This window comes from Pseudomonas sp. Root71 (assembly GCF_001429045.1).
In the GTDB taxonomy this organism is placed as follows: domain Bacteria; phylum Pseudomonadota; class Gammaproteobacteria; order Pseudomonadales; family Pseudomonadaceae; genus Aquipseudomonas; species Aquipseudomonas monachiensis.
The window spans coordinates 1-100398 of the sequence record NZ_LMHY01000008.1 but is presented as its reverse complement, the minus strand read 5'-3'; the positions used below and the strand labels follow the sequence as shown (position 1 = coordinate 100398).

Below are 100398 nucleotides of genomic sequence, written 5' to 3'. Positions count from 1 at the left end.
AACGTCTCCGCCCGCACCAACCGATTTTCACAGTCATACCCAAACGTCTGCAGCKTGCCCATCCCGCTGCGTTTTTCAATCAGGTTGCCCCACGCATCGTAGGCATACTCCTGATCCCGCCAGCGTTTAAGACGGTTGTCTTTGACGTGATCAAACTGGCTGGTGTTGAAGTTCAGCCGGTTCGCCGCGGCGTCGTAGCGGAATTCTTCGCTGTCGATCAACTGCCCGGTGTCGCGGCTGTGCAACTGGCCGTTGGCTTCGTATTCGTACTTGATCTCGCCGCGCAGTTTGTCGAGGGTGCGGGTCARYTCGCCGGCCGGGTCGTACTGGTGACGGCGGTGGATCGGGTTGTAGGCGTGCTCCACCAGCAGGTCGGGCTGGATGCCGGGGTTGTGCAGGCGCGAGAGTTTTTCCGCCGGCAGGCGCGAGGCGAACTGCCAGCTCTTGCGGCCCATGGCGTCGTAACCGAAGCAACTGGTGAGGGTGCCCTGAGTGCGCAGGACTTCGCGGTGCAGGTCGTCGCGCTCGATGTCGCTGATCAACTGGCCGTCGAGGTTGAGTTGGTGCAGGTGGCCGCTGCCGTAATACAGGTGATTGAGGTGTTGGCCGGTGGGCAACGTCAGGGTGGTGAGGTTGCTCAGTGGGTCGTATTCGTAGGACAAGGCNAGGTGGCCGCTGCCGTAATACAGGTGATTGAGGTGTTGGCCGGTGGGCAACGTCAGGGTGGTGAGGTTGCTCAGTGGGTCGTATTCGTAGGACAAGGCGCCTTGCGCCGTGGTCTCCTGGATCAGCCTTCCGAGCAAGTCGTAGGAGAATTCCAGCGTTTCTTCGCTGACGCCCAGTTGCTTGCCCTGCGCGGTCGGCAGGNTGCGCCGTGGTCTCCTGGATCAGCCTTCCGAGCAAGTCGTAGGAGAATTCCAGCGTTTCTTCGCTGACGCCCAGTTGCTTGCCCTGCGCGGTCGGCAGGTATTTGGACTTGTGGGTCGCGTCGATGATGGTGTGCGGCAGGCCGTCGTCGCCGTTCAGGTATTCGGTGGTGTGGCCGAGGGCGTCGACTTCGGCGATGAGGTTTCTTTTGGGGTGCGCCAGGCCCTGTAGTCGGGGTAATTCATCTGGATGTCGCAGGCCATAGTATTTTTTCAGGCGAATTTAAGCTTTGAATTTAGATTCTTTTATCAATACATCACTTCGTGATTGTGTATCTTCCAGAAATATAGAAATCCACGTATCCATCACCTCAAAAACATCTATACCCAATTCCGGCTCCATGGGTTGCTCATGCCACCAGATAACACCTTTATCATCCGCATGATTATTTATATCGACAGCTAAATAATCCCCGCCCCCATTAGAAAAAATTGTGACCCAGTTTGCTGCGAAGCTCGTTTCTTCTTCATCAATTAAATCTGCCACACATGAAAAGTCTTCGATCTTTTGAGGCCCCATTGATTGCGCGGGAAAAAAAGTGAAGCCATTGTGTACATGCAAATAGAAATCCGACAACCTACCCGCAATCAGATTGATCTTATCTGACTTCAATGGACAGCTACTTAGTGGCAACCCGCCGACATAGTAATAAAGACCACTAGCATCATGGAAGACATATAACAATTCAACTTTCTCGCCACCCAAGACAAACGTGCCGACCAAGCATGTATCTAGCAAGGACAACACCCAAGGCATTTTACCAGCAAAAGAATTCCATGCTGTGGGAAACTTAGGTTTCTCAGAAAAAACAGCACCAAACTCTTTCCACTCCGCAGGAATAATTACATTCACGGGCAATTCATTCGGCGAAAAATACACATCACGACCGACAAAAGAAGTTTTAACTTGCTCTACCACGCATTCCAATGTAATCACTTTCGACTCCTTCTAAGGCAAAAGGCTATAAATTTTTTCCTGCAGTTCAACTTCGAGCTTCGCCGCACGCTCCATCATACTACGTCTAAAGGCAGGATCAACATCCACATTTCCTTTTTTGTAGCGCGTCCATTGTTCGTATGTCTTAGCCCCCCTTGAAGTATTTGCAGTTTCGCTCAAGGGCGAAAAATTCGGCTTATGATTTAATACTTCCAGCTGATTACCAAAGGAAAGTTTGTTAAAACCATCCATTTCCGTAATTTGCTTCATGGGAACGATGTGGTCCGCATGTAAGGGCTTGGTGATTTCTAACCCGGGAAGTGCCGGATCCTTCATCGGGAGCTCAACCTTTTCGTTGACCATAGTTTGAATCTCTTTGCTCGGCGTCCTTGACCTGAGCTTTTGATAGAGATCTGGTGAAACCCCTTTGTGCTCAGGTGGAGGCAAAGTCGGCCGCTTAACGATTTTTACGTTACCTAGATTCGACCCAACCCCCTGAACCTTAATCTCATACCGCGCATCGAACCACTTACCACCTTTAGCCCCTAGCCCTCCTCCTAACAAAGCGCCACCGAAGGCCATCAGTTTCTGTCCATCTGACCCTTGACCAAACAACTCCCCGCCAGCCCAATTTCCCGCCAATCCCCCTGCGACAGCGCCAACAAGCCCTGCAACCACGACCACCGGGCTTGCCAATACGAAGGCACTCGCCAAACCGACGACGAGAACTGCTCGCTCCAGCCACTCCGGGACTTCGGGATTTATCGGGTCGGTCGTATCGGTGCCCCCGCCGATGAATACATTAGCGGAGCCTGCACTGATTTTTCCGTCACATACCGTTCGATCTCCAACACGCGCAGCAGGCTGACCGTTGATACGTACCGAGTCGCTACCTTGGGCCAAAATCTGAGGGGCTGAACCATGTTGTGTGCACACCGCAGTATCGACGTGAGCCCTAGCGGCGGCCCTCCCATTGATAAACACATTTCCTGAACCACTGTTGATCTGGCCTGCGTCATGAGTGGCAAACGAAAGACTTCCAAGTAATTGGCCGATGCCGGCACCCGTTGCTGCACCGGCTCCAACCATGGCACCCAGCGCGATTGCGCCAAAACCCGCGGTTCCTACAATTGCGATACCAATCAGCACCGCACCTGCGCCGAGGGCGAGCCCCCCCAGTAGCCCACTTAGCGCGCGGGAATGCTCAATTGGATCATCCAGGCGTGCCGCTGCTTCGCTCATTCTTGCGAAGCCTCTTCAGCGTCAACCTCGTTATCAGGCGGATAGCGCAATTCCAGTGAGGCGATCAACTCATCGAAGCGGCATCGCTCTTCAGTCGTCATGCCTTTGGGGTTGTTGCTGGTGCCCGTGATTTGCATGAGCAATTCTTGCTGATGTTCATCGCGATGAAGAAACATCAATTGCAATTGATGAACTGGTTGCCCCTGTTGTCGCCAGCGAAACTCGACTCGACGCGCATCAAGCCCCGCCACTTGAACGGGAGTAAGCGGCTCGATCCATTCAACATGCGATAAAGATTTTTTCAACTCGCCGAGTAAGCGCTGAGCCATGGTTTCAAGATCGGCACCACTCTCAATCGGCGAACGCCCTACGACTAACGAAAAAGGACTGGGTCCCATATCCGTCATTGTGAATACATGGAATGTTTTATCTTTGAGATGGGCAGGACGAACAAAACTCAACTCATTAGTCTGAAAGCGTTCGGGAGGTGGTGGTGGTGCGTCGAGTGCCTCCTGCTCCAAGCGCTCTGCTTCGAGTCGCTGTTCCTCACGAATCCTTTGCTCGGAGATTCGGTCGTAAATACTGGTTCGCATGCGGCAGTCCCTTATCCGTCAGCTTATTTGTTCAGGTTGATGACGGTTTTACCTTCCACATCAACCACGATGCCGGACAGGGTAATCGTCCCGTCCTTATTCATGACTAGCTTGCTGGCGCCGACTTCCAGAGTGATGGATGTCGCAGCCTTGATCTTCACTTCGCCTTTATCGACGGTGACGTAATACGATCCCTCCTCTACGGCAATGCTGGTCTCCAGCTTGATTGTTTCCGAGTGCTTGCCTTCAACCTTGATCTGGCGACTTCCACCAACCTTAAGGGTTTCGTCAGCTTCGATTTCCGTATCCATATTGCGCTCGGCATGGACAATGATCTGCTCGGCACCCGCCTTGTCGTCGAAGCGGAAAAAGTTCGCATTGCTGCCCTTCCCCTTCATCGACCGCGTCAGGAACCCGCTCTGGGTCTTGTTCGCCGGCAGTGACCACGGTGGCGTGTTCTGGCTGTTGTAGAGGCTGCCCATGACCAGCGGGCGGTCGGGGTTGCCGTCGAGGAAGACCACCACGACCTCATCGCCCACACGGGGAATCTGGATGCTGCCGAAGCCGCCGCTGGCACCCGCCTGGGCGACGCGGACCCAGCAGGAGCTCTTGTCGTTGTGCTCGCCCTTGCGGTCCCAGTGAAACTGCACCTTCACCCGGCCGAGTTCGTCGGTGAAGATTTCCTCCCCCGGCGGACCGACGATGATCGCGGTCTGCGGGCCGGAGATGGTCGGGCGCGGGGTGGTGAGCTGAGGGCGGAAGACGATCTTTTTGCGCACGCAGGCGAAGGTGTTGTAGTAGCTCGCCTGGTGCCCGCTGAGGTAGTTGTTGTGGCCTTCGCTTTCGACGCTCATCAGCAGGAACTGTCGATCATCGGCGGGGCCTTGGTCGTGATCGTAATGCTGCAGCAGTTCGAAGGTGTAGCCGGGCTTCATCGCGCGGCAGTTACTGGCGCCGTGGAAACTCTTGCCCTTGAGTTCAAGCGCTTCGACTCTCAAACGCAGCAGCGCTTCGCCTTCGTCGTAGGTGCCGTGGGTGTATTGGCCAGGAAAATCATAGATTTCGAAGTCGTCGACGTCGCCTTGCTTGTTCAGGCTCTTCATGGCGACCGGCAAGCGATTGGACGGCTGACGATAATCGAAGGTCTGGACCGCCATTTTCCCGGACTGCAACTGGCGATTACCGCTCCATTGCGTAATGGAGTCGGCGGTCTCGGTGACCGATGCCGTGTGGTAGCGGATCTGCGGCTGTTCAGGCAACGGCACCAGCGTGCTGGAGTCGTCGCAGATGATCATGGTGTGGCCTTCGGCAGTGTGCTCGAAGTAGTAGAACATCCCCTCTTCTTCCAGCAGGCGCTGGACAAAGTTGAAGTCCGTTTCACGGTACTGGGTGATGTAGGTGTAATGCTTGAGCGGCTTGCTCAGGCGGAACTCGTGCCGGGAAAACGCGGTGCACAAGGCAAACACCTGGGTGACCACATCTTCCACCGTGCAACCCTGGAAAATGCGCGTGTCGAAGCGGTTCTTCAGCATCGAGAACCAGGGGTTCAGCGTCGCCGTATAGCGAGCCATGCCGCCGTCGCTGCCGATGCTGGCAAACCGCGTGAGATAGCCCGCCAGGTAACGAGGCGTGGCGTCTGCCAGCTCGATTTCCAGAACCACGTGCTGACCCATCATCGACTTCAGCTCGACGTCGGAGTCCTGGCACACCAGCAGCAACTCGAAGTTGTACGCACGGGACAGACCTTCAGTTCCCTTGAAGGACTCAAGCAACAATTGCTGTTCGGGGTTGGCGAGGTTCTTGAACTTGAACAGGCGCCGATTTTGCGGGGAAAGCATTGCGGCAAGGTCCATCAACATGTGTATCTCCTTGAAAACAGTGGAAAGCTACCGCCCTCTCTCAACCACTGCACATAACGAATCAGATAAGAGGGTCAAAACCCTGTTTGCCGCAACATTGAACCAGGCGAACACTTCGCCACCCTATGTTTTCGGTCTGAGGCACGAATCATCTGCAAGTTCTGCCAGAGGCCACCTGCAAAAAATCCTTCATTTTCATCGATTTTTTTAAACACCGAATGAGATCCCTTACACGCCATTGTGCGTCAGGAACTGCGACCGCAAGGCAGTATGAAAGTGCCATTACCCGGCAAAATATTTGAGAAATTTGTCACACTTCTACAAGTTGCACTGGTTCTCGAACGCGGGAAGGAGACACCCATGTCATGCACTGTGTCAACCCGCACGCAGTGCATGCGGGCACTTCCACGCACTTCGAACTCAGTTCGGGATAATCCCTGAAAAATAATTATCGCCACGCTGGCCACCCAGAAACGCCGATATATCAAGGATGAACGGGAAGTTAGGTGCCACTGACTGGCAACTAATGCCTTATTGCCATCATTGCCGAATGTAACGCGAATAACAAAAAATGGGATCCATGTTGAAATTTTCAACTCGCCCCGCAGTCTGAAGCAGGGCTGATAGCCATCACTTTGGCAATGATGTGAAGTCGGATATTCGACAGCTCGACCGCAGCAACAAGGAAGCGCCTTTCCCCCAAGGACAGTGATGAGTAAATGGATCTTTTAGCCAACGTGCCCAGCTGGGCCGATGTCGAACGCAACCTCGACCAGAAATTCAGCGAGCTGAACCAGGGCGTCAACGACGGCCTGCAGAGCGCTCACGACAACTGGAACGGCTTCACCCGGCGTGTCAGCAATGGCGCGAGCCAGGCCTATGGCTACATGGGTGGTCACCGCATCGATGCGGTGCATCAGGCGATGACCCTCTCCTACCCGATCATCCAGATGGATCTCAAGCGCAAGTGGGCCTCGATTGAAATCGAGCAGATCCTGCCGGTGCTGCTGCAACTGGTCAAGGAAGTCTCGATGATTCTCGGCGGCAGCGTAGCGATCGGCACCGTGGCCGGCGGCGCAGCGGGGGCCTTCGCATTCGGCGTCGGCGCTGCCCCCGGAGCCGCTGCCGGGGCCGGTATCGGCTTGCAGGTCGGCAACCTGATTCTCATGGGCCTGGGCCTGTCAGCCATCGCCGAGTATTTTTACCAGGGCCTGCCCGCCTGCCTCTCGACCTTGCAGGAAGGCATCGCCACGGCCTGGCATGCCGAAGAAGGCGTCAAACCGTCCGGCCTGGACCCCAGCGGCGGTTCCGCCGCACTGGTACAGGAACGTATCGAACGCGCGGCACGACAACTGGCTCGCGGACAGGAGCAACTTGTACTGCTGTTGCTCACCGCCATCGTCACCTACCTGACCCGGGGCCAGATGAAAGCGGGCGTGATGAACAGCATGGAAAGCATCGCGACCCGCAGTGCGAAGCTTCAGGCGGAGATATCGAACAAGCAGTTGGCGGGTTGGCTGGCAAGGAATGAGCAGAAGTTGCTGGCTCGGGATGAGTTGCGGGTGAAGGAACCGGCGCCTCTTCAGAAGGCCGAGCCGGAGACAATGCGTGAGTATTACGCCAAGCAGGACCCTGACTTCGTTTCGGTGGAGGATCAGGTCAAGAAGGTCAAAACCTTCCAGACCAAGGGCTTGTCGAACGAGCAAATCGAAGGCTTCCTGAATACGCCTGACGGGGAAAAACTGCTGGGCAAACTGCAAGCGGCTGCCCCTGACGCTGATGCAACAACCATCTACTCACGGGCGTTCGACCAGGTAGCTTCCGGCTCCACCATCCCCGAAGTAAGGTTAATGGATTCGCCCCTTGTGAAAATCGTACCCGAAGGCCAAGGCGTTTCACCTTACTCGCCGTTCTTTACCACTCATGAGGAGCTACAGGCAGCCGCGAACTCCGGGAGGACACTGGCTGATTCGTTCGGATTGCCGTTGAGCAGCGAATCAACCACCTATTCGATCTACGAGATGGCACCATTGAAGCCAACCGAGGTTTTTGTCAGTAAAGTCGCCCCTACATCAGAATTGAGCGGTGCAATCCAGAGAACCGGTGAATCATTCCAATATCTGACACCTAACCGTGCCGAGTGGGGAACACCAAAATTGATCGGAACCACAGCTAACTAGAGCCTCCTATGGATATCGAAAAACTTAAAGAAAAGACCCTGAAGCTACGGGCAGCCATCGATGCATTAAAGGCAAAAGACCCTGCTGCAGCTAAATTGGATCTAGAACTGGCCCCTCTGATGGATTTGGCCGAGCGTGGTCAAATCCGCACACCTATGGAATGGCGGGATATCCCTGGACGCTATCTGTTCACTGAGGAGGGGTTGCAGCAATATGCAGAGCTTGAGCACGCTTTTGCGGAGTTTAAAATCGAACTGATCGGAGGAGAATCCCCGACGCTACGTCGACTGAAAGCCCAGATGGAAGAAAAGAAGAACAGTAATCCGAAACCTACATAAGCACATAAAATGCCGTAGCCCTTTGACTCAAGCAAGGCGTACTGCAACGCGGTAAGGATTGAATGGCTATTCAGAAAGGCGAGCGTTTCGCCAACGAAGACATTATTCCTGGCCACCGCCTTTTCGACGAAACAAATCTGAGAATGCTGGGTGATCTGAACGGCGCTTACGCGAACTTTTACATTGAGCTGATTGGTGGTCGCGACTGGTCATCGTACAAACTCATTAAATCCAGAATGCGCGAAGATAAAAACCGCCAACCACCAGATCAAGGACACGATGAAATTCAGTGACGTTTTCAAAAGCCGTGAACATATGTTTGCCTTAGGCGTCGAGGAGACAACAGGTCGCCTTTACCTGTCGATTCCAGTCAGCAACGGCATGGTCGACTACGAGGAGTATTACCAAATTGACCGGGCAAACTTCGATCTCTTCCAAACGGATCTTGATACGGCCCTGGCGTTTGCCATGAGCTGTCGCCGCAGAGAGCTGGATGACCTGCTGATTGTGCAGCCGGGGGCCAATAGAGGAACGGCTATCTAAGGCAAGCTCGTCACTCCGGACCAATGGACCGCTGTCCTCGAAATCAAAATCCTTGAACGGCTACCTCCATGTCAAAACTACTGAAGCGCTTGAAAACCTTTTTCAGACAAAAGCCCGCTCCTCCACCCGCCCCCACCGAGCAGGTTGTCGATGCAGCCACCTTGACCGAAGTGGACAAGCAACCTTCCCGAGTGGAAAGGAACCTGTCGTGGCTGCCGAGCAATCGTGAGCCAGAGGTTTTTGTACCGTTGATGCTCCCTGCCTGCCCGGACCTGACGCTAGTGGATGCCCTCCTGTTGCAGCGTTATCGGGTATTCGTCATCGCAAATGACCGGGCCGGATGGACATCAGAGACGATGATAAACCGCGATAAAGCCAGCCGACTGGCTCGTGACTTGTACGGCAAGGGGACAGATATTGGTTATTGTCGAGGTACCGAATCCTCGTTCGAAATCTATTGGCTCATACAATGTGCGGCCATTGTTTCGCTGTTGGCCCATGGACCACAATCGGAACAATTCCTTACCTATAGAAAACATGTTGATTCCAATCGAGACTCTGCCCGGATTGGAGAGCAGGTCCGAATGTTTGATCAATACGTGGCGTCGCGCAGCAATCAAGACGTTGGTACCGAGAGGGACCGCCTCTTGAAAACGCCGACAACTGCCCTCGACTACATTGACAATGCGATCACCATCACCGCCCTGAGATACAACGGCTGTCCAGAATTCCAGATTTATTCAAGCTCGTTAATCCAGTTGCAATTCATCAAGAACGTGTTGCTGGGCGTTGAAAAAGATAAAGCCCGGTTGCACCAATTGACCATCGGCGTTTGGGCCAGCAAAGAGTTTGAAGCCGACGATCCTGAACTTGCTGGCGTACTGGGGGATGCCTTCTACATAGGCATTCAGATCTCACGCGGTCTGAAGATTCAGCTGCCTAACGGGTTGCCACCGGAAAGTCTTCCTCGCACATGAAATTGCTGCGACTTCACGGATAACGCTAAAGGTAACGTAGTGACCGAAACGTGGTACCGCGGCGACAACGGAATCCTATGGATAGCGAATCGTAAGCGTCTGGCGAACACACCGTATTAAGCGTCCGGCAAAGTCATCTACCCAGCCCCGAAAAGCCCAGACAGGGTGTGCACTTAAATTTAAGTTGGCACCAGTTCCAGGTAGTGTGTCAGCGCTACCCAGCGCTTCAGGCTGTAATCGAGGGTTTTGGCGGTTGCCGCACTGTTGGGAACGTATTGGTTCAGCCATCAATGTTGTACTGGGCTTTGTATTGAATCGCCGGGTTCACGCCGATGGCGTTCGCCACCACTTCTTTTTATTCCGATGCAGTGGCCGGCGCTGGCGATTGCGGTTGTCTGCGCAGTGGTTGCCTTGCTGAAATAAGCTTACCGACCGCTCGGCAAGGGCGGTCGCGTTTCGACTTGCTCAAGGCTTACACGGTAGGTGGTGTAAGTGTCGCCGTCTTCAAGGTAAAGGTTGCTCTGGTAATTCGAGACTGCGCCTTTGAGTTTGATGTGCAGGCCGTTGGAGACACGCTGGATTACCACGTCCTTCAAGTCAGTGTCCGAAACCAGGAAGGCCGGGGTCTTGCCGAGGAGCACCTTCATAGTCTCATTATTCCTGCCGTCGCCATTGTTGACGTAGAACCTCAGGTTTTTGGGCTCATCTGGATCCCTGGCATCTTGAACGATGTAGATCGACTGCCCCGGAATGAAGTCTTGCTTCAGGACTACCTCGGAAGGAAATTCCGGTTTGTGCAGGTACGCATAGATGAAAACGCCTACAAGGCAGAGCAAAAAGATAATCAAGAGATACTTTTTAACCCTGACTACAAGAGTTTGCAGTTCGGTCTTGTTCATGGGATTCAACTGTAATCGAAGGTGAATAGCACCAAGCCTTCAATCGGCTCTGTTTGCACCGGCCGTCCGGTAATGGTAGCCATGGCACCCGTCCCGCTCGTTCAGCTCGCCGACAAAGCCCTCGTACGGTTCCAACGGGCTGAGCATGTGCAGCACGCCCGACCACTCGGGGTTTACGGTGCTGATATCTAAGCTGAACAAAGGGTGCAGATGGTTGGCCAGTTCCAGTTGATCGGCGACAAACACGTCTTCACAGGTGGGAACGGCAGCATGCCGGTGGGGACTTTGGTGAAGTCGGGGGTGTGATCGTCGGTCATCAGAGATTCTTCCTTGTGGGTCGCCACGGATTGAGCACTTTGGGTATCAATGGCTGTCTTGGTAAGCGCCCAGCGTGGCGCAGTGGCGACATTTGAACAGGTAGGCGGTAGGCCCATGATCCTTATCCAGGGCATTTAAGAACGCTCGCCACTGTGGACCGTCCTCCAATCCTGTTGAGTCCTGAACGGCGGCGATGGCTGCTGGGCCCAGTTCAAGCAACTCTGCATGGCCGGCCTTACCGACAAACTCGGCTGCGTCGTCGCAGTGGGTCAACCAGCACTCTTGCTGCCAGCCATTAAAACCAGGCGTGCGCTGGCTGACTTCGGCGATCTGCTCCTCGCTCAGCGTGTCTTCGCCGTCCAGGCCGATACTCTCGTCATCGACAAACGTTGCGCCCAGACGCTGGTGCGCACTCCCGTCGGCAATGCACCAAGGGCAGATGCAGTTTTCGTATTCATCAATGGCGTATACCGGGCCCACATAAATGTAGCCTCGCGCCTGATTGCAGCTCACGCAAGTGGCGTAAGAGGCTTGCACCGAACCGCTACCGACGGGATCGGGATGATAAATAAAGTGGGGCAGTGTCATGTACGCATCCTTGTTAAGTGCATGCCTTTCATTGCTCGACCTACTCTAACCATGTCTTGAATTCGAGGGCTTGCTCGGGGGTATTGAGTTGCGTAATCCAGGCGATTTCTTCCGGCACGCTTTGAGAGTCAGAGACTGCGAATACATAAATGGCGTTCTCAAACGCGCACGTCGTCAGCGGCTTCAAGGCCGCAACACAGTGTTCGAAGACGAGTGCGCGGTGACGTTCAAAATCTTCATCGGGAATCGAATCAGCCAAGTCCCACAACAGGCTCGACAGGACGTTGAAGTGTTCGCCACCGAAGGTTTCGTGGCTCCATTCAGCGGGTGACCATTTGAAATACGCCTGCTCAGCAGGTTCTTCAGCCTGCACGCGCGCCAAGTGATCAGCCGTGTTGAACGACGGCACCAGCGTCCGCGCATCCGCGTCTGAGTACAGCGCAAACCCACAGACATCGGCGGTGGGGTGCGCTTGGCGAAATTGCTCGATGGCCTTCTTGCACGCTACCTGAACATCTCGCTGAAAATGGTCGTTGATCTGGCCCGAGTCGCTCATTCAAAAAAGAACCTCATGAAACCATCCATATCCGTGCCCTCAACATCGCCGACCACTTCCCTGGCCCTGAACAGAAAGGCGGGCGGCCGCTGCCCCAGGATACGGCGTACGCGTTGTTTCATCTGATATCGCTGTACGGCGGCATGGGCTCAATCAACGACGTTGTTCTGTATGAAAATGCAAAACCCTTGCTGGACGAAAACAACGAACTGCAAGGGCTGCTATCAGATCTTCATCAGCTTTGCGCAGGGAGCCATTGAACCCGGCGCCCCACGCTTGCCAATGCTGAAAGCCTTCAGGCCTGCTCGAATCGCTGCTGCAGCAAGTGCCGCGCAGTGCCTGCATTGAGGTAGGTGCCGATCAGTTCCGCCAATTGCTCATTCTTGAGCTTTTTGTCGTCCCGACAGAACTGAATCAACTGTAACTGGACCCAGCGCTTTTTCTTGTCGAGCTTCGCATCAGGCGAAAAGAACGAGCGCGAGGCCAACTCAGGCATCGGAGCATCGTCTTCCAGCAGCAGATTCAAGTGCAGCCCCTGGCCCATTTGCAGACCAAAATCAGCGACGTGCCGGATCGGCAGTGGTGCCTTGAGGTTGGCAAAAACGAAGTGCTCGGGCGTCAGCAACAACGCGGTCTTGTTCGCCCGCTTGAGCAAGCGCAACGAGAATGGCAGCAGGCATGCCATCAATACGACGAGCACCCCACCAGCAGCCAGTATCATCGATTTGTTACTCCCTGAAGCCTGCGGCAACAGCCACGGCAAGACCAGCAGCCCCAAGCCCAACAACATGAAAAGCGAGAAACAAATCAAGGTAATCCACCCGCGCAATCGTGCGCCTTCATGCAGTCGGACTTCCTCCGTGGCATTGCCGGCATGGCTACGCAACTCCTGCACAACCGCCGCGTCCTGCTCCACGTAGTGGCCGAGGAAGTCCTCGGTAATGCGCGCACGCAATGCCTGGGGGTCGGCGAAATAGTGATCCATCGCGGCGCAGGCTTGTGCCGCGTTGATCGGGCGGGTGCCGCGGCTGACGGCCTCTTCGACCGTGACTTGCAGGGACGCCAGCCGCTCAAGATTGGAGGGATGGGTGTCCGATGGATGCGGCAGGCTGGCTGCCATTTCCTCCTCGGGCAGGGTCAGCGGCTGCGCGGCCAATTCCTGCACGACGCTGGTTGGCAAGTCGTGGGGCGGGACGTACCCGGCACCCGGGTTGGTCGCTTGCGACACACGGGTAAATACACACTGTTGCAACAACGGGTCGATGGCCGAAATACGCACCAGCGCCGAAGCGATGGCAATGTTCCCCGCCAACTGCGCGCCCGCCGCGTCCGCCGCCAGTTCCCGCACGCGGCTCCAATGGTTCACCGCGTGATCGAAACGCTCCATGAAATACTCACCGAGCATGAAGGCCGGCCACAGCGTCGTGCGTTGCAGTACATCGCTTTGCAGCATGGTTTCGGCAATCACCCCGAGGCTGCGGCCGATCCCTTCGTAGATCGGCACAAAGCGCAAGCTGTACTCGGTATCGGCACCGGCGAAGTGCGCCAGTTCGTGACCGATGACCGCACCGGTCTCCGCCGGATCGAGCAGGCCCAGGTACAGCATCGGCACGTGCAGTGTGCGGCCCTTGAGCGCGGTGCCTGACGGCAGCAGGTTGACGTCGCTGGAGGTGACGTAAAAGCCTTCGGTCATGCCCAGCACGATGTGCTCGGGTGCCAACGCGCCGAGTTGATCCGCCAGCTGGCGAACATAGGCCCACAACGCTGGCGCCTGTTGCGGTGTGGCCACCTGGCCCAGAACGTTCATCGGTGTGGACTGGAACATGCGCAGCATGACCGGCAGCTGCTTGCCCATCTGCCAGATCGAATACAGGAAACCGAGCATCAGCATCAACACGATGAGCATCAGTTTGAATTCACCGGCGGCCATTTTCCCCATGTGCCACAGCCCCAGGCCTTCGAAACCGAGAATGGCCGCTACCGCCGCGCCCATGGCGACAATGTGCCCCACCAGCAGATACGGCAACAGGCGACTCACTCGGCTGAAGGTGTGCAGCAATCGTTCACGGGAATGGCTCGCGCGGGCACCGGCCCAACGCAGACCCAGCAGCCCCAGCACGCCGACCAGGGAAGCCAGGAGGCCGAGGGTGATGGCACCCTTGGCCAGGTTGCTCATCACGGCAGCCACCGGTTGCAAGATGGTCAGTTCGTGCTCGGCCTGGGTAACGCGCGATAAAGCCAGGTGGACACCCATGCGTTCACCGTTGATATCGACTGTGGCCGAGCGGGAGAACGGTTTGGCAACCATCGCTTCGAGTTCGACATGCATCTCGCCCAGTTCGGCGTTGATATCAGCGAACTCCTTGATGCTCTCGGTACTGCGTTGTAACTCCCAGGCGCCAAACAAACCAAGGCAAAGCGGCAGGAGAATAAGTACGGCAATGAGTTTCAACGTTCTCATGAGACAGGGCCTCAATAGTCGCGTCGCCTTACATCCGTGGCGCGCATAAATTCCATTTAACAAAGGCCCGGAAGCCCTCACGCTATTGCACGGCCCGACATGAAAGTTATGGGGCGCAGTCGTACCTGGCGCGTTATACAGAAATATCGTCGATATGTAACGCCATAGTGCCCGAACACTCGTTCAGCAATGGAATGGACGCCTCGTATATCCCGGACACCTCGAGATGCCATCACTTCCTTGCCGGTTATATGACACTTATCCTTCAACCTTTTCCTCAGCGGATCATCAAGCGGGCATTGGGTGAACCGGTTCACCTTTTTTCAATTTTTTTCAATTAAAAATTGGATCCATTATTTGCCTGAAACCATTGAATTTATTGGGTTTCAGACACTTCCGCCATTCAGATCCGGCAAATGATGGCAACCAGACATCATTGCGACACGTAACAAAAAAAAGAAAAAATCCCCGCCTCGTAGGAACTTTCCTACACATCCTGTTGCCATACACGACGTTACTGGCAACTCGATATCCATATGCCAGCATCGCACTCCCAATGATTCCTGGCAGTGTGATTTTTTGATGTGAAACATCAGCAATCACAACTCGTGAACAGACGTTCAATCGAGAAATTAGTCGCTGCGCACGTACTCCCGTGTATATCCGGGTAGTCGTCGCGCAGTGTTCAAGGACGATGTACCGATGACTCAGACGTTTTTTGATGTTGAAGCATTGATCAAGCTGCGAAGCCAGACCCGGGCCATTTCCGATGCGCTCAAGGCGCAGGCTTCGGACTACCTGGCGACCCTGGCTTTGCTGATCCGTCCGCAAGCGTTTTTCGGTGAGTACCTGCAGGGTGCGCAACGCAGCAGCGGCCGCGAAACCCAGCACCACTTCAAGGAACTCAAGGAGCTCTACGACCGCATCGGCTCGGGTGCTCCGTTCCAGCTGGTCAACGAACTCGAAGTGCCCCTCAACCTGCTCAGCACCACTCCGCAACTGTTTGCGCTGGAGTACGACAAGGTGCTGTCCCAAAGCGGCCAATCCATTCGCATCACCAGCCCCGTGCGCTGGGTGGTGGGCTTCAGTTCGTTCGACCTGGCCCGTTTTCGCACCGTCATCAAAGACCCCAATCGCAGCAGCGCCGAACTGTACCGCTTCGTGGTGCATTACCTGGTGCTGTTCTACTGCCTGAGCAAGTCGCCCGGCATCAGCCGCCTGCTCGAAGGCCTGCGTTTTCCCGTCAGTTTCGAACGCTTGAAGGAGTTCGGCGACCTGCCCTTCTGCGTCATCAGCTCGCCGGTTCGCTCGCAACTGCCCGACGAGGCGGTGATCCGCAGCAGTACCCAGATCGCCGGCAACACCAGCTTCGAAGAGCTGGTGGGCCACGCCAACATCATGGAAATGAACGATGAAATCCGTCAGCGCCTGCTGCTGACGATCGAAGGAATGTAACGCGCCCGGCCAGGCATTGGACCGACACGCAAACGACTTGCAGCGAATTGATCGCACAGGAGATCACGATGGCGAAGAAGGAAAGTACCCAGCACAAACTCGACCGCGTTCGCGCGCCTCGGGTCCATATCACCTACGACGTGGATATCGGTGACGCTCAGGAAAAGAAAGAGCTGCCCTTTGTCGTCGGTGTGCTGGGCGATTTCTCCGGCAACCCGCTGGAGCCGCTGCCGAAGCTCAAGGACCGCAAGTTCATTTTCATCGACCGCGACAACTTCAACGGCGTGCTCAAGGGTATCAAGCCGCGCCTGACCTACCGCGTCGACAACACCTTGGCCAAGAACGGCACGCAGCTGGGCGTCGAGCTCAACTTCAACGCCCTCGAAGACTTCGAACCGCAGAACGTGGTCAAGCAGGTCGAGCCGCTGCGCAAGCTGCTGGAAGTGCGCAACAAGCTGGCGGACCTGCGCAACAAGATGGGCGGCAACGACAAGCTCGAAGAGCTGCTGATGGACGTGTTGCAGAACACCGAGAAGTTGAAAACCCTGGGCAAGGAATTCGGCCGTGAAGCCGCCGTTCCAGCCACCGACGGCAAAGCGTAGGAGCCTGACGATGAACGACAAGCAAACCGTGACTCAACAGGACAGCACGCTGGTTGAAGTGGATAGCTTCACCGCGCAATCCTCGTTGCTCGACAGCATCATTTCGCAAAGCCGCGTGGCCCGCTCCGAGACCGAGCGCACCCGCACCCGCGACCTGATCGGTGAATTGGTCAACCAGATCCTGGAAGGCGAAATGACGCCGAGCAAGGACCTGATCGCCGTGCTCGATGCGCGCATCGCCGAGATCGACGCGATGCTCTCCGAGCAGATGAACGAGATCATGCACGCCAGTGAGTTCCAGCAGCTGGAAGCGTCCTGGCGCGGCCTGAAGTATCAGGTCGACCAGACCGAAACCAGTACCACGCTGAAGATCCACCTGCTCAATGCGTCGAAGAAAGACCTGGTGCGTGACCTCAAGGCCGCTTCCGAATTCGACCAGAGCGCGCTGTTCAAGAAGATCTACGAAGAAGAATACGGCACCTTCGGCGGTGCACCGTTCGGCATGCTGTTGGGTGACTACGAGTTCAACCGCAGCCCGGAAGACATGTACCTGCTCGAAGAGATTTCCCACGTCGCCGCGGCCGCCCACGCACCGTTCATCTCGGCGGCCTCGCCTGAGCTGTTCGGCTGGGATTCGTTCACCGACATGTCCGGACCACGGGACCTGGCGAAGATTTTCGACACCGTCGAATACGCCAAGTGGAAGTCGTTCCGCGCCTCCGAAGACTCCCGTTATGTCGGCCTGACCCTGCCCCACGTGCTCGGTCGCCTGCCTTACGGCCCGGATACCACGCCGGTCGAGGAATTCAACTTCGTCGAAAGCGTCGATGGCCGCGACCACAACAAATACCTGTGGATGAACGCCGCCTACGCGCTGGGCACCCGGGTCACCGATGCGTTTTCCCGTTACGGCTGGTGCGTGGCGATCCGTGGTGTCGAGGGTGGTGGCCTGGTGGAAGGTCTGCCGACCCACACGTTCAAGACCGATGACGGTGAAATCGCCCTCAAGTGCCCGACCGAAATCGCCATCACCGACCGCCGTGAAAAAGAGCTGTCGGACCTCGGTTTCATTCCGCTGGTGCACTGCAAAGGCACCGACTACGCCGCGTTCTTCGGCACCCAGTCGGCGCAGAAGCAGAAGCAGTACAACACCGACATCGCCAATGCCAACGCCCGGCTTTCCGCGCAGTTGCAGTACATCTTCGCCACCTCGCGCATCGCCCACTACATGAAGGCGATCATGCGCGACAAGATCGGCAGCTTCGCCTCGCGCAAGGACGTCGAGCTGTTCCTCAACAAGTGGCTGTCGAGCTACGTGCTGCTGGACGACACCGCGAGCCAGGAAGCCAAGGCCAAGTTCCCGTTGCGCGAAGCCCGCGCCGAGGTGTTCGAGGTGCCGGGCAAGCCGGGGGTATACAAGGCCGTGACCTACCTGCGCCCGCACTACCAACTGGACGAGCTGACCGCTTCGTTGCGCCTGGTCGCTGAATTGCCGCAATCGACCCGCGGCTGATCGGGCACATTGCCAGGGAGGCACCATGACCAGTCAACACAAGCTGTTGCCATCACTGCTGGACCGATTGCTGGACGATCGTCCGCATCAGTCCATCGAAGCGTCATCGCAGCGCTTGTGTTCGCTGGCCGATTACAAGGCCAGCATCGTTCGCGACCTGGAAATCCTGGTCAACACCCGCCAGTCCCTGGTCGCCAACGAGCTGGACGGTTTCGTCAACCTGAGCGGCAGCATCCTCGACTACGGCATGCCGGATTTCACCAGCCGCAGCGTGCTTGATCCGAAGGATCGCCTGTTGATCCAGCGGCAACTGGAGAAAGCGATCACGGTCGGCGACCGGCGCTTTCGCAGCGTCAAAGTGCAACTGCTCGCCCAACAGACCGGCCAACGCATGCTGACCTTTCGCGTGGACGCGGTCCTGCGCCTGCAAGACGTCACCCGCCAGGTGTCCTTCGACGCGGTGCTGCAGGTCAACACCCAGGAATACAAAGTGCAGAACCTCAACTGATGCTCGACGATCTGCTGCCCTATTACGAAAAGGAACTGTCGCACCTGCGCTTTTTGGGCCAGGAGTTCGCGAGCCAGTACCCGAAAATCGCTTCGCGGTTGCTCATCGAGGGCGATAACTGCGAAGACCCGCATACCGAGCGCTTGATCGAGGCCTTCTCGTTCCTGTCGGCGCGGGTGCACAAAAAACTCGACGACGAGCTGCCGGAAATCGTCGAGTCGTTTCTCGAGGTGCTGTACCCGCATTACCTGCGCCCTACCCCGTCGATGTCGATCGTCGAATTCAATCTGGGCAAGCAGGAAAAAGTCACCGAAGCCTTCCGTGTGCCCCGGCATACCGAACTCAGCGCCAACCCGATCGATGGCGTGGTGTGTAAATTCCGCACCTGCTACCCGGTCGAGCTGTGGCCGGTGTCGGTGCAACAGGCATCGTTTATCGAGATGGAACGCTCGGCGTTCAACGGCCACAGCGCTGACCTGGTCGCGCGCCTGCGCATCGGCCTGGTGGCGACCTCCGACGTGTTGTTCGGCAAGCTGGAACTGGACAGCCTGCGGTTCTTCCTCGACGGCGAAAGCACGTTGATGCTGCAACTGTACGAATTGCTGTTCAACAACCTGGCCAAGGCCACGCTGACCTTTGAAGATCAGGGGCGCACCCGCGAGGTCGTCTTGCCGGCCAACGCGTTGAAAGCCGTCGGTTATGGTCTGGACGAAGGCCTGGTGGACTACTCCGAGCGCTCGTTCCTCGGCTACCGCCTGCTGCACGAATACTTCACCTTCCCCGACAAATTCATGTTCTTCGACCTGTCGGGTTTTGCGCGGATTCTGGCGGGCAAGGACGTCGAGAAAGTCGAGGTCAATTTCTACTTTTCCGACTACGACCTGAGCGACCGCCTGGCGCGCCTGACGCAAAACATCGGGCGCAATAACTTCAAGCTCAATTGCACGCCGATCATCAACCTGTTCCGCCAGCAGGCCGAGCCGATCAAGTTGACCCACGCCCAGCACGAATACGCAGTGACGCCGGATGTGCGCCTGCAAGGCTCGGCCGAAGTGGTGTCCATCGATCGCGTGCGGCGCGTGCGCAAGGTCGGCGGCATCGATCAGGTCGGCACCTGCCATCCGTTTTTCGAACCCCGTGGCGATCAGGGCCCGGGCCAAAGCTTCTGGATTGCCCGGCGCCGAGCGGTACAGAGCGGCCAGCGCGATGGCTCGAACGTGTTTATCCGGGTGGTGGATCGCGAGCTGGGGTTGATGGAGGCCAACAACGATGCGTTGAGCATCCGCCTGACCTGCAGCAACCGTGACCTGCCCCTGATGTTGCCGTTCGGCGGCGAGCGCGGCGATTTCAATATCCCCGGTAACTCGGTGATCAAGGACATCCGCTGCCTGCGCAAGCCCACCGCCACCGCGCGGGTGCCCTTGGGCAACGGGGTGATCTGGCGGCTGATTTCGCACCTGTCGCTGAACCACATGTCGCTGGTGTCCCGCGGTCGCGAGGTGCTGCTGGAGCTGTTGTCGCTCTACAACTACCGCAACGTGTCGGCGATCCGCAAACAGATCAACGGCATCGTCTCGGTCAGCAGCGAACCTGTGGTCGCGCGCATCGGCCACCCGCGGCCGAACTTCGTGCGCGGCGTCGGCATCACCCTTAATTTCGATGAAAGCCAGTACACCGGCAGCGGTGTGTTTTTGTTCGGCATGGTGCTCGATCACTTCTTTGGTCAGTACTGCTCGATGAACAGCTTTACCCAATTAACCCTTCGCACCTTGCAGCGCGAAAAGAGAGTCGTCCAATGGCCACCGCGAACCGGCGATCAACCCCTGGTCTGATCGACCAGGCACGGGCTGAGCCGCACCGATTCGAGTTTTTCCAGTTGGTGCGCTTGCTTCGCCTGCATTACAGCAGAACCGGGCGCATGGACCTGCAAACCCGACCGCACGAAGACCCTTTGCGTTTTCGCTCGCAGCTGTCGCTCAACTTCCCGGCCAGTGAAGTCAGCGATTTGCAATTCGAGCGTGAAGGCAAGGTGTCCGTGGCCGGCCTGCCGCTGTCCGAGATGCAAGTCACCTTCATGGGGCTGGTCGGGCCGTCGGGCGTGTTGCCGCGTCCGTACACCGAGCTGTTGATCGAGCGGCACATCCAGTACCGGGATGACGCGGCCCATGCGTTCCTCGACATCTTTTCGCACCGCATGACCACGCTGTTCTACGAGGCCTGGCAAAAGTACAAGTTCTACATCGAGTACGAACGCAACGGCACCTCGGATTTCGACCGCTACCTGCTCAACCTGGTGGGTTTCGGCCCCGAAGCGCAGAAGCAGAAATTCGACAAACAAGGCTCGCCCCTGCGCCGTGAATTGTTCAGCTATTTCTCCGGCCTGTTCGCCCAGAAGCCACGCAACGCGTTGAACCTGGAAGTGATGCTGGCTTTCTATTTTTCGCTGCCATTCAAGGTCAAGCCGTTTGCCGGTCGCTGGCTGAAACTCGACGCCAGCCAATGCACGCAACTGGGGCGCAAGAACGCCGTGCTCGGGCAAAGCGCCGTCGCCGGCAATCGGGTCTGGGACTATCAGTCGTGCGTGCGCATCGAGATGGGCCCGCTGGAACTGGCCGACTATCAACGCTTCCAGCCAGGCACCGAGGACTACCGGAAGCTGGTGGAACTGGTGCGTTTCTATGTGGGCGCGGAACTCGATTTCCAGTTGGCGCCAAAGCTCAAACCGCAGTCCGTACCCGTCGCCCGCCTGGGTCGCCAGGGCAATCTTTCGCTGGGCCGGCTCGGCTGGCTCAAACGACCAGGCGTCGACGTGGAACCCTCCCGTTGCGCGCTCTTCCACATTCCTTTTGATGGGATCTCCCTGTGAACCTGAAGTCCCTGTTCGCCAAGCTCAACGACACCAGCCGTACCGCCACCGAAAGCGCCGCGGCACTGTGTCTGTCGGAACACCACTACGATGTCGAAATCGAGCACCTGTTGTTGCAATTGCTCGACGGCCACGACAACGACCTGCCGGCCATCCTGCGTCATTACGACGTGGTGCCTGAGCGCTTGCAGGCGCAGTTGGTGACGGCACTGGGGACGTTCAAGAAGGGCAATACGCGCACCCCGGCGCTGTCGCCGCACCTGACCCGCATGATCGAACAGGCGTGGGTCCTGGCCTCCATCGAGTTCGGCCAGGCACAGATCCGCACCGGTCATCTGTTGCAGGCTTTGCTCGATGACGACGAACTGCGCCGGGTGGTGATCGCGGGGGCGGCCGAGCTGGAGAAGATCAACGCCGACGATTTGCGCGTGAACCTCAACGCCTTGGTGGAAGGCAGCGCCGAATCGGCCCTGGCCAAACCGCTGGGCACTGCAGAAGCCGCCAACACCAGCCCGGTCAAAGGCAACGGCAAGACACCGGCCCTCGATCAGTACACCATCAACCTCACGCAAAGCGCTCGCGAAGGCCGGATCGATCCGGTACTGGGTCGCGAGTTCGAGGTGCGGCAGATGGTCGACATCCTCACCCGCCGCCGCCAGAACAACCCGATCCTCACCGGTGAGGCTGGCGTCGGCAAAACCGCCGTGGTCGAAGGCCTGGCCCTGCGCATCATCCAGGGTGACGTGCCGTCGGTGCTCAAAGGTGTCGCCATCCATACCCTGGACCTCGGTTTGTTGCAAGCCGGTGCCGGGGTGAAAGGCGAATTCGAAAACCGCCTCAAGTCAGTCATCGAAGAAACCAAGCGCAGCCTGCACCCGATCATTCTGTTCATCGACGAAGCGCACACCCTGATCGGTTCGGGCGGCCAGGCCGGGCAGAACGATGCCGCCAACCTGCTCAAGCCAGCCCTGGCTCGCGGCGAATTGCGCACCATCGCGGCGACCACCTGGGCCGAGTACAAGAAGTACTTCGAGAAAGATGCCGCCCTCGCCCGTCGCTTCCAGGTGGTGAAGGTCGAAGAGCCGGACGAAGACAAGGCGATCCACATGCTGCGCGGCCTGCTGGCCAAGATGCAGGAACATCACAAAGTCACGGTGATGGACGAAGCGCTGGTGCAGGCCGTGCGCCTGTCCAATCGCTACATCACCGGGCGCCAACTGCCGGACAAAGCCGTCAGTGTGCTGGACACCGCTTGCGCCCGGGTCGCCCTGGGGCAATCGGCACAGCCGGGGCCGCTGGAAGACTGCAAGCGCCAGATCGACAATCTGCAGGCGGAGATCTCGGTACTGCAACAGGAAGCCGCCAAAGGCAGCGACCATGCCCGCCGCCTGACCGCCCTCAACACCGAACTGCTGAGCGAACAGCAGGCCCGCGATGCCCTCGAACAGCAATGGCAACGCGAGCTGCAACTGGTGGAAAAACTCGGCGCCCTCAGCCATCCGGAAAATCAGGCACCGGATACCCAGGAGATTGCCGCGGTGCGCGCCGAACTGGCCAGCGTCCAGGGTGAGCAACCGCTGGTGCATGCCCTGGTGGATGGCGGCACCATCGGTGAAGTGATCTCCGGCTGGACCGGCATCCCGCTGGGCAAGATGCTGCGCGACGAAATCGACACCGTGCAGCGCCTGCCGGCATTGCTGGGCGAACGGGTGCTCGGCCAGGACCACGCACTGCAGGAAATCGGCAAGCGCATCAAGATTTCCCGCGCACGCATGGAAGACCCGAACAAACCGATCGGCGTGTTCCTGTTGCTCGGCCCGAGCGGCGTCGGCAAGACCGAAACCGCACTGGCGCTGGCCGACACCCTGTACGGCGGCGAGCGTAACGTCATCACCATCAACATGTCCGAGTACCAGGAAGCCCACACCGTCTCCAGTCTCAAGGGTTCGCCTCCGGGTTATGTCGGCTATGGCGAGGGCGGCGTGCTGACCGAAGCCGTGCGGCGCAAGCCTTACAGCGTGGTACTGCTCGATGAAGTGGAAAAGGCCCACCCGGACGTGCTCGAACTGTTTTTCCAGGTGTTCGACAAAGGCGTGCTGGATGACGGCGAAGGTCGCGAGATCAACTTCCGCAACACCGTGATCATCCTCACGTCCAACACCGGCACCGACCGCATCATGCAGTGGTGCCTCAATGCCCAGCCGCAACCGACGCCGGAAGATATCGTCGAAGGGCTGCGTGACGAATTGAACCAGGTGTTCAAGCCGGCCTTCCTCGGCCGCCTGACCATCGTCCCCTACTACCCGGTCAAGGACGCGATTCTGGAGCGCATCGTCGCACTCAAGCTTGCGCGCATTCGCCAGCGCTTCGAGCGTAATCATCAGGCTGTCCTGAGCTATGACGAGGCGCTGGTCAAGGCCATTGCCTCGCGCTGCACGGAAGTCGACAGCGGCGCCCGCAACATCGACAACATTCTGTCCAAGACCCTGATGCCGGAACTGGCGCAACGGGTGCTGGAGCGCATGGCGCAGGACAAACCGATTCAGAGTTTGAACATCGAGTTGGGCAGCGACGGCGATTTCGCCTATCGCCTGAACTGATCGGGCATTTACAGGTAGTGGTCATGGACAAGAGATATTCAGGGAAGCGTCCCGCGAAAACGGCATTGGCCAAATGCCTGACGGCGGTGGCGATGATGGCGGTACTGAGCGCCTGTGGCGTCACCGACCGGGTCGGCAAGCGCGTGGACGACACGTGGGCCGGCGACATGCTGTTCGACGACAACGAGAAAGTCATCCTGACGTCCGACGGCGGTAACCAGCTCAATCCCGACGCGTCCGGCAAACCGCTTTCGGTGGTGCTGCGCGTGTACCAGCTGACGTCGCTGGAGCGCTTTGCCTCGGTGGATGCCGACTCGCTGTGGGACGACCCGCAAAAGGCTCTCGGTAATACGCTGATCGAAAACCGCGAAATCACCCTGTTGCCGGGCATGGGGCAAGTCGACAAGTGGCCGCTGAACAAGGCGGCAGGCTATGTCGGTGTCGCGGCTTTTTTCCGCACCGACGAGAACAGCCACTGGAAGGTCGCGTTTGATGCCAACTCCCTGCGCAAGGACGGCATCTGGTTCTCCTCCGACGGTCTGCGGGTGCTGGTGGACAACAACACCGTGTCCGCCGTCAGCGGTGTCGATGTCCTGGACAAACCCAAGACCCAGGAGCAACTGGCCAAGGCCACCGCCCAGCCCGACCCGTCTGCCGAACCGACACTGACCGAACGTGTTCAGGACGCCGTGGTGCAAAAGGTCCAGGACAAAGCCGTTGGCTCTGCGCAAAAAGCCGTGGACTCGAAATTGAATTCATTATTGGAAGGCGCTCAATGAGTAAGCAAAGCCGGGTGATGTGGTCCGAAGGCATGTTCCTTTTGCCACAACATTTCCAGTATCAGGATGAGTTCCACCAGCATCAGCTGGCGCAGGCGACCCTGCGCAACACGCCTTTTCACTGGGGCGTGCAGTTGCTGGAAGTGGACGAGGAAGCCCTCGCCACCGGCTCCCTGCAACTCAAGCGGCTGAAGCTGGTGTTCCCCGACGGCAGCCTGTTCGACGCACCGCAGCACGACCCGCTGCCGGCGGCTCGTGACTTGAAGGATTTGCTCAAGGGTAACGACCTGAAGGTCTACGCCGCGCTGAAGCTGCCGGAGCCCTTCGGCATGAATTACGTCGAAGACGGCCAGGAACAAAAGACCGGGCGACGCTTTCGCAAGCAGTTCGACACCTTGCCGGACCTCAACGAAGGCGACCTGGAAAACGAAATCACCAGCCTGCGCCTGAACGTGGTGATGCTGATCGACGGCGACAACCTCGATGGCTACACCTGGTGCCCGATTGCCCGGCTGTCGCGCAACAACATCGGTGGCTTCAACCTCGACGGGCATTTTGTGCACCCGACGCTGCACCTGGGCACCCACGACACCCTGATCGGACTGGGCAAGCGTTTGCTCGGCGCCCTGCAATCCAAGAGCAAGGCGCTGTCGGGCCGTCGTCGCGAGCGCGCGGACCAGATCGCCGAGTTCGGCTCCAGTGACGTAACCCTGTTCTGGCTGTTGAACACGGTGAACCGTGCCCACCCGGCCCTGGCCCACCTGCTCGCGCATCCGCGCCTGCACCCCGAGCGCTTGTATCTGTTCCTGGCCGAACTCGCCGGCGGCTTGCTGACGTTCTCGCTGGACACCCAGCTCAACGACATCCCCGAGTACGACCACCACGACCCGGCGGCCTCGCTGGTCAAGCTCGACGAAATGATTCGCGTGCTGCTCGACAACGTGGTGCCGAACCAGTGTGTGGTGATCAACCTGACCCAGACCAAACCCTCGTACTGGCAAGGGCAGTTGCACGACCCACGACTGGCGGAGGCGGACTTCTACATCTCCGTGCACGCCGACATGCCGGGGGCGAGCCTGCTGGAACTGGTGCCGCGAGCGTTCAAGGTCGGCTCGCCGGAAGACATCGAAGTGGTGGTCAACAGCGCCATGCCGGGGGTCACCCTCAATCACTCGACACGCCTGCCCAATGCGATTCCGGTGCGACTGGACAATCACTACTTCTCCATCGAACCCCATGGCCGGGTGTACGAGCGAATGATGAGTGCCCAGGCCATCTCTTTCTATGCGCCCAGCGCGTTCACCAACCTCAAGCTTGAACTGATGGCGGTACTCAAATGACCGAAGCCGTACTGCAAGGCGCCGTTGCGGCCGCCCGTGAAAAACCGACCCTCAAAGATCTGGTGCAGGATTTCATCAGCATGGCGCTGATCGTGCGCAAGGGTCGCCAGGTGACTTCGGTCAGCGCCTTCGAGGCGAGCGTCGACACCTTCTTCAAGGCGCTGGAACGCGATGCCCGTGGCGCCAACTACAGCGTTGAACAGGTGAAAGACACCCAGTACGCCCTGTGTGCCTTCCTCGATGAAAGCGTGTTGCGCTCCGGGGACAACGAGTTGCGCCGGCACTTTGAATTGCAGCCGCTGCAGTTCCGCTATTTCGGCGTGCACCTGGCCGGCGAAGGTTTCTTCGAAAAAATCGATGCACTGCGTGGCGACGTCAAACAGAACCTCGACGTGCTCGAGGTTTACCACCTGTGCCTGGCCCTGGGTTTCGAAGGCAAGTTCAGCCTCGGGCAAAAGGACCAGCTGCGTTACCTGGCCAATACCCTGGGCCAGGACATCGCGCGCTTTCGCAAGACCCCCAAGGCCCTCTCGCCTGACTGGGCGTTGCCCGACCAGGTCTCGCAGATGCTGCGCCATGAGGTGCCCCTCTGGCTCTACCTGGCGCTGATTGCGCTGGTCTGCACGGGTGTCTACCTGACGCTGGACTGGTTGCTGGGCAAAGACCTGGCCGCATTGTCCGAACAAATCAGCCAGCTGTTCAGTGCCTGAAAACAGGTCAGGTAATCGAGTCAGGAAGACATGAAGACATTATTGCGCTCGTTGAAAAGTTTTTGGTTCCTCGTTCCCGTCCTGTGGCTGGCGAGCCTGGCGGTCTGCTGGTTCGTGGCCCCGCACGTGAGCTGGCTGCGCGGTTATGCGCTGGAGGCAATGGCGATCGTCAGCGCCTTCTACCTGCTGATCATTGTGCTGCGTCAGTACAAGCGCATCCGCGCCGAGCACAACCTTGAAAACCTGGTGCAGATCGAAGTCGATCGTTCGCTCAAATCCACTGGTGAATTCCGCGATCAGCAAGTGCTGCGCGAACGCCTCAAGCATGCCATCGCCATGCTGCGCGCCGACCGTTCGGCCGGTGGCGGCGGTTCGTCGGCGCTTTACGATTTGCCGTGGTACCTGGTCATCGGCATGTCGGCAGCGGGCAAGACCTCGTTGCTGACCCGTTCGGGCCTGTCCGCAAGCATTGCCAGCAGCGCCAATGACACCCAAAGCGGCACCCAGCATTGCGATTGGTATTTCAGCCCCGAGGCCGTGATGATCGACACGGCCGGTCGCTACCTGCGGGACGACCCGTCGGCCAGCGAATTCGCCGCCTTCCTGCGCATGCTGAAAAAGCAGCGCAGCAAGGCCGCGGTCAACGGTCTGGTGTTGGTGGTGAGCCTGCCGGAACTGCTGGCGTGCAGCGCCGCCGAGCGCAACGAACTGGCCGCCCAACTGGTGTCGCGCATCGAGGAATACAACGATTGCCTGGACGCCAGTCCGCCGATCTACCTGATGCTGAGCAAGACCGATCAACTGCCGGGCTTCAGCCAGGCATTTGAAGGCCTGGACCTGAACGAGCGCCAGCAACCGCTGGGCATGACCTTCGGCTTGTCCGAGATCCGCAACCAGGGCTTGCGCCCGGTGCTGGATGCCAAGCTGGCCAACCTGCACGGCCATATTCGCCGTCACGTCGACGCCCAGATGATTGCCTTGGGCGCCGATGCCAACAGCGCCCTGCTGAACTTCCCGAACTATTTCGCCGAGCTGTCGGGGGTGCTGGAGCAGTTTCTCCAGCACTTCGCCGAGACCGGTCGCAGCGGTGCGCCACTGTTGCTGCGCGGGCTGTATTTCACCAGCGCCTTGCAGACCGACCAGCAGTTGAGCCAGGTGTATGAAGACGACCTGGCCGAGTCGTTTGCATTGCAAGCGGAACATGAGCAACCGCAGCCAAGCAGCGGCAAGAAAATCAGCGACCGCAGCTACTTCATCACCGATACGTTCCGTCGGGTGATCTTCCCCGACCGTGACCTGACCCTCTATCAGTCGCGCCTGGGCAAGAACACCTCCGCCAGCCCTGCCCTGCTGGGCCTGGCGGTACTGGCCGGGGTTGCGTTCATTGGCTGGCAAGGCCTGTCGTTCCAGAACAACCGCCAATGGCTGGCCACATTGCGCGGGCAACTGACCGAGCTGCAACAGTCCCCGGAGCGTGCCGGGTTGCTCGCTTCGGGCCAAGGCCTGGAACTGCTGCGCGAGCAACTCTCGGCCATCGAGAAGCACCGTGCCAAAGGCGTGCCGCTGCAACTTGGCGCAGGCCTTTATCGTGGTGATGACATCTACCGCGTCGCGCAGGCCGCCTACTTGCAGCAACTGCGTACCCAGGCGCTGGAACCGGTCACCTTGCAACTGCAATTGCAGATGCGCGCCTTCAATGAGTTCGCCAAGACCATGGATGCGCAGAACAGCTTTGTGCCTGCGTCAAACAAAGCCGACTCGCTCAAGGCCCGCGTGCAGGGCCAGAAACTGCCGGTGCGCTTGAACAACCTGCCGCGCAGTGGCGGTGATGTTGCCAGTCGCCTGACCGGTGCCGCCAAGGGTGCCGCCAACAAGGCACGGGGGGACGCGCTGACGGCACTGCGCAACCCTGCCACCGCGAGCGATGCCGCTGATTTGTCGGCGACCACCGGTGGGCTTTCGCTGTCCGAGGAAATGCTCGGCCGGCTGGATGAGCGGCAAGTCGCGTCCATCATCGAGTCCTACAACGCGCTGAAGCTCTACCTGATGCTCACGCAACCGGGCACCCATCCAGACCCTGAATTCGTCGGCGCTGCATTGCCGGTGGCCTGGGCGAACACCGCCAGTGCCGACAATCCTGTCAGCACGGCGGTGATTCAGGACAACTCGCCGGTCTATGTGCAATTGCTCAAGAATGGCCAGGCACCGACCTTGTCGCGCAACGAGCAGCTCATCAGCGAAACCCGCAACAGCCTCAAGTCCTTCATGATTTCCAGCTCGCTGGTGGACCGTGAATACCTGCGCCTGCAACTCGAATCCGGCCGTCAGTTCCCGGCCGTTGGCTTGAGCGACCTGGTGCCAATGCCCGGCCGCCAGTTGCTGTACGGCACCGAAGCGGTTCCGGCGATTTTCACCCGCCAGGGCTGGGAGCAATTCGTCAAGCCAGAGCTGATCAAACTGGTGTCGGGCAACCTGCAAAACGAATCGGACTGGGTGCTCGACGGCGAAGGCGCCGACAGCATCGTGCAGAAGGCCAACTTCATCCGTGAATTCATGACGCGCTACAAGCGCGACTACACGCAAGCCTGGTACACCCTCATCGACAGCGTCGGTATTCGCCATTTCACCGACATGGCCAATGCGACCCAGCAACTGTCGCTGCTCAGCGACGTGCAGAACTCGCCGGTGAAAATCCTCCTGGCGGCGGTCAACGACAACACCCAATGGGATGTCCCTGCCCCTCGCGAAACCCTGCCAGCGGGCATCAAGCCCGATGACGGATTCTGGAGCAGCGTCACCGGGATTTTCGACGGGAAAAATGCATCGCCAAGCACGTTGACTTCACCTTTGCCAGCGGTCGACGACGGCAGCCTGGCCAAGCGCTTCGAGCCAGTGTCGCGGGTGTTTGCGGTGCAAAACGCCGAAGGCGCCGACAGCACGATCATGGACCGTTACCTCGCGGCCCTGCGCAAACTCAAGGTGCGGATGAACAATATCCAGCGCTCCCAGGACGTTGGCAAAAGCAGCAAGCAGCTAATCAGCGAAACCCTCGAAGGGCTGCCAAGTGAAGTGACCAGTGTGCGCAACTATGTCGAGACCACCGTCGACACCAGCCAGGGCGGTCTGTCCACTTCGTTGCAAGGCCTGTTCAGCTCACCGATCCAGTTTGCCTGGGAAACCCTGCGCGACCCGGCTGGCCAGCAGATTGCCAAAGCCTGGGCACAGCAGATTGCCAAGCCGTGGGAACAGGTCATGGCGCACCGTTACCCGATTGCGCCCGGCAGCCGCAACGAAGCGTCGGTCAAGGATCTGCAGCGTTTCGTCGACCCCGAATCCGGGCTGCTGCCGAACTTCAAGCGCAACGAAATCGGCAATCTGTCCGGTGGCGAAGGCCTGGGGATGAGCAGCAACAGCAAGGCAACGCCGCTGGTCAACCCGAACATGGTCAACAGCATCGACAAGGCCAGCTCGTTGGGCCAGGTGATCGCCAGCCTGTCTGACCGCGACAACGGCTTCGAGATCATGCTCGAACCTTCCGCCAACCTGACCGACATCATCTTCACCCTCGACGGCCAGGTGCAGCACTACCGCAACGGCAAGACCAGCTGGAGCCGCTTCTCGTGGCCGGGCACGACCACCACGCCGGGTGCTCGCCTGGATGTGGTCACCCTTTCCGGCGAACGCATCACGGTGTTCGACTACCCGGGCCGTTGGGGCCTGCTGCGGATGAACGACAGCGCGCGGGTCAACGATCTGGACGGTATCCAGCAACGCTTCAGCTGGAACACCAGCAGTGGTCCGGTCAGCCTCGCCGTGCGCAACTACGGCGGCGTCAAGCTGACGGACCTGGCCAACGTCAAGGCATTGAGCGCGCTCAACGCCAAAGAAGGTCAAGCGCTGTGAGCCGCCGAACCTTGAGTCTGGGAACCGCCCAATGATCGGTTGTTTCGGCAAGGTGCCCGCGAGCCCGGACTTCGTCAGCCTGCAAGGTGCGGGCGACGACGTCTGCGAGTTCGATAGCTGGCTGCAAGGCGCGCTGGCCGCCCTGCAGCATCGCGAAGACTGGCGCGAACTGTTCGACGGGTTGCCGCTGTGCTTTTTCAGCTACCGCGCGCGCAGCGGCAACTGGTTGCTGGGCGGGCTGATCAGCTCGAGGGATTCGAGTGGACGGCGCTATCCGTTTTTCATTTTCCAGACCCTCAAGGCCAGCGAAGCCGAGCCTCTGGTCAATCCGTTCACCCTCGGCGAATTGTTCAGCGGGCAGATCAGGCCGTTGCTGCACTTGGCCGTCCAGGGCGAAAGCACCTCGGTGCTGTTCGACCGCATCAAGGCCCTGCGCCCGTTGCAAGGCCAGGACTTCGAGTTGTTCCGGCGCGTGCATGACAAGTTCCTGGTGAACTTCAACCTGCGCGATATCAGCACCGCGCTCGAAGGCGCCTACCCGGAATTCGTCACCAACGCCGTGTTGACCCGGCTTCAAGCCCTCAGGCGGCACCTGGCTCATGCGACGCCCATCGGCATCGCCCTGCCCTTGCCGGCGGAACGGGGCTTGAAAAATCCGACCGCCGATCTGTGGGTCACCTGGCTGACACAAATGACCCCGGAACGTGCCGTGCCGCAGATCAGCCTGCTGGCGGACGACTTCATGCGTCCCCGGCTGATCTGTTTTGCATCGCGCCAGACCAGCGACGCCTACCGCGTGCTGACAGGCATCAGTGACCGTTCGCAGAGCTACGACGTACTGGCGTCCTTCGATGCCTTTGACGAGCACCACCGCACACACGCCTTTCCCGAAATCGACCGCCCTCTGGGTGACGTTATCGACCGTTTTGTCGATGCCCTGGATTCGAAGCCTGTATGAACAAGATCAAGTATTACTTCTTGCGCTATCAACCCTACATCCTGGGGGTGTGCTTTTTCCTCACGATCTTCGTGGTGTGGGGCCTCGGGCGTGCATTTGATTTCAGTTCGCTCAACAGCCTGCTGACCGGCATCGGTGTGTTCCTGGTGCTGTCCGCCGGTTATGTGCTGCTGCTCTATCGGGGCGTGTCCCGGCATCACAACCTCGAAGGCCTGCTGCGCGAGGATGCCGATCAGGCGGTGTTGAACGCGAGCCCGGCGGATCGCGAAGAAGTCAGCCTGTTGCGCGAGCGTCTGTTGCAGAGTATCGAGCGCTTGCACAGCAACAAGCCACGGGGCAGCAACCCCAAGGATGCGCTGTATGCCCTGCCCTGGTACCTGGTGGTCGGTCAGCCAGCAGCGGGCAAAAGCACCATGCTCTACCAGTCGGGCCTCAACTTCCCTTACGCCGAGCGTGAGGGCGTGCGAGTCGCCGGCCTGGGTGGCACCCGCAATTGCGACTGGTTCTTCAGCTCCGAAGCGGTGCTGCTGGACACCGCCGGCCGCTACATGAACAACCAGGAAGAGGCCGGCAAATGGCGCGCGTTCCTCCAACTGCTGCGCCAGCATCGCCAGCGCCGGCCGCTCAATGGCCTGATCGTCACCGTCAGCATCCACGACATCCTGCAAGCCTCGCTCGAAGATCAGGAGCGCATCGCCAAGCGCCTGCGCGAACGCATCCAGGAAACCCATGCCCTGCTGGAAGTGCGCCTGCCGGTGTACCTGGTGTTCACCAAGTGCGACCTGGTGCCGGGTTTCGCGCCCTTCTATCGCCAACTCGATGAAACCGCACGCGGCGAAGTCATGGGCAAGACTTTCTCCCACAAGGGCTATGAGCAGGCCGACTGGGGGCAGCGTTTCGGCGTCGCGATGGACGAGCTGGTCAGCTATTGGCACCAGGTGGCGAGCCAGCAGTTGGTCACTCAAGACATCCAGATCACCCGGCAGGATTCGGCGGTGTATCGGTTCCCGCTGGAACTGGCAGCCCTCAAGCCACGGCTTCAGCTGTTCGTCGATGCCCTGTTGCGCGCCAACCCTTATCAAAGTGCGGAACTGCTGCGCGGCTTCTATTTCACCAGTGCACTGGACGCAGACCAGCCGGAACTGGGCGGACACGCACGTCAGGTGACCGAGCGCTTTTCCCTGGAAGGTGATCGGGAGATCGCCAACGGTCACGCGCAGACGCGCCCGTTGTTCATCAACAGTCTGTTCCGCAAGGTCATCATTCCCGACCAGCATCTGGTGGCGCTGTACACCACCAACCACCGCGAGCGTCGGCGCCGGGCGACCTGGATCGGCGGTGCCGCACTGGTCGCGGTGCTGCTGTGCAGCCTGTTGGGCTGGTCATACGTCAACAACAAAAACACCCTGCAAAGCCTCTCGGCAGAACTGACCCAGGCTGGCATCGACAACCGTTCTGTACCCGCTCAGTACACCGATTGGCAAACCCTCGATCGCCTGCGCTTCTGGACCGCGCACTACTACGCGCAGCATCACGACGAAGGTGTGCCGCTGCGCATGCGCCTGGGGCTCTATCAAGGCCACAAGGTAGAACCACTGGTGCGCAGCCGCTACTTCGACCGCCTGGAAAGCGTGATGCTCAAGCCCACGGCCGACAACCTGACCCGCTCGTTGTATTTGCTGACCACGCTCAAGGTCTATCAGCGCAACGCCAAAGAGTTGATGCCCGTGACCGGCGTGGACAGCGTCGAACCCAAGGCCCTGCCCAATGACAACCGGGCGCAATCCATCGCCGGTTTCGGCAAGGCAACGCTGGACACCTACGTCATGTTGTCCCGTGCACAACGGGAAAAGGCCGACCCGGCGTTCCTGAAAGCGAAAATCCCGGATTACTGGTACCCGGCGATTGCCCGTCAGGTCGGCAATGCCAGTGTCGCCGCTTCGGACTATGAGTTCGCCAGCCGTCAGATCAATTTCTACAGCGACCAGATCCACGAGCCGGACGTGCCGCGGATCCTCGACAACGCGTTCCTGATCTCCAGCTCGCGAAACTACATCAACAGCCTGCTGACCCAGTCGTTGCGCTCGATCGAAACCATCACGCTGGAGTCGGACACCCTGTTCGCTTTCGCCCGTGCGGACTTCCAGAGCCTGAAGACTGAAGGCCAGAGCCAGCTCAGCGCGATCGCCGGCAAGCTGCTCAGCACCCCGAACATCGGAAAAATCATTATCGCCGGGCACGCCGACCAGCTCGGCGATCCCCAGGGCAACCTGCAGGTTTCCAAACAGCGGGCACAAACCATCAAGACCTACCTGGTGGGCAAAGGCGTACCCGGCGAGCTGGTCGAAGCCGTCGGCGAAGGCAGCAACAAGCCCTTGGTCAAGTGCGACATGCAGCAGCCAAGGGCCCTGCTGATCCGCTGCCTTGAGCCTAACCGGCGAGTAGAAATCGAAGTGCGGGCACTCAACTGAGCATGCGCGCCTTGTGAAGAAATACCGGTATCCGGGTCATCTCGACGAGAGGCCCGGGCCGGCATAAGACACCTCTGTTGATTGTTTCGAAGAGGTTAAAACGAAGGGCTGCGACCTGTTTGCAGGTGACATCCCTTTAAATGAAGGTAAGGAGAAAATAGAAATGGCATTTGACGCATACATCCAGATCGACGGCATTCCAGGTGAAGTTCTGGACGACAAACACAAGGATTGGATCGAAGTGCTGGGCTACGAGTACGGCGCAACCCAGGCGACTTCCGCGACGGCCAGCTCATCGGGCGGTGCTTCGTCGGAGCGTGTTGCGTTGAGCGACTTCAGCATCCGCAAAGCCGTGGACAAGGCTTCCGCCAAGCTGTTCGAAGCCTGCTGCAAAGGCACGCACATCGCCAAGATCCAGTTGAACGTGAACCGTGCCGGTGGTGACAAGGTCACCTACCTGACCATCAACCTGGAAGAAGTCGTGGTGTCGTCGGTCAAAGCAGTCGCCGGTGGCAGCCAGAACGGTGAAGACAAATCGGTTGGCGATCTGCCGATCGAAGAAATCAGCTTCAACTTCGCCCGCATCAAGACCACCTACACCCAGCAGAGCCGTGCCGATGGCCAGGGCGGCGGTAACGTCACCGGTGGCTGGGATCGCACCGCGAACAAGGTTTTCGCATAACACCGTTGCAATGACGGGCCGCGCACGCGGCTCGTTTTCGGCACCGTGCCTGCCCGGCGGGCGCGGTGTTCTTTTAGTCTGATCAGAGTTTCCCATGTCTGAATTTCTCAACGACCTTTCGCTGGCCGAACTGACCGCGCCCATCAATGAGGGGAGCGGCGAAGACCTGAGCTTTTCCACCTTGTTCGATCAGGTGAAAGAAGCACGGCGAGCAGACCCCGATTACCTGACCCAGGGTGACTGGCAAACCGATCTGAAGTCATCCGACTGGGATCTGACCCTCACCCTGGCAGCCCAGGGCCTGGCTCGACAGAGCAAGGACCTGATGCTCGTCGCCTGGCTCAGCGAAGCCCTGGCGCACAAGTACCATTTCACCGGTATCACCTTCGGTCTGACCCTGGCCGAACGCCTGCTGGACAATTTCTGGACCGGCCTCTTCCCTTCCCTCGAGGATGGGGTCGATGAACGCGCTGCCCGCCTGGCGTGGATGAAAACCACCCTGACGGATGTGGTGGGCGGACTGCCGATCACCCAGGGCCAACAGTACGGCCTGCTGCGTTATGACGAATCCCGGCATGTCGAAAACCTGGCGTTGCAGAACCCCCAGGCCATGCGCGCCGCCCTCGACGAAGGCAAGATCAACGCCGAGGTGTTCCAGCGTTCGGTGGTGCTGACCGACTCCGATCACCTGCGCCAGAAAGCCAGCGAAATCGCCGCCAGCCTGAAGGCCTGCCAGCAACTGCAGAGCACTGCCGACAGGCTGTTCGGCCACGACGCGCCGAGTTTTGCCGGGCTCCATGACGTGCTGTCCCGCGCCGGGCAACTGGCCGAGAAACTGCTAAAGGATCGCGGTATCGAACTGAACCCGGCCCCTGTCGCGCCCACCCCGACCGTCGCCGAAAGCGCTGGCGCACAACCTGCAGGTGCCGCAATGACCCAGACCCAGCAAGACATCCCCGTCACGCCGCTGCGCACCACTCCGCAAACCCGCGACGAAGCGTTCACCCTGCTGGCTGGCATCGCGCAGTTCTTCAAGCAGACCGAACCCCAGAGCCCCGTCCCCTACCTGATCGAACGCGCGATCAAATGGGGCAACATGCCGCTCGAGGGTTGGCTCAATGATGTGATCAAGGACAGCAATGTGGTGGACAACATTCGCGATGTGCTGGGGACCAAGGAGGCGAAGTCCTGATGAGCTATCAGCACAAACGCTGAAAAACCTGTGGCGAGGGGGCTTGCCCCCGTTGGCTGCGCAGCAGCCCAAAAAAAACCGCCGCGCATCACCGTGAGCAACCCACTCTCTCAAGTGAACCGAACCTACGCAGGCGGATCAATCTGATCCAGCACCCGATTCGCCGTGATCTCCGCCAACATCACACTGTTGGAAATCCCCAGCAGCGCATTGCGCGACTCTCCATCCAGATGATCCACCAACTGGTGGACCATCACATCCACCGAGGCCAACGTCTCCACCAGGTAAACCACCAAGGTTTCGGTATCGACCTGCGGGTCGACGGCAAACAGAGTGCTGACCGTACGCGGCGTGGCTTTGATATCGGCAGTCGAGGGGAAGTGGAAATCGAGGGCGCGCTCGGCGGCTTCGTTGAGTTTGTTTGAGTCGGGTTCGTACGGGGATGCCGGATCGGTGTCCGGCGGGTTGGGGGTGACCTTGAACATTGGCTCTATCCTCATAAGAGTGAGGCTACAACCCGTTCGCTGCTAAACGATGGGGAGGCAGCTGTGCGCAGGTTAGCAGACCGATGAGCCAAGAAATCGGCGCGCCGAAGCGCCCTGCGCACAGCCACCATCAAGTGCAGGTATGGGATACCTGTTTGATAGAGACATCATGCGTCTTGACATCAACGGGCTGCTAAACCCGATCACTGATGGGCAGTGATGCGAATCAAGTTACCGAGCGGGCCCCAGGCGCACAAGCCGGCGGATTCTGGCGTAACCGTAGGCAACGGCGCAAGGTCTTGTAGCTTTCATCAAGTAAGCCTGACGACCTTTATACAGCCACGCCCCTCGAGTTTTTCAACTTGAAAAATTACAACGTGGGTGCTTGCACGGTGGCAACTACCTGATCACAGCCCGACACGAAATAACCCCTAACCGCCTGGCCGGAGTATCACGCTTGAAGCCGGTGAACAGGTGGTGAAGGTACCTTCAGCGACTCTGGATATCCCGTAGGTCACTGTAAACGGCAACCTGTAGGTGAATGGCGACGTCAAGTAAGCGTGCGGCCAAGTCATCTACCGAACTCCAGCATCAGGGGCGATGGTGTCCGCATATTTTTAAGCGGACGCGATCGCCCTTATCACCATGATTTTCATGCGCCAACGAAGCTCTTACCCCAAACCATTCAAAGCCCAGGTCGTCCAGGAATGCCTGCAACCCGGGGCGACGATTTCCAGCGTAGCCATCATCACGGCATCAGCGCCAACGTGATCCGCAAGTGGCTACCGATTTACCGGGATCAATCACCCGCAACATTGCCGGCTTTCGTTGCAGTTCCCACGCACTGTGATCCATCACGAGCCGGACAACACTCAGTGCGCTTGCGGCTGCCAGCTTCAGCGCATCGGTGAAGACGTCAGCGAGAAGCTGGACTACACGCCGGGCGTGTTCACCGTCGAACAGCACGTTCGGGGGAAATGGGCCTGCCGGCAGTGCGAAACACTGATCCAGGCGCCGGCGCCGAATTTACAGTAGTGGCCCAAGGGTACGGACTTGTCGGTACACAGCCAGGAAGCTTTTGGACGCCATTTCCTACCAAATGAATATTCGCCCTCGTAAACGCTTCGGTTATAAATGTCCAATTGAAGTCATTACAGAGGTGGCGGACATGACTCCCACTTCCGTTCAACAGCTGTGTTGCGGCCAACTCTTGCAACCGCCATGCCTCATCGAACAGCGCCGGGAAGGTCTAATGGTTGGCTCGGAAACAGGCGATAAATAACAAATCAAAAACGACTACCACATTTTTGGGAGGAAGGCATCGGTACGGTACCTGTGCCAGCGACCGATCATCCAAGATGCAAGACACCGGTAGGTCGTTTATTTTGTCAAATCAAGGAGCCTTGTCTAGCATCTGTTGGATAATCTTGTATGCCTTCGTATTCCTACTGTCGGTAATTTCAACATAGAACTTACTATAGGCTTTCGAGAGATCGTCATATTGTTGCAGATCTGTATCAGCGATACAGCCGATAGCCTGGGATATCTCGAGGTTCGAGTTTTTCCTGAATCATCTCATTTTCGGCTGCTGAAATTAAAGGTTCCATCTGTATGTACAAAGCTAGTACGGAGCGATCTGTCAACTTGTAAAATTCAAGCTTTTTACATAAATCCAGAGCTGCTTGTTTCAATAATGACGTATCCAAATGCATTCCTAATTGTCGACTTCGACAATGAGTTTTGCGGCTTTTGCTCGATGTGAGCGTGGGAAGCGAATAGCCAAGATTGGTTGTCGAGATACTGCAGGTCGTTCGTTTGCATCTACGGTGCCCGAGGCAAGATAAATGGCGATGCTGGGGGAATCGTTTCCTTTGCCAGCGATACATCATTCAAGACGCAAGATCACCGTTAGCCGCTTTTTCGAGACAGTTGGCTGATCCCAAATATCATACTGGCTGTAGCAGTCGCGGCAAGGCACGCAAACGATTCAAGCATTCTTATAATCTGCTTTTTCTTAACATCTCTTGTAACATTTTGAAGGCCTCTGAATTTCTACCATCATTCAGTTCAATAAAGAAATTATTATAGGCTTTCGAAAGATCAGAGTATTGCTCTAAATTTGACTCGACAAAGGTACGGTATCCAGGAATATCTCTCGCTTGCATTTTTTCCTTGATCATTCCACGTTCAGCTGCTGATATTAAATGTTCAAGCTGTTGATATAAGGCTAGCGCGGCCGAATCTTTGTCTTTGTAAAAATCCAATTTCTCACGAAGATCAATAGCGCTCTGTTTTAAAGCTAGAATATTCATGGCAATTCCTAATTATCGATTTCGCCGATGAGTTTAGCAGATGACCACTCATTTCTGTTAGGTACTAAATACTGCGCCGCTTCCCCAGTTCTTGTGATTTTACCTCCGAACTCTACCGTTGGCGCGACCTTACTAACAAAAACATCGGTAGGCTCGAGTGGTGTGATTTCAAAAATTGAATATCTAGCGTCTTCACTGAGGACCGGTAGGCCGAGCGAATCGGCTAAAGTTTTATCACTTCTAGCTGCAGCCTTTAACTCATCCATGGTGGTGAAAAAAGGCGAGTAGTCGGAAATTCCTTCTGCGCCCTGAGGTACGACCTTCACCAGCGGCGTTGACATACGAGTTGTTACTGGCACAGTGCTTCCTGAGGCGATCTGATTAAGAGCCCTGTTGTAAAGCGCTTCAGCAGTCAGTGTCGGGTCTGCTGCAATTAGTTTGGCTGAGTATTTCTGCCCCTCTGCGCTAAGCAAATAGTCATCGACTTGCTGGTCACTCAATCCTACTGGCTTGAATGTTTTAGCAAGCTCTCGCTGTTTTTCGACTGCCACGAATTTCGGATCCTGCTGAGCATAGAACTCACGCATCTCCTTTTCCTTCGCAAGCCTCTCCAGCGAGGTCACTCCCCTAATCTGTAGCTCCGGATGCTCCAAAAGTAGTTTTTCGTTTTTCGTGAGCCATACAGCAAACGGCTTGTTGGAAATCTCTGATCGAAGCTTGGCACTTCTCGTCGCAATACTTTCCAGGCTGTTGACCACACCCGCTTTCATCTGCCCTCGGGTGAGATAGGTGACAATTGCCGTCAGTAGCAGCAACACCAATTGCTCTTGCCCTTGGGCCAACTGTCTGGCTGCGCGTTCTTTGCGTTCCTGGATCATCGCCGCTGAACCGCCAGTCGGGTCGAGGCCTGGATTTTTCAAGCCGTCTTCCGCTTGCCACGCGGTACAGAGACCTTCAAATATCGTGGATAGGCAGGGCCCGATTCCCGCCGAGAAATAACCGGTGATGGCGTACAACCCCAGCGCTGCCATGATCAAATTACCGACCTGCAATCCGACACCGGCGCCGATTGCTGCGCCAGGCACTGCGCCAGCACCAAAGGCAAGCGAGCCAACCGCTCCACCCAGAGCTGCGCCGATCGTCACGCTACCGCCCACGATCATCACAACTTCCTACAACAGTTTGAGCAACACCGGCAGAATTTCGTTGATATTGATCGACGCCCATTTGCGGCTGATGTTCATCTGCATAATGGGGACAGATAGGGCCATCGCGTGGCGGACGTTATCGATCCGATGCCCGCCCACGTACCCGTAGGCTTGAGTGGCGCCGTTGCTGACGCGGCGGGTAAAGCCGTTCCAGCCGTCGTGGGCGCTTTGGAAGCCGTTATCAACGCCCTCATTCAACGCATTGAATTTCTGGTCGAAATTTCGTTCGATGTCGTCCCAGCTGGGCAGGTTGGTTAAAAGATCCATTTACTTGTGACGTCCTTGAAAGGAGGCGGGGCTGCCACACTTGTTGATAGCTCGGCCGGGTATGGCAGGTTGCCCATTTATGGCCGCGAATGCTCGAAAGCATTTTCAAACGGGGGCTATTTTTCTCATCGGCTTTACAAAGGGCAATGATGTCAAACAGGCATTATGGGTATTTACTTACTGTTCAAATGCTCGCAACCCCTGTGCGGCAGGGGTTCAAGGCCGTTCTGATGCGCGCGTTTTCTTTTGAATTTCCTCGAGAGGGGGAATTGGGCGGATGATCGTGATCAGCTGGTGAGCGTAATGTCGGCTGCTCTTATAAAGCGGTGTACGTAAAATGCGCATAGATGATCTGTTCGATACGCACATGCCAAAGGGTGTCCTCACGCGCCTGCCCACACAACGGGGGGGTGAAATCGAGCAGTTGCTTATACATAAGTGACAACCGGTTTAATCACGCAAGACGTGATGCCCGGGCGCATACCAATCTCATGCAGCGGCATGGTGTTTATATCGATTTCACGCTCTGGTAGTGCATCAGTTGATCTTCGATGTTGCTGTGCATGGGCCAGGCGATGGCCAACTCGATGATCATACCGCTCTGTTCCTGCTTACCAACCCGGATTACCTACGGCTGACCTGCAGCGAGGATCAAAAGCCAGGTGTCGGGCGAAAAACTATGCCCGCTCGCGATTTTTTTCGCGCAAGGCATCAACTTAACGCTGCTTCACCTCTGACCCCTTTCCTTACCCTTCTCTTCCCTCTCATGCCGGGCCTGTGCCCGGCGTAAACCCGTGCCCGCCGTTTGTCCGCTGCTGCCCACTGCGCGAACTTTTACCTGCCATCCAGCCAGAAACTCCGTTCAGGGACTTGTGCTATCGGTATTATGGTATACCATCAGACGCACAGACACCCAAAACCTCTACGGAGCAGCTCATGAGTTTCGAAATCCGCAAGATCGTCAGCTATGTCGAAGAAACCTTTATTGAAGGCGGCAAAGCCACCGATAAGCCCGTGACCATGGTCGGTCTGGCCGTGGTGATGAAAAACCCCTGGCTGGGCAACGGTTTCGTCGAAGACCTGAAACCGCAGATCCGCGCCAACTGCTCCGACCTCGGCGCGCTGATGGTCGAGCGTCTGGTGGGCATCATTGGCGGTGCCGAGAAAATCGAGGCCTACGGCAAGGCTGCGGTGGTCGGCGCCGATGGCGAAATCGAACACGCTTCGGCGGTGATCCACACCCTGCGCTTCGGTAACCACTACCGCGAAGCGGTCAAGGCCAAGAGTTACCTGAGTTTCACCAACAAGCGCGGCGGCCCGGGCACTTCGATCCAGATCCCGATGATGCACAAGGACGACGAAGGCCTTCGCTCGCACTACATCACTTTGGAAATGCAGATCGAAGATGCACCCCGTGCCGACGAAATCGTCGTGGTCCTGGGCTGCGCCGACGGCGGCCGCCTGCACCCGCGCATCGGCAACCGCTACATCGACCTGGAAGAACTGGCAGCCGAAAAAGCCCAGTAACCGGCCAGCAGAACGACAACAAGAAGGCATTGCAGGAGCGCTCCATGATTCGGCTCACCGCTGAACTCACCCCGGCTGGCACCAGTTACCTGGCGACCGGCCAAGGCCAGCCCGTGGTCTTGATCCACGGCGTGGGCCTGAACAAAGAAATGTGGGGCGGCCAGATCGTTGGCCTGGCCACGAAGTACCGCGTCATCGCCTACGACATGCTCGGCCATGGCGCCAGCCCACGCCCGGAAAGCGGTACGCCGCTGCTCGGCTATGCCGACCAATTGCTGGAGCTGCTCGACCATCTGCAATTGCCCAAGGCCACGGTGATCGGTTTTTCCATGGGCGGGCTGGTGGCGCGGGCGTTTGCCCTGCACTACCCGCAACGCCTGGAGGGCCTGGTGGTGCTCAACAGCGTGTTCAACCGCAGCGCCGAACAGCGCGCCGGGGTCATCGCCCGCACCAGCCAGGCCGCCGAACACGGGCCGGACGCCAATGCCGAAGCGGCGCTGTCGCGCTGGTTCAGCCGTGAATACCAGGCCGCGAATCCGGCGCAGATCGCCGCGATTCGCCAGACCCTGGCCGGTAATGATCCGCAGGGTTACCTGACCACTTATGAACTGTTCGCCACTCAGGACATGTACCGCGCCGACGACCTGGCCAGCATCCGGGTGCCGACGTTGATCGCCACCGGCGAACTGGACCCCGGCTCGACCCCGGAAATGGCCAGGCAACTGGCCGAACGCATTCCCGGTGCGACCGTTGCCGTGCTCGCCGAGCAACGGCATATGATGCCGGTAGAGTCGCCGCGCCTGGTCAACCAGCTGTTGCTGGAGTTTCTGCAGACCGCGCACTCCCAACAAAACCAGATCAAGGGGATCGTTGCATGACACTCGCACGCTTCCAGATGTGCATCGGCGGTGAATGGGTCGATGCCCTGTCCGGCAAGACCTTCGAAAGCCTCAACCCGGCGCTGGCCGAACCTTGGGCCGAATTGCCCGATGCCGACGAAGCCGATGTCGAGCGCGCCGTACAAGCCGCGCAAACCGCGTTCGACAGCCCGGCCTGGCGCGGTTTGACCGCCACCGCTCGTGGCAAACTGCTGCGACGCCTGGGCGACCTGATCGCCGAAAACAAAGAACAACTGGCGCAGCTGGAAAGCCGCGACAACGGCAAGCTGATCCGCGAAACCCGTGGCCAGGTCGGTTATCTGCCAGAGTTCTTCCACTACACCGCAGGCCTGGCGGACAAGCTCGAAGGCGGCACCCTGCCGCTGGACAAGCCAGATCTGTTTGCCTACACCGTGCACGAAGCCATGGGCGTGGTCGCCGCAATCATTCCGTGGAACAGCCCGCTGTACCTGACCGCGATCAAACTTGCTCCGGCCCTCGCGGCGGGCAACACCATCGTGATCAAGCCGTCGGAACACGCCTCGGCAACGATTCTTGAACTGGCGCGTCTGGCGCTGGAAGCCGGGATTCCACCGGGCGTAGTCAACGTTGTCACCGGTTACGGCCCGAGCACCGGTGCCGCCCTCACCCGCCATCCGCTGATCCGCAAGATCGCCTTCACCGGCGGCGCGGCCACGGCGCGGCATGTGGTGCGCAGCAGCGCGGAGAACTTCGCCAAGCTGTCGCTGGAACTGGGGGGCAAATCGCCGAACATCATCTTCGCCGACGCCGACCTCGACAGCGCGATCAACGGCGCCATCGCCGGGATCTACGCCGCCTCCGGGCAGAGCTGTGTGTCCGGTTCGCGCTTGCTGGTGCAGGATGAAATCTACGATGAGTTCGTCGGCCGCCTGGTGGAACGCGCCCAGCGCATCCGCATCGGCAACCCCCAGGACGACAGCAGCGAAATGGGCCCGATGGCCACCGCGCAGCAACTGGCCGTGGTCGAAGGCCTGGTGGCCGATGCCATCGCCGAAGGTGCGCGTCTGCGTCTGGGTGGCAAGCGTCCGGAGAATCTGGGCGACGGTTGGTTCTACGAGCCGACGCTGTTCGAATGCGACCGCAACTCGATGAAGATCATGCAGGAAGAAGTCTTTGGCCCGGTGGCCTCGGTCATCCGGTTCAAGGACGAAGCCGAAGCGCTGGCGATTGCCAACGACTCGCAGTTCGGCCTCGCCGCCGGCATCTGGACCCGAGATTTGGGCCGTGCCCATCGCCTGGCCCGGGACGTGCGTTCGGGGATCATCTGGGTCAACACCTACCGCGCGGTGTCGGCCATGGCGCCGATCGGCGGCTTCAAGAACAGCGGCTATGGACGCGAAAGCGGCATCGATTCGGTGCTGGCCTACACCGAGCTGAAAACGGTGTGGATCAACCTGTCCCAGGCACCGATGCCTGATCCCTTCGTGATGCGCTAGGAGTCCTGGAAAATGATCGAACCCGGCATTTACAAAGACGTCATGAGCTCGTTCCCGTCCGGGGTCACGGTGGTCACCACCCTGGACCCGGAAGGCGGCATCGTCGGCATCACCGCCAGCGCCTTCAGTGCGCTGTCGATCGATCCGGCACTGGTGCTGTTCTGCCCCAACTACGGCTCCGACACCTATCCGGTGCTGCGCGACAGCAAGCAGTTCGCGATTCACTTGCTGTCCGCCGAGCAGACCGCCGAAGCCTATGCCTTCGCCGGTAAAGGCAAGGACAAGGCCAAAGGTATCGAGTGGCACTTGAGCGATCTGGGTAACCCGATCCTCGCCAAGGCGACGGCGATCATCGAGTGCGAACTGTGGCGCGAATACGACGGCGGTGATCACGCGATCATCGTCGGCGCGGTGAAGAACCTGATCCTGCCCGCGCAACCGGTCACGCCGATGATCTACCACAAAGGCAAGCTGGGGCCGCTGCCCACCCTGGCCTGATGGTTGAACACAATCCCCCTGTGGGAGCGGGCTTGCTCCCACAGGGTCCACCACTTTACTCGGGAGCCGGCATGAGCCCAGCAGCCTCGTTACTGTTCCGCCAGCAGGCCTACATCAACGGCCAATGGCTGGACGCGCCGGATGGCGCCTGTCAGGACATCTTCAACCCGGCCACCGGTGAACTCATCGGCCGGGTGCCGAACCTCGGTGCCGAGCACGCGCGCCAGGCTATCGAGGCCGCCAACAAAGCCTGGCCGGCCTGGCGCGCACTGACCGCCAAGGAGCGCAGCAATACGCTCAAGCGCTGGCATGCCTTGATGCTGGAGAACGCCGACGCCCTGGCTGAAATCCTCACCCTCGAACAAGGCAAGCCACTGACTGAGGCCAAGGGTGAAATCCTCTATGCCGCGAGCTTCATCGAGTGGTTCGCCGAAGAGGCCAAGCGCATCTACGGCGACACCATTCCCAGCCACAAGGGTGATGCGCGCATTGTGGTCAGCAAGGAGCCGATTGGCGTCGTCGCGGCCATCACGCCGTGGAACTTCCCGGCGGCGATGATCACCCGCAAGGCCGGCCCGGCGCTGGCGGCCGGTTGCCCGTGCATCGTCAAGCCGGCCCCGGAAACGCCGTTCTCGGCGCTGGCCATGGCCGCACTGGCGGAACAGGCCGGCATTCCAGCGGGCATCTTCAACGTGGTCACTGGCGATGCCATTGCCATCGGTGGTGAGCTGACTTCAAGCCCTCTCGTGCGCAAGTTGTCGTTCACCGGCTCCACCGGGATCGGAAAATTGCTGATGGCCCAGTGCGCGCCGACCCTGAAAAAAGTCTCGCTGGAACTGGGCGGCAACGCGCCATTCATCGTCTTCGACGACGCCGATCTGGAGCGTGCCGTCGATGGCGCGCTGATCGCCAAATTCCGCAACGCCGGGCAGACCTGCGTCTGCGTCAACCGCTTCCTGGTGCAAGACGGCATCCACGACGCCTTTGTCGCGCGCCTGGCCGAGCGGGTTTCGCAGCTCAAGGTCGGCAGCGGTTTCGATGATGCCGTCACCCAAGGGCCGCTGATCAACGAGCGTGCCGTGGCCAAGGTCGAAGACCACGTGCAAGACGCACTGGCCCACGGTGCACAACTGCTGTGCGGCGGCGAGCGCCATGCATTGGGTAACGGCTTCTTCCAGCCGACCGTGCTTATCGGCGTCACCACGCAGATGAAGGTCGCACGGGATGAAACCTTTGGCCCGCTGGCCGCCGTGTTTCGCTTCAACACCGAGGCCCAGGCCGTCGAGATGGCCAACGACACCGAATTCGGCCTGGCCGCCTACTGCTACACCCGCGACCTGGGCCGCGCCTGGCGCATGAGCGAGGCACTGGAATACGGCATGGTCGGGATCAACGAAGGGCTGATTTCCACCGAAGTCGCACCGTTCGGCGGCATCAAATCTTCAGGCTTGGGCCGTGAAGGTTCCAAGTACGGCATCGAGGATTACCTGGAACTCAAATACACCTTGATGGGCGGCCTCTGAGCCCACGGGAGCGACGCAAATGAGCAACGAAAAATACGAAAAAGGCCTGAAGATCCGCACCCAGGTGCTGGGCGAGGCCTACGTCAACCGTTCCATCGAGAACGCCGACGACTTCACTCGACCGTTGCAGGAAATGGTCACCGAATATTGTTGGGGTCATGTCTGGGGTCGTGAGGGTTTGTCGCTCAAGGAGCGCAGCATGATCAACCTAGCGATGATCTCGGCCCTCAACCGGCCCCATGAACTCAAGCTGCATGTGCGCGGTGCCTTGCGTAACGGCCTGAGTCGTGAGCAAATACGCGAAATATTGCTTCAGGTCGGCATTTATTGCGGTGTCCCCGCTGCCGTAGACAGTTTCCGGCTCGCCCGTGAAGCCTTCGCCGAAGCCGATGCCGAGGCCTCCAGTTAACCCTTGGCTGTTTGATCTGACCGGGCACCCAGATTCCCGTAATCGAAGTGTTCTTTTTGCATGGACAGCCACAATCAGAGCGGACCCCATGAAACGCCTGCCACTCGACGACAGCTTCAAGGTCAATCGCAACCCCGTTACCCTGCGCGAAATCGTGCTGGATAAACTGCGAAGCGCCATCATGAACTTCCAGCTCCTGCCGGGAGACCGTCTGGTCGAACGCGATCTGTGCGATCGCCTGGGCGTCAGCCGTACTTCCGTGCGCGAAGCCTTGCGTCATCTTGAATCCGAAGGCCTGGTGGAATTCGCCGACGCCAAGGGCCCGCGTGTCGCGATCATCACCCTGGCCGATGCCGTGGACATCTACGAGCTGCGCTGCGTGCTCGAAGGGCTGATCGTTCAGCTGTTCACCCTGCGCGCCAAGGCCAAGGACATCAAGGCCCTGGAAAAAGCCCTGGAAGAAAACCGCAAGGCGTTGAAAGACGGCGAGCTGCAACAGGTCATCGACTCGGTGCAGGGTTTCTACGACGTGCTGCTCGAAGGCTCGGGCAACCATGTCGCGGCCACTCAACTGCGCCAGTTGCAGGCACGCATCAGCTACCTGCGCGCAACCTCGGTGTCCCAGGAAAACCGTCGCGGCGCCAGCAACCAGGAAATGGAACGCATGGTCGAGGCGATCAAGGGCGGTGACCCGCTGGCCGCCCACCAGGCATGCGTCGACCATGTGCGTGCAGCCGCTGCCGTGGCCCTGGACTACCTCAAGCGCAAGCAGGAAGAAACCGGCGACATCCCGGCGATCACCCAGCCCATCGCGCTGAAAGAACCGCGCATAGGTCGCTGACATGTTCAGCCCGAGCTTTTGCCCCAAGTGCGGCAGCGCAGACCTTAGGTCACAGTTGCCGCCGGGCGATACGCACGAGCGCCTGATGTGCCGCGGCTGCGGCTACATCCATTACGTCAATCCGAAGATCATTGCCGGCTGCATCATCGAGCAGGACGGCAAGTACCTGTTGTGCCAGCGCGCCATTCCACCGCGCCCCGGCACCTGGACCCTGCCGGCGGGCTTCATGGAAAGCGGTGAGACCACCGAGCAGGCGGCCTTGCGCGAAGTCTGGGAAGAAAGCGGCGTGCGTGCGGAAATCGTCTCGCCCTATTCGATCTTCAGCGTGCCGCAGATCAGCGAGGTGTACATCATCTTCCGCGCCATCGCGCTGGAGATCACCGGGCAGTACGGGCCGGAAACCCTCGACTACCAGTTCTTCGCGCCTGAGGATATTCCCTGGGACAGCATCTACTACCCGGCGATCCGGCAGATTCTTGAGCGCTATATCGAGGAGCGCCAGGCCGGGGTGTATGGCATCTACATGGGTAATGATGACAGCGGGAAGATTCACTTTATTCGCTGATGCTGCGGGTTTTGACCGTGTACATATCCGTTTCTTTGGTAACGGCCGCTTAAGGTTCCGCCCTTACGGCGGGTCACTTGGAAAAGCCTGCGCGGCCCGGCGCAAAGTAACCAAACGCTCTTGCCCCTGACATTCGGCCTCACGAGGGGGCGTGCACCGCAACAGCGCCCGAGGCGGCCTACCGGCCTGGTTCTGATGTGTGCGTGTTTCCCTGTAGGAGCTGTCGAGTGCAACGAGGCTGCGATCTTTTGATTTTTGACAATGTCGAAGGGTGCGGAAAATNGCCTGGTTCTGATGTGTGCGTGTTTCCCTGTAGGAGCTGTCGAGTGCAACGAGGCTGCGATCTTTTGATTTTTGACAATGTCGAAGGGTGCGGAAAATCAAGATCAAAAGATCGCAGCCTGCGGCAGCTCCTACAGGGGGGAATGCGTTTAGCCGAAAGAGATTGGTCGGCCATAAGGCCGCCATCGTCGGAACGCCGCCCGGACCAAGCTCGCTCCCACAGAAAAGCAAAGGCAGATCGGCGTACACCGACGCTTCTCACCACTCATCAGGCCGAGCGTTAGCTCGCCTGCAGCTCTTGATCTTGATCCACCCGCCCCCTCGGCAGGCTGAGCGGAGGTGTTCATCCGGGGATGGGCGCGCAGCGCCGTTCGACGCAGTCGAACTCATTGCATGTAGGTCGAAGCGAAGCCGACCGGAGGGCAATGCCCCCGGATGAATNAGCGCCGTTCGACGCAGTCGAACTCATTGCATGTAGGTCGAAGCGAAGCCGACCGGAGGGCAATGCCCCCGGATGAATACCGCAGCGAAGGAACCCCGAGCCCAGGCGAGGGGCCGTACGTTCGGGGCGAGACCTTTGGTTCCTTTGGGGCGTTTGCCAAAGGGACTCGCCGTAAGGGCGAAACCATAAGTCGCCGTTACCGCAGCAACGGATATGTACTCAACCAAAACTACAAACCAAGACGAAACTGCTTCGGAGTAATCCCGAACTGCTTGCGAAACGCCCGAATGAAATTACTCGGTTGCCGATACCCCAACCGCTCGGCAATCCGCTCGATCGGCTGATCCCCCGCCGTCAACCAGTGCCGCGCCATCTCCAGGCTGTCACTGCGGGTATGCTGCACCGCCGCAGTCTGCCAGTGACGCAACATACTCTGATGCAAAAACCCGTTGGCCCCGAGCAGAGGCTCATCGAGACTGGCAGCCGGCAGGCTCAGGCACGGATGTGAACCCTCCAGCACCTCGACACCAGCGCTACGCAACCATTGCCCGGCAGCCTGTTGCGGTGTCAGTTGGACCGCGATGAACACCTCGGCCGGCGCTCGCCCCAAACGTCGGGCGATGTTGCGCACCAACGTCAGGGTCGCCGCATCGAGGCCGAAAAAATGTGGCTGACGGTCAGCACTGCGCAAGTGCAAACGAGCCTGCCCGTCACCCTCCTCCAATTCCGCCACCACGTAATTGGTTACCCGCGGCAGGAAATCGGTGAAACACGCCAGGCTCGCCCGCAGGGTCGCGGCGGAGTCCAGCAGAATGTTCAACCCCCGCAGCGTAGTGGTCGCCATGCCGTTGACCAGATCGCAACCAAACGACACCCCCGCGCCCGCACGTTCGCATTCACTCCACAGGCGTTCGACCAGATGCACGGGCACATGCAGGTCCTGCCCTTCGAGCAATGACAGGCAGATGCCGGCCCGTTCCAGCAGTTGGTCCTGACACAGGCCGGACTGCCGGGCATGGCTGAGAATGGTGCGGGTGAAGGCGCTGGAAATGAACAGTTGAGGGGTCATGGCAGGTTACGGCGAGAAGACAGGCGTGTACTTATGCCAGCCTCTGTGCTATCGATCCAATGCATTAAAAGTATCCGCCGAATGCAGGAGACGCATGATGGACCTACGACAACTCCGCCACCTTGTCGCCCTGGCCGATTACCGCAACTTCGGCCGGGCCGCCGAGGCGATCAACCTCAGCCAACCCGCCTTCAGTCGCAGCATCCAGACCCTGGAGCGCGACCTCGACTGCGCGCTGGTAGAACGCAGCAGTCGCGAATTCCGCCTGACTGGCCAGGGTGAACTGGTGCTGCAACACGCCCGGCGCCTGCTCGCCGGCAGCCAGGCCTTGCACAACGAACTGACGCAATACAACGGCCTGACCGGTGGCGAGTTGCACTTCGGCTGCGGCCCGTACCCGGCCCAGGTGCTGGTGCCCGAGGCGCTGGCGGAATTCATCCAGGCGCACCCGGCGATCCGCATCAGTTTCCACCAGGGCGACTGGGAGCAACTGGCGGTCTGGCTTCGTGAGCAGCAGATCGAATTCCTGGTGGCCGACGCGCGGTACTTCACCGGCGACCCGCAATACCAGGTTCAGCTGCTGCGCCCTCGACGCGGGCGGTTCTTTTGCCGTGTCGGTCATCCCTTGGTGCAGCAGCAGAACCCGACCCTGCGCGCCCTGCTCGACTACGCGGTGGTCGGCACGCGGATACCGCCGATGATCCGCAAGATCCTCGCCGACGTGCAGGGCGAGGCGGACTTCAACCCGAGTGTGGAATGCGCGCAATTCGATGCGATCCGCCGTGTGGTGATGCGCTCCGACGCGGTGGGTATCGCCACCGTGGAGGCCTTGGCCGAACTGGTCGATCAGGGCCTGATCCACCTGCTGGAGTTTGCCGATGTGCCCAAGGACGATCCCGGCCTGCAATTGCACTACGGCATTGTCAGCCGTGCCGGGCATTCCCTGACACCGGCCGCGCTGGCGATGGTCGATGCGGTGCTGACGGTTGACCGGCGCTTGCTGGCGTCGAATTAGTCGAGCAACCAATGCCCCCTGTGGGAGCGAGCTTGCTCGCGATGGGGCCGTGTCAGTCGACATCGTTTTGAATGACACACCGCTATCGCGAGCAAGCTCGCTCCCACAGGGTTTGGCGTTGCTGTCTCCACATCATGCACGCCGCGCCAGCGCTTGCAATGCCCGGGGCTCACCGAGGGCGCGCAGCAGGCAATGCATCGCCTCCTCGCGGCTGCGCTCGAAGCGATAGCGCGACTCGATGTACAGCGCCAATTTCAATTCCACCGGTTCGTCCAGGGGCAGCGGCACGTGTTGCAGGCCCAGCACGTTGGCGACCCGGCTTGGCAGGCTGATGCCGAACGGCTGGCGATCGGCGATCAGCTTCGCGGCCAGGGTGCTTTGGGTGCTCATCGCCACATTCCGCCTCAGGCCTTTCAAACCAAGCTGCAAGTCCACCGGGCTGAGCCCGTCGCGGCGGCTGGATACCTGGATCTGCGGCTGCTCCAGATACGCCTGCAGGGTGCGCGGCGGTTCCTTGAGCGCAGCGCCATAGGCGAACACGTAATGGTCGGCGGGCAGTGCCTGTTTGTGCAGGCCGGCAAGTCCGGCCAGCGGCTGGTCGAGGTCGATCAGGATATCCAGCTTGCCGCTGGCCAGATCCTGCAGGGCGTCACGGCGCCGGGGCTGGAAATAACGCACCTGCCAATCGGCGTGGGGCGATTCGAGCAAGGCATCGAGCAACACCGGTTGCAGGCAGTCCAGACAACTGATGCGCAGCAGCGGATTGCTCTGCCGCGCGGCGGGAATCATGCGCAAGCCATCGCGCAATGACTCTAGCGCGGCACGCACGTAGTCAGCCAGACGATGGGCGACCAGTGTCGGCGTCACCCCCAGGCGACTCTTGATGAACAGCGGGTCGCCGCACAATTCCCGCAGGCGACGCAACGCATTGCTCATGGCCGGTTGCGACAGACACATCACCTCGGCCGCACGGGTGACGCTACGCTGCTGGTAAATCGCATCGAAGGCGAGCAACAGGTTCAAATCGAGCTGGCGTAAATCAAGCATGGTCTTGCTCCGGCAAATCGCTTAACGTCGGGCAGCCTAACCAGTGTTCCGGAACAAGCTGTGAGCCCTACATGACAAAAAGCGATCAGCCACTGCACGATCAATCGATACCCAACGCGTTCTATGCGCCGACCCTGTTGCCGGCGATCGAAGAGTTGCTGGCCCGTGGCGTGGACCGGGACAGTATCGAAGGCCTGTTTCGCCGCAGCCTGTTCGAGTTGCGCACGCCATTCATGCGCATTCCGCTGTTCATGTCGCGGCGCTTCTGGGCGTTTGCCCTGGAGCAGACCGGCGACCCGCTGATCGGCCTGGCGGCTGGCCGGCGTTTCGTTTCCACCGCCACCAACGGACTGACATACCTGTTCGACGTGGCCGCCTCACTGGACAGCGCCTGCCAGTATTTCGTGCGCTTCTTTCCGTTTTTCAACGGGCACTTCCAGGCCCGGATCGTGCGCGGCGACGACAGCGTCGAATTACGCCTGCTCGACCGTGGCAGCGTGAAAGCCAGCGCGGCGACCACCGATTACATCCTCATCAGCCTGTGCAGCATGTTGCGGCGAAAGTTCCTCGCCAGCGGCCTGGAGCGTGATCCGGTTCTGGGCGTCGGGCTGGCCGGCGCTTGCACGGCCAATGCGCAGGACCATCAACAAGCCTTTCGCGCACCGGTGCAATGGGGACAGGCGCAGCACTCGATCCGCCTCGATCCGCAGCTGTTCGTCATCCCGTTGACGCCGGGCAATCATGACCTGGAAAACACGCTGATAGAGCTGCTGGAGCAGACCCGACGCAACAGCGAACCGACCTTGCTCGAGCAAGTCTGCGACCATTTGATCGGCGACCTCGCCGGGGCCAACTGGCAGCAATTCTGTACCACCCAGCACTTGCTCGAGCGCACCGCCGCCCGACGCTTGAAGGCATTGGGCTGGAGTTTTTCAGAGTTGCTCGACGAATACCGCCGCTACCGGGCCGAAGACTTTTTGCAGGGAACGGACCTGGAGCTGGTGGAGATCTCCGACCGCCTGGGCTACAGCGATGTGCAAAGCTTCAACCGTGCCTGCCTGCGGTGGCTGGGGTGCGCGCCGGGAGCCTGGCGAACCCGGCAAGGTCAATAGAAAACCACGCCCGTGCGCCACGGGTGCCTTGGTTTTTTGCGTCCCCCCATTTTGTCGTTTGCAAGACCGGCGTACGACACTGAACACCTTTGGGAGCGAGCTTGCTCGCGATGGGGCCAGCAGGACCCGCACACTATTGAGCCCAGGGCATCAGCCCTTCACCACCACCCACGTAAAACACAAAGGCAGCTGCGCCACCTGCTGTTGATAGCGGTCATAGAGCTCTTCGCGGTTGGAGTGCGGGTATTCCCTGAAGTGACGGATCTGCAACCCTGCCGCAATGGCCGCGCTGAAGAGGTCGCCCAGGGTGTGGACGAACCAGTAGGACGGCGCGGCTGGCTGTTCGATCTTGCCTTCGTAGACGATCGGTTCGTGCTGTATGAACGGTTCGCGGCGGAAGTATGAACTGGCCAGACGAAAAGGATCGGCCGCCTCGGGGTCGAGCATTTCCAGGAACGGGTGGGTTTCGTACACCACCAGTGCGCCACCCGGCTTCAGCGTGCGCGCCACATGGTGGAAGAACTCACCGATGTCCGGCATCCAGTTCAAGACCCCGATGGTGATCAGCGCCAGGTCAAAGCGCTCCTGCAGTTCGACCGGCAAGTGGTGGATGTCCGCTTCGATGAATTGCGGCGCGTGGGGCGAGCGGGACGCCAGTTCCCGTGCCTGCCCGAGAAAGGCTTCAGACTGGTCGACGCCCACCACGCTGCGCGCCCCCAAAGCGAACAGCGACAGGCTTTCACGACCGTTGTTGCAGCCCAGTTGCACCACGTCCTTGCCTTCGACACCCGTCTGGGTCAGCAAAGCGGTCAGGGTGTCATCCAGGCAGGAGAAATCCGCGTGTTCCACGCCCTTCAACAAGGCTTGCCATTCGCTGGAGTCCTTATGGTGACGGGCGGAATCATTCCAGGCCTCGCGGTTACTGGCGATGGCTTGTTCTTTTGTCGGCAGTTCCATTGCATGCTCCAGGGTCCGGGTCGTCGATTTGACCGGCCGGAGTCTAGATCAACCTCATCCGGGCAGGTGTTGTGAACTTGTAATCCGCGCAGCATCGACGGCTGTCCACGGCGCCAGCTATAGTTAAAGACCTTGAGGGTAATGTGGTTAAACCGATCTAGCAGGTGTTGCCATGAAAAAGACCGACCTGACGCTTTTGCTCGCCGTCTGCCTGGGCGCAACCGCTGTCGTCCACGCCGACGACTTGCCCACCACCAACTACAGCAGCGAATTCAACTATTACGGCGCCGACCAACCCTTCGCGCACCCCGCACCACCGTCGATGAACATCATCCCGCCGGGCTCGTACATCCCGACCGCACCCGGGAATTTCATCCCGGTTTCCAGCGAGCACGTGTTTTCCGACTCGCGCCTGCCGACAGTGGCCGACGCCACGGTCCGGGTGTTTATCCGCTCCTACGATCCGGAGCGTGGCGTGTACGTCAACCAGGAAGTCGAGAACCCCAGTTGCATGATGTCCTGTCTGAGGGAAGGCCCGGTGTTGCAGGCAACGCAGCATGGCCAGCTTTAAGGCACAACCCGAAGGGCCGGGCCTGCTGTTGTGCAGGGCTGTGTTGCTCGAAGCTGATTTGGAATGACCAAACTACGCTTCTCGCGCCTTGCCCTGCACAACAGCAGACCCGGCGCGGTAGGGAAACTAATTGAGAACGCCCCCTACCACTGGCGCTTGTCCGGACGGGCGAGGCCGAGTTTTTCGATCCGGTAGCGCAACATGTCACGGCTCAGACCCAGCAGGCGTGCCGATTTGGTGACGTTCCAATCGGTCTTGTCGAGCATCTTGCGCACCATGTCGCGCTCCACTTCCGGCAGGTTCATGGAATCACTGCCGTTGAAGGACGCACGCTGTTCACTGAAATGTGCTGGCTCGTGATGAAACATCGGTGGCTCATCCATCAGGCTCAGGCAGACGTTCAACTGATGGGCGGCAATGGTGTCGCTTTGCGCCAGCAACACGGTTTGCTCCAGCATGTTGCGCAATTCGCGCACGTTGCCCGGCCAGCTGTAGCTGAGCAGCAAATCTTCGGCCTGGTCGCTGAAATGCAGGTTCGGCTTGCCGTAGCGTTTGCCATGTAGCGCCAGGAAGTGCCGGGCCAGCAGCAGGATATCGGCGCCACGGGCATACAGGCGCGGCACCTTGATGGAAATGATGCGCAGGCGGAAGAACAGGTCACGGCGGAATTTGCCTTGCTGGACCATCTGTTCGAGATTGCAGTTGGTGGCGCTGATCACCCGCAGATCGACCTTGCGTTCCTTTACCGAACCGACCCGGCGAATGGTCCGGTCTTCCAGCAGTTTCAGCAGCTTGGCTTGCAGCAGCAAGTCCATTTCACCGATTTCATCGAGGAACAGCGTGCCGCCGTCGGCCGCTTCCACCAGCCCCATGCGACGATCCTTGGCGTCGGTGAAGGCGCCCTTCTCGTGGCCGAACAGTTCCGATTCCACCAGATTGGACGGGATCGAAGCACAGTTGAATTCAATGAACGGGCCTTTGGCGCGCGGGCCGTCGAAGTGCAAGGCCCGGGCCACCAGTTCCTTGCCGGTGCCTGTCTCGCCTTCGACCAGTACCGGCGGCAGGTCGCTGTTGGCCATGCGCCGCTCGGCGTCGAGCAACTGGGTGATGGTGCCCTTGAGGTACGCCATCGGTGCCGATTCGCCAATCAGTGCCTGTACCCCCGACTTCTGGGCCTCGCGCTCCTGGTAAAACGACAGCGTGCGCTCCATGCGGTCGGTGGCCAGGGCCTTGTCCAGCAGCAGCTTGAGCTCTGGCAGGGCCACGGGTTTGGTGACGTAGTGAAAGGCGCCCTCTTTCATCGCCACCACGGCGTCTTCGACGTTGCCGTAGCCGGTCATCATGATCACTTTCAGATCCGGCGCGCTGATGCGCAGCTTCTGGATCAAGTCGTGACCACTCATGCCTGGCAACGAGTTGTCGGTCAGTACCACGTCAGGCGCGAAAGAACCCAATTGCTCCAGTGCATCTTCAGCCGAGTGGCAGACGGTCACCTCGAAGTCCTTGCGCTCCAGGTAAGTCTGAATATTCTCGGCGAGGATTTCGTCATCCTCGACCAGCAGAATGCTGTGCTCCATATGCCCCTCCCGTTGCCACTTTGAAATTGAGACAAACACGGGTTCCTTCCTGCTCCCGGCTGGTCAGTTCGACCGAGCCGTCAAACCGCTCCATTATTCTTTTGACCAGGGCCAGGCCCACGCCCAACCCACCTTGCTTGGTGGTGAAAAACGGCTTGAAGACCATTTGCTGCTGTTGTTTTGAGATGCCCTTGCCGGTGTCGGTCAATGTCATTCTCACGTCGCCGGACACCGAGGAATCGATCTCGATCGTCAGCACGCCGCCCTTGGGCATTGCTTCCAGTGCATTAGCAAACAGGCTATTGAGTATTTGCGTGAGCAGCACCTGCTGGCTGACGACCGGTGGCACGCTGACAGGAGAGAAACGCACCTCGACGCCCGACCGTTTGATCAGGGACTCAAAGGCACTCAGGGTGTCTTCGAGGGCCAGCACCAGATCGACCGTTTCACAGTCGTCATTCATCGGCCGCAACGACACCAGTAATTCACGGACCCAGCGCGACATGCGGTCGACCTGACTGATGATGTCGCCAATGTTTTTCTGTGCGGTCTGGCTGGCGATGTCCTGGGCCAGTTCGGCGCTGGAACGGATATTGGCCAGCGGGTTGCGCAAGCTGTGGGCCACCGCCGAGGACATCTCGCCAAGGGCGACAAAGGTCTCGTTGGCGATCAGTTGTTTCTGCTGGCTCTGCAACAGCGTCGCCGCGCGCCGCACGATCCAGAACAGCCCCAGGTAAATGGCCGCCCCGCCGATCAGCGTGGCCAGCCAGATCGCCTTGAAGCCACGCTGAATGCGCTCCACCAGATCCAGCGGCTCCTTATAGATTTCCACCATGGCAATCACTTTGCTTCGGTCGGCGTTGAACATCGGAATGTAGTTCTCGACGAACAAATACTCCGGTTCGCGCAGCAAGCGCTGCTCGGGACGCTCCTCATCGATTTCGTGGTAGCTGGTGGACACCGGCGATTTCATTTCGAAGGACTCGTCCAGTTCAAAGTCATCTTCGATGCGCACGCCAATCAAATCGGAGTTGGTCGACCAGACCACGGTGCGGTCCAGGGCGTACACCGTCGCCAGCAGGATGTCCGGCAGATGCCTCACATGGTCGAGAAACTCAGCGCGGGCGGCGGCCCGGGATACGGGGTTGACGTCGGGGTAGGCATCGTCCATGCGCGGGTCGAGCATTTCACCCATGGTCCGCCCTGGGGCAATGCCGGCATGCCGGATTTCGGCCTCGCCAATGGACTGGATGAACTGGGCGGTCAGCATCGAATCACGCTCGATACTTTCATCGACAACAAAGCGCGTGGAGATGTAACCCAACCCCAGTGCCACCACAGCGATGATCAGAAAGCTTGCCAGGGAAAACCAGCGCAGCAAGTTGAACTGCGGCCGCCAACCCTTGCGTTGTGCTACCGGAGCCTGCGGCGCAGCTACTTTTTGTTGTTCGAGTATCTGCATGGCTGTGTCCTGGGTGCCTGAAATCGAGCCTTTTCAGCCGCTTTCAGGATCAGTGTAGGTGGCATTGACTGCCTTGACCGACCCGCGTGATTTTTTTGACACTACTGCACCCGGGGCGTCTCGGGGTGCGCGACCGAATGATGTTGTTCAGGCTCCTCCTTCACACTGACCAAGGGCGCCGCTGGCGGATGCTGACGGTCGGTTTCTTCTCGCAGGAAATCGATGAGGGACTGGGCGGATTTCGCATCCAGGCGCAAGTTGGGCATCGAGATCCGGTTGTAGCGCTCGAACAGCTCCATCGCAATCGGGTCCTTTTCCTCGAGCATGCGGTCAGGTTCGCGGATCCAGCGCTTGAGCCAGGCCGGATCGCGCTGGTAGGTCACACCGATCAGGTCCGGGCCGATGCTGCGCAAGCCGATGCCCTGCCCGTCCAGCGGACCGAGGCTGTGGCAAGAGGCGCAGCGGGTGCGAAACAGCTCTTCGCCATTGCTCGGCGGGCGAATTTCCGGTGCATCGACATAGCTTTCTTCGACACTGGGCTGTTTCCAGTTATGCAGGGTATTGGCCAGTTGATCGGCCAGAATCCACGGGTTTTCGAACGGCGAGGCTTTCATCCAGCGACCCGTTGCCTGGTTGCCGACGATAAGACTCAGGTTGTGGTCCTTATTGCGCCCGTTATCGACGCCTTCGATGAACAGCCCCAGTTTTTTGCGCAGGTCGGTGACGTCGGCGAATTCCCCTGTGAGGAATTTCCACCCGGGCCCGACCTGGAAGCGTTGCGCATAGGCCTTGAGCACCTCGGGGGTATCGCTCAAGGGGTCGATGCTGATGGAGTAGAAGAAGATGTCCTTGCCGACCCGATCCCCCAGCAGTTTCTGCACCTGACGCAAGCGCGCGGTTTCCAGGGGGCAGGAGTCGCTGCACGAGGTGAAAATGAAGTTGATCACCACCACCTTGTCTTTGATCAAGTCATCGAAAAAATGCAGCGGCTGTCCGTCCTGGTCGGTCAGCGGGGTGTTGGGGAAATAGTCGGCCCCCCACGGAGTGACGGCTTCAACGACAGCGGATTCGCCAGTGGATGCCGGGGCAGGTGCGGGCGTCGACGTCGGCTGGCTGGCGACCAGCAGTTGGCTGGCCAGCAAACCGGTCACCAGCATCAGCACCAGGTGCATGCCCAGGGCTCGTGAGCGTGGTGAATGTATCTCTTTTTTTTCCATCACCAGCCGCCTCGATGTGGTGAAGGGGGTAATGGTGGTTTTGCAAGGACCTCGCCAATCATGTGTTTTTCTATAAAAAAGTACTAACACTCCATAAAACAATGATTTATCAAAATCAATGGGCGATGACCGGGGAGATGACCGGGGATTGATACCCAATGTTGGGGGTAGTTCATCCCCGTTTTCAGGTGGCCAGAACAAATGACAGCCGCACAGTGGTGCCCTCGCCTTCACTGCTGTCGAGGCTCACCGCACCGCCAAATCGCTCCATGATCCGCTTGACCAACACCAGCCCGACGCCCAGCCCGCCCTGCTTGGTGGTGAAAAACGGCCGGAAGGCCATTGTGCGCTGTTCTTCGCTCATGCCTTTGCCGGTATCGCTCACCCTCACGCTGACGCTCTGGGCATCGCACGGTTCGATTTGGATGGTCAGGGTGCCACCCGCGTCCATGGCCTCCACCGCATTGGACAGCAGGCTGTTGAGGATCTGGGTCAGTTGCACGTGTTGGCTCAGCACCATGGGCGTCTGGTCCGGCTCGAACACCACGCTGACCCTGGCCTTGCCGATCTGGTGCTCGTAAGCCATCAGGCTGTCATGCAGGGCCGCCACCAGGTTCACCGGTTCCGCCTCGTCATTGAGCGGTCGCAGGGACTGGAGCAACTCCCGCACCCATGTCGACATGCGATCGACCTGGCCAATGATGTCGTTGATGTTCCTGTGTGCCGGGCCGCTGTCGAACTCTATCGCCAACTCGGCGCTTGAACGGATGTTCGCCAAAGGATTGCGCAGACTGTGGGCGACCGCCGAGGACACCTCTCCCAGAGCCACAAAGGTTTCGTTGGTGATCAATTGCTTTTGCTGCGTCGCCAGCAGGATCGCCGCCCGCCGCACGATCCAGTACAGCCCCAGGTAAATAAGACCGCCGCCCAGGGCGGTCGCCAGCCAGATCAGCACCAGGCCGCGCTCCATGCGGTTGATCAGGTCCTGCGGTTCCTTGTAGATCTCGACCATCGCCGTGACGGTGCTGCCATCGGCGTCCAACAGGGGAATATAGTTTTCGATGAAGATGTATTTGGGGGGCTCCACAAACTTCTGCTCCATGCGGGATGTGTCCACACCGTGGAAACTGGTCGACACCGAAGTCTTGGCGTTGAAAGCACGGTCGAGGTCTTCATCGGCACGGTTGGTGATGCCCATCAAGGCCGGATTGGTCGACCAGATCACCATGCGGTCGGGGGCATAGATGTTGGCCAGGATCACGTCCGGCAAGTTTTCGATGTGGTCGAGGAATTCATCACGGGCACTGGCACGGGACAGCGGGTCGACGTCAGGAAAGTCCTTGTCTTTTCGTGGGTCGAGCAACTCGCCCATGGTCCTGACGTTGGGAATCGCCACATGCCGCACTTCGGCCGCGGCAATCGCCTGGACGAATTGCGAGGTCAACAGCGCATCGCGCTGCACGCTTTCGGTAATCACGAACCGCGTGGACACCGCCCCCAGCGCCACCGCCACCGTGCCGATCACCACCATGCTGACCAGTGAAAACCAGCGCAGCAGATTGAACGGCTCCTTGCGCGTGTTCAAGCGAACTTCGCTGTCGGTCGCAAGTACTTTGGCGATGGTGTTCATGGACACGGTTCCCGGAAACCCCCTATAGGTTTATAGCCCAGCCATGGCCGTTTGCCCGAACCTGGGGACTGCGATACCCCACCCACCCCGCAGCCCCGTCACCCCCAAAGCGGGGGACAGTTGCCCGCGCCATAACCTCCCGTACTGCCGCCAACGATTGCGCCAAGGCCTTTACTGCGGGCTTCTCACGGGCGTTTTTGCCGATTGGTATGGAAGTTGCCGATATCCCTGCCAACTGCCCCATCCCCAAGGGGCAGGTACTTCGACAGAGGGAATACCCATGCACCCGTTACTGTGCAAAACCGCGACTGCCCTGGTCATGACCGCTCTAGCCCAAGGCATGGCCCAGGCAGCGCTGTTTGCCGTAGACCCCGGACCCTACCTGCCAGCCAATGGCAATTTCGCCGCCTGGTATCAAGACAGCCACGGCCGCACCCTTGACCTATGTTTATCAAAGGCTGTCAGTTCCAGGGTTGCCAGCGCGCCAGGCGCTCCGACTTACATGTGCTCGCTGATCCCTAATCCCGGCATTTTCGATGACAATCAACCGTTGGTCTTTCCGACCAATTTCCCCGACGAAGCGTTCTGGGCCACAGGCGAAACGACCATCATCGATGCCGCCCGAGGCATCGACCTGACCTATGTCTCGGCGCTCGAAGCAGCCTTCAGTGGCGGGGATCCACTGGAGGGTGACCAGATCAGCTTCGCCCGCATTCGTGTTCGCATCGACGTGCCCACCGCCGGCACTTACGTCATCACCCACCCCTACGGCGTCGAAGTGTTCAACGTCGACACTCCCGGCCGACGGGCGATCAACATGACCCGGGACATTGGCATCGGTGCGCCGAAAACCTACGACGGTGCGCTCAAGGGCGATGTCGGGCCGTTCCTGCGCAGCGTCAACGGTCCCTACACCGAAACCAACCCGAGCACTGGCCAGGCCGAACAATTCGTCGGTGATCCGAACCTCGCCGAAGCCGTCACCGGCAGCCCGTTCAACACCAACTACGTGCGCATCGAAGGCCCCAATGGCCTGGACTTGCGCACCAACCTCTTCGCCGTATCCGGCAAATTGTCGAAGGTGGTCCGGCCGACCCCGGTAATCGCCGAGCGCAGCACCTACTCGCGACAAGCCGGCACCAGCGCCCCGGTGGCCCAGCAGGACGTGTTCGTGCTGGCCCCGCCGCCACCGGCCACCGTGACCCTGGACAGCAACAACCCGGTACTGAACTTCACCGAAGCGAACACCACCGGCCACTGGTATGCGCAGTCGCCGAACAATCCGACGCTGCCGAGCACCTTGCAGGTGACTGCCGACAACCACCTGGCCATCGCCAGCAGCACGCCGACCATTTTGCCCATGCCGCTGACCGACCTGGTGACGATCTCACGCGCCGAGTACAGCCTGAGCACCGGGCAAATCACCATCGTGGCCTCGACCAGCGATGAAACGTCGCCTCCGGTGCTCACCGCCAGCTCCGGCACCGGTATCGCCATCGGCGCCTTGAGTGGTGACGGCGCCGTGAAAAGCCTGGCCACCGGCATCTCGCCGATTCCGCCAGCCCAGGTTCGTGTGTCGTCCTCCAATGGCGGCAGCGATACCGAAGAAGTGGTCATCGTGCAATGAACGCCCACATGCCCGGATCCTCATCAGGAGGCATCATGAACAAATGGCCACGCCTGGCGCTCAACGCCCTGGGACTGACTCTATCGCTGACCGGCAGTGCCTTCGCGCAACTCGCCGCCGTCGATCCCGGCCCTTACACCTTTGCCACCGGGAAATTCCCGATCTGGTATCAGGACACTAATTTGCTGTCGATGGAGTTGTGCCAGTCCCGCGCCGCCAGCTCGCGGGTGGCCGCCAGTGTGCCACCGGCCTACATGTGCACCCTGCTGCCGACGCCGGGTATTTTCGATGACACCCTGCCGATGGTGTTCCCGGATAACTGGCCAGACGAAGCCTTCTGGTTCCTTGCCGAGACCAGCATCCCCAACGACACCGCAGGCTATGGCATGGACGCCTATGTCGCCGGGATCGAGGCCGCGTTTGCCGGTGGCAACCCGCTCGATGGCGACCAGGTCAGCTTCGCGCGGATTCGCATGCGGGTGAACATTCCCGTTGCCGGGACCTACACCATTACCCACCCCTATGGCGTGGAAACGGTGAACGTCACCACCACCGGGCGTCGTGCGATAAACATCACCAGGGACGTCGGCATCGGTGCGCCGGGCGTTTTCAGCGGTGCGGTCAACGGTGCGATCGGGCCGTTCCTGCGCAGCGTCAACGGCCCCTACACCGAGGTGAACCCGGACTCCGGCGCCGTCGAAACCTTCGTCGGCGACCCCAACCTCACCGAAGCCGTGACCGGCAGCCCCAACAACACCAACTTCGTGCGCATCCAGGGTCCGGCCGGGGCTATCCAGACCAACCTGTTCACCCTGTCCGGCAAGGTGCTCGACAACCGCGCGCAAACCGCGGTGGACATGACCCGTGCCACCTACCGCCGGATAGCCGGCACGGGCGGCAACAACACCCGGGTCGAAGTGTTTGCCAAAGCCACCAACGGCTCGACCCTGTGCTTTCGCGAAAGCATCGCCCTGGTCCCCGGCCCGCCTGTATCGCCCTGCCAGACCAACATGGTGAGCGATAACAACGGCGTGTTCTTCGCCCAGCATCTGCTGGTCAACGGGACGGTGCCGCCAGTCGTGGTAGTCACCGCCACCGACCCCGCCGGGACCACTCGCCCGACCGCGGTGTCGAGCAAGCTCTCGGACGTGGTGAAAATCCAGACCGCCCGTTACAGCTGGAGCAACCACAGCCTGCTGATCGAGGCCACCTCCACGGACGAAGTGGTGGTACCGGACATGGTCGCCCAGGGTTACGGGCGGCTGTCGAAAACCGGAATCCTGCAGCGCCTGACGGTGACTGACCTGACCCAACCTCCTGCAACCGTGACGGTCAAGTCCGCCGCTGGCGGCAGTGACACCGAGCCCGTTGTCGTCGTGGGTACGGCGCCGGACAGCGGCCTGAACCAGCGGCCGCTTGCGGTTGCCGACGCTGGCAGCACCAGCTTCGGTGTGCCGCTCACCCTCAACGTGCTGGCCAATGACAGCGACCCGGACGGCAATACCCCGCTGAGCATTACTGCGCTGACCCAACCGGCCACCGACCAGGGCTCCGTGGCATTGAGCGGCACTACGGCGGTGGTCTACACCCCTCCCGCTGTCGTCAACGCGCCGCTGACCGCGACCTTCACCTACAAGGCCCAAGACGTCAAAGGCCTGGCCTCGACGACAGCGGCAACCGTGACCATTACCGTGGCGCCTAACCGGCCTCCGGTGGCAGTCGCCGATGCCGCCACTACACTGGGTGTGGCGATTCCAATCAACGTGCTGGCCAACGACACCGACCCAGAAGGCAATGTGCCACTCGCGGTCGCCAGCTTCACTCAGCCACCGGCAAATCGCGGCACCGTCAGCAGTAACGGCACGGTGCTCACCTATACCCCACCGGCCACCATCACCACGGCCTTCACCACGACCTTCACCTACATCGCCCGGGACAGCTTCGGCGCCCAGTCGACGTCGCCGGCCACGGTCACGGTGCAGGTCTCGCCACGGCCCGCGGCGGAAACCTTCGCAGTGACCACCGCAACGGTGAGTGCCCGTTCCAATAACCGCTTCAACTGGAACTTTGCCGGCACCTCATCGGTGACCACCGGCAACACCATCACTATCAAGGTCACCACGCCGACCGGGCTCGTCACCCTGGGCACCACCACCGTACCGGTGAACGGTCGCTGGCGGTTGACGGTGAACAACACCACCACGCTCGTACCGTCGGCGAACCCGACCGCCACGATCACCTCGTCCCAAGGCTCCGTGCGGACAGTGCCGGTGATCGCCAACTGAGCCCGCGCCCCATTCGCCACGTTGGTTGATGGGGCCGGCTTGAACCCTATGGAAAAACGCGGTCTCGGGTGGGGGCCGCGGTTTTTTGCCGGGTTTGTTCGTCTGTGAGAATTGAGTCGGCTGACAGGCCGTCATCGCGAGCAAGCTCGCTCCCACAGGGGACGTGGTTGTACACAGATTTTGCGCTCGACACTGCTCAAATAATGTGGGAGCGGGCTTGCTCGCGAAAACGGAGTGTCAGCCAACAGAGATGTTGAATGATAAACCGTATTCGCGAGCAAGCCCGCTCCCACAATTGGATCGGGTACATCTGTGAGGGATTGGGTGACTGACAGGCCGTCATCGCGAGCAAGTCGGATCGCCGCACCGTCGCTCCCACAGGGATTGGGGACATCTGCAAAAATCAGGTCGGCTGGCAGGCCGCCTTCGCGGGCAAGTCGGATCGCCGCACCGCCGCTCCCACAGAAGAGCAAAGGCAGACCGGCGTACACCCTCTTGATCTTGATCCACCCGCCCCCTCGGCAGGCTGAGTGGAGGTGTTCATCCGGGGATGGGCGCGCAGCGCCGTTCGACGCAGTCGAACTCATTGCGGTGAGTCGCCGTAAGGGCGAAACCATAAGCAGCCGTTACCGCAGCAACGGATATGTACTCAGCCCCACAACCTGATCGACAGCCGCTCGGCCAGCGCCTTGGCCTGGCTTGCCACATCGGTGACGGCGGTACTTTCCCACCACATCCCGCGCAACGGCGGGCCCATGGCAAACAGACGACTGGCGGGATGACCCTCGGCGTCCAGGACCGCGCCATCGACTTCTGCGGCGATGCCCAGAGCCAAGGGCCCGGGCCGGACCAGGCCACGGGCAAGCAGTTGCCGTGGCAACGGTCTCGCGACCCGGCGCCAGTCGTACTCGATACCGCTGGAATTGATCAGGGCGGCACCGCTGACCACGCATGTCTGCGCCTCGCCGCGCCGTCGAAGGCGAATACTCACCTCGCCATTCAGCGAGGGCTCAAGGCCCTGGTAAGAGGCTGCGTGAATACGTAACCGCCCTTCTTTATACAAGCGCTCCACCAGTTCGGCGCTCAAGGGTGGCGAGCGGTGATGGTGGCTTTCCCACCACGGTCGCACATGTCGCACGAACTGCCGACGCTGTATATCCGTCGCCTGATGCCACAAGCGGCCGATGTGTGCCCGCACCGTGTCCAGTGGCGCTTGCCAGTCGATGCCCAGGGCGATGGCGTCCCGGCAGTGGCGACGCAATTCACGCATCAACTGGCGGGGTGTGCGGATGTTCTGATCTTCAGCGAGAAAGTCCACCCAGGCCGGCGGCTGGCGGCGCACATGGGGCAGCAGGCCATGGCGGGAAAACACTTCGATCGGCCCGCGATGCCCGGCCTGCTCCAGGGACACCACGGCGTCGACCATGGTCAGGCCCGAGCCGATGATCATGACCGTCGATTGCGGATCGAGTCGCTGCATGGCTGTCACGTCCCACGGATCGAGGGCCGCCGCATTCAAGCCGCTGGAGCGGGTTTGTGGCGTACGCGCGGCGGGAAACATCCCGGTGGCCAGTACCGCAAACGCGCCCTGCACGCATCGGCCGTCGCTCAAGGTCAACCGCACGGCATCGGCATCGGCTTGCAAGTCGACCACTTCGGCCTGCACATGCTCGACCGTCGAGCCGTTCAAGGCGCCCACCGCCTGCGCTTCGGCCAGGCGTTGCCGGGCGTACAGGCCGAATACGCCCCGTGGCGGAAACAGTTCGCTGATCGGCACGTGCTGCTGATCCGACTCCGGCCAGCCGCCCGCCTCGATGTACCCGGTCAACCATTGGGTCAGGTCGTCGGCGTTGTCCGGGTCAACACTCATCCGCGCCGCGTTGCCGTTAAGGGTATGGCCCGGTTCCACCGCGCTGTAGGCTTCACCCCGCCCCAACTCGGCCCGGGGCTCGAACACCAGCACCCGGCGCCGGCCCGGCAAACGCATCAACTGCGCCGCCAGCATCGCGCCACTGAGGCCGCCGCCGACAATCAGGATATCGGCGTCATTGGTCAAGTTCTGGCCCATCGTGCACTCCCTGTTCAGATCACCACATTACGCACAAACTTCGCCGCCACCGCCCCGTCGTTGCGATAACAGTGCGGCTGGTTGCTGGCGAACATGAAGAATTCACCCGCCGCGATATTCTGCGCCTGGTCGCCGAGCATAACGGTCAGGCAACCTTCGAAGACATAAATCTGCTCGCTCCAGCCATCGGCGTCCGGTTCCGACGGATACACCTCGCCCGGCTGCAGGCACCACTCCCACTGCTCGACTTCGCGGCTGGCCTGGGCCTTGGAGAGTAACACCGCCCTGCTGCCGGGGATCGTGCCGGTCCAGGCCAGTTCGTTGATACGGCTGGGATCCCGGGCGTCGGGGGCCTGGATCAGATCACTGAAGGCGACGTCGAGGGCTTCGGCCACCCGGTCGAGGGTGGTCAGGCTGACGTTCTTTTCCCCCGCCTCGATCGCCACCAGCATGCGACGGCTGACACCGGACTTTTCGGCCAGCGCCGTCTGGCTCAGTTCGGCGGCATGACGCAAACGACGGACGTTTTGACTGACGTGCTGGAGGACCGATGCCCGTTGGGTAGAATCTTTGTGCACTATATTGCTCACTGAGTGGGGTTGGGCAGTATACTGCGCAACATACGACGCATTGTGCGTCCCCCTCCAGTAGCGTGCAAGGTCATGACGTCGGTGAACTCCCCAATGGCTTCCTCCCGTTTTACAAGGTTCAGCAAGGCCGAATGCGTGCTGGTGCTGATCACCATGGTCTGGGGCGGTACCTTCCTGCTGGTGCAGCATGCGATGACCGTCAGCGGCCCGATGTTTTTCGTCGGCCTGCGCTTTGCCGCCGCCGCAAGCATCGTCGCCCTGTTTTCCTGGCGTCACCTGCGCGAGCTGACCCTGCTCGAACTCAAGGCCGGGGCGTTTATCGGCGTGGCCATCATGCTCGGCTACGGCTTGCAGACGGTCGGGTTGCAGAGCATTCCCAGCAGCCAATCGGCATTCATTACCGCGCTGTACGTCCCGTTTGTGCCGTTGCTGCAATGGCTGGTGCTGGGACGGCGTCCGGGGTTGATGCCAAGCATCGGCATCATGCTGGCCTTTACCGGGTTGATGCTGTTGTCCGGGCCGTCCGGTGCGTCTTTCAACTTCAGCCCCGGTGAAATCGCCACTTTGATCAGTGCCGTGGCCATTGCGGCCGAGATCATCCTGATCAGCACCTATGCCGGCCAGGTCGATGTGCGCCGGGTGACGGTGGTGCAACTGGCGGTCACTTCGGTGCTGTCGTTCCTGATGGTGGTGCCGACCAACGAAGCGATACCGGACTTCTCCTGGTTGCTGTTGTGCAGCGCGCTGGGCCTGGGGGCGGCGAGCGCGGCGATTCAGGTGGCGATGAACTGGGCACAGAAAAGTGTGTCACCGACCCGCGCCACGCTGATCTATGCCGGCGAGCCGGTGTGGGCCGGGATTGTCGGGCGCATTGCCGGGGAACGCTTGCCGGCCATTGCCCTGGTCGGGGCCGGGTTGATTGTAGCGGCGGTGATAGTCAGTGAGTTGAGGACCAAGGGTAAGGCTACGGCGGTTGACGAACTGCTGGAAAGCGAAAGCGGCAACTGAAGCATTAAAGATCAAAAGATCGCAGCCTGCGGCAGCTCCTACATTGAAATGCGTACTTTGTAGGAGCTGCCGCAGGCTGCGATCTTTTTTGCCTCCCAATGAAACAATGTTAAACAGGGCATTTCCGTCTACCGTGTAGGATTCTGCGACAGCTTGGCGTTTGGTGATCCGGGAGCTGGCACGTATGATGCTTCACAAACTTCCGCAGATTAGAAGCCTATGTCCCTGATAGTTCTACTGCTTCTGCCTTTCATAGGCAGCTGTTTGGCGGCCGTGCTGCCGCACAATGCCCGTAACGCCGAATCCCTGCTGGCTGGCCTGATCGCCCTGATCGGCACCGTTCAGGTCGCCTTCCTGTACCCGCAGATCGCCGATGGCGGCGTCATTCGCGAAGAGTTTTCATGGCTGCCCAGCCTGGGCCTGGACTTCGTCCTGCGCATGGACGGTTTCGCCTGGCTGTTCTCCATGCTGGTGCTGGGCATCGGCACCCTGGTTTCGCTGTACGCCCGCTACTACATGTCGCCGAACGATCCGGTGCCGCGATTCTTCGCGTTTTTCCTGGCCTTCATGGGCGCCATGCTTGGCCTGGTGATTTCCGGCAACCTGATCCAGATCGTGTTTTTCTGGGAGCTGACCAGCCTCTTCTCGTTCCTGTTGATCGGCTACTGGCACCATCGCGCCGATGCCCGGCGCGGCGCCTACATGGCGTTGATGGTGACCGGTGCGGGCGGTTTGTGCCTGCTGGCGGGGGTCATGCTGCTTGGCCATGTGGTCGGCAGCTATGACCTGGACAAGGTCCTGGCCGCCGGCGACCTTATTCGCGCCCATGCCCTCTACCCGATCCTGTTGCCCCTGATCCTGATCGGCGCCCTGACCAAAAGTGCGCAATTTCCCTTTCACTTCTGGCTGCCCCACGCCATGGCCGCGCCGACGCCCGTGTCGGCGTATTTGCACTCGGCGACCATGGTCAAGGCCGGGGTCTTTCTGCTTGCACGGCTATGGCCTTCGCTATCGGGCAGTGAAGAATGGTTCTACATCGTCAGCGGCGCCGGTGCCTGCACCCTGTTGCTCGGGGCGTACTGCGCGATGTTCCAGAACGACCTCAAGGGACTGCTGGCCTACTCGACCATCAGCCATCTGGGCCTGATCACCCTGTTGCTGGGCTTGAACAGCCCGCTGGCCGCCGTCGCCGCGGTGTTCCACATCCTCAACCATGCGACGTTCAAGGCCTCGCTGTTCATGGCTGCCGGCATCATCGACCACGAAAGCGGCACCCGCGATATCCGCAAACTCAGCGGCCTGTACAAGCTGATGCCGTTTACCGCCACCCTGGCCATGGTCGCCAGCGCCTCGATGGCCGGTGTACCGTTGCTCAACGGCTTCCTTTCCAAAGAGATGTTCTTCGCCGAAACCGTGTTCATCAATGCCACGCGCTGGGTCGAACTGAGCCTGCCGATCGTGGCAACCATTGCCGGCACCTTCAGCGTGGCCTACTCCCTGCGTTTCACCGTGGATGTGTTCTTCGGTCCGCCCGCGACCGACCTGCCCCACACGCCTCACGAGCCACCGCGCTGGATGCGCGCACCGGTCGAGTTGCTGGTATTCACTTGCCTGCTGGTGGGGATCTTCCCGGCCCAGATAGTCGGCCCGCTGCTCGCGGCGGCGGCGCAACCGGTGGTTGGCGGCACGCTGCCCGAGTACAGCCTGGCCATCTGGCACGGCCTGAACGCGCCGATGATCATGAGCCTGATCGCCTTGTCCTGCGGCTCCGTGCTTTACCTGCTGCTGCGCAATCAATTCAAGCGCGGGCGCTTCGGTCGGCCGCCCGTCATCGGTCGCCTGGACGGCAAGCACCTGTTCGAATACGCGCTGGTCGCCATCATGCGCCTGGCCCGTCGCCTGGAACCGCGAATTGGCACCCGGCGCCTGCAAATGCAGTTGTTCCTGGTGGTGCTCGCCGCCGTGCTGGCCGGGTTGATTCCCATGCTCCACAGCAGCCTTCACTGGGGTGACCGGCCGAAAATCCCCGGGTCGATCGTGTTCGTTACCTTGTGGTTGCTGGCCATCGCCTGCGCCCTTGGTGCGGCTTATCAGGCCAAGTATCACCGTCTCGCGGCCCTGACCATGGTCAGCGTCTGCGGCCTGATGACTTGCGTCACCTTCGTCTGGTTTTCCGCGCCGGACCTGGCCCTGACCCAACTGGCGGTCGAAGTGGTGACCACGGTGCTGATCCTGCTGGGCCTGCGCTGGCTGCCACGACGGATCGAGGAGGTCTCGCCGTTGCCGGGCAGCCTGCGTCGGGCGCGGGTACGGCGTATCCGCGACTTGCTGCTGTCGACCTCGGTCGGTATCGGCATGGCATTGCTGGCCTACGCCATGCTGACCCGCCAGACCCCCAACGACATTTCCTCTTTCTACCTCAGTCGCGCCTTGCCTGAAGGCGGCGGCAGCAACGTGGTCAACGTGATGCTGGTGGACTTCCGTGGTTTCGACACCCTCGGTGAAATCACCGTACTGGTGGCCGTGGCCCTGACCGTGTATGCACTGCTACGCCGTTTCCGCCCGCCGAAAGAAAGCCTGCAACTGCCGGCCCAGCAGCGCTTGCTCGCGCCGGATGTGGTCACCGACCTGGTCAACCCGCGTCACGCCAGCGACACCGCGCTCGGCTTCATGATGGTGCCGGCGGTGCTGGTGCGCCTGCTGTTGCCGGTGGCGCTGGTGGTGTCGTTCTACCTGTTCATGCGTGGGCACAATCAACCGGGCGGCGGCTTTGTCGCCGGGCTGGTGATGTCGGTGGCGTTCATCCTGCAATACATGGTCGCCGGCACGCAGTGGGTCGAGGCGCAAATGAGCCTGCGGCCACTGCGCTGGATGGGCACCGGACTGATGATTGCCACGGCCACGGGCCTGGGCGCGATGGTCGTCGGCTATCCGTTCCTGACCACTCATACCTGGCATTTCTCATTGCCGCTGCTGGGTGACATTCACCTGGCCAGCGCGCTGTTCTTCGACATCGGTGTGTACGGCGTGGTGGTCGGCTCGACCCTGTTGATCCTCACCGCCCTCGCCCACCAATCGGTGCGCGGCCACAAAACCGCCGCCCAGCCCAGATCCGTTGCCGCCAAAGGAGCCGTCTGATGGAAGAAGTCATCGCAATCGCCATCGGCGTACTGGCCGCGTCCGGCGTCTGGCTGATCCTGCGCCCACGGACGTTCCAGGTGGTCATGGGCCTGTGCCTGCTGTCCTACGGCGTCAATCTGTTCATCTTCAGCATGGGCAGCCTGTTCATCGGCAAGGAGCCGATCATCAAGGACGGCGTGCCGCAGGACCTGTTGCACTACACCGACCCGTTGCCGCAGGCGCTGGTGCTGACGGCGATCGTCATCAGCTTCGCCATGACCGCGCTGTTCCTGGTGGTGCTGCTGGCCTCCCGGGGCCTGACCGGCACCGACCATGTGGATGGCCGGGAGCCCAGGGAATGATGGCGATGACTCACCTGATCGTCGCGCCCATCCTGCTGCCACTGCTGACCGCCGCGATCATGCTGATGCTCGGCGAGAAGCACCGGCCGCTCAAGGCGAAGATCAATCTGTTCTCCAGCCTGCTCGGCCTGGGCATTGCCGTGGCGTTGCTGCAATGGACGCAGACCACCGGCGTGCCCGGCTCCATCGGTGTGTACCTGCCGAGCAACTGGCAAGTGCCGTTCGGCCTGGTGCTGGTGGTCGATCGCCTGTCGGCGCTGATGCTGGTGCTGACCGGCATCATCGGTGTCAGTGCCCTGCTGTTCGCCATGGCACGCTGGGACAGCGCAGGTTCGAGTTTTCACGCGCTGTTCCAGATCCAGTTGATGGGCCTTTACGGCGCGTTCCTCACTGCTGACCTGTTCAACCTGTTCGTGTTCTTCGAGGTGCTGCTGGCCGCGTCCTATGGGTTGATGCTCCACGGTTCGGGCCGGGCGCGGGTGTCGTCGGGGTTACATTACATCTCGATCAACCTGCTGGCCTCGTCGCTGTTCCTGATTGGCGCGGCGCTGATCTATGGGGTCACCGGCACCCTGAACATGGCTGACCTGGCGGTAAAAATCCCGCTGGTGTCCGAAGCTGATCGCGGCTTGCTTCACGCGGGCGCGGGGATCCTGGCCATCGCGTTCCTGGCCAAGGCCGGCATGTGGCCGCTGAACTTCTGGCTGGTGCCGGCCTATTCCTCGGCCAGCGCGCCGGTGGCGGCGATGTTCGCGATCATGACCAAGGTCGGCGTGTACACCTTGCTGCGCCTGTGGACGCTGCTGTTTTCCACCCAGGCCGGGGCCTCGGCGTTCTTTGGCGGCGACTGGCTGATCTACGGCGGCATGGCGACCATCGTCTGCGCCGCCATTGCGATCCTCGCCGCGCAGCGACTGGAGCGCATGGCCAGCCTGAGCATCCTGGTGTCGGCGGGCATTCTGTTGTCGACCATCGGTTTCGCCCAGCCGAACCTGGTTGGCGCGGCGCTGTTCTACCTGTTCAGTTCCACCCTGGCGTTGAGCGCCCTGTTCCTGCTGGCCGAACTGATCGAGCGCTCACGCTCGGCCAACGAAATCCTGCTCGAAGATGAAGCCGAACTGCTGCCCCGTCCCCTGGAATCCCTGCACCCGCCCAAAGGCACCAACCTCGACGACGACCAGAAAGCCGTGGTCGGCCAGGTGATTCCCTGGACCATGGCGTTTCTCGGCCTGAGCTTCATCGCCTGCGCCTTGCTGATCATCGGCATGCCGCCGCTCTCGGGCTTTATCGGCAAACTCGGGTTGATCGGCGCCCTGCTCAATCCCCTGGGCCTGGGTAACAGCGGCGACGTACCGGTTTCCAAGGGCGCCTGGGGCCTGTTGGTGTTGTTGATTGTGTCGGGGCTGGCGTCGCTGATCGCATTCTCGCGCCTGGGCATCCAGCGTTTCTGGACGCCAGCGGAACGACCATCGCCCCTGCTGCGACGCCTGGAATGCGTGCCGATCTTCGCCCTGCTGGGCTTGAGCATTGCACTGACCTTCAAGGCCGATCCGCTGCTGCGTTACACCCAGGCCGCCGCCGATGCCTTGTACAACCCGCAGCAATACGTGATGGCGGTGCTCGACACACGCGTTGTACCGAGCCCGTCGGCCGTGGCCCCGCAGGAGGTACAGCCATGAAGCGCCTGTTTCCGGCACCCTTGCTGTCGCTGGCCCTGTGGCTGCTGTGGCTGTTGCTGAACCTGTCGATCAGCCCCGGCAACCTGCTGCTGGGTGCCGCGCTGGGCTTCTGTGCGCCACTGATGATGCGCAGGCTGCGTCCGCTGCCGGTGCGCATCCGTCGTCCCATGGTAATCCTGCGGTTGATCCTGCTGGTCGGGCGCGATGTGCTGGTGTCCAACCTCGCCGTGGCCTGGAGCGTGCTCAATGCCAGTCGCCGCCCGCCCCGCTCGCAATTCATCAAGGTGCCGCTGGACTTGCGTGACGCCAACGGCCTGGCCGCGCTGTCGATGATCACTACGGTGGTACCCGGTACGGTCTGGTCGGAACTGGCGCTGGACCGCAGCATTCTGCTGTTGCACGTCTTCGACCTGGACGACGAGGTGCTGTTCATCCAGCACTTCAAGACGACCTACGAACGTCCGTTGATGGAGATCTTCGAATGAGCCCCTTGCTGTCGAACGCGATCCTGTTGAGCCTGTTCTTCTTTTCCCTGGCGATGATCCTGACCCTGATCCGCCTGTTCAAGGGGCCGTCGGCCCAGGATCGGGTCCTGGCGCTGGACTACCTGTACATCGTCGCGATGCTGATGATGCTCGCGCTGGGCATTCGCTATGCCAGTGACACCTACTTCGAGGCGGCGTTGCTGATCGCCCTGTTCGGTTTCGTCGGCTCGTTCGCCCTGGCGAAATTCCTGCTGCGTGGCGAGGTGATCGAATGAATATGCCATTGTCGTTGTGGGTGGAGATCCCGGTGGCGATCCTGCTGGTACTCGGCAGCCTGTTTACTTTGATCGGCGCCACGGGCCTGCTGCGCATGAAAGACTACTTCCAGCGCATGCACCCACCCGCCCTGGCCTCGACGCTCGGGACCTGGTGCGTGGCGCTGGCTTCGATCATCTATTTTTCGGCACTCAAGTCCGCGCCGGTATTGCACGCCTGGCTGATTCCGATCCTGCTGGCGATTACCGTGCCGGTGACGACCTTGCTGCTGGCCCGGGCGGCGCTGTTTCGCAAACGCATGGCCGGGGATGATGTACCGGCCGAAGTGAGCAGCCGGCGGAGTGAGAGCGGTAGTTAAACCAAAATTTTGTATTGACTGGACCGGCCTCTTCGCGGGCAAGCCCGCTCCCACAGGGTTCAGCGCAATCCCTGTGGGAGCGGGCTTGCTCGCGAAGGCTATAGACCAGCCAACACAGCAAGAGCGGTCTGTCTCAAATCCAGGCCACCGCCAACAACCCCGCCCCCAGCACCACACACAATGGCGAGTAAACCCAGGTGTCGAGCCGGGCGAACCTCGATCCTTTGACCTCTTTGAAAAAACCCACCAGTTCCGAATCGCCAATGGCCCGGGCAAACAGCAAAATCGCGATCGCGCTGATCACCCACTGCAACGACCAGTGATGCAAGGGTGGCAGGCACCAACCCACCCGCAAGCACACCAGCACGGCAATCAACAGCAACAACCCGGCCACCACGAGGGTGATCCAGCCTCGCGGCTTGAACGCTGGCCTCAGTTGCGCAGTGCCCTCCAGCGGTACTTGCGGGACCGCCGCCACCGCCGCCCACTCGCCACCCAACGCCCAATACACATGCACCAGACTGATCACGGCGAAGATCGTCACCAGCGACTGAGCCAACAACAGGGTCATGGTTCAGAGATCCTTGAAAGGGATATGAACAGAACATTGTAGGAGCTGCCGCCAGCTGCGATGTTTTGATTTTGCTTTTTTTAGACAAGATCAAAACATCGCAGCCTGCGCCAGCTCCTACAGGGTGGCGGAGACTTTATCCGCCACGTCCTTGGGCAGCCAGGCCCGCCAGACGTCCGGATGAGCCTTCATGAACGCCTGCGCTGCCTGACGCGGTGGCGTATGTTTCTCGCTCATCTCGGCCAGTGCTTTGTTCAAGGGATCGATCGGAAAGTCGACTTTGGCAAAGAACTCGGCAATCTGCGGATATTGCTTCTGGAAGGGGGTGGACACACCGATCGACAGCTTGGAGGCCAAAGAACGAGTCGGCCGTGGATTGGGGTTGTCGGCGTCGGTCAGGGTCTTCCAGGCTTCGGCGTCGAACGGCGGCTCTTCGAGTTGAATCAGCTTGAAGCGGCCGAGCAACGGCGTGGGCGACCAGTAGTAAAACAGCACCGGCTTGCCACGATGAATTGACGAACTGATCTCGGCATCCAGAGCCGCCCCCGAACCGCTGCGGAAGTTCACGTAGCTGTCGTCCAGCCCGTAGGCCTTGAGCTTCTGCTTGTTGACCACTTCCGAGGTCCAGCCGATGGGACTGTTGAGAAAACGTCCCTTGGTCGGGGCTTCCGGGTCCTTGAACACGTCTTTGTGTTTTGGCAGGTCACTGACGCTGCGCAGGTCCGGCGCCAGCGGCTTGATGCCCTTGGCCGGGTCGCCCTTGATCACATACTCCGGCACCCACCAGCCTTCGGTAGCGCCCTTGACCGTGTCGCCGAGGCTGACGACCTTGCCTTCGGCTTCCGCCTTGACCCACACCGGGCTGCGACCGGCCCACTCCTCGCCAATGACCTGGATGTCATTGTTGGCCAGCGCGGTTTCCAGGGTGATGGTGGTGCCCGGCAAGGTGTCGGTCGGCAGCCCGTAGCCCTTCTCGACAATGATGCGCAGGACATCGGTAATCAGGCTGCCGCTTTCCCAGTTCAGGTCGGCGAAGTGGATCGGCGTCTGAGCGGCAGACACCGGGACGGGTGTCGCCAGCAAACCGAAAGTGGCCAGGACCGCAGCCAGCAACCGTCGAAATCCGTTCATGCTTTTGCACCTCGTGCTGTTCACAGCAATAGCAGGATGGCCTGGCAGTAGACCGCGAAGCCTCTGAATACTCAGTCCAATGACTGTAGTAGAGGTTCCTGCTTTCGAGGTGCGTGGATCAGTTTTCGCCAGTGTCCTGCAAACGCATCAGTTCTCGTCTGACCATGCTGGCGTATGGCGCCGGTTGCAGTTGGTAAAGCTGTGACGCCACCCAGTTCAGCCAGGCTCCCTGCAGAATGGTCTTCTGCCCGAACAGCCGCCGCGCTTCGTCTTGAGCACTGGCCAGGTTCTGTTCGTGGAAATCGGCGCGGGTCAGGGTCATCACTCGCTGGCCTTGAAGGTCACCAGCTCGCCTTTGCGCCACTTGGCCGCTTTGGCCGTCACGGCCTTGAGGGTCTTGGTCAGGCCTTCCTGCAACTGTTGATGGGCGGCGAACACCATCACCACGCTGTGACCTTCCTTGAACACGATTCCCTGACCGTCGGCCGTCGTCACGAAGGCGTAGTCGCCTATTCCGTAAACCGTCAGCTTGATGTCGCGGAACTTGATGTCCAGCTTGCCGCCTTCGCGACTGGGCAGCACGGACGCGCTGAAATGGTCGCCGACCTTGAGCTTGAGTCCGGGCTTGTCGTCCACCACCAGGGCTGATTCGGTGTCGATTTCGGCAATGTAGATGCCTTCGGCGTTCTGTTCGGTGATGTAAACGAAACGAGACTGAAACTGCTTGACCAGCTTTGCGCGCAAATCACCCAGCACAAACAAGGCATGCATATCGAGATTACTTACTGCCAAGGAAACATCCCCACATCTGAATAATGGTGCCGTGCGCGAAAAATGAACGCACAGCCAAAAAAGCGGCAATGCCGAAGGTGTAGCCAAAGAACCCGGGTTGAGAGTCCTGAATGAGCAGTGCACTCATTCATCACGAAGCTTGAGAAGACTACTGGAACGTCACTCGCGTCGTCCTGACTGGTGTTCGCCACAGACTGAAGGAAAACGCCCTTCCTGCTGCCGGAAAATTATGGACTATCAACTTCGGGGAAAAATCTCATCAAGAAAAAAACTTTTCCTACATATCGTCCGCAAAAAATTGCTTTAGATAAACATCATTCACCCACCAGTAGGGGTGATTCTAGAGCAGCGATGCTCTTGGAGACTAGCCAAAACGACGTACATACGTCGGTAAAACAATGAAAAGGACTTCATATGTGCACGCTGACACACTTTGCCTATCCCTTGGTGCCTGATTCGGAAACAGCACCGGCCCCGCACCCGACAAGGCTCGCCCTACATGAACCAGCTCCCGATACCTCGGCCCGCCCACGATTTCAAGTGGTTATGGCGGGCATTGCCTTCTTTCACATCAAGGATATTTCTACAGGCAGTGTAAGAGGTTTCCGAGCCAATCATAACGAAGCCTGTGCCCTCGCCCGGCTCCTCGAATCACACGGTTGACAGGCCCACCGCGCTCGCCTCTATCGACGTTTCGTCTGCCCGCCGACTTATCTCAGCCGTCGACGGGCAACTGCTGCCATACTGCCCGCCCAATAAAACGGATCCGCAGAAAATCGGGTTGCGTTGACAACAACAATGTTTTTCCAAGGGAAGTCTGCAACGTGACGGAATTTGATATCGGCGAGTTTTTCATCCGGGGTGAAGCCAGAGAAGTCGAGGGTGAATTCCAGGCCGTGATTGTCATGCGCGCCAAACCACCGCTCAAGACCGTGACCTATCACCAGGTCGAAAAGGATCGCTGGTTCAAAACCCCGGATGTCGCCGCCATGGCGGCCCAGGAATCGGCCCGGGAGCTCAAGGCCGCGGTCGATGCGGGCGCATTGAAAGCCTGATGATCGGGTTGGCGGTCTATGCTCATGGTTGCACTTGAACATCGTGATCGAACTCCACCGCTGCGGCGCCCTCGAATCCTGGGTGCGCCTCGTCCCTCGACCCGACTGATGACCTGCAAGGAGATGAAGATGGAATCACCGACCCATGACTTGAAAGGCCTGTTCGACCAGCTTGGCCTGGACTCCAGCCAGAAAGCGATCGACGACTTCATTGCCGGCCATTTCCTGCCTGACGACAAGAAACTCATCGACGCCGACTTCTGGTCACCGCAACAGGCCGGCTTCCTCAAGGAACAACTTCGCGAAGACGCAGACTGGGCGCGGGTGGTCGACGACCTGAACCTGCGCATGCACCAGACCCACTGACAACCTCAATGCAGGCTGCCAGGACTTTCGGCGTTCAATTGTGCCAGCCAGGCGGCCCTGCACTCCTCCGCTTCGTCGCGACTGGAGTACGCCGTGCCCCGGCGCTCGCCATTGAGTAACACGACCCAGCAAACCTTGCGTCCCATGGAGCGAAGGTTGGCAGGTACCCCGCTGCCGATCATGACCGCGACATCAACTTTGCCTTGCATGCTGCCCCCCCTCCGAACTTAATTAGCAACCTAATTAGTAGGCATGTTAATTAGTTTTCCGGCGAGGAAACAGCAACACCCTGCACAGGTTAATTGCAGAATTCGTAACAGTCGCCCGGCAGCCTTGTTTTTTAGCGCGGCTTTTCCGGCTTGTAGCCCAGGCGTAAACCACCCCAATGCCGGCCCTTGAGCATGATCGGTACCGAAAGATCGTGCATCAACTCGCCGGTATCACGGGTATAGGTTTGCAGTAGCACGGCCTTCTGATGGCTGCCACAGCGGATCCCGGTGCGGTCAGCGAACTTGCGTTTGGTCCGGTTCTGCAAGGCATCGACCTGCGCATCTCCCGTCAACGGCTGGCTGAACAGCTTGTTGTGGGTCGGCACATACCCCTGTTGGGTGCAGGCGATGGCGAACACCAATCCTTCATGACGCGGTAACAACGGCTCTTGAATCGCTGGCAATACCTGATCGGTGTAGCGGTCGAAACGTGTCTGGTACTTGGTCGGGCTGGTATTGGGGATGACCTGGTAATTGCGGTCGAACAGATCGTCGATGCTGATTCGACCGGCATCGATATCCGCTTCGAAACGCGCTGCAATCTGGCTCGCGGCTTCCCGGGCCAGGTCATAGATGCGCTGGTGATAGTCATCCAGCCCCACTTCGGCAAGACGCTCGCTGATGGTTTCGGCTTGCCCTTCCATTTGCACCGCCGCCTGGGCCAGGCGCTGTGTCTGCTGGTCGCTGACCACCAGATCGCTGCGCATCTGTCCGATGGCGTGAAACAGACTGTCGAGTTGCAAACGGTTGATGTCTGCCCCTTGGGCGATTTCCCCGACCTGGGACTCGACGCTGGCCGCCAGTCGGGCAATGTTCTCCAGGTGCTGGCCCGTGCGCTCGACCTGCTCGACGCCGGAGTCAAGGTCGCTGGACAGTTGGCGGATCTGCTCCACCACCTGCGCCGTGCGATGCTGGATGTCGGCCACCATTTCGCCCACCTCCCCCGTAGCGGTCGCCGTGCGTGCGGCGAGCCCGCGTACCTCGTCGGCCACCACGGCAAACCCGCGACCGTGCTCCCCCGCCCGCGCCGCTTCTATCGCGGCGTTCAACGCCAACAGATTGGTCTGGCTGGCGATGGACTGAATCACCAGGGTCACCCTCTGGATATCATCGCTGCGCAGGCTCAAGGCTTCGATCAGTTCACGACTGTTGCTGGCGCGCTGGCTGAGCTGATGCATGCGCGCGATGGACTCGATCAATTCCGTACGCCCGACCACTCCGCTTTGATGCGCCTCGCTGGCGGCACTGAGCGCCTGGCGACTGAGGGTCGAGGTGGCCTGTTCGGTGGTGATCATGACCTCGGCATTGCTGACGATCTGTGCCGCCGCCGTGAGCTGCGATTGCAGTTTGTCCGCCAGTTGCCGAACCGAAAACGCCACGCCGGCGGCCGACAGTGCGTTATGGCTGGTGGTGCAGGAAAGATCGCGAGCCAACTCGCCGATGGCATCGCGGTTGGCGGGGGCAGCAGCCTCAGGGGTCGCGCGCGCGCGCAGGCGAGGCAGCCAGACAATCAATATGGCCAGGGGCAGGCCAAGGTAGAGCGACCATCCGCCCAGCGTCATGCCACATAACAACAGCATCAGAGCGATGCTTTGCAGCGTTGGCGTCAGCCAGCGGTTTTTCGGCAACAGCACGGGTGCGGGCACTGCCGCAACCAGAGACCCGTCTCTTGTCATCATCGTCACCCCGTAAAGCTTCTAATTGTTGTCTTCGCATTAAACGCCACCATAAAGCCATTATCCATGAGCCTTTAGTCGCGAACGTTGCAGCAGATCAATAGAAGAACCGGGAAATCGAAGACGGCAGAAAACGAAGATCGCAGCCTGCAACAGCGCCCGACTTCAATTGCGTAGGAGCTGCCGCAGGCTGCGATCTTTTCAAGGCAGCCCGGATCAAAGGGGCTGCCTCGCAGAATCAGGCCTGACGCTGGTGCTTGTCGATTTGCTCGTGACGTTCCTGAGCTTCGATGCAGTACTTGGTGGTCGGGCTGATCAGCAGGCGCTTGAGGCCAATCGCCTCGCCGCTGTCGTCGCACCAGCCGAAGCTGTCTTCCTTGATGCGCTCAAGGGCTTGTTCCAACTGAGGCAGCATGCGCTGGTCGCGATCGATCGCATTTACCAGCCAGGTGCGTTCTTCTTCGACCGAGGCCGCGTCTGCCGGATCGGCCGGGGTGTCCAGGCTTTCGATGGCGATGCGGTTCTGCTCGATGCGCTCATGGGTTTCGACTTTCATGTTCTGCAACAGCTCGGAGAAAAAAGCATGTTGCTCGGCATTCATGTAGTCATCCGCCGGCATGGCCAGCAACTTGTCCTTTGTCATTGATATCTCTATAAAAAAACGTGCATTAAGGCGAATAAGGGAGCGTTCCGGCAGACCTGGGCAGGCCATCGGAAAGGCGCCGTTTGTTCCAAGCGCCACCCGGCACTCAATTTACGAGGGGCGGCAGTCTACGGCCGACTTGAGGCCTCAGCAACCGAAAAGACTGCGAATTTGTCCGACAAAGCCCTGAAAATGCTCTAAGGCAGGCTTTGAGGCGGTAATCGGAGTGCGTTTATAGCAAGAAATTCAATCGAGCGGCTGTATATAGAAGACAAACGGCTGGCACCGGGCATTATTCACGCTCATTTGCAGGGCCGCGAACCTCAGCTAAGGTTGTCCCTCCCGATATGGCCATATAAAGGAAAGGACCATGAAGCTGATCGGTATGCTGGACTCGCCCTATGTCAGGCGCGCCGCCATTTCTGCCAAATGCCTGGGAATCGCGCTGGAACACCGACCGGTCTCGGTGTTCCGCCACTTCGAACAATTCCAGCAGATCAACCCGGTGGTCAAGGCGCCCACCCTGGTGCTGGATGACGGTGAGGTGTTGATGGACTCGACACTGATCATCGACTACCTGGAAACCCTGGCCGGCAACAGCCTGATGCCCGTCGAACCGGGTCAGCGCCTGCGCGCGTTGCGCCTGATCGGCCTGGCCCTGGCCGCCAGCGAAAAATCCGTTCAGCTTTACTACGAGCGCAACCTGCGGCCTGAGGATATTCAATTCGAGCCCTGGGTGCAGCGGGTCGAAGGACAACTGACGGCAGCCTATTCGGCGCTGGAGCGGGAGCTGGAAAAGCAGCCGCTGAAGACTGACGGTGCGATTGGGCAGGACGGCATCACCCTGGCAGTGGCCTGGAGCTTCACCAACCTGGTGGTGCCGGACCAGGTGAGTGCGGCGCGGTTTCCGCGGATCGCCGCATTCACGACGTATGCCGAGGGGCTTGAGGTGTTTGTCAGTACGCCGATTGACTGACGGATTCACTTTGCCTGTTCTGCCGTCATCGCGAGCAAGCTCGCTCCCACAGTAATTTTCGTCGTACGCGAGCTTTGTGTTCGACAACAATCCGTTGTGGGAGCGAGCTTGCTCGCGATGGCGTCGTGTCAGTCAACACATGAATTGCCTGTCAGCCCGCTATCGCGGGCTAGATGAAAGTTAATTTATTAAGTCGCGGGCAATTCTTGGCAAAATGCTCGCAACTTCGTATTGAACTGCTTATCAGGCCAGCCCTATGACCCGCATCTTGACCATCGAAGACGACGCCGTGACCGCCCGGGAAATTGTCGCTGAACTGAGTAGCCACGGCCTCGACGTCGACTGGGTCGACAATGGCCGCGAAGGGCTGGAACGTGCGGTCAACGGCAACTATGACCTGATCACCCTCGACCGCATGTTGCCCGAGCTCGATGGCCTGGCGATTGTCACCACGCTGCGGACCATGGGCGTGGCCACGCCGATCCTGATGATCAGCGCACTGTCCGACGTCGATGAGCGCGTACGCGGCCTGCGCGCCGGCGGCGACGACTACCTGACCAAACCCTTCGCCACCGATGAAATGGCCGCCCGGGTCGAAGTCCTGCTGCGTCGGCAGAACACCGTGACCGCCCAGGCCACCACGCTGCGGGTGGCGGATCTGGAGCTGAACCTGATCAGCCACGAAGCCAGCCGCGACGGTCAACTGCTGACGCTATTGCCCACCGAATACAAACTGCTGGAATTCCTGATGCGCAATACCGGGCAAATCCTCTCGCGGATGATGATTTTCGAAGAGGTCTGGGGTTACCACTTCGACCCCGGCACCAACCTGATCGACGTCCACATCGGCCGTCTGCGCAAAAAGATCGACCCGCCTGGCAATGCCCCACTGATTCGGACCGTGCGAGGCTCGGGTTATGTCATTGCCGAACCCGTCTAAAGGCTGGCGTTCTTCCAGCAGCCGTCTGCTGGCGCTCTACAGTTCGCTGTTCGTGATCTGGAGCGGGATCCTCATGGGGGTCATGTACTACGAGGTTTCCGCTTACCTGGACAACCTGGCCAAGCATTCGCTGATGCAACGCCAGCACCTGTTTTCGCGCTTCTCCGGCGAGCAACTGGTGGACGCCCTCGCCGTGAGTATGACCTTCGACATCCGCGGCATCGACGCCTACGGCCTGTTCGATGCTCAACACCGCTACCTCAGCGGCGCCTTGCGCTACATTCCGGACGGCTTGCCGCTCGATGGCAAGATCCACATGCTGCTCGATTGCGATGCCTCCGACGACAGCGACGAACAGACGCTGCCCGCCGACAGTTGCGACGCCGTGGCGACCCGCACCCTCGACGGCCGCTGGCTGGTGCTGGTACGCGACAACGGATCGTTGTTCGCCGTGACCCGGATCATCCTTCACGCCTTGTTCTGGGGTATGACCCTGACCATCGTGCCGGGCATCGTTGGCTGGTATTTGCTGCGCCGCCGGCCGTTGCGGCGCATTCGCGGGATTCAGGCCAGTGCCGAAGCCATTGTCGCCGGCGACCTGAGCCGGCGCTTGCCACTGTCCAATCGGCGTGACGAACTGGACATGCTCGCCGCCATCGTTAACGCCATGCTCGAACGGATCGAGCGCTTGATGAACGAGGTCAAGGGCGTGTGCGACAACATCGCCCATGACCTGCGCACGCCCCTGACCCGTCTGCGCGCGCAGCTATACCGCATGCAACAGCAAGCCGGCGAAGGCTCGCCGCAGGCCATGCAACTGGACCTGGTACTGGCCGAGGCCGATACGCTGATGGCGCGTTTCCGTGGCTTGCTGAGGATCTCCGAACTGGAAGACCGCCAGCGTCGCTCCGGATTCGTGCAAGTGGACCCGGTGGCGCTGCTGCAAGAACTGCATGAGTTCTACCTGCCCCTGGCGGAAGACGACGACCTGGTGTTCCAGTTGCACCTGCCCGCGTCATTGCCGCCCCTCCATGGCGACCGCGCACTGATGTTCGAAGCGGTGGCGAACCTGCTCAGCAACTCGATCAAATTCACCCCGCCCGGTGGTGCAGTGATTTTGCGCGGGGTCAATGATGGCGGGCACACGCGAATCGAAGTGCTCGACTCCGGCCCGGGCATTCCCGAGGCGGAACGTGAAGCGGTGTTCCAGCGTTTCTATCGCGCCGAAGCGGGCAATCACAAAAGCGGCTTCGGGCTGGGGCTGTCCATCGTCGCGGCGATTGTCAGCCTGCACGGGTTTACCCTGGAGGTGGGCAATAGCGAACTGGGTGGCGCGCGGCTGGTGCTTGATTGTCGGGAGAGTCTGATTCCGCAGGCTTGATACAAATCCGCCTGAGCGGACACAGTACCTGTGGGAGCGAGCTTGCTCGCGATGACGGTGTATCAGGTAAAGATGTATCGCCTGACACTCCGCTATCGCGAGCAAGCTCGCTCCCACAGGGGCAAGCGCTCGACTACCACCGCGCCATCGCCGGTTTCCAGCCGGCGTACCCGCCCACCTTCACTGAGCTCGCTCTTGGGAATGAACGAAATCCAGTCCGGCAGCGAGTTGAAACCGCCAATCAATTGCCAGACCTGATCGGCCGATGCCTGGACCTCGATCGTTGATGATGCAGTTGCCATGTCGGGTGCTCTCTCAAAGTTTTTGGGGATCAGATGGCCAGGCTGTCGACGACACCGCCGTCGACCCGCAAGGCGGCACCGGTGGTGGCCGAGGATAACGGCGAAGCGATGTAGGCCACCAGATTGGCGACTTCCTCGACATCCGCCACGCGCTGGATGATCGATGTCGGCCGGGCCTTGCGCACGAACGCATCGGCTTCGTCCCGGGCGCTGCGTCCGGACTCGGCCGTGGCGTCCTTGAGCATGTCTTCCAGGCCATCGGTAAAGGTCGGGCCGGGCAGGATCGCATTGACCGTCACGCCGGTGCCGGCCAGGCGTTTGGCCAGGCCATGGGACACCGCCAGGTTGGCGCTTTTGGTCACGCCATAGTTGATCATGTCCGCCGGGGTCGCCACGCCGGATTCCGAAGACAGGAAGATCACCCGCCCCCAGCCCTGCTTGACCATGTCCGGCGTGTAATGCCGGGACAGGCGCACGCCGGAGATCACGTTGACCTCGTAGAAGCGCGTCCACTCACTGTCCGGGGCGTCGAAGAAATCCACCGTATTGAAGATCCCGAGGTTGTTCACCAGGATGTCCGCCCGCGGTTCGGCGGCGAACAATATTTCGGCGCCTTCGGCGGTGCCGAGGTCAGCGGTCACCCCACGCAATTGCGCAGCAGGAACACGCTGGCGAATGCTCGCCATTGCCTGCTCGACCTTGGCCGTGTCGCGGCCGACCACCACCACGGTGGCGCCAGCCTCGGCCAGTGCCTTGCTGATGCCCAGGCCGATGCCGGCAGTGCTGCCGCTGACAATTGCGAGTTTTCCGCTCAAATCAATTTTCATGTTCAAGCTCCAGCAAAGGGTAAGGCAGTACGCTCGGACACAGCGCGAAAAGGTCGGAAAGAGTGTAGCCGCCGCTCGGAACAAGGGGCAGTTCACTCGTCTCGAAGGGTGTTTTACGGCTGTCAGAGCTACTTCATGAAAGCTACGGTCGCTTGCGCCGTTGCTTACGTGTACGCCAGAGTCCGCCGACTTGTGCGCACTCAGTACCGAATCGAGCCGCAATACGCTGCTGGGCATTGTGCAGGTAATCATGCTGGATGAACTGGCGGTGAACCGGGCACTGGATCAGCTTGATTCGCCTCAGTAGCTTGGCCTGCACCCTCGCCATTGTGCTGTGAAAGCGGTCAATGGTCTGCAACGGAACTCAACGATAGCGATCCGGCAAAACACTCGTCGCACTGGAAAATTGCACAGCACATGGCGGCGCCACTATCGGGGCATTGATCGCCTGCAGGAACACCGGCTCGGAGTCGCGCAGGTACACCGGCATGTCGGTCACCGGTGGCATGGCCGGAATCTCGAAGTACATCTGCACCACCCAGCCACGGTGATAGCTGGCGTGGTTGACCACGTGCATCAGCATCGCGCCGGCGCTCATGGTGCCGCTTTCGCCTGAGACAAAGGTGAATTCCAGGGGCTTGTCCAGGGAGGCATCGGTTTGCCGGGCGCTCCAGTCGCAGTACCAGCGATCGATGGCTTTTTGCGCCATGCGCAGTTCGGACAGGTCGGCATGCAGCAGGTCGTGCGAGGTCTTGAAGCCATGCCCCCGGCCTTCGAGGTGCGCCTGCCAGATGCAATCGACCACGTAGACGTGATTAAGGATGCCGATCATGTTTTTGAACACCGACACCCGTTCTTTTTTGACTTCGCCCGGAGGGAGCGCCGCGAGGCTGTCAAAGAGGCGCTGATTGGCCCAGCGTTTGTAATCGGCCAGCAGGCAGGCAGTGCGTACGGTGATCATCAGAGTTCTCCGATGGCGGTAAGCGCACCCCCTAGCATAGACCCGATGGCCGCCCGGCAGTGCCAGCCCTGATCATCGGTCGTCCAGGCGTTTCACCACGTGTTCGGCGAGTGCCAGGCAACTGGTCAGCCCCGGTGATTCGATGCCGAACAGATTGACCAGCCCCGGCACCCCATGTTCGGCGCGAGCGCTGATGAGAAAGTCGGCAGCCGGCTCAGTCGGCCCGCTGATTTTCGGGCGAATGCCGCTGTAGGCCGGTTGCAGGCTGTTGTCCGGCAAACCCGGCCAATAGCGGCGGATCGCCTGATAGAAGCCCTCGGCCCTGTGAGGCTCGACGCGGTAATCGATGTGCTCGACCCATTCGACATCCGGGCCGAAGCGCGCCTGCCCGCCAAGGTCCAGGGTCATGTGCACACCCAGTCCGGCGCTCTCCGGGGCCGGATACACGAGGTGGAGAAACGGCGCCCGGCCACTGAAGCTGAAATAACTGCCCTTGCACAGATACGCCCGGGGAATGAATTGCCCAGGCAGTCCGACGATGCTGCTCGCCACCTCGGGAGCGGACAGCCCCGCGCAGTTGATCAATTCGCGGCAGCACAGCGTCATGGGTTGGTTGCCGCCCATGTGCAGCTCCAAACCCCGTTCGATGCAACGGGCCGACAGCAACGGCGTGTGCAAGGCCAGCGTGGCGCCGAGCCTCTGGGCATCGCCCTGGAGCGCCAGCATCAGCCCGTGGGAGTCGACGATGCCGGTCGACGGCGACCACAGCGCCGCGACGCAGGACAACGCCGGTTCAAGCTCCCGGGCCTGCGGGCCATCGAGCCATTGCAGGTCATCGACACCATTGACACGCCCCTGCTGCAACAGACGCTGCAAAGCCGCGCGCTGCTGCTCGTCGGTGGCCACGATCAGCTTGCCCACGCGCCGGTAATCGACACCGTGCTCATCGCAATAGGCGTAGAGACGCTGCTTGCCCTCCACGCACAACCGCGCCTTGAGGCTGCCGCCCGGGTAATAGATGCCGGCGTGAATCACTTCCGAGTTACGCGAACTGATGCCCGTGCCGATACCCCCTCCGGCCTCTACCACCAGCACTTCCCGCCCGCTCCTGGCCAGCGCCCTGGCCACCGCCAGCCCGACCACGCCGGCCCCGACTACCACGCTTTGAATATCGACGTTCAACGACCTTGCCTCCCTCTCAGCCCGTTCCTCGCTAATGCCAGGGAACTCTCGGCGACCGTCACGCATCCTAAACTATGTGGTACTTCCCTTATGCTTCATGCTGTCGGAGGACACCGTCATGCGCCGGATGTTTATCATTTCTTCCCTGGTACTTTGTTTACCCTTCGGCTCGGCTCTAGCCAAAGTGGATGCGGGTGACGTCGCCACTTCCGCCGGGGTTTCCGCTTCGCTGTACTCAACGTTCAAAGACCACAAACTGATGATTCCCGCCCGGGATGACGCTTCCAGCTTCGTCGCCAGTGGCGGTGCGATTCGTGGTGCCTATCTGGAGGCGGTGTTGAAAAAAATCCGTCAGGACAATCCCGCCCTCAACAACGCAAGCGACGAAGACCTGGCCCGCGCCATTCTCGTCCAGGAGGGCGTTGCCACCGATCACTGAAGATCGTCATCGCCAGCGGTGGGGCTTGTGACACCGGGATAGCGTTTCCAGCCCTACCTGGCGTGCGTGCCAGTGGACAAACGTGCCCACCCGGCCACGAGTTGCGCGTTGATACTCACCCCGCCGCACACCACGATCACCACGTCATTGGCATCGGCAATCGCCGGGTGATCCAGGTAGGCAATCGCCAACGAAACCCCGCACGCCGGTTCGACCAGCTGACGCAAATCATTGGCGTAACGCACCACGCCCATGATCGCCTCATCATCGCTGAGCACCACGCACTCATGGGAAAAATCGCCGATGTGCCTGACCGGCCAGGCGGCCACTTGCGCGGCGCCCAGGGACGTGGCGACCGTGTCGATTTTCGCCAGTTTGACCGGGTGCCCGGCCGCCACCGCCGCGGCGAACGACGCCGCGCCTTCCGTTTCGCAGGCTACGATGCGGCAATCGGTGTGCCGATGACGAATCAGGCCGGTGAGCAGCCCCGCCAGCAAGCCACCACCGCCCACCGATGTCACCAGCACATCCACTGGCGGGCAGTCTTCAAGGATTTCATCGACCATGGTGCTGTGCCCTTCCCACAACAGCGGGTGGTCGAAGGCCGGCACAAATTCACTGCGTGGGTCCTGGGCGAGTTCCCGGGCCCGTTGATTGGCTTCGTCCCAGACCTTGCCGTGGACGATCACCTCGGCGCCGGTATTGCTGATCCGCGCCCGGGTGCTTTGCGCGGTGGTATTCGGCACCACGATGCATGCCTTGAGCCCCAGGCATGCAGCGGCCATGGCCGTGGCCAGTCCCGCGTTACCGCCGGAGGGACAGACCACCTTGCGCTTGCCCTGCTGCGCCGCCCGGCTGCACAGCAAGCCGATGCCGCGTATTTTGAACGAGCCGCCAGGTTGCAGGTTTTCCAGTTTCAGCCAGATTCGGCGGGTCGGGGTCGAGAGGCCAGGGTGCAGGATCAAAGGCGTGCGGATGTGAAGCATATAGGCTCCTGTTTCACGCCACCGGCTCGCCGAACAGATCAACGAGCCAGCGGTGAACGGTCCTCTCATGCAAGTTTAGTTCACGCGGCCTCGGGGCGACCGTCTCAGCGGCCTGGCGCAGGTGCAGGCCGCGATCTTTTACCCATGGAAACTCGAAGGCCAATGAACGATCAAAAGATCGCAGCCTACGGCAGCTCCTACGTAAGCCAATTCGTGGAGGCACCATGAAAATCTCGGTCAAACTGGCGTTTTTCGCCGTCGTCAGCACCCTCGCCTACCTCACCCTGGCGATCTGGGGGCTGGGTGGTTTCGCAGCCTTTTTCAGCCACGGCTCACTGGTTGTCGTTGCCCTGGCCACCCTGATCATGGCCGTCGCATCACTGTTCACCGAGGTCAACCTGAGTTCAGGGGAACGCGAAGACCGGGACAACCGCTGGGTCATCCCGGCCTTCGGCGTGATCGGGTTGCTGAGCGGTTTTCTGCCGGCCTATACCGACCGCATCGATTTCTGGACCTTTGGCGGCGAAGGCGTGCGCTGGCTCGGCGCACTGTTGTTCATCGTCGGCGGCGCGCTGCGGTTGTGGCCGGTGTTTGTGCTGGGCAAGCGCTTCAGTGGGCTGGTGGCCATTCAGCCGGGGCACCGACTGGTCACCGAGGGGATCTACCGCAACCTGCGCAACCCCAGTTATCTGGGGATGATGGTCATCGGCATGGGTTGGGCGCTGGCCTTTCGTTCGGGGGTCGGGCTGATATTGGTGGCGCTGACGCTGATCCCGCTGATCGCGCGCATTCACTCGGAAGAAGCCTTGCTCAGGGCGCAGTTCGGCAGTGAGTACGAGGCCTATTGCGCCCGCAGCTGGCGGTTGATCCCTAAAATTTACTGAAGCGTCGATCACAAAAAGTGCAGGCAACACATTAAAAGTGTGGGAGCGGGCTTGCTCGCTCCCACAGGGGAATGTTTCGTTCACAAAAGCTGCAAACGAATCAGACCGCCGGCATCCACGCTCGCGACAACCATGTCATAACCCGCCAACGTCCCATGCAACGTCTCGATCGGCTGCTCATGGGTCGCCGTGACAATCATCAAGTCCGCCCCCGCCGCCTCGGCCGCCAGAATCCCCACGCTAGCGTCTTCAAAAACCAGGCACTGCCCAGGCTCGACACCCAGGCGCCGGGCCGCGAGGCGGTAACCGGCGGGGTCCGGTTTGCCGGCGGTCACATCCTCGGCGGTGATCATGACGGCAGGCTCGGGAATCCCTGCCGCCGCCAACCGCCGCAACGCCAGTTCCCGAGGGGCGGAAGTGACGATCGCCCACTGGCTGAGGGGCAAGGACCGCAAGAATTTCGCCGCGCCTGCCACTTCCAATACCCCGTCGACGTCGACGATTTCCGCTTCGGTAATCCAGGCGGCTTCGACCTCGGCATCCACACCGGGCAAGCCCAGGCGCCTGATGGTGTCGATGGCGCGGGCACCGTGAATGGTCGGCAGGAAGGTCTCGACATCGACACCATGGCGCACGGCCCAGGTGGTCCAGACCCGCTCGGCGGCGGCGATGGACGTCAGGACGGTGCCGTCCATGTCGAACAGAAAGGCACGGTAGGTCGAGTTGAAAACAGAGTGATCGGACAAGGAAAGGAGCCTCGCAGGTGCCGGACGGATTTGCCCGGCAATGTAGCATCTGCGCGCAGGTCAGTTGAGTCGTTTGGACTTGAAGGTCTGGCCCACGCAATCGAGCAACCCGCCAATCATCCAGGGTTTCTTGATGAAAGAGACCTCGTGCCGCACGCCTGCGCTTTCAGGGGTTTCGAAACCGGACATGATCATGATCGGCTTCTCCGGCCACCGATCACCGAACTGGTTGGCCAGGTCCGCGCCGTTGAGCCTGCCGGGCATGGTGATGTCTGTCAGCAGCATGTGCACTTGCGGCGCATGCTGCTCCAGATAGATCGCTGCCGCGTCCGCACTGATTTGCGGTTCGACGACAAAACCTTCCTCCTGAAGAATCTCACAGAGAAACTCCAGGATCAGCGGGTCGTCCTCAACCACCAGAATCAACCCGCCAGGAAGATCCCCACCCGCCGTCGGTACTCGACTCATGACCGTGCCGCTCCCTGATTGCCTCAATGATTTCGCGGGTACTAATCCGCCACCTAAAAGGTATGAGCAGCGGACTCGACGGAAATTCATTTTTGATACAGCGGATCGACAATAGGAAAAACCACAGGGTTTGTGTTGCCTTTGATTATTGCGACATGGCGTCTTTGCTCATGCCGTCCCTGGACATGGCGTCTTTTTTCATCGCGTCCTTGGACATTGCATCCTTGGACATACTGTCTTTGGACATTGCGTCTCTGGACATTGCGTCTCTGGACATCGAATCGGTCTTCTTCATTGCATCCTTGGACATGGCGTCCTTGGACATCGAATCCTTGCTCATGTTGTCGTTGCTCATGGTGTCAGCAGCGAACACAGAGGCGGCACCAACGGCCAGGCACATGGACAGAACAACAGTGGTCAACTTTTTCATGATTAAACTCCTTGGAGCGTGGGTTGTGGGGTGTGAAATAGCCAGGCACCCGTCAGCTGCCACCGAACCAGTTGTAGCCCTGGTCTTCCCAGTAGCCACCGCTGTAGGTATTGCTGACGAAAATCGCCTGAATGTGTTTGGGGTTCTTGTAGCCAAGCTTGGTGGGCATGCGCAGCTTCATCGGGAAGCCGTATTCTCGCGGCAGCACTGTCCCGTCCCAAGTCAGTGCCAGCAGGGTCTGCGCGTGCAGCGCGGTGGCCATGTCGATGCTGGTGTAGTAGTCGTCGGCGCATTTGAAACCGACATATTTGGCGTCGGTGTCGGCGCCGATGCGCTTGAGGAAATCGCTGAAGCGCACGCCACCCCAACGCCCGATCGCGCTCCAGCCTTCGACACAAATGTGCCGGGTGATCTGCTCGGTCTGGGCCATGGCCCGCAGTTCTTCGAGGCGCCAGCTGCGCTTGTCGGCGACCAGGCCGGTGACTTCCAGGCGATAGTCCTCCTCATGCACCGTCGGCGCCTCGTCGATGCCGTAGAAGGCATTGAAGGGAAACGGCCGGGTGATCATCGATTCGGGATAGGTGGGCGCCATCGCGTTGGGGTTGAACAGCCAGCCCTGCACCCGGTCGTTGAAGCGCGACATGGTTGAAAGCGCGGTCTCGACGCTGTCGTTGTCGGTGATATTGCAACCGGACAACATCGCTACGCCGCCTAGGGTCAGGCCGCGCAACAGGAACGAGCGGCGCGAGTGGTCTTCGATCTGCGGGGCGAGGATCTTGCGGGCGTCGGTGAGGATCGACGCCTCGTCCAGTCCGGGTACCTGAATGCGCTTTTTCATACCTGCTCCTTGCGGCCGACGATCATGGCCAACAGCGTTTTCGGAACCAGTGCGACCATCACCAGATGCACCGCCACAAAGGCCACCAACAGAGCCATGGCGAAGAAGTGCACACGGCGTGCGCCTTCGTATCCCCACAGCAACTCACGCAACAGCGGGAACTGCACCGACTTCCACAGCACCAGCCCGGAGAGCACCAGCAGGAGGATGTCGACCATCACGAACAGGTACGCAACACGCTGCACCTGGTTGTAATGCGAGAGGTCGGCATGGCTCAGTTTTCCGCGTAATGCGGCCCCGAGGTCATGCAGCACAGCTTTGGGCGAGACCGGGAAGAAACGCCGCTTCAGGCGTCCGCTGAACAGGTTGAATGCCAGGTAGATCAAGCCGTTGATCGCCAGGAACCACATCGCCGCGAAATGCCATTGCAGCGCACCACCCAGCCAGCCGCCGAGGGTGATCGACTTGGGAAAGCTGAAGTCGTAGATCGGCGAGGCGTTGTAGATGCGCCAGCCGCTGGTGACCATTACCAGCACCGCCAGGGCGTTGAGCCAATGGGTCAGGCGTAGCCAGCGTGGATGAGTGGACTTGGGTGAAGCAGTGGTCTGCGACATGTCCGGCTCCGGATTGTTGTTGTTCGTTGGGGCCGAGTATGGGAGCCGGAAGATCGCAAAATCCTCACGTAAAGTTAAATTAAACGTGATAACTCGCATCCGAATGCCCCCCCGCTCCCACAAGGTTTTGTGTGGTCCGCCCATTGCGCAATTATGGTTAAATGCCGCCCCCACAAATGATCGACACGACCCGATGAACCCTGAAGCCCTCGCCACCCTCAACCAGCACCTGCTGACCGCCCTGGCAGCCGCCCCCGCGGAAACCCGCCGCCTGTTTCACGGCCGTGGCCGCTGCTGGCCGGGGCTGGAGCAAGTGACCGTGGACTGGTTGCAGGGCGTGGTGCTGGTGGCGCTGTTCAAGGAGCCGGAAGCGGCGCAACTGGAAGACCTGAAGCAGGTGCTGATGGCGATCACCCAGTCTGAGCAGTGGGCAAAATCCGGCGCCCATACCCTGTTGCTGCAACACCGCTACCTGCTGCAAAGCACCACCGAGTGGCTGCTCGGGGACGTCATCGAGGAAATGACCATCACCGAAGGCGGGTTGAAGTACCGGGTAGATTTGGGCCGCAAGCAGAACACCGGGCTGTTCCTCGACATGCGCTACGGCCGCGATTGGGTCCGCGCCAATGCCGAGGGCAAGCGGGTATTGAACCTGTTCGCCTACACCTGCGGTTTCTCGGTGGCGGCCATCGAAGGCGGTGCGAGCCACGTGGTCAACCTCGACATGTCGAGCCCGGCCTTGAACCGTGGCCGCGACAACCACCGGCTCAACGGCCACGACATGAGCAAGGTCGGTTTCCTCGGCCACGACCTGTTCAAATCCTGGGGCAAGGTGATCGGCAAGGGGCCGTACGACCTGGTGATCATCGACCCGCCGTCGTTCCAGAAAGGCAGCTTCCTGCTGACCAAGGACTACCAGCGCGTACTGCGTCGGTTGCCGGAATTGCTCAGCCCTCAAGGTACCGTGCTGGCGTGCATGAACGACCCGGCGTTTGGCGCCGACTTCCTGATCGAGGGCGTGACCCGCGAAGCGCCGAGCCTGCGGTTTGAGCAGCGTCTGGAGAACCCGCCGGAGTTTCCGGATGCTGATGTGGAGTGTGGGTTGAAGGCGTTGGTGTTCAAGCTGCAGAGCTGAAAGATCGCAGCCTGCGGCAGCTCCTACGGGCCTGTGCATTCCCCTGTAGGAGCTGGCGAAGCCTGCGATCTTTTTGACTTGGATCTCAACGCGGCCGCAACACCAGCGCAAACAACTCGCCATGCCCGTTCACGTTGAGCTTGTGATAGAGATTGCGCCGATGCACCTTCACCGTTTCCGGGGAGATGCCCATTTGCTGGGCGATGGCCTTGCTGGAGAAGCCCTGGAGAATCAGGCGCGCGGTTTCGATTTCCCGCAGGGTCAGGCGTGCGTCGAAGCGATCGAGCAAGGTCGCCAGATCGCCGGCCGGTAGTTCGGCGGCCGGCCCTTCCGGTGGCAGCAAATCCAGGTGTCGGCGCATCGCCGCCAGCACCCAGTCACGCACGCACAGCAGGCGGCCCTGCTCTTCGAGGCTGAAGCGTGTCGCACGCCCCAGGGACAGGCCAAGCACGGCACCATCGACGTTGACCATGAACTGCAACTCGTCGCCACCGACTACGGTGCTGAAGTAACTCAGGTAGTACTCGCTGTGCTGGAACTGGTCGGGGGCCACCGATTCGAGGCTGTGCAAACCGTCGGCGATACCCGCACAGGCGGCTTGATAGAACGGGTCGAGCAGGTACATGCCGGCGCGGTAGTCCGCCAGTTCTTCATGTTCTTCGGTGGTGCCCTTGGCATCGAAGTCAATCAGCAGGCGCGGCACATGCCCCGGGCGCATCAGCGCCACCAGCGCGTTATCCAGCGGCACCAGCAAGCGCAGGGTATCGACCAGCGCGCGCCAGAAGCCGTCCCGCCCCACCGCCGTGAAGACCCGCGCCAGCCCCTGGTGCACCGGTAACTCTTTCAACAACGCGTCCACGCACTACCCCTTTTGAGTAACCCATGATGGGAATGGGTGAAAGCCACCCCGGTCGATACGCTGCAAACTCCTGATTACCACCGGCCGCAACAGGCCAGGAGTGCCGCATCATGAGTCGTCACCGCTTGTATTTCAATCTGGGGTTTGGCGCCTGTCTGGCGGTTTCGCTGTCGGCTTTTGCGGTCGAAGCCCCGACGGTGCACGTGTACAACTGGTACGACTACATCGGCCCGACCACCTTGCAGGACTTCAAGCGTGACACCGGGATTGCGCCGGTCTACGACACCTTCGACAGCGCCGAAGTGCTGGAAGGCAAGTTGCTCACCAGCCGCAGCGGCTACGACGTGGTGGTGGCCAGCAACTTCAGCTTGCCCACGCTGATCAAGGCCGGCGCCCTCGCCCCCCTGCCCCGTGCGCAGATGCCGGACTTCAAGAACATGGACACCGAACTGCTGGCGAAACTGGCCAACAACGATCCGGGCAACCAGTACGCCGTACCCTATCTGTGGGGCACCAACGGCATCGGCTACAACATCGACAAAGTCCGCGCAGCCCTGGGTGACAAGGCGCCGGTGGATTCCTGGGACCTGGTGTTCAAGGAAGAGAACCTGGCCAAGCTCGGCGAATGCGGCGTGGCCATGCTCGACTCGCCGTCGGAGATGCTGCCGGTCGCCCTGCACTACCTCGGCCTGCCGCCCAACAGTACCAACCCCGAGGACTACAAGAAGGCCGAAGCACTGCTGCTGAAACTGCGCCCGCACATTGCCTACTTCAACTCATCGAAATTCATCAGCGACCTGTCCAACGGCAACATCTGCGTGGCGGTGGGCTGGTCCGGCGCGATGCTCGAAGCCAAGAGCACCGCCGAACAGGCCGGCAACGGCGTGAAGATCGCCTACAGCCTGCCCAAGGAAGGCGCGCCGGTGTGGTTCGACACCCTGGTGTTGCTCAAGGACGCACCGCACCCGGAACAAGGCATGGCCTTCATCGACTATCTGATGCGCGCCGAGGTCATCGCCCCGGTCAGCGACCACCTCAACTACCCCAACGGCAACCGCAGCGCGACCACACTGGTGGCCGAGGCAACCCGCAGCAACCCGGCCGTCTATCCGCCCGCCGAAGCCATGGCCACCTTGTTCACCCTCCAACCCCTGCCGCCGGCTACAGAGCGCGTGCGCACGCGGATCTGGAGCAAGGTCAAGAACGGTCAGTAGGAGCTGCCGAAGGCTGCGATCTTTTGATCTTGAAAGATTGCGGATCGACAAAAACAAAAAATCAAAAGATCGCAGCCTTCGGCAGCTCCTACAGGTGTTGACCGCATTTTTCTGCCAAAAATTGAAAATGAGAAAACCCATGAAACCACGCGCCCGCGACCTCAACATCCAGTTCGGCCAACTGCAACCCGGTCCGCTCAATGCCATCACCGACGTCCCTGGCGTACGGGTCGGCCACAGCGATGTACGAGGCCGCACCGTCAATGGCCGCGACATCCTCACCGGCGTCACCGTCATCGAACCCCGCGCCGGTTCCACCAGCCAGCAACCCTGCTTTGCCGGTGTGCATGTGCTCAACGGCAATGGCGATGCCACGGGGCTGGAGTGGATTCGCGAGGCCGGCTTGCTGACCAGCCCCATCGCCTTCACCAACACCCACAGCCTGGGCGTGGTGCGCGACGCACTGATCGTGCTCGACCGCGAGCAGCAACCGGATGACGGGCGCCTGTACTGGAACATGCCGGTGGTGCTGGAAACCTTCGATGGCTTGCTCAACGACATCAACGGCTTTCACGTCAAGCCGGAACACGTGGCCCAGGCCGTGCATTCGGCGGTGGGCGGCCCGGTGGCCGAAGGCAATGTCGGCGGTGGCAGCGGCATGATCTGCCACGAATTCAAAGGCGGTATCGGCACCGCGTCGCGCCGCTTGAACAGCGCCCAGGGCGGCTGGACAGTCGGCGCAATTGTCCAGGCCAACCATGGTATTCGCAATGAATTGCGCGTCGATGGCTACCCGGTCGGGCGCTACATGGAACAGGTCGATTCGCCATTCCTCAAGGCCTCGCTGCCCCATCCGGGCATGGGTTCGATCGTGGTCTGCCTGGCCACCGATGCGCCGTTGTTGCCACATCAGTGCACCCGTCTGGCTCAACGCGCCAGCCTCGGCCTGGCCCGCACCGGCGGCGGCAATGAAGACCACAGCGGCGACATCTTCATCGCCTTCGCCACCGGTAACGATCACGTGCCACCGGCCGCCTACGAGAGCAAGAAAGCGTCGACCACTCACAACCTGAGCATGGTCAACAACGACCACATCAGCGAGCTGTTCCTGGCCGCCACCGAAGCCGTGGAAGAAGCCATCATCAATGCCCTGCTCGCCGCCAAAACGGCCGAAGGCAACGGACATGGGGTGCAAGGGCTGGATGCCGAGACCTTGCTCAAGGCATTGCGCCGCGCCGGCTGGCCGGGGGACACGACTAGCGGTACTTGAGTAAAACACTAGGTCTTTTTAGGATGAACTTACGCAGCCGCCTGTTTGTGCAAGCCGCTGCGTAGGTGGTGAGTGCACTGAACCCCTACCAAGCTCACCGCTTGTTTCACGCGCATCTTGAGCCTCACGGCTCCACTTCCTCCCCATCAAGAGCTTTGAGGCTCTTTTTTAACCTCCGAAAACCATCTTCCTATCAATACATCTCCAATGTGGGAGCGGGCTTGCTCGCGAAGGCGTCGTGCCAGTCGCCATGAATGTTGGCTGACACACCGCTTTCGCGAGCAAGCCCGTTCCTACAGGGGAAAGTCATTGTGTTTCGGTGGTGCACAACGACCGCCACGCCGCCTCCGCCAGCATGTCCCGATAGGCCTTCGGGCTGCCCTTGACCCGGCCCGACAACCAGGCGCGGCAGTAACTGTCTGCCTGGCCGACGATCAGCGACGGGATCAGCTCCGCCGGAAAACACCCCAGCTCATTACCCTGCGCCCCCAGCCACTCCAGCAACTGCTTGTTGCGCGTCTTGTTGCGGGAAGCGAGTTCGTCCTTGAACGGCCCCTTGGTGACGGCAAACCGTGCGTGGTACTGGAACCGCGCCCACTCCGGCTGGCTATCGACCCAGTCCACATAGCTGTGCACCAGCGCATGCACCCCGGCTTGAGCGGTGTGTGCGTCAGCCAGGTAGCTGTCACGCAAGCGGGCCTGATCATCGAGGGCAGTAAAAAACAGCGCCGCCACCAGGCCTTCCTTGTTGCCGAAATGGTGATAGATCGCGCCGACGCTGGTATCGCATTCGGCGCGGATCATTTCGATGGTGGTGGCCTCGATCCCCTGTTCGTTGAACAGGCCCAGGGCCTTTCTGAAGATGTCGCGCTTGAGTTCGGCGCGTCGTCCGGGGTAGCAGCGTTCGAGCAGATCGGCGGTTTCCATGCGCAAGGACAGTCCGGAAAAGTCATGGGTGGAGGCTGGCGGTGGCCAGCAAACAAGTGGCGCTAGGTTGACAGATTTCCCTTCGACAGAATACTGTTCCGTCACAGAACATTATTCTGTTAAAGAATATTATTCTGCAACCGTCATCCTCAAGAGGCAAAAAAATGAGTCAGTTCCTCAGCATGTTCAACAGCGCAGGCCCGCAAGCATTCAGCAAAATGGCCTGCCAGGTGGCGCCCTACTTCTCCACCATCAACCCGTTGGTCAAGGATTTGCGCAAAGGCAGCGCCACCGTTCACGTGCCGTTTGCCCGGGAGATCACCAATCATTTGGGTACGGTGCATGCGATTGCCATGTGCAACGCCGCCGAACTGGCCGCCGGGATGATGACCGACGTTTCCATTCCCGCCGGCGCACGCTGGATTCCCAAAGGCATGACCGTGGAATACCTGGCCAAGGCCAAGAGCGATGTGACGGCGGTGGCCGAAGGGGAGACGGTGGACTGGACCACCGAAGGCGACAAGATCGTGCCGGTGGATATTCACGACGCCGAGGGCAAGAAGGTGTTCACGGCGCGGATAACCATGAATGTGAAGCTGGCCTAAACGCTGACCGCGGTTAAATGTGGGAGCGGGCTTGCTCGCTCCCACAGGGGGATTTGTGGTGTTTAGGAGAGTACGGTCAGACCAGGCGCAATCGAGGTCCGCTAGCCGGCACCGCATCGTCCCCCAACCGCCCACGCACAAATTCATTGGCCTTGCGCGTCAACTGGTCCAGATGCCGGTCGCGTTGTTTTTCCGCGTCGGTCATGGCCCGCTTACCATGCTTTTGCAGCAGGTAGGTATGAATCTGCCGCACCTCCAGCGAACTGTAGATCGACGCCACATCCAGCAGTGCCATCAAGCCATCGGTGGCGTGGTCGCGGGTGTTCATCAACACTTGGGTCGCACGCACGCCCACCACCTCAAAACCCATCGCCTCGAAATACGGCACCTTGGCCACCGCACAGGTCAGCTCGGCATGGGGATAGCGACCGACCACTTCCCGCAGCATCCGCCGGGCCACGCCCTGGCGCCGATACTCGGCCTGCACCGCCATGTACGCCACGCCGCAGGCCTCGGGGTCATCCTGCACCGGCAGGTACAGCACAAAGCCCGTCACCGTTTGCGGATCGTCTTCGTCGGTGGCGACAATCAACTCCACGGCAATGCCTTTTTCACCGTTCAGCGCCTCCAGATACAGGTGCACCTCATAGCCGATCGCGTATTGGTAGAGGTTGTACAGCAGGTTGCTGGGCGGGATCGCGACCATGCTGATGTCGGTCAGGTTGTCGACCACCATCTGCAGGATCTGGCTATTGATGTGCTCGGGGCACGGGGTCTTGAAGTGGCTGATCAGGGGCATTGCGGTGACAGGCTCCGGGAGGCGAGGACCGCCTATCATAGCGCGCCTGGCACCTGTGGTCCGAAGGGTGATGGACAGACATCTCCCATTGACAGCTCATGCGCATCGCCGGCGGACGCCTGGTTGCGTTTTCGAGGCTGACAACAGTGACTCCGGCACACATTGTGCTGGATGAACGTGCCTCTTCGCGATCAGGCCCGCTCCCTCAGGGGACTGCGGTTTTGCCCACTCCTCGATCTTCTGTGGGAGCTCGCCTGCTCGTGAAAGCGCCCACCACCACTCCGGACCGGGGTATGAGTGGGGGGAAATGGGTGGGTCAAAGCCCCCAACTTTGAGGATTCCCACCCATTGCATCTTTAGGACCAAAGTCCAAAACGCCAGTCTTTTGATATCAAACAGTTTTTTGTCTTCCCCCGGACCTCCCGGAGATTGGCGCACCTCTTGCAGCGAGCCAATGGCCAACATCAGCCACACCGGCGCGCCCCCGAGGGGAACAACATGAAAAAAATGCCTGACCTCAAACCGCTCGGCTTTCTCAGCAAACCGGGCATCGCCGCTGTGATGCTGATCAACTTCAGCCTCGGCACTGTCAACGCTGCGCCGCTTGACGATGTCAGCCCGCCGCCGCCAACAGATCCTTCGGCGTATACCAACCCGCCGACCGACCCCCAGGCCGCGCTGGATGCCATAGAGGCCATGTCTCCCACCAACCAGGGCTCCTACGCCTTGCCCAATGGTGTGTACGGCACCCGCACCACGCCAACGACCGACAACGTGCTGCCGCCAGCCCTGCAGACATCCTTCAAAATCCCCACCAATGGCAAGCCCAGCCCATTGTTCGGGGCCCAGCCGTACACTCAGCAACTGCTGCTGTTCGAAGAGTTCG

The 100398-nt window shown here is 60.1% G+C and carries 93 protein-coding genes and 7 pseudogenes; 58 read left to right on the top strand and 42 right to left on the bottom strand.

The genetic code is table 11. From position 1 onward, the window contains the following. The 5 genes and pseudogenes from ASD95_RS08895 to ASD95_RS08865 form a co-directional block, all read right to left on the bottom strand. A pseudogene (locus ASD95_RS08895) lies at positions 1-665 on the bottom strand (RHS repeat domain-containing protein); the annotation flags it as partial. 484 nt (positions 666-1149) lie between these two features. Next, entirely contained in the window at positions 1150-1863 is a 714-nt protein-coding gene (locus ASD95_RS08885) for an SMI1/KNR4 family protein (RefSeq protein WP_056724005.1), read from the bottom strand. 12 nt (positions 1864-1875) lie between these two features. Next, positions 1876-3105, bottom strand: coding sequence for a PAAR domain-containing protein (locus tag ASD95_RS08875; protein ID WP_156385753.1), 1230 nt, complete (start codon positions 3103-3105; stop codon positions 1876-1878). Then, positions 3102-3698 carry a DcrB-related protein gene (locus tag ASD95_RS08870; protein WP_056724000.1) on the bottom strand — a complete coding sequence of 199 codons (597 nt, stop codon included), beginning with the start codon at positions 3696-3698 and terminating at the stop codon, positions 3102-3104. The genes ASD95_RS08875 and ASD95_RS08870 overlap by 4 nt, the downstream gene beginning before the upstream one ends. A gap of 23 nt (positions 3699-3721) precedes the next feature. Further along, on the bottom strand, positions 3722-5557 hold the full coding sequence (locus tag ASD95_RS08865; protein ID WP_056723998.1) for a type VI secretion system Vgr family protein: 1836 nt from the start codon (positions 5555-5557) through the stop codon (positions 3722-3724). Between the two features lie 719 nt (positions 5558-6276). Between ASD95_RS08865 and ASD95_RS08860 the strand changes: the two genes are divergently transcribed. The 5 genes from ASD95_RS08860 (at position 6277) to ASD95_RS29680 (ending at position 9595) form a co-directional block, all read left to right on the top strand. After that, positions 6277-7737, top strand: a complete 1461-nt coding sequence (locus ASD95_RS08860; protein WP_056723996.1) for a DUF6861 domain-containing protein — start codon at positions 6277-6279, stop codon at positions 7735-7737. An 8-nt stretch (positions 7738-7745) separates the two neighbouring features. Further along, positions 7746-8075 carry a hypothetical protein gene (locus tag ASD95_RS08855; protein WP_046820293.1) on the top strand — a complete coding sequence of 110 codons (330 nt, stop codon included), beginning with the start codon at positions 7746-7748 and terminating at the stop codon, positions 8073-8075. A 62-nt stretch (positions 8076-8137) separates the two neighbouring features. Then, positions 8138-8368, top strand: a complete 231-nt coding sequence (locus tag ASD95_RS08850) for a hypothetical protein (RefSeq protein ID WP_052760685.1) — start codon at positions 8138-8140, stop codon at positions 8366-8368. Then, positions 8355-8618 carry a hypothetical protein gene (locus tag ASD95_RS08845; RefSeq protein ID WP_056723995.1) on the top strand — a complete coding sequence of 88 codons (264 nt, stop codon included), beginning with the start codon at positions 8355-8357 and terminating at the stop codon, positions 8616-8618. Before ASD95_RS08850 ends, ASD95_RS08845 begins: the two co-directional genes overlap by 14 nt. Before the next feature lie 68 nt (positions 8619-8686). Then, the gene (locus ASD95_RS29680; RefSeq protein ID WP_236709729.1) at positions 8687-9595 is read left to right on the top strand and encodes an immunity protein Tsi6 family protein; all 909 of its coding nucleotides are present in this window, start codon (positions 8687-8689) and stop codon (positions 9593-9595) included. A 425-nt stretch (positions 9596-10020) separates the two neighbouring features. Here the strand turns inward: ASD95_RS29680 and ASD95_RS08835 are convergent, their stop codons facing one another. The 4 genes from ASD95_RS08835 to ASD95_RS08820 all read right to left on the bottom strand — a co-directional run bounded on the left by ASD95_RS08835 (position 10021) and on the right by ASD95_RS08820 (position 11956). Next, complete coding sequence (locus ASD95_RS08835) at positions 10021-10494, bottom strand: hypothetical protein (RefSeq protein WP_056723993.1); 474 nt, start codon at positions 10492-10494, stop codon at positions 10021-10023. 39 nt (positions 10495-10533) lie between these two features. Next, a complete protein-coding gene (locus tag ASD95_RS08830) occupies positions 10534-10740 on the bottom strand; it encodes a hypothetical protein (RefSeq protein ID WP_056723991.1) in 207 nt (68 codons plus the stop codon). 117 nt (positions 10741-10857) lie between these two features. Next, on the bottom strand, positions 10858-11400 hold the full coding sequence (locus ASD95_RS08825) for a CbrC family protein (RefSeq protein WP_056723989.1): 543 nt from the start codon (positions 11398-11400) through the stop codon (positions 10858-10860). 40 nt (positions 11401-11440) lie between these two features. Further along, positions 11441-11956, bottom strand: coding sequence for a DUF4303 domain-containing protein (locus tag ASD95_RS08820; RefSeq protein ID WP_056723987.1), 516 nt, complete (start codon positions 11954-11956; stop codon positions 11441-11443). Between the two features lie 23 nt (positions 11957-11979). Between ASD95_RS08820 and ASD95_RS30260 the strand changes: the two genes are divergently transcribed. Next, on the top strand, positions 11980-12216 hold the full coding sequence (locus ASD95_RS30260; protein ID WP_442965738.1) for a DUF6966 domain-containing protein: 237 nt from the start codon (positions 11980-11982) through the stop codon (positions 12214-12216). 35 nt (positions 12217-12251) lie between these two features. Here ASD95_RS30260 and ASD95_RS08815 read toward each other — a convergent pair whose 3' ends face one another. After that, positions 12252-14417, bottom strand: a complete 2166-nt coding sequence (locus ASD95_RS08815; protein ID WP_056723985.1) for a M48 family metallopeptidase — start codon at positions 14415-14417, stop codon at positions 12252-12254. 702 nt (positions 14418-15119) lie between these two features. Here ASD95_RS08815 and ASD95_RS08810 point away from each other — a divergent pair. The 15 genes from ASD95_RS08810 to tssA all read left to right on the top strand — a co-directional run bounded on the left by ASD95_RS08810 (position 15120) and on the right by tssA (position 35996). Beyond that, positions 15120-15872, top strand: a complete 753-nt coding sequence (locus tag ASD95_RS08810; RefSeq protein WP_056723983.1) for a hypothetical protein — start codon at positions 15120-15122, stop codon at positions 15870-15872. Positions 15873-15940: 68 nt separating this feature from the next. After that, positions 15941-16474, top strand: a complete 534-nt coding sequence (gene tssB, locus ASD95_RS08805; protein ID WP_007978739.1) for a type VI secretion system contractile sheath small subunit — start codon at positions 15941-15943, stop codon at positions 16472-16474. A 10-nt stretch (positions 16475-16484) separates the two neighbouring features. Further along, positions 16485-17987 carry a type VI secretion system contractile sheath large subunit gene (tssC, locus tag ASD95_RS08800; RefSeq protein ID WP_056723981.1) on the top strand — a complete coding sequence of 501 codons (1503 nt, stop codon included), beginning with the start codon at positions 16485-16487 and terminating at the stop codon, positions 17985-17987. Between the two features lie 25 nt (positions 17988-18012). Continuing rightward, a complete protein-coding gene (gene tssE / locus ASD95_RS08795; RefSeq protein ID WP_034150988.1) occupies positions 18013-18495 on the top strand; it encodes a type VI secretion system baseplate subunit TssE in 483 nt (160 codons plus the stop codon). Then, complete coding sequence (gene tssF / locus ASD95_RS08790) at positions 18495-20327, top strand: type VI secretion system baseplate subunit TssF (protein ID WP_056723979.1); 1833 nt, start codon at positions 18495-18497, stop codon at positions 20325-20327. Before tssE ends, tssF begins: the two co-directional genes overlap by 1 nt. Beyond that, positions 20291-21361, top strand: a complete 1071-nt coding sequence (gene tssG, locus ASD95_RS08785) for a type VI secretion system baseplate subunit TssG (RefSeq protein WP_056723977.1) — start codon at positions 20291-20293, stop codon at positions 21359-21361. Before tssF ends, tssG begins: the two co-directional genes overlap by 37 nt. Next, on the top strand, positions 21358-23961 hold the full coding sequence (gene tssH, locus ASD95_RS08780; RefSeq protein ID WP_056723975.1) for a type VI secretion system ATPase TssH: 2604 nt from the start codon (positions 21358-21360) through the stop codon (positions 23959-23961). Before tssG ends, tssH begins: the two co-directional genes overlap by 4 nt. A gap of 23 nt (positions 23962-23984) precedes the next feature. Then, positions 23985-24740: a type VI secretion system lipoprotein TssJ gene (tssJ, locus tag ASD95_RS08775; RefSeq protein WP_082562940.1), complete on the top strand. Its 756-nt coding sequence runs from the start codon at positions 23985-23987 to the stop codon at positions 24738-24740. Then, a complete protein-coding gene (gene tssK / locus ASD95_RS08770; protein ID WP_056723973.1) occupies positions 24737-26080 on the top strand; it encodes a type VI secretion system baseplate subunit TssK in 1344 nt (447 codons plus the stop codon). The genes tssJ and tssK overlap by 4 nt, the downstream gene beginning before the upstream one ends. Further along, a complete protein-coding gene (gene icmH / locus ASD95_RS08765; RefSeq protein WP_056723971.1) occupies positions 26077-26790 on the top strand; it encodes a type IVB secretion system protein IcmH/DotU in 714 nt (237 codons plus the stop codon). The genes tssK and icmH overlap by 4 nt, the downstream gene beginning before the upstream one ends. Before the next feature lie 30 nt (positions 26791-26820). Beyond that, positions 26821-30693, top strand: a complete 3873-nt coding sequence (locus ASD95_RS08760) for a type VI secretion protein IcmF/TssM N-terminal domain-containing protein (protein ID WP_056723969.1) — start codon at positions 26821-26823, stop codon at positions 30691-30693. Positions 30694-30724: 31 nt separating this feature from the next. After that, complete coding sequence (gene tagF, locus ASD95_RS08755) at positions 30725-31651, top strand: type VI secretion system-associated protein TagF (RefSeq protein ID WP_056723967.1); 927 nt, start codon at positions 30725-30727, stop codon at positions 31649-31651. Next, positions 31648-34122, top strand: coding sequence for a type VI secretion system membrane subunit TssM (gene tssM / locus ASD95_RS08750; protein ID WP_056723966.1), 2475 nt, complete (start codon positions 31648-31650; stop codon positions 34120-34122). The genes tagF and tssM overlap by 4 nt, the downstream gene beginning before the upstream one ends. Before the next feature lie 163 nt (positions 34123-34285). Continuing rightward, the gene (locus tag ASD95_RS08745; protein ID WP_034150979.1) at positions 34286-34804 is read left to right on the top strand and encodes an Hcp family type VI secretion system effector; all 519 of its coding nucleotides are present in this window, start codon (positions 34286-34288) and stop codon (positions 34802-34804) included. Between the two features lie 94 nt (positions 34805-34898). Then, the gene (tssA, locus tag ASD95_RS08740) at positions 34899-35996 is read left to right on the top strand and encodes a type VI secretion system protein TssA (protein ID WP_056723964.1); all 1098 of its coding nucleotides are present in this window, start codon (positions 34899-34901) and stop codon (positions 35994-35996) included. A gap of 125 nt (positions 35997-36121) precedes the next feature. Here tssA and ASD95_RS08735 read toward each other — a convergent pair whose 3' ends face one another. Next, a complete protein-coding gene (locus ASD95_RS08735; RefSeq protein ID WP_056723962.1) occupies positions 36122-36481 on the bottom strand; it encodes a DUF6124 family protein in 360 nt (119 codons plus the stop codon). 645 nt (positions 36482-37126) lie between these two features. Here ASD95_RS08735 and ASD95_RS30255 point away from each other — a divergent pair. The 3 genes and pseudogenes from ASD95_RS30255 to ASD95_RS29100 all read left to right on the top strand — a co-directional run. Then, entirely contained in the window at positions 37127-37252 is a 126-nt protein-coding gene (locus tag ASD95_RS30255; RefSeq protein ID WP_156385751.1) for a transposase, read from the top strand. A gap of 51 nt (positions 37253-37303) precedes the next feature. Further along, positions 37304-37504, top strand: a pseudogene (locus tag ASD95_RS08730) (IS66 family transposase zinc-finger binding domain-containing protein); the annotation flags it as partial. A gap of 15 nt (positions 37505-37519) precedes the next feature. Next, positions 37520-37643 (top strand): annotated as a pseudogene (locus tag ASD95_RS29100) (IS30 family transposase); the annotation flags it as partial. A gap of 835 nt (positions 37644-38478) precedes the next feature. Here ASD95_RS29100 and ASD95_RS08725 read toward each other — a convergent pair. Both ASD95_RS08725 and ASD95_RS08720 read right to left on the bottom strand, forming a co-directional pair. Beyond that, a complete protein-coding gene (locus tag ASD95_RS08725) occupies positions 38479-38793 on the bottom strand; it encodes a hypothetical protein (RefSeq protein WP_056723957.1) in 315 nt (104 codons plus the stop codon). An 8-nt stretch (positions 38794-38801) separates the two neighbouring features. Then, a pseudogene (locus ASD95_RS08720) lies at positions 38802-40268 on the bottom strand (DUF6861 domain-containing protein). A gap of 936 nt (positions 40269-41204) precedes the next feature. Between ASD95_RS08720 and ASD95_RS08715 the strand changes: the two are divergent. From ASD95_RS08715 to ASD95_RS08680, 8 genes are all read left to right on the top strand, one after another. Further along, the gene (locus ASD95_RS08715) at positions 41205-41795 is read left to right on the top strand and encodes an amino acid synthesis family protein (protein WP_007978708.1); all 591 of its coding nucleotides are present in this window, start codon (positions 41205-41207) and stop codon (positions 41793-41795) included. Positions 41796-41839: 44 nt separating this feature from the next. Beyond that, entirely contained in the window at positions 41840-42673 is an 834-nt protein-coding gene (locus ASD95_RS08710) for an alpha/beta fold hydrolase (RefSeq protein WP_056723956.1), read from the top strand. Next, a complete protein-coding gene (locus tag ASD95_RS08705; protein WP_056723954.1) occupies positions 42670-44151 on the top strand; it encodes an aldehyde dehydrogenase in 1482 nt (493 codons plus the stop codon). The genes ASD95_RS08710 and ASD95_RS08705 overlap by 4 nt, the downstream gene beginning before the upstream one ends. Positions 44152-44163: 12 nt before the next feature. Then, entirely contained in the window at positions 44164-44649 is a 486-nt protein-coding gene (locus ASD95_RS08700; protein WP_056723952.1) for a flavin reductase family protein, read from the top strand. A gap of 71 nt (positions 44650-44720) precedes the next feature. Then, on the top strand, positions 44721-46172 hold the full coding sequence (locus ASD95_RS08695; RefSeq protein ID WP_056723950.1) for an NAD-dependent succinate-semialdehyde dehydrogenase: 1452 nt from the start codon (positions 44721-44723) through the stop codon (positions 46170-46172). Positions 46173-46191: 19 nt separating this feature from the next. After that, on the top strand, positions 46192-46581 hold the full coding sequence (locus ASD95_RS08690) for a carboxymuconolactone decarboxylase family protein (RefSeq protein WP_008059553.1): 390 nt from the start codon (positions 46192-46194) through the stop codon (positions 46579-46581). A gap of 88 nt (positions 46582-46669) precedes the next feature. Then, positions 46670-47422 carry a GntR family transcriptional regulator gene (locus ASD95_RS08685; RefSeq protein ID WP_046042558.1) on the top strand — a complete coding sequence of 251 codons (753 nt, stop codon included), beginning with the start codon at positions 46670-46672 and terminating at the stop codon, positions 47420-47422. 1 nt (position 47423) lies between these two features. After that, on the top strand, positions 47424-47987 hold the full coding sequence (locus tag ASD95_RS08680) for an NUDIX hydrolase (RefSeq protein WP_056723948.1): 564 nt from the start codon (positions 47424-47426) through the stop codon (positions 47985-47987). A 953-nt stretch (positions 47988-48940) separates the two neighbouring features. Here ASD95_RS08680 and ASD95_RS08675 read toward each other — a convergent pair. Beyond that, positions 48941-49780 carry an AraC family transcriptional regulator gene (locus ASD95_RS08675; protein ID WP_056723946.1) on the bottom strand — a complete coding sequence of 280 codons (840 nt, stop codon included), beginning with the start codon at positions 49778-49780 and terminating at the stop codon, positions 48941-48943. Positions 49781-49877: 97 nt separating this feature from the next. Between ASD95_RS08675 and ASD95_RS08670 the strand changes: the two genes are divergently transcribed. Continuing rightward, positions 49878-50795, top strand: coding sequence for a LysR family transcriptional regulator (locus ASD95_RS08670; RefSeq protein ID WP_056723944.1), 918 nt, complete (start codon positions 49878-49880; stop codon positions 50793-50795). A 132-nt stretch (positions 50796-50927) separates the two neighbouring features. Here the strand turns inward: ASD95_RS08670 and ASD95_RS08665 are convergent, their stop codons facing one another. Further along, positions 50928-51842: a LysR family transcriptional regulator gene (locus ASD95_RS08665; RefSeq protein ID WP_056723942.1), complete on the bottom strand. Its 915-nt coding sequence runs from the start codon at positions 51840-51842 to the stop codon at positions 50928-50930. Between the two features lie 71 nt (positions 51843-51913). Here ASD95_RS08665 and ASD95_RS08660 point away from each other — a divergent pair, with 71 nt between their 5' ends. After that, a complete protein-coding gene (locus ASD95_RS08660; protein WP_056723940.1) occupies positions 51914-52954 on the top strand; it encodes an AraC family transcriptional regulator ligand-binding domain-containing protein in 1041 nt (346 codons plus the stop codon). Positions 52955-53104: 150 nt separating this feature from the next. Here the strand turns inward: ASD95_RS08660 and ASD95_RS08655 are convergent, their stop codons facing one another. Continuing rightward, complete coding sequence (locus tag ASD95_RS08655; RefSeq protein ID WP_056723939.1) at positions 53105-53911, bottom strand: class I SAM-dependent methyltransferase; 807 nt, start codon at positions 53909-53911, stop codon at positions 53105-53107. A 172-nt stretch (positions 53912-54083) separates the two neighbouring features. Here ASD95_RS08655 and ASD95_RS08650 point away from each other — a divergent pair, with 172 nt between their 5' ends. Beyond that, entirely contained in the window at positions 54084-54482 is a 399-nt protein-coding gene (locus ASD95_RS08650) for a hypothetical protein (RefSeq protein ID WP_056848051.1), read from the top strand. A 143-nt stretch (positions 54483-54625) separates the two neighbouring features. On the opposite strand, the gene ASD95_RS08645 is transcribed toward ASD95_RS08650, so the two are convergent. From ASD95_RS08645 to ASD95_RS08630, 4 genes are all read right to left on the bottom strand, one after another. Next, positions 54626-56059, bottom strand: coding sequence for a sigma-54-dependent transcriptional regulator (locus tag ASD95_RS08645; protein ID WP_056723936.1), 1434 nt, complete (start codon positions 56057-56059; stop codon positions 54626-54628). Beyond that, positions 56028-57521: a sensor histidine kinase gene (locus ASD95_RS08640; RefSeq protein WP_056723935.1), complete on the bottom strand. Its 1494-nt coding sequence runs from the start codon at positions 57519-57521 to the stop codon at positions 56028-56030. Before ASD95_RS08640 ends, ASD95_RS08645 begins: the two co-directional genes overlap by 32 nt. Before the next feature lie 101 nt (positions 57522-57622). Then, the gene (locus ASD95_RS08635) at positions 57623-58738 is read right to left on the bottom strand and encodes an SCO family protein (protein WP_056723933.1); all 1116 of its coding nucleotides are present in this window, start codon (positions 58736-58738) and stop codon (positions 57623-57625) included. A gap of 184 nt (positions 58739-58922) precedes the next feature. Then, positions 58923-60368, bottom strand: coding sequence for a sensor histidine kinase (locus tag ASD95_RS08630; RefSeq protein WP_056723931.1), 1446 nt, complete (start codon positions 60366-60368; stop codon positions 58923-58925). A gap of 280 nt (positions 60369-60648) precedes the next feature. Between ASD95_RS08630 and ASD95_RS08625 the strand changes: the two genes are divergently transcribed. Continuing rightward, positions 60649-61995: a hypothetical protein gene (locus tag ASD95_RS08625; RefSeq protein WP_056723930.1), complete on the top strand. Its 1347-nt coding sequence runs from the start codon at positions 60649-60651 to the stop codon at positions 61993-61995. A 35-nt stretch (positions 61996-62030) separates the two neighbouring features. Beyond that, entirely contained in the window at positions 62031-64280 is a 2250-nt protein-coding gene (locus ASD95_RS08620) for an Ig-like domain-containing protein (RefSeq protein WP_056723928.1), read from the top strand. A gap of 649 nt (positions 64281-64929) precedes the next feature. Here ASD95_RS08620 and ASD95_RS08615 read toward each other — a convergent pair. Together ASD95_RS08615 and ASD95_RS08610 are read right to left on the bottom strand one after the other, a co-directional pair. After that, on the bottom strand, positions 64930-66348 hold the full coding sequence (locus ASD95_RS08615) for an FAD/NAD(P)-binding protein (protein WP_056723926.1): 1419 nt from the start codon (positions 66346-66348) through the stop codon (positions 64930-64932). Positions 66349-66362: 14 nt separating this feature from the next. Further along, positions 66363-66926, bottom strand: coding sequence for a helix-turn-helix domain-containing protein (locus ASD95_RS08610; RefSeq protein WP_056723924.1), 564 nt, complete (start codon positions 66924-66926; stop codon positions 66363-66365). An 84-nt stretch (positions 66927-67010) separates the two neighbouring features. Between ASD95_RS08610 and ASD95_RS08605 the strand changes: the two genes are divergently transcribed. The 7 genes from ASD95_RS08605 (at position 67011) to ASD95_RS08575 (ending at position 74226) form a co-directional block, all read left to right on the top strand. Then, positions 67011-67946: a DMT family transporter gene (locus ASD95_RS08605; RefSeq protein WP_056723922.1), complete on the top strand. Its 936-nt coding sequence runs from the start codon at positions 67011-67013 to the stop codon at positions 67944-67946. Between the two features lie 219 nt (positions 67947-68165). Further along, positions 68166-71084: a monovalent cation/H+ antiporter subunit A gene (locus tag ASD95_RS08600; protein ID WP_056723920.1), complete on the top strand. Its 2919-nt coding sequence runs from the start codon at positions 68166-68168 to the stop codon at positions 71082-71084. After that, the gene (locus ASD95_RS08595) at positions 71084-71428 is read left to right on the top strand and encodes a Na+/H+ antiporter subunit C (RefSeq protein WP_007973781.1); all 345 of its coding nucleotides are present in this window, start codon (positions 71084-71086) and stop codon (positions 71426-71428) included. Before ASD95_RS08600 ends, ASD95_RS08595 begins: the two co-directional genes overlap by 1 nt. After that, the gene (locus ASD95_RS08590) at positions 71425-73107 is read left to right on the top strand and encodes a monovalent cation/H+ antiporter subunit D (RefSeq protein WP_056723918.1); all 1683 of its coding nucleotides are present in this window, start codon (positions 71425-71427) and stop codon (positions 73105-73107) included. Before ASD95_RS08595 ends, ASD95_RS08590 begins: the two co-directional genes overlap by 4 nt. After that, complete coding sequence (locus tag ASD95_RS08585) at positions 73104-73592, top strand: Na+/H+ antiporter subunit E (protein WP_056723917.1); 489 nt, start codon at positions 73104-73106, stop codon at positions 73590-73592. The genes ASD95_RS08590 and ASD95_RS08585 overlap by 4 nt, the downstream gene beginning before the upstream one ends. After that, positions 73589-73867 (top strand): K+/H+ antiporter subunit F, encoded by a 279-nt coding sequence (locus tag ASD95_RS08580; RefSeq protein ID WP_007986253.1) that lies wholly within the window; start codon positions 73589-73591, stop codon positions 73865-73867. The genes ASD95_RS08585 and ASD95_RS08580 overlap by 4 nt, the downstream gene beginning before the upstream one ends. Then, complete coding sequence (locus ASD95_RS08575) at positions 73864-74226, top strand: Na+/H+ antiporter subunit G (RefSeq protein WP_056723915.1); 363 nt, start codon at positions 73864-73866, stop codon at positions 74224-74226. The genes ASD95_RS08580 and ASD95_RS08575 overlap by 4 nt, the downstream gene beginning before the upstream one ends. A 133-nt stretch (positions 74227-74359) precedes the next feature. Here ASD95_RS08575 and ASD95_RS08570 read toward each other — a convergent pair whose 3' ends face one another. From ASD95_RS08570 to ASD95_RS08555, 4 genes are all read right to left on the bottom strand, one after another. Further along, positions 74360-74797 (bottom strand): DUF3995 domain-containing protein, encoded by a 438-nt coding sequence (locus ASD95_RS08570; protein ID WP_056723913.1) that lies wholly within the window; start codon positions 74795-74797, stop codon positions 74360-74362. A gap of 117 nt (positions 74798-74914) precedes the next feature. Beyond that, the gene (locus ASD95_RS08565; RefSeq protein WP_056723910.1) at positions 74915-75928 is read right to left on the bottom strand and encodes a glycine betaine ABC transporter substrate-binding protein; all 1014 of its coding nucleotides are present in this window, start codon (positions 75926-75928) and stop codon (positions 74915-74917) included. Between the two features lie 118 nt (positions 75929-76046). After that, entirely contained in the window at positions 76047-76250 is a 204-nt protein-coding gene (locus ASD95_RS08560; RefSeq protein ID WP_056723908.1) for a hypothetical protein, read from the bottom strand. Beyond that, entirely contained in the window at positions 76250-76720 is a 471-nt protein-coding gene (locus tag ASD95_RS08555; protein WP_007986246.1) for a hypothetical protein, read from the bottom strand. The genes ASD95_RS08560 and ASD95_RS08555 overlap by 1 nt, the downstream gene beginning before the upstream one ends. 414 nt (positions 76721-77134) lie before the next feature. On the opposite strand from ASD95_RS08555, the gene ASD95_RS29670 reads away from it, so the two are divergent. The 3 genes from ASD95_RS29670 (at position 77135) to ASD95_RS08545 (ending at position 78141) form a co-directional block, all read left to right on the top strand. After that, positions 77135-77383, top strand: coding sequence for a hypothetical protein (locus ASD95_RS29670; protein ID WP_082562938.1), 249 nt, complete (start codon positions 77135-77137; stop codon positions 77381-77383). 161 nt (positions 77384-77544) lie between these two features. Then, entirely contained in the window at positions 77545-77775 is a 231-nt protein-coding gene (locus ASD95_RS08550) for a hypothetical protein (protein WP_056723906.1), read from the top strand. Positions 77776-77904: 129 nt separating this feature from the next. After that, positions 77905-78141: a DUF2789 domain-containing protein gene (locus tag ASD95_RS08545; protein WP_056723903.1), complete on the top strand. Its 237-nt coding sequence runs from the start codon at positions 77905-77907 to the stop codon at positions 78139-78141. Between the two features lie 5 nt (positions 78142-78146). Here ASD95_RS08545 and ASD95_RS08540 read toward each other — a convergent pair whose 3' ends face one another. From ASD95_RS08540 to ASD95_RS08530, 3 genes are all read right to left on the bottom strand, one after another. Continuing rightward, positions 78147-78350: a hypothetical protein gene (locus tag ASD95_RS08540; RefSeq protein WP_056723901.1), complete on the bottom strand. Its 204-nt coding sequence runs from the start codon at positions 78348-78350 to the stop codon at positions 78147-78149. Positions 78351-78481: 131 nt separating this feature from the next. Further along, positions 78482-79705: a methyl-accepting chemotaxis protein gene (locus tag ASD95_RS08535; protein ID WP_409079542.1), complete on the bottom strand. Its 1224-nt coding sequence runs from the start codon at positions 79703-79705 to the stop codon at positions 78482-78484. A gap of 619 nt (positions 79706-80324) precedes the next feature. After that, positions 80325-80729 (bottom strand): TraR/DksA family transcriptional regulator, encoded by a 405-nt coding sequence (locus ASD95_RS08530; RefSeq protein ID WP_007907888.1) that lies wholly within the window; start codon positions 80727-80729, stop codon positions 80325-80327. Positions 80730-81099: 370 nt separating this feature from the next. Between ASD95_RS08530 and ASD95_RS08525 the strand changes: the two genes are divergently transcribed. From ASD95_RS08525 to ASD95_RS08515, 3 genes are all read left to right on the top strand, one after another. Beyond that, positions 81100-81705, top strand: coding sequence for a glutathione S-transferase (locus ASD95_RS08525; protein ID WP_056723899.1), 606 nt, complete (start codon positions 81100-81102; stop codon positions 81703-81705). Positions 81706-81961: 256 nt separating this feature from the next. Then, positions 81962-82645, top strand: coding sequence for a response regulator transcription factor (locus tag ASD95_RS08520; RefSeq protein ID WP_046043625.1), 684 nt, complete (start codon positions 81962-81964; stop codon positions 82643-82645). Continuing rightward, on the top strand, positions 82623-84026 hold the full coding sequence (locus ASD95_RS08515) for a sensor histidine kinase (protein WP_056723897.1): 1404 nt from the start codon (positions 82623-82625) through the stop codon (positions 84024-84026). Before ASD95_RS08520 ends, ASD95_RS08515 begins: the two co-directional genes overlap by 23 nt. Positions 84027-84130: 104 nt before the next feature. On the opposite strand, the pseudogene ASD95_RS08510 reads toward ASD95_RS08515, so the two are convergent. After that, positions 84131-84328 (bottom strand): annotated as a pseudogene (locus ASD95_RS08510) (SRPBCC family protein); the annotation flags it as partial. A gap of 29 nt (positions 84329-84357) precedes the next feature. Then, positions 84358-85155, bottom strand: coding sequence for an SDR family NAD(P)-dependent oxidoreductase (locus ASD95_RS08505; RefSeq protein ID WP_056723895.1), 798 nt, complete (start codon positions 85153-85155; stop codon positions 84358-84360). 211 nt (positions 85156-85366) lie between these two features. Between ASD95_RS08505 and ASD95_RS30250 the strand changes: the two are divergent. After that, positions 85367-85462, top strand: a pseudogene (locus tag ASD95_RS30250) (DUF6124 family protein); the annotation flags it as partial. Between the two features lie 57 nt (positions 85463-85519). Here the strand turns inward: ASD95_RS30250 and ASD95_RS08500 are convergent. After that, positions 85520-86116, bottom strand: a complete 597-nt coding sequence (locus tag ASD95_RS08500) for a DinB family protein (protein ID WP_056723894.1) — start codon at positions 86114-86116, stop codon at positions 85520-85522. Between the two features lie 72 nt (positions 86117-86188). Beyond that, entirely contained in the window at positions 86189-87298 is a 1110-nt protein-coding gene (locus tag ASD95_RS08495) for an NAD(P)/FAD-dependent oxidoreductase (RefSeq protein ID WP_056723892.1), read from the bottom strand. A gap of 118 nt (positions 87299-87416) precedes the next feature. On the opposite strand from ASD95_RS08495, the gene ASD95_RS08490 reads away from it, so the two are divergent. Further along, on the top strand, positions 87417-87737 hold the full coding sequence (locus tag ASD95_RS08490) for a DUF2388 domain-containing protein (protein ID WP_056724010.1): 321 nt from the start codon (positions 87417-87419) through the stop codon (positions 87735-87737). 53 nt (positions 87738-87790) lie between these two features. Here the strand turns inward: ASD95_RS08490 and ASD95_RS08485 are convergent, their stop codons facing one another. Next, entirely contained in the window at positions 87791-88723 is a 933-nt protein-coding gene (locus tag ASD95_RS08485) for a pyridoxal-phosphate dependent enzyme (protein WP_056723890.1), read from the bottom strand. Positions 88724-88947: 224 nt separating this feature from the next. On the opposite strand from ASD95_RS08485, the gene ASD95_RS08480 reads away from it, so the two are divergent. Then, positions 88948-89607, top strand: coding sequence for a methyltransferase family protein (locus tag ASD95_RS08480; protein WP_056723888.1), 660 nt, complete (start codon positions 88948-88950; stop codon positions 89605-89607). Between the two features lie 80 nt (positions 89608-89687). Here the strand turns inward: ASD95_RS08480 and ASD95_RS08475 are convergent, their stop codons facing one another. The 5 genes from ASD95_RS08475 to ASD95_RS08455 form a co-directional block, all read right to left on the bottom strand. After that, a complete protein-coding gene (locus tag ASD95_RS08475; RefSeq protein ID WP_082562936.1) occupies positions 89688-90353 on the bottom strand; it encodes an HAD-IA family hydrolase in 666 nt (221 codons plus the stop codon). A gap of 60 nt (positions 90354-90413) precedes the next feature. Further along, entirely contained in the window at positions 90414-90821 is a 408-nt protein-coding gene (locus ASD95_RS08470; RefSeq protein WP_056723887.1) for a response regulator, read from the bottom strand. 145 nt (positions 90822-90966) lie between these two features. Further along, on the bottom strand, positions 90967-91251 hold the full coding sequence (locus ASD95_RS08465; protein WP_056723885.1) for a pentapeptide MXKDX repeat protein: 285 nt from the start codon (positions 91249-91251) through the stop codon (positions 90967-90969). 52 nt (positions 91252-91303) lie between these two features. Further along, positions 91304-92089: a molybdopterin-dependent oxidoreductase gene (locus ASD95_RS08460; protein WP_056723884.1), complete on the bottom strand. Its 786-nt coding sequence runs from the start codon at positions 92087-92089 to the stop codon at positions 91304-91306. Further along, positions 92086-92703, bottom strand: coding sequence for a cytochrome b/b6 domain-containing protein (locus ASD95_RS08455; protein WP_056723882.1), 618 nt, complete (start codon positions 92701-92703; stop codon positions 92086-92088). Before ASD95_RS08455 ends, ASD95_RS08460 begins: the two co-directional genes overlap by 4 nt. A 193-nt stretch (positions 92704-92896) precedes the next feature. On the opposite strand from ASD95_RS08455, the gene ASD95_RS08450 reads away from it, so the two are divergent. Continuing rightward, positions 92897-93838, top strand: a complete 942-nt coding sequence (locus ASD95_RS08450) for a class I SAM-dependent methyltransferase (RefSeq protein ID WP_056723880.1) — start codon at positions 92897-92899, stop codon at positions 93836-93838. Between the two features lie 85 nt (positions 93839-93923). Here the strand turns inward: ASD95_RS08450 and ASD95_RS08445 are convergent, their stop codons facing one another. Then, on the bottom strand, positions 93924-94697 hold the full coding sequence (locus ASD95_RS08445; RefSeq protein ID WP_056723878.1) for a helix-turn-helix transcriptional regulator: 774 nt from the start codon (positions 94695-94697) through the stop codon (positions 93924-93926). Between the two features lie 110 nt (positions 94698-94807). Here ASD95_RS08445 and ASD95_RS08440 point away from each other — a divergent pair, with 110 nt between their 5' ends. Together ASD95_RS08440 and ASD95_RS08435 are read left to right on the top strand one after the other, a co-directional pair. Further along, positions 94808-95911 carry an extracellular solute-binding protein gene (locus ASD95_RS08440; protein ID WP_056723876.1) on the top strand — a complete coding sequence of 368 codons (1104 nt, stop codon included), beginning with the start codon at positions 94808-94810 and terminating at the stop codon, positions 95909-95911. Positions 95912-96050: 139 nt separating this feature from the next. Continuing rightward, positions 96051-97181, top strand: coding sequence for a DmpA family aminopeptidase (locus tag ASD95_RS08435; protein ID WP_056723874.1), 1131 nt, complete (start codon positions 96051-96053; stop codon positions 97179-97181). 306 nt (positions 97182-97487) lie between these two features. Here the strand turns inward: ASD95_RS08435 and ASD95_RS08430 are convergent, their stop codons facing one another. After that, on the bottom strand, positions 97488-98108 hold the full coding sequence (locus ASD95_RS08430; RefSeq protein WP_056723873.1) for a TetR/AcrR family transcriptional regulator: 621 nt from the start codon (positions 98106-98108) through the stop codon (positions 97488-97490). A 164-nt stretch (positions 98109-98272) separates the two neighbouring features. Between ASD95_RS08430 and ASD95_RS08425 the strand changes: the two genes are divergently transcribed. Then, positions 98273-98713, top strand: coding sequence for a hotdog fold domain-containing protein (locus tag ASD95_RS08425; protein WP_056723871.1), 441 nt, complete (start codon positions 98273-98275; stop codon positions 98711-98713). A gap of 76 nt (positions 98714-98789) precedes the next feature. Here ASD95_RS08425 and ASD95_RS08420 read toward each other — a convergent pair whose 3' ends face one another. Next, positions 98790-99512: a GNAT family N-acetyltransferase gene (locus ASD95_RS08420; RefSeq protein ID WP_056723869.1), complete on the bottom strand. Its 723-nt coding sequence runs from the start codon at positions 99510-99512 to the stop codon at positions 98790-98792. A gap of 498 nt (positions 99513-100010) precedes the next feature. Between ASD95_RS08420 and ASD95_RS08415 the strand changes: the two are divergent. Continuing rightward, positions 100011-100398: pseudogene (locus tag ASD95_RS08415) on the top strand (copper oxidase); the annotation flags it as partial.

Excerpts from the sequence above, each read along its gene's own strand:
- ASD95_RS08875 (WP_156385753.1), bottom strand. The coding sequence starts at position 3,105 with ATGAGCGAAGCAGCGGCACGCCTGGATGATCCAATTGAGCATTCCCGC.
- ASD95_RS08870 (WP_056724000.1), bottom strand. The coding sequence starts at position 3,698 with ATGCGAACCAGTATTTACGACCGAATCTCCGAGCAAAGGATTCGTGAG.
- ASD95_RS08865 (WP_056723998.1), bottom strand. The coding sequence starts at position 5,557 with ATGTTGATGGACCTTGCCGCAATGCTTTCCCCGCAAAATCGGCGCCTG.
- ASD95_RS08860 (WP_056723996.1), top strand. The coding sequence starts at position 6,277 with ATGGATCTTTTAGCCAACGTGCCCAGCTGGGCCGATGTCGAACGCAAC.
- ASD95_RS08855 (WP_046820293.1), top strand. The coding sequence starts at position 7,746 with ATGGATATCGAAAAACTTAAAGAAAAGACCCTGAAGCTACGGGCAGCC.
- ASD95_RS08850 (WP_052760685.1), top strand. The coding sequence starts at position 8,138 with ATGGCTATTCAGAAAGGCGAGCGTTTCGCCAACGAAGACATTATTCCT.
- ASD95_RS08845 (WP_056723995.1), top strand. The coding sequence starts at position 8,355 with ATGAAATTCAGTGACGTTTTCAAAAGCCGTGAACATATGTTTGCCTTA.
- ASD95_RS29680 (WP_236709729.1), top strand. The coding sequence starts at position 8,687 with ATGTCAAAACTACTGAAGCGCTTGAAAACCTTTTTCAGACAAAAGCCC.
- ASD95_RS08835 (WP_056723993.1), bottom strand. The coding sequence starts at position 10,494 with ATGAACAAGACCGAACTGCAAACTCTTGTAGTCAGGGTTAAAAAGTAT.
- ASD95_RS08825 (WP_056723989.1), bottom strand. The coding sequence starts at position 11,400 with ATGACACTGCCCCACTTTATTTATCATCCCGATCCCGTCGGTAGCGGT.
- ASD95_RS08820 (WP_056723987.1), bottom strand. The coding sequence starts at position 11,956 with ATGAGCGACTCGGGCCAGATCAACGACCATTTTCAGCGAGATGTTCAG.
- ASD95_RS08815 (WP_056723985.1), bottom strand. The coding sequence starts at position 14,417 with ATGAGAACGTTGAAACTCATTGCCGTACTTATTCTCCTGCCGCTTTGC.
- ASD95_RS08810 (WP_056723983.1), top strand. The coding sequence starts at position 15,120 with ATGACTCAGACGTTTTTTGATGTTGAAGCATTGATCAAGCTGCGAAGC.
- tssB (WP_007978739.1), top strand. The coding sequence starts at position 15,941 with ATGGCGAAGAAGGAAAGTACCCAGCACAAACTCGACCGCGTTCGCGCG.
- tssC (WP_056723981.1), top strand. The coding sequence starts at position 16,485 with ATGAACGACAAGCAAACCGTGACTCAACAGGACAGCACGCTGGTTGAA.
- tssE (WP_034150988.1), top strand. The coding sequence starts at position 18,013 with ATGACCAGTCAACACAAGCTGTTGCCATCACTGCTGGACCGATTGCTG.
- tssF (WP_056723979.1), top strand. The coding sequence starts at position 18,495 with ATGCTCGACGATCTGCTGCCCTATTACGAAAAGGAACTGTCGCACCTG.
- tssG (WP_056723977.1), top strand. The coding sequence starts at position 20,291 with ATGGCCACCGCGAACCGGCGATCAACCCCTGGTCTGATCGACCAGGCA.
- tssJ (WP_082562940.1), top strand. The coding sequence starts at position 23,985 with ATGGACAAGAGATATTCAGGGAAGCGTCCCGCGAAAACGGCATTGGCC.
- tssK (WP_056723973.1), top strand. The coding sequence starts at position 24,737 with ATGAGTAAGCAAAGCCGGGTGATGTGGTCCGAAGGCATGTTCCTTTTG.
- icmH (WP_056723971.1), top strand. The coding sequence starts at position 26,077 with ATGACCGAAGCCGTACTGCAAGGCGCCGTTGCGGCCGCCCGTGAAAAA.
- ASD95_RS08760 (WP_056723969.1), top strand. The coding sequence starts at position 26,821 with ATGAAGACATTATTGCGCTCGTTGAAAAGTTTTTGGTTCCTCGTTCCC.
- tagF (WP_056723967.1), top strand. The coding sequence starts at position 30,725 with ATGATCGGTTGTTTCGGCAAGGTGCCCGCGAGCCCGGACTTCGTCAGC.
- tssM (WP_056723966.1), top strand. The coding sequence starts at position 31,648 with ATGAACAAGATCAAGTATTACTTCTTGCGCTATCAACCCTACATCCTG.
- ASD95_RS08745 (WP_034150979.1), top strand. The coding sequence starts at position 34,286 with ATGGCATTTGACGCATACATCCAGATCGACGGCATTCCAGGTGAAGTT.
- tssA (WP_056723964.1), top strand. The coding sequence starts at position 34,899 with ATGTCTGAATTTCTCAACGACCTTTCGCTGGCCGAACTGACCGCGCCC.
- ASD95_RS08735 (WP_056723962.1), bottom strand. The coding sequence starts at position 36,481 with ATGTTCAAGGTCACCCCCAACCCGCCGGACACCGATCCGGCATCCCCG.
- ASD95_RS30255 (WP_156385751.1), top strand. The coding sequence starts at position 37,127 with ATGATTTTCATGCGCCAACGAAGCTCTTACCCCAAACCATTCAAAGCC.
- ASD95_RS08725 (WP_056723957.1), bottom strand. The coding sequence starts at position 38,793 with ATGAATATTCTAGCTTTAAAACAGAGCGCTATTGATCTTCGTGAGAAA.
- ASD95_RS08715 (WP_007978708.1), top strand. The coding sequence starts at position 41,205 with ATGAGTTTCGAAATCCGCAAGATCGTCAGCTATGTCGAAGAAACCTTT.
- ASD95_RS08710 (WP_056723956.1), top strand. The coding sequence starts at position 41,840 with ATGATTCGGCTCACCGCTGAACTCACCCCGGCTGGCACCAGTTACCTG.
- ASD95_RS08705 (WP_056723954.1), top strand. The coding sequence starts at position 42,670 with ATGACACTCGCACGCTTCCAGATGTGCATCGGCGGTGAATGGGTCGAT.
- ASD95_RS08700 (WP_056723952.1), top strand. The coding sequence starts at position 44,164 with ATGATCGAACCCGGCATTTACAAAGACGTCATGAGCTCGTTCCCGTCC.
- ASD95_RS08695 (WP_056723950.1), top strand. The coding sequence starts at position 44,721 with ATGAGCCCAGCAGCCTCGTTACTGTTCCGCCAGCAGGCCTACATCAAC.
- ASD95_RS08690 (WP_008059553.1), top strand. The coding sequence starts at position 46,192 with ATGAGCAACGAAAAATACGAAAAAGGCCTGAAGATCCGCACCCAGGTG.
- ASD95_RS08685 (WP_046042558.1), top strand. The coding sequence starts at position 46,670 with ATGAAACGCCTGCCACTCGACGACAGCTTCAAGGTCAATCGCAACCCC.
- ASD95_RS08680 (WP_056723948.1), top strand. The coding sequence starts at position 47,424 with ATGTTCAGCCCGAGCTTTTGCCCCAAGTGCGGCAGCGCAGACCTTAGG.
- ASD95_RS08675 (WP_056723946.1), bottom strand. The coding sequence starts at position 49,780 with ATGACCCCTCAACTGTTCATTTCCAGCGCCTTCACCCGCACCATTCTC.
- ASD95_RS08670 (WP_056723944.1), top strand. The coding sequence starts at position 49,878 with ATGGACCTACGACAACTCCGCCACCTTGTCGCCCTGGCCGATTACCGC.
- ASD95_RS08665 (WP_056723942.1), bottom strand. The coding sequence starts at position 51,842 with ATGCTTGATTTACGCCAGCTCGATTTGAACCTGTTGCTCGCCTTCGAT.
- ASD95_RS08660 (WP_056723940.1), top strand. The coding sequence starts at position 51,914 with ATGACAAAAAGCGATCAGCCACTGCACGATCAATCGATACCCAACGCG.
- ASD95_RS08655 (WP_056723939.1), bottom strand. The coding sequence starts at position 53,911 with ATGGAACTGCCGACAAAAGAACAAGCCATCGCCAGTAACCGCGAGGCC.
- ASD95_RS08650 (WP_056848051.1), top strand. The coding sequence starts at position 54,084 with ATGAAAAAGACCGACCTGACGCTTTTGCTCGCCGTCTGCCTGGGCGCA.
- ASD95_RS08645 (WP_056723936.1), bottom strand. The coding sequence starts at position 56,059 with ATGGAGCACAGCATTCTGCTGGTCGAGGATGACGAAATCCTCGCCGAG.
- ASD95_RS08640 (WP_056723935.1), bottom strand. The coding sequence starts at position 57,521 with ATGCAGATACTCGAACAACAAAAAGTAGCTGCGCCGCAGGCTCCGGTA.
- ASD95_RS08635 (WP_056723933.1), bottom strand. The coding sequence starts at position 58,738 with ATGGAAAAAAAAGAGATACATTCACCACGCTCACGAGCCCTGGGCATG.
- ASD95_RS08630 (WP_056723931.1), bottom strand. The coding sequence starts at position 60,368 with ATGAACACCATCGCCAAAGTACTTGCGACCGACAGCGAAGTTCGCTTG.
- ASD95_RS08625 (WP_056723930.1), top strand. The coding sequence starts at position 60,649 with ATGCACCCGTTACTGTGCAAAACCGCGACTGCCCTGGTCATGACCGCT.
- ASD95_RS08620 (WP_056723928.1), top strand. The coding sequence starts at position 62,031 with ATGAACAAATGGCCACGCCTGGCGCTCAACGCCCTGGGACTGACTCTA.
- ASD95_RS08615 (WP_056723926.1), bottom strand. The coding sequence starts at position 66,348 with ATGGGCCAGAACTTGACCAATGACGCCGATATCCTGATTGTCGGCGGC.
- ASD95_RS08605 (WP_056723922.1), top strand. The coding sequence starts at position 67,011 with ATGACGTCGGTGAACTCCCCAATGGCTTCCTCCCGTTTTACAAGGTTC.
- ASD95_RS08600 (WP_056723920.1), top strand. The coding sequence starts at position 68,166 with ATGTCCCTGATAGTTCTACTGCTTCTGCCTTTCATAGGCAGCTGTTTG.
- ASD95_RS08595 (WP_007973781.1), top strand. The coding sequence starts at position 71,084 with ATGGAAGAAGTCATCGCAATCGCCATCGGCGTACTGGCCGCGTCCGGC.
- ASD95_RS08590 (WP_056723918.1), top strand. The coding sequence starts at position 71,425 with ATGATGGCGATGACTCACCTGATCGTCGCGCCCATCCTGCTGCCACTG.
- ASD95_RS08585 (WP_056723917.1), top strand. The coding sequence starts at position 73,104 with ATGAAGCGCCTGTTTCCGGCACCCTTGCTGTCGCTGGCCCTGTGGCTG.
- ASD95_RS08580 (WP_007986253.1), top strand. The coding sequence starts at position 73,589 with ATGAGCCCCTTGCTGTCGAACGCGATCCTGTTGAGCCTGTTCTTCTTT.
- ASD95_RS08575 (WP_056723915.1), top strand. The coding sequence starts at position 73,864 with ATGAATATGCCATTGTCGTTGTGGGTGGAGATCCCGGTGGCGATCCTG.
- ASD95_RS08570 (WP_056723913.1), bottom strand. The coding sequence starts at position 74,797 with ATGACCCTGTTGTTGGCTCAGTCGCTGGTGACGATCTTCGCCGTGATC.
- ASD95_RS08565 (WP_056723910.1), bottom strand. The coding sequence starts at position 75,928 with ATGAACGGATTTCGACGGTTGCTGGCTGCGGTCCTGGCCACTTTCGGT.
- ASD95_RS08560 (WP_056723908.1), bottom strand. The coding sequence starts at position 76,250 with ATGACCCTGACCCGCGCCGATTTCCACGAACAGAACCTGGCCAGTGCT.
- ASD95_RS29670 (WP_082562938.1), top strand. The coding sequence starts at position 77,135 with ATGTGCACGCTGACACACTTTGCCTATCCCTTGGTGCCTGATTCGGAA.
- ASD95_RS08545 (WP_056723903.1), top strand. The coding sequence starts at position 77,905 with ATGGAATCACCGACCCATGACTTGAAAGGCCTGTTCGACCAGCTTGGC.
- ASD95_RS08540 (WP_056723901.1), bottom strand. The coding sequence starts at position 78,350 with ATGCAAGGCAAAGTTGATGTCGCGGTCATGATCGGCAGCGGGGTACCT.
- ASD95_RS08535 (WP_409079542.1), bottom strand. The coding sequence starts at position 79,705 with ATGATCACCACCGAACAGGCCACCTCGACCCTCAGTCGCCAGGCGCTC.
- ASD95_RS08530 (WP_007907888.1), bottom strand. The coding sequence starts at position 80,729 with ATGACAAAGGACAAGTTGCTGGCCATGCCGGCGGATGACTACATGAAT.
- ASD95_RS08525 (WP_056723899.1), top strand. The coding sequence starts at position 81,100 with ATGAAGCTGATCGGTATGCTGGACTCGCCCTATGTCAGGCGCGCCGCC.
- ASD95_RS08520 (WP_046043625.1), top strand. The coding sequence starts at position 81,962 with ATGACCCGCATCTTGACCATCGAAGACGACGCCGTGACCGCCCGGGAA.
- ASD95_RS08515 (WP_056723897.1), top strand. The coding sequence starts at position 82,623 with ATGTCATTGCCGAACCCGTCTAAAGGCTGGCGTTCTTCCAGCAGCCGT.
- ASD95_RS08505 (WP_056723895.1), bottom strand. The coding sequence starts at position 85,155 with ATGAAAATTGATTTGAGCGGAAAACTCGCAATTGTCAGCGGCAGCACT.
- ASD95_RS08500 (WP_056723894.1), bottom strand. The coding sequence starts at position 86,116 with ATGATCACCGTACGCACTGCCTGCCTGCTGGCCGATTACAAACGCTGG.
- ASD95_RS08490 (WP_056724010.1), top strand. The coding sequence starts at position 87,417 with ATGCGCCGGATGTTTATCATTTCTTCCCTGGTACTTTGTTTACCCTTC.
- ASD95_RS08485 (WP_056723890.1), bottom strand. The coding sequence starts at position 88,723 with ATGCTTCACATCCGCACGCCTTTGATCCTGCACCCTGGCCTCTCGACC.
- ASD95_RS08480 (WP_056723888.1), top strand. The coding sequence starts at position 88,948 with ATGAAAATCTCGGTCAAACTGGCGTTTTTCGCCGTCGTCAGCACCCTC.
- ASD95_RS08470 (WP_056723887.1), bottom strand. The coding sequence starts at position 90,821 with ATGAGTCGAGTACCGACGGCGGGTGGGGATCTTCCTGGCGGGTTGATT.
- ASD95_RS08465 (WP_056723885.1), bottom strand. The coding sequence starts at position 91,251 with ATGAAAAAGTTGACCACTGTTGTTCTGTCCATGTGCCTGGCCGTTGGT.
- ASD95_RS08460 (WP_056723884.1), bottom strand. The coding sequence starts at position 92,089 with ATGAAAAAGCGCATTCAGGTACCCGGACTGGACGAGGCGTCGATCCTC.
- ASD95_RS08455 (WP_056723882.1), bottom strand. The coding sequence starts at position 92,703 with ATGTCGCAGACCACTGCTTCACCCAAGTCCACTCATCCACGCTGGCTA.
- ASD95_RS08450 (WP_056723880.1), top strand. The coding sequence starts at position 92,897 with ATGAACCCTGAAGCCCTCGCCACCCTCAACCAGCACCTGCTGACCGCC.
- ASD95_RS08440 (WP_056723876.1), top strand. The coding sequence starts at position 94,808 with ATGAGTCGTCACCGCTTGTATTTCAATCTGGGGTTTGGCGCCTGTCTG.
- ASD95_RS08435 (WP_056723874.1), top strand. The coding sequence starts at position 96,051 with ATGAAACCACGCGCCCGCGACCTCAACATCCAGTTCGGCCAACTGCAA.
- ASD95_RS08430 (WP_056723873.1), bottom strand. The coding sequence starts at position 98,108 with ATGGAAACCGCCGATCTGCTCGAACGCTGCTACCCCGGACGACGCGCC.
- ASD95_RS08425 (WP_056723871.1), top strand. The coding sequence starts at position 98,273 with ATGAGTCAGTTCCTCAGCATGTTCAACAGCGCAGGCCCGCAAGCATTC.
- ASD95_RS08420 (WP_056723869.1), bottom strand. The coding sequence starts at position 99,512 with ATGCCCCTGATCAGCCACTTCAAGACCCCGTGCCCCGAGCACATCAAT.